This window comes from Alkalibacillus sp. S2W (assembly GCF_046764385.1).
Taxonomy (GTDB): Bacteria; Bacillota; Bacilli; order Bacillales; family Alkalibacillaceae; genus Alkalibacillus; species Alkalibacillus almallahensis.
Window position 1 is genome coordinate 115,344 of the sequence record NZ_CP177234.1, and the last position, 115,343, is coordinate 230,686.

Annotated in this window: 124 protein-coding genes, 11 tRNA genes, 3 rRNA genes, 2 pseudogenes, 2 riboswitches and 1 other annotated feature (1 of these 143 only partly in view); of the genes and pseudogenes, 123 read left to right on the top strand and 17 right to left on the bottom strand. The window is 40.9% G+C overall.

Annotated features, from left to right (window positions below; genetic code table 11):
* The 63 genes and pseudogenes from ACKXGF_RS00630 to ACKXGF_RS00940 form a co-directional block, all read left to right on the top strand.
* A protein-coding gene (locus ACKXGF_RS00630; protein WP_411954442.1) for a Mini-ribonuclease 3 crosses the window boundary here: on the top strand, positions 1-382 show its 3' portion. 26 nt of this gene lie to the left of the window's left edge; 382 of the gene's 408 nt are visible here — the last part of the coding sequence; its start codon lies off the left edge, out of view; the stop codon is at positions 380-382.
* Entirely contained in the window at positions 379-1,119 is a 741-nt protein-coding gene (gene rlmB / locus ACKXGF_RS00635) for a 23S rRNA (guanosine(2251)-2'-O)-methyltransferase RlmB (protein ID WP_411954443.1), read from the top strand. Before ACKXGF_RS00630 ends, rlmB begins: the two co-directional genes overlap by 4 nt.
* A 5-nt stretch (positions 1,120-1,124) precedes the next feature.
* Positions 1,125-1,634 (top strand): NYN domain-containing protein, encoded by a 510-nt coding sequence (locus tag ACKXGF_RS00640; protein WP_411954444.1) that lies wholly within the window; start codon positions 1,125-1,127, stop codon positions 1,632-1,634.
* 116 nt (positions 1,635-1,750) lie between these two features.
* Positions 1,751-2,404: an RNA polymerase sporulation sigma factor SigH gene (sigH, locus tag ACKXGF_RS00645; protein WP_411954445.1), complete on the top strand. Its 654-nt coding sequence runs from the start codon at positions 1,751-1,753 to the stop codon at positions 2,402-2,404.
* Positions 2,405-2,487: 83 nt separating this feature from the next.
* The gene (rpmG, locus tag ACKXGF_RS00650; protein WP_167263296.1) at positions 2,488-2,634 is read left to right on the top strand and encodes a 50S ribosomal protein L33; all 147 of its coding nucleotides are present in this window, start codon (positions 2,488-2,490) and stop codon (positions 2,632-2,634) included.
* Positions 2,635-2,661: 27 nt separating this feature from the next.
* The gene (gene secE, locus ACKXGF_RS00655; RefSeq protein WP_167263298.1) at positions 2,662-2,829 is read left to right on the top strand and encodes a preprotein translocase subunit SecE; all 168 of its coding nucleotides are present in this window, start codon (positions 2,662-2,664) and stop codon (positions 2,827-2,829) included.
* Positions 2,830-2,954: 125 nt separating this feature from the next.
* The gene (gene nusG, locus ACKXGF_RS00660) at positions 2,955-3,488 is read left to right on the top strand and encodes a transcription termination/antitermination protein NusG (protein ID WP_167263301.1); all 534 of its coding nucleotides are present in this window, start codon (positions 2,955-2,957) and stop codon (positions 3,486-3,488) included.
* A 135-nt stretch (positions 3,489-3,623) separates the two neighbouring features.
* Complete coding sequence (rplK, locus tag ACKXGF_RS00665; RefSeq protein ID WP_167263303.1) at positions 3,624-4,049, top strand: 50S ribosomal protein L11; 426 nt, start codon at positions 3,624-3,626, stop codon at positions 4,047-4,049.
* 193 nt (positions 4,050-4,242) lie between these two features.
* Positions 4,243-4,941, top strand: a complete 699-nt coding sequence (rplA, locus tag ACKXGF_RS00670) for a 50S ribosomal protein L1 (protein ID WP_167263305.1) — start codon at positions 4,243-4,245, stop codon at positions 4,939-4,941.
* 43 nt (positions 4,942-4,984) lie between these two features.
* Positions 4,985-5,142, top strand: a sequence feature (ribosomal protein L10 leader region).
* Between the two features lie 255 nt (positions 5,143-5,397).
* A complete protein-coding gene (rplJ, locus tag ACKXGF_RS00675) occupies positions 5,398-5,907 on the top strand; it encodes a 50S ribosomal protein L10 (protein ID WP_411954446.1) in 510 nt (169 codons plus the stop codon).
* Between the two features lie 51 nt (positions 5,908-5,958).
* The gene (gene rplL, locus ACKXGF_RS00680) at positions 5,959-6,324 is read left to right on the top strand and encodes a 50S ribosomal protein L7/L12 (protein ID WP_167263309.1); all 366 of its coding nucleotides are present in this window, start codon (positions 5,959-5,961) and stop codon (positions 6,322-6,324) included.
* 194 nt (positions 6,325-6,518) lie between these two features.
* Positions 6,519-7,124, top strand: coding sequence for a class I SAM-dependent methyltransferase (locus tag ACKXGF_RS00685; RefSeq protein ID WP_411954447.1), 606 nt, complete (start codon positions 6,519-6,521; stop codon positions 7,122-7,124).
* Positions 7,125-7,480: 356 nt separating this feature from the next.
* Positions 7,481-11,035, top strand: a complete 3,555-nt coding sequence (gene rpoB, locus ACKXGF_RS00690) for a DNA-directed RNA polymerase subunit beta (RefSeq protein WP_411954448.1) — start codon at positions 7,481-7,483, stop codon at positions 11,033-11,035.
* A 46-nt stretch (positions 11,036-11,081) separates the two neighbouring features.
* Complete coding sequence (gene rpoC, locus ACKXGF_RS00695) at positions 11,082-14,708, top strand: DNA-directed RNA polymerase subunit beta' (RefSeq protein ID WP_411954449.1); 3,627 nt, start codon at positions 11,082-11,084, stop codon at positions 14,706-14,708.
* Positions 14,709-14,902: 194 nt separating this feature from the next.
* Positions 14,903-15,154 (top strand): ribosomal L7Ae/L30e/S12e/Gadd45 family protein, encoded by a 252-nt coding sequence (locus ACKXGF_RS00700; protein ID WP_411954450.1) that lies wholly within the window; start codon positions 14,903-14,905, stop codon positions 15,152-15,154.
* A 93-nt stretch (positions 15,155-15,247) separates the two neighbouring features.
* Complete coding sequence (gene rpsL, locus ACKXGF_RS00705; RefSeq protein WP_167263319.1) at positions 15,248-15,667, top strand: 30S ribosomal protein S12; 420 nt, start codon at positions 15,248-15,250, stop codon at positions 15,665-15,667.
* Between the two features lie 35 nt (positions 15,668-15,702).
* The gene (gene rpsG, locus ACKXGF_RS00710; RefSeq protein ID WP_167263321.1) at positions 15,703-16,173 is read left to right on the top strand and encodes a 30S ribosomal protein S7; all 471 of its coding nucleotides are present in this window, start codon (positions 15,703-15,705) and stop codon (positions 16,171-16,173) included.
* A gap of 41 nt (positions 16,174-16,214) precedes the next feature.
* Positions 16,215-18,293: an elongation factor G gene (gene fusA / locus ACKXGF_RS00715; RefSeq protein ID WP_411954451.1), complete on the top strand. Its 2,079-nt coding sequence runs from the start codon at positions 16,215-16,217 to the stop codon at positions 18,291-18,293.
* Positions 18,294-18,419: 126 nt separating this feature from the next.
* Positions 18,420-19,610, top strand: coding sequence for an elongation factor Tu (gene tuf / locus ACKXGF_RS00720; RefSeq protein WP_411954452.1), 1,191 nt, complete (start codon positions 18,420-18,422; stop codon positions 19,608-19,610).
* A 364-nt stretch (positions 19,611-19,974) separates the two neighbouring features.
* Positions 19,975-20,283: a 30S ribosomal protein S10 gene (rpsJ, locus tag ACKXGF_RS00725; RefSeq protein ID WP_306977613.1), complete on the top strand. Its 309-nt coding sequence runs from the start codon at positions 19,975-19,977 to the stop codon at positions 20,281-20,283.
* Between the two features lie 20 nt (positions 20,284-20,303).
* Positions 20,304-20,930, top strand: coding sequence for a 50S ribosomal protein L3 (gene rplC / locus ACKXGF_RS00730; protein WP_306977611.1), 627 nt, complete (start codon positions 20,304-20,306; stop codon positions 20,928-20,930).
* Positions 20,931-20,957: 27 nt separating this feature from the next.
* Positions 20,958-21,581 carry a 50S ribosomal protein L4 gene (gene rplD, locus ACKXGF_RS00735; RefSeq protein WP_411954453.1) on the top strand — a complete coding sequence of 208 codons (624 nt, stop codon included), beginning with the start codon at positions 20,958-20,960 and terminating at the stop codon, positions 21,579-21,581.
* Positions 21,581-21,871 carry a 50S ribosomal protein L23 gene (rplW, locus tag ACKXGF_RS00740; protein WP_167263334.1) on the top strand — a complete coding sequence of 97 codons (291 nt, stop codon included), beginning with the start codon at positions 21,581-21,583 and terminating at the stop codon, positions 21,869-21,871. The genes rplD and rplW overlap by 1 nt, the downstream gene beginning before the upstream one ends.
* 31 nt (positions 21,872-21,902) lie before the next feature.
* Positions 21,903-22,742, top strand: coding sequence for a 50S ribosomal protein L2 (gene rplB / locus ACKXGF_RS00745; protein ID WP_411954454.1), 840 nt, complete (start codon positions 21,903-21,905; stop codon positions 22,740-22,742).
* Positions 22,743-22,787: 45 nt separating this feature from the next.
* A complete protein-coding gene (gene rpsS / locus ACKXGF_RS00750; RefSeq protein ID WP_167263337.1) occupies positions 22,788-23,066 on the top strand; it encodes a 30S ribosomal protein S19 in 279 nt (92 codons plus the stop codon).
* Positions 23,067-23,085: 19 nt separating this feature from the next.
* Positions 23,086-23,430 (top strand): 50S ribosomal protein L22, encoded by a 345-nt coding sequence (rplV, locus tag ACKXGF_RS00755; protein WP_167263339.1) that lies wholly within the window; start codon positions 23,086-23,088, stop codon positions 23,428-23,430.
* Positions 23,431-23,433: 3 nt separating this feature from the next.
* Positions 23,434-24,075: a 30S ribosomal protein S3 gene (gene rpsC / locus ACKXGF_RS00760; RefSeq protein WP_167263341.1), complete on the top strand. Its 642-nt coding sequence runs from the start codon at positions 23,434-23,436 to the stop codon at positions 24,073-24,075.
* Between the two features lie 18 nt (positions 24,076-24,093).
* The gene (gene rplP / locus ACKXGF_RS00765; RefSeq protein ID WP_167263343.1) at positions 24,094-24,528 is read left to right on the top strand and encodes a 50S ribosomal protein L16; all 435 of its coding nucleotides are present in this window, start codon (positions 24,094-24,096) and stop codon (positions 24,526-24,528) included.
* Positions 24,518-24,721 carry a 50S ribosomal protein L29 gene (gene rpmC / locus ACKXGF_RS00770; RefSeq protein WP_167263345.1) on the top strand — a complete coding sequence of 68 codons (204 nt, stop codon included), beginning with the start codon at positions 24,518-24,520 and terminating at the stop codon, positions 24,719-24,721. Before rplP ends, rpmC begins: the two co-directional genes overlap by 11 nt.
* 19 nt (positions 24,722-24,740) lie before the next feature.
* Entirely contained in the window at positions 24,741-25,004 is a 264-nt protein-coding gene (rpsQ, locus tag ACKXGF_RS00775; protein ID WP_167263347.1) for a 30S ribosomal protein S17, read from the top strand.
* 42 nt (positions 25,005-25,046) lie between these two features.
* Positions 25,047-25,415, top strand: coding sequence for a 50S ribosomal protein L14 (rplN, locus tag ACKXGF_RS00780; protein WP_167263349.1), 369 nt, complete (start codon positions 25,047-25,049; stop codon positions 25,413-25,415).
* Between the two features lie 38 nt (positions 25,416-25,453).
* Positions 25,454-25,765 carry a 50S ribosomal protein L24 gene (gene rplX, locus ACKXGF_RS00785; RefSeq protein WP_167263352.1) on the top strand — a complete coding sequence of 104 codons (312 nt, stop codon included), beginning with the start codon at positions 25,454-25,456 and terminating at the stop codon, positions 25,763-25,765.
* Between the two features lie 26 nt (positions 25,766-25,791).
* Positions 25,792-26,331, top strand: coding sequence for a 50S ribosomal protein L5 (rplE, locus tag ACKXGF_RS00790; protein WP_167263354.1), 540 nt, complete (start codon positions 25,792-25,794; stop codon positions 26,329-26,331).
* Positions 26,332-26,355: 24 nt separating this feature from the next.
* Positions 26,356-26,541: a type Z 30S ribosomal protein S14 gene (locus ACKXGF_RS00795; RefSeq protein WP_167263356.1), complete on the top strand. Its 186-nt coding sequence runs from the start codon at positions 26,356-26,358 to the stop codon at positions 26,539-26,541.
* A 29-nt stretch (positions 26,542-26,570) separates the two neighbouring features.
* Positions 26,571-26,969 (top strand): 30S ribosomal protein S8, encoded by a 399-nt coding sequence (rpsH, locus tag ACKXGF_RS00800; protein ID WP_411954455.1) that lies wholly within the window; start codon positions 26,571-26,573, stop codon positions 26,967-26,969.
* 30 nt (positions 26,970-26,999) lie between these two features.
* Complete coding sequence (gene rplF, locus ACKXGF_RS00805) at positions 27,000-27,536, top strand: 50S ribosomal protein L6 (RefSeq protein ID WP_167263360.1); 537 nt, start codon at positions 27,000-27,002, stop codon at positions 27,534-27,536.
* A gap of 32 nt (positions 27,537-27,568) precedes the next feature.
* A complete protein-coding gene (gene rplR / locus ACKXGF_RS00810; protein ID WP_167263363.1) occupies positions 27,569-27,931 on the top strand; it encodes a 50S ribosomal protein L18 in 363 nt (120 codons plus the stop codon).
* A gap of 24 nt (positions 27,932-27,955) precedes the next feature.
* Positions 27,956-28,459 carry a 30S ribosomal protein S5 gene (rpsE, locus tag ACKXGF_RS00815; RefSeq protein WP_411954456.1) on the top strand — a complete coding sequence of 168 codons (504 nt, stop codon included), beginning with the start codon at positions 27,956-27,958 and terminating at the stop codon, positions 28,457-28,459.
* A 12-nt stretch (positions 28,460-28,471) separates the two neighbouring features.
* Positions 28,472-28,654 carry a 50S ribosomal protein L30 gene (gene rpmD / locus ACKXGF_RS00820; RefSeq protein WP_167263368.1) on the top strand — a complete coding sequence of 61 codons (183 nt, stop codon included), beginning with the start codon at positions 28,472-28,474 and terminating at the stop codon, positions 28,652-28,654.
* Between the two features lie 34 nt (positions 28,655-28,688).
* Positions 28,689-29,129, top strand: coding sequence for a 50S ribosomal protein L15 (gene rplO / locus ACKXGF_RS00825; protein WP_167263370.1), 441 nt, complete (start codon positions 28,689-28,691; stop codon positions 29,127-29,129).
* Positions 29,129-30,421 carry a preprotein translocase subunit SecY gene (gene secY / locus ACKXGF_RS00830; RefSeq protein ID WP_167263372.1) on the top strand — a complete coding sequence of 431 codons (1,293 nt, stop codon included), beginning with the start codon at positions 29,129-29,131 and terminating at the stop codon, positions 30,419-30,421. The genes rplO and secY overlap by 1 nt, the downstream gene beginning before the upstream one ends.
* 41 nt (positions 30,422-30,462) lie before the next feature.
* Positions 30,463-31,116, top strand: coding sequence for an adenylate kinase (locus ACKXGF_RS00835; RefSeq protein WP_167263374.1), 654 nt, complete (start codon positions 30,463-30,465; stop codon positions 31,114-31,116).
* Positions 31,113-31,859: a type I methionyl aminopeptidase gene (gene map / locus ACKXGF_RS00840; RefSeq protein WP_167263376.1), complete on the top strand. Its 747-nt coding sequence runs from the start codon at positions 31,113-31,115 to the stop codon at positions 31,857-31,859. The genes ACKXGF_RS00835 and map overlap by 4 nt, the downstream gene beginning before the upstream one ends.
* A 16-nt stretch (positions 31,860-31,875) precedes the next feature.
* Positions 31,876-32,214 carry a KOW domain-containing RNA-binding protein gene (locus tag ACKXGF_RS00845; protein ID WP_167263378.1) on the top strand — a complete coding sequence of 113 codons (339 nt, stop codon included), beginning with the start codon at positions 31,876-31,878 and terminating at the stop codon, positions 32,212-32,214.
* Positions 32,192-32,410 (top strand): translation initiation factor IF-1, encoded by a 219-nt coding sequence (gene infA, locus ACKXGF_RS00850; RefSeq protein WP_411954457.1) that lies wholly within the window; start codon positions 32,192-32,194, stop codon positions 32,408-32,410. The genes ACKXGF_RS00845 and infA overlap by 23 nt, the downstream gene beginning before the upstream one ends.
* A 34-nt stretch (positions 32,411-32,444) precedes the next feature.
* The gene (gene rpmJ / locus ACKXGF_RS00855) at positions 32,445-32,558 is read left to right on the top strand and encodes a 50S ribosomal protein L36 (protein WP_167263382.1); all 114 of its coding nucleotides are present in this window, start codon (positions 32,445-32,447) and stop codon (positions 32,556-32,558) included.
* 24 nt (positions 32,559-32,582) lie between these two features.
* On the top strand, positions 32,583-32,948 hold the full coding sequence (gene rpsM / locus ACKXGF_RS00860) for a 30S ribosomal protein S13 (RefSeq protein ID WP_167263385.1): 366 nt from the start codon (positions 32,583-32,585) through the stop codon (positions 32,946-32,948).
* Between the two features lie 26 nt (positions 32,949-32,974).
* A complete protein-coding gene (rpsK, locus tag ACKXGF_RS00865; protein WP_167263387.1) occupies positions 32,975-33,376 on the top strand; it encodes a 30S ribosomal protein S11 in 402 nt (133 codons plus the stop codon).
* 166 nt (positions 33,377-33,542) lie between these two features.
* On the top strand, positions 33,543-34,487 hold the full coding sequence (locus tag ACKXGF_RS00870) for a DNA-directed RNA polymerase subunit alpha (RefSeq protein WP_167263389.1): 945 nt from the start codon (positions 33,543-33,545) through the stop codon (positions 34,485-34,487).
* 44 nt (positions 34,488-34,531) lie between these two features.
* Positions 34,532-34,894: a 50S ribosomal protein L17 gene (gene rplQ / locus ACKXGF_RS00875; RefSeq protein ID WP_167263391.1), complete on the top strand. Its 363-nt coding sequence runs from the start codon at positions 34,532-34,534 to the stop codon at positions 34,892-34,894.
* Positions 34,895-34,989: 95 nt separating this feature from the next.
* Positions 34,990-35,826, top strand: coding sequence for an energy-coupling factor transporter ATPase (locus ACKXGF_RS00880; protein ID WP_411954458.1), 837 nt, complete (start codon positions 34,990-34,992; stop codon positions 35,824-35,826).
* The gene (locus tag ACKXGF_RS00885) at positions 35,802-36,668 is read left to right on the top strand and encodes an energy-coupling factor transporter ATPase (protein WP_411954459.1); all 867 of its coding nucleotides are present in this window, start codon (positions 35,802-35,804) and stop codon (positions 36,666-36,668) included. The genes ACKXGF_RS00880 and ACKXGF_RS00885 overlap by 25 nt, the downstream gene beginning before the upstream one ends.
* Positions 36,665-37,462 (top strand): energy-coupling factor transporter transmembrane component T family protein, encoded by a 798-nt coding sequence (locus ACKXGF_RS00890; RefSeq protein ID WP_411954460.1) that lies wholly within the window; start codon positions 36,665-36,667, stop codon positions 37,460-37,462. Before ACKXGF_RS00885 ends, ACKXGF_RS00890 begins: the two co-directional genes overlap by 4 nt.
* Positions 37,463-37,474: 12 nt before the next feature.
* Positions 37,475-38,212, top strand: coding sequence for a tRNA pseudouridine(38-40) synthase TruA (gene truA, locus ACKXGF_RS00895; RefSeq protein ID WP_411954461.1), 738 nt, complete (start codon positions 37,475-37,477; stop codon positions 38,210-38,212).
* Between the two features lie 45 nt (positions 38,213-38,257).
* A complete protein-coding gene (purB, locus tag ACKXGF_RS00900) occupies positions 38,258-39,556 on the top strand; it encodes an adenylosuccinate lyase (protein WP_411954462.1) in 1,299 nt (432 codons plus the stop codon).
* 17 nt (positions 39,557-39,573) lie between these two features.
* Positions 39,574-41,103 (top strand): bifunctional phosphoribosylaminoimidazolecarboxamide formyltransferase/IMP cyclohydrolase, encoded by a 1,530-nt coding sequence (gene purH / locus ACKXGF_RS00905; protein WP_411954463.1) that lies wholly within the window; start codon positions 39,574-39,576, stop codon positions 41,101-41,103.
* A 357-nt stretch (positions 41,104-41,460) separates the two neighbouring features.
* Complete coding sequence (gene rplM / locus ACKXGF_RS00910; RefSeq protein WP_167263405.1) at positions 41,461-41,898, top strand: 50S ribosomal protein L13; 438 nt, start codon at positions 41,461-41,463, stop codon at positions 41,896-41,898.
* Between the two features lie 18 nt (positions 41,899-41,916).
* The gene (rpsI, locus tag ACKXGF_RS00915) at positions 41,917-42,309 is read left to right on the top strand and encodes a 30S ribosomal protein S9 (RefSeq protein ID WP_411954464.1); all 393 of its coding nucleotides are present in this window, start codon (positions 41,917-41,919) and stop codon (positions 42,307-42,309) included.
* Between the two features lie 444 nt (positions 42,310-42,753).
* Entirely contained in the window at positions 42,754-43,251 is a 498-nt protein-coding gene (locus tag ACKXGF_RS00920) for a metalloregulator ArsR/SmtB family transcription factor (protein ID WP_411954465.1), read from the top strand.
* A 65-nt stretch (positions 43,252-43,316) separates the two neighbouring features.
* Entirely contained in the window at positions 43,317-44,819 is a 1,503-nt protein-coding gene (istA, locus tag ACKXGF_RS00925; protein WP_411953786.1) for an IS21 family transposase, read from the top strand.
* Positions 44,816-45,541 (top strand): IS21-like element helper ATPase IstB, encoded by a 726-nt coding sequence (gene istB / locus ACKXGF_RS00930; RefSeq protein ID WP_411953787.1) that lies wholly within the window; start codon positions 44,816-44,818, stop codon positions 45,539-45,541. Before istA ends, istB begins: the two co-directional genes overlap by 4 nt.
* A 68-nt stretch (positions 45,542-45,609) precedes the next feature.
* Positions 45,610-45,699: pseudogene (locus ACKXGF_RS00935) on the top strand (ArsR family transcriptional regulator); the annotation flags it as partial.
* Positions 45,700-45,721: 22 nt separating this feature from the next.
* Positions 45,722-46,066 (top strand): DUF6176 family protein, encoded by a 345-nt coding sequence (locus tag ACKXGF_RS00940; protein ID WP_411954466.1) that lies wholly within the window; start codon positions 45,722-45,724, stop codon positions 46,064-46,066.
* A 399-nt stretch (positions 46,067-46,465) separates the two neighbouring features.
* Here ACKXGF_RS00940 and ACKXGF_RS00945 read toward each other — a convergent pair.
* Positions 46,466-46,831, bottom strand: a pseudogene (locus ACKXGF_RS00945) (CAP domain-containing protein); the annotation flags it as partial.
* Positions 46,832-47,134: 303 nt separating this feature from the next.
* Between ACKXGF_RS00945 and ACKXGF_RS00950 the strand changes: the two are divergent.
* Positions 47,135-48,649, top strand: coding sequence for an acetyl-CoA hydrolase/transferase family protein (locus ACKXGF_RS00950; RefSeq protein ID WP_411954467.1), 1,515 nt, complete (start codon positions 47,135-47,137; stop codon positions 48,647-48,649).
* Between the two features lie 64 nt (positions 48,650-48,713).
* Here the strand turns inward: ACKXGF_RS00950 and ACKXGF_RS00955 are convergent, their stop codons facing one another.
* Positions 48,714-49,676: a sodium:calcium antiporter gene (locus ACKXGF_RS00955; protein WP_411954468.1), complete on the bottom strand. Its 963-nt coding sequence runs from the start codon at positions 49,674-49,676 to the stop codon at positions 48,714-48,716.
* Between the two features lie 366 nt (positions 49,677-50,042).
* Between ACKXGF_RS00955 and ACKXGF_RS00960 the strand changes: the two genes are divergently transcribed.
* Together ACKXGF_RS00960 and ACKXGF_RS00965 are read left to right on the top strand one after the other, a co-directional pair.
* A complete protein-coding gene (locus ACKXGF_RS00960; protein ID WP_411954469.1) occupies positions 50,043-51,053 on the top strand; it encodes a TAXI family TRAP transporter solute-binding subunit in 1,011 nt (336 codons plus the stop codon).
* Positions 51,054-51,144: 91 nt separating this feature from the next.
* Positions 51,145-53,154 carry a TRAP transporter permease gene (locus ACKXGF_RS00965; RefSeq protein ID WP_411954470.1) on the top strand — a complete coding sequence of 670 codons (2,010 nt, stop codon included), beginning with the start codon at positions 51,145-51,147 and terminating at the stop codon, positions 53,152-53,154.
* Between the two features lie 68 nt (positions 53,155-53,222).
* Here the strand turns inward: ACKXGF_RS00965 and ACKXGF_RS00970 are convergent, their stop codons facing one another.
* Positions 53,223-53,429 carry a hypothetical protein gene (locus ACKXGF_RS00970; RefSeq protein WP_411954471.1) on the bottom strand — a complete coding sequence of 69 codons (207 nt, stop codon included), beginning with the start codon at positions 53,427-53,429 and terminating at the stop codon, positions 53,223-53,225.
* A 245-nt stretch (positions 53,430-53,674) separates the two neighbouring features.
* Between ACKXGF_RS00970 and sppA the strand changes: the two genes are divergently transcribed.
* The 7 genes from sppA to ltrA all read left to right on the top strand — a co-directional run bounded on the left by sppA (position 53,675) and on the right by ltrA (position 60,802).
* A complete protein-coding gene (gene sppA / locus ACKXGF_RS00975; protein WP_411954472.1) occupies positions 53,675-54,664 on the top strand; it encodes a signal peptide peptidase SppA in 990 nt (329 codons plus the stop codon).
* A gap of 12 nt (positions 54,665-54,676) precedes the next feature.
* The gene (locus ACKXGF_RS00980; RefSeq protein WP_411954473.1) at positions 54,677-55,156 is read left to right on the top strand and encodes an RDD family protein; all 480 of its coding nucleotides are present in this window, start codon (positions 54,677-54,679) and stop codon (positions 55,154-55,156) included.
* Positions 55,157-55,174: 18 nt separating this feature from the next.
* Positions 55,175-55,654, top strand: coding sequence for a PH domain-containing protein (locus tag ACKXGF_RS00985; protein ID WP_411954474.1), 480 nt, complete (start codon positions 55,175-55,177; stop codon positions 55,652-55,654).
* Complete coding sequence (locus ACKXGF_RS00990) at positions 55,644-57,074, top strand: PH domain-containing protein (protein ID WP_411954475.1); 1,431 nt, start codon at positions 55,644-55,646, stop codon at positions 57,072-57,074. The genes ACKXGF_RS00985 and ACKXGF_RS00990 overlap by 11 nt, the downstream gene beginning before the upstream one ends.
* Positions 57,075-57,137: 63 nt before the next feature.
* Complete coding sequence (gene cwlD / locus ACKXGF_RS00995; protein ID WP_411954476.1) at positions 57,138-57,842, top strand: N-acetylmuramoyl-L-alanine amidase CwlD; 705 nt, start codon at positions 57,138-57,140, stop codon at positions 57,840-57,842.
* Positions 57,843-57,934: 92 nt separating this feature from the next.
* Complete coding sequence (locus tag ACKXGF_RS01000; protein WP_411954477.1) at positions 57,935-58,990, top strand: Mrp/NBP35 family ATP-binding protein; 1,056 nt, start codon at positions 57,935-57,937, stop codon at positions 58,988-58,990.
* A gap of 450 nt (positions 58,991-59,440) precedes the next feature.
* Positions 59,441-60,802: a group II intron reverse transcriptase/maturase gene (ltrA, locus tag ACKXGF_RS01005; protein WP_411954141.1), complete on the top strand. Its 1,362-nt coding sequence runs from the start codon at positions 59,441-59,443 to the stop codon at positions 60,800-60,802.
* Positions 60,803-60,889: 87 nt separating this feature from the next.
* On the opposite strand, the gene gerD is transcribed toward ltrA, so the two are convergent.
* Positions 60,890-61,534: a spore germination lipoprotein GerD gene (gene gerD, locus ACKXGF_RS01010; RefSeq protein WP_411954478.1), complete on the bottom strand. Its 645-nt coding sequence runs from the start codon at positions 61,532-61,534 to the stop codon at positions 60,890-60,892.
* Between the two features lie 142 nt (positions 61,535-61,676).
* Here gerD and ACKXGF_RS01015 point away from each other — a divergent pair, with 142 nt between their 5' ends.
* Positions 61,677-62,300, top strand: coding sequence for a KinB-signaling pathway activation protein (locus tag ACKXGF_RS01015; RefSeq protein ID WP_411954479.1), 624 nt, complete (start codon positions 61,677-61,679; stop codon positions 62,298-62,300).
* Here the strand turns inward: ACKXGF_RS01015 and ACKXGF_RS01020 are convergent, their stop codons facing one another.
* A complete protein-coding gene (locus ACKXGF_RS01020; RefSeq protein WP_411954480.1) occupies positions 62,301-63,059 on the bottom strand; it encodes a polysaccharide deacetylase family protein in 759 nt (252 codons plus the stop codon).
* Between the two features lie 149 nt (positions 63,060-63,208).
* Here ACKXGF_RS01020 and ACKXGF_RS01025 point away from each other — a divergent pair, with 149 nt between their 5' ends.
* The 8 genes from ACKXGF_RS01025 to ACKXGF_RS01060 all read left to right on the top strand — a co-directional run bounded on the left by ACKXGF_RS01025 (position 63,209) and on the right by ACKXGF_RS01060 (position 69,101).
* Positions 63,209-63,457, top strand: a complete 249-nt coding sequence (locus tag ACKXGF_RS01025; RefSeq protein ID WP_411954481.1) for a hypothetical protein — start codon at positions 63,209-63,211, stop codon at positions 63,455-63,457.
* A gap of 296 nt (positions 63,458-63,753) precedes the next feature.
* Positions 63,754-65,318, top strand: a 16S ribosomal RNA gene (locus ACKXGF_RS01030).
* An 80-nt stretch (positions 65,319-65,398) separates the two neighbouring features.
* A tRNA-Ile gene (locus tag ACKXGF_RS01035) sits at positions 65,399-65,475 on the top strand.
* Between the two features lie 15 nt (positions 65,476-65,490).
* Positions 65,491-65,566: transfer RNA gene (locus tag ACKXGF_RS01040), tRNA-Ala, on the top strand.
* 151 nt (positions 65,567-65,717) lie between these two features.
* A 23S ribosomal RNA gene (locus tag ACKXGF_RS01045) occupies positions 65,718-68,647 on the top strand.
* A gap of 92 nt (positions 68,648-68,739) precedes the next feature.
* Positions 68,740-68,855, top strand: a 5S ribosomal RNA gene (rrf, locus tag ACKXGF_RS01050).
* The 16S, 23S and 5S rRNA genes sit together here with 4 tRNA genes alongside, the layout of an rRNA operon.
* Positions 68,856-68,932: 77 nt before the next feature.
* Positions 68,933-69,007, top strand: a tRNA-Asn gene (locus ACKXGF_RS01055).
* Positions 69,008-69,025: 18 nt separating this feature from the next.
* Positions 69,026-69,101: transfer RNA gene (locus tag ACKXGF_RS01060), tRNA-Thr, on the top strand.
* A gap of 120 nt (positions 69,102-69,221) precedes the next feature.
* Here ACKXGF_RS01060 and sph read toward each other — a convergent pair.
* The 5 genes from sph to ACKXGF_RS01085 form a co-directional block, all read right to left on the bottom strand.
* On the bottom strand, positions 69,222-70,199 hold the full coding sequence (gene sph, locus ACKXGF_RS01065) for a sphingomyelin phosphodiesterase (RefSeq protein WP_411954482.1): 978 nt from the start codon (positions 70,197-70,199) through the stop codon (positions 69,222-69,224).
* 2 nt (positions 70,200-70,201) lie between these two features.
* On the bottom strand, positions 70,202-71,266 hold the full coding sequence (locus tag ACKXGF_RS01070; RefSeq protein WP_411954483.1) for an ABC transporter ATP-binding protein: 1,065 nt from the start codon (positions 71,264-71,266) through the stop codon (positions 70,202-70,204).
* 29 nt (positions 71,267-71,295) lie between these two features.
* Positions 71,296-72,978, bottom strand: coding sequence for an ABC transporter permease (locus ACKXGF_RS01075; RefSeq protein WP_167264267.1), 1,683 nt, complete (start codon positions 72,976-72,978; stop codon positions 71,296-71,298).
* 70 nt (positions 72,979-73,048) lie between these two features.
* Positions 73,049-74,038: an ABC transporter substrate-binding protein gene (locus tag ACKXGF_RS01080; RefSeq protein WP_167264269.1), complete on the bottom strand. Its 990-nt coding sequence runs from the start codon at positions 74,036-74,038 to the stop codon at positions 73,049-73,051.
* A gap of 21 nt (positions 74,039-74,059) precedes the next feature.
* Positions 74,060-74,824, bottom strand: coding sequence for an HAD-IA family hydrolase (locus ACKXGF_RS01085; protein WP_167264271.1), 765 nt, complete (start codon positions 74,822-74,824; stop codon positions 74,060-74,062).
* Between the two features lie 335 nt (positions 74,825-75,159).
* On the opposite strand from ACKXGF_RS01085, the gene ACKXGF_RS01090 reads away from it, so the two are divergent.
* From ACKXGF_RS01090 to ACKXGF_RS01195, 22 genes are all read left to right on the top strand, one after another.
* Positions 75,160-75,231: transfer RNA gene (locus ACKXGF_RS01090), tRNA-Glu, on the top strand.
* Positions 75,232-75,261: 30 nt separating this feature from the next.
* A tRNA-Val gene (locus ACKXGF_RS01095) sits at positions 75,262-75,337 on the top strand.
* Positions 75,338-75,346: 9 nt separating this feature from the next.
* Positions 75,347-75,423: transfer RNA gene (locus ACKXGF_RS01100), tRNA-Thr, on the top strand.
* A gap of 6 nt (positions 75,424-75,429) precedes the next feature.
* Positions 75,430-75,515 (top strand) — tRNA-Tyr (locus tag ACKXGF_RS01105).
* A gap of 5 nt (positions 75,516-75,520) precedes the next feature.
* Positions 75,521-75,595, top strand: a tRNA-Gln gene (locus ACKXGF_RS01110).
* A gap of 9 nt (positions 75,596-75,604) precedes the next feature.
* A tRNA-Lys gene (locus ACKXGF_RS01115) sits at positions 75,605-75,677 on the top strand.
* 28 nt (positions 75,678-75,705) lie between these two features.
* Positions 75,706-75,781: transfer RNA gene (locus ACKXGF_RS01120), tRNA-Ala, on the top strand.
* A gap of 289 nt (positions 75,782-76,070) precedes the next feature.
* Complete coding sequence (rocF, locus tag ACKXGF_RS01125; RefSeq protein ID WP_411954484.1) at positions 76,071-76,973, top strand: arginase; 903 nt, start codon at positions 76,071-76,073, stop codon at positions 76,971-76,973.
* A 254-nt stretch (positions 76,974-77,227) separates the two neighbouring features.
* Positions 77,228-78,049, top strand: a complete 822-nt coding sequence (cdaA, locus tag ACKXGF_RS01130; protein WP_411954485.1) for a diadenylate cyclase CdaA — start codon at positions 77,228-77,230, stop codon at positions 78,047-78,049.
* On the top strand, positions 78,042-79,286 hold the full coding sequence (locus ACKXGF_RS01135) for a YbbR-like domain-containing protein (RefSeq protein ID WP_411954486.1): 1,245 nt from the start codon (positions 78,042-78,044) through the stop codon (positions 79,284-79,286). Before cdaA ends, ACKXGF_RS01135 begins: the two co-directional genes overlap by 8 nt.
* Positions 79,287-79,333: 47 nt before the next feature.
* On the top strand, positions 79,334-80,689 hold the full coding sequence (gene glmM, locus ACKXGF_RS01140) for a phosphoglucosamine mutase (protein ID WP_411954487.1): 1,356 nt from the start codon (positions 79,334-79,336) through the stop codon (positions 80,687-80,689).
* A gap of 436 nt (positions 80,690-81,125) precedes the next feature.
* Positions 81,126-82,928, top strand: a complete 1,803-nt coding sequence (gene glmS / locus ACKXGF_RS01145) for a glutamine--fructose-6-phosphate transaminase (isomerizing) (RefSeq protein WP_411954488.1) — start codon at positions 81,126-81,128, stop codon at positions 82,926-82,928.
* A gap of 865 nt (positions 82,929-83,793) precedes the next feature.
* A complete protein-coding gene (locus tag ACKXGF_RS01150; RefSeq protein ID WP_411954489.1) occupies positions 83,794-84,123 on the top strand; it encodes a PadR family transcriptional regulator in 330 nt (109 codons plus the stop codon).
* Between the two features lie 13 nt (positions 84,124-84,136).
* Positions 84,137-84,961: a permease prefix domain 1-containing protein gene (locus ACKXGF_RS01155; RefSeq protein ID WP_411954490.1), complete on the top strand. Its 825-nt coding sequence runs from the start codon at positions 84,137-84,139 to the stop codon at positions 84,959-84,961.
* Positions 84,962-84,973: 12 nt separating this feature from the next.
* Entirely contained in the window at positions 84,974-86,020 is a 1,047-nt protein-coding gene (locus tag ACKXGF_RS01160) for a hypothetical protein (RefSeq protein ID WP_411954491.1), read from the top strand.
* Positions 86,021-86,109: 89 nt separating this feature from the next.
* Positions 86,110-86,292, top strand: a riboswitch (cobalamin riboswitch).
* 116 nt (positions 86,293-86,408) lie between these two features.
* Entirely contained in the window at positions 86,409-86,903 is a 495-nt protein-coding gene (locus ACKXGF_RS01165) for an acyl-CoA thioesterase (protein WP_411954492.1), read from the top strand.
* A 260-nt stretch (positions 86,904-87,163) separates the two neighbouring features.
* A complete protein-coding gene (locus tag ACKXGF_RS01170) occupies positions 87,164-88,747 on the top strand; it encodes an FMN-binding glutamate synthase family protein (RefSeq protein WP_411954493.1) in 1,584 nt (527 codons plus the stop codon).
* A 26-nt stretch (positions 88,748-88,773) separates the two neighbouring features.
* Positions 88,774-90,408, top strand: coding sequence for an acetolactate synthase large subunit (locus ACKXGF_RS01175; RefSeq protein ID WP_411954494.1), 1,635 nt, complete (start codon positions 88,774-88,776; stop codon positions 90,406-90,408).
* A gap of 21 nt (positions 90,409-90,429) precedes the next feature.
* Positions 90,430-91,866, top strand: a complete 1,437-nt coding sequence (locus tag ACKXGF_RS01180) for an aldehyde dehydrogenase family protein (protein WP_411954495.1) — start codon at positions 90,430-90,432, stop codon at positions 91,864-91,866.
* Between the two features lie 170 nt (positions 91,867-92,036).
* A complete protein-coding gene (locus tag ACKXGF_RS01185; protein ID WP_411954496.1) occupies positions 92,037-92,459 on the top strand; it encodes an SRPBCC family protein in 423 nt (140 codons plus the stop codon).
* 271 nt (positions 92,460-92,730) lie between these two features.
* Complete coding sequence (locus tag ACKXGF_RS01190) at positions 92,731-93,219, top strand: small multi-drug export protein (protein WP_411954497.1); 489 nt, start codon at positions 92,731-92,733, stop codon at positions 93,217-93,219.
* A 112-nt stretch (positions 93,220-93,331) separates the two neighbouring features.
* Positions 93,332-94,513 (top strand): class I SAM-dependent rRNA methyltransferase, encoded by a 1,182-nt coding sequence (locus ACKXGF_RS01195; protein WP_411954498.1) that lies wholly within the window; start codon positions 93,332-93,334, stop codon positions 94,511-94,513.
* A gap of 406 nt (positions 94,514-94,919) precedes the next feature.
* Here ACKXGF_RS01195 and ACKXGF_RS01200 read toward each other — a convergent pair whose 3' ends face one another.
* Complete coding sequence (locus tag ACKXGF_RS01200) at positions 94,920-95,027, bottom strand: DUF6007 family protein (protein WP_411954499.1); 108 nt, start codon at positions 95,025-95,027, stop codon at positions 94,920-94,922.
* A 165-nt stretch (positions 95,028-95,192) separates the two neighbouring features.
* On the opposite strand from ACKXGF_RS01200, the gene ACKXGF_RS01205 reads away from it, so the two are divergent.
* Entirely contained in the window at positions 95,193-95,711 is a 519-nt protein-coding gene (locus tag ACKXGF_RS01205; RefSeq protein WP_411954500.1) for a GNAT family N-acetyltransferase, read from the top strand.
* Between the two features lie 49 nt (positions 95,712-95,760).
* Here the strand turns inward: ACKXGF_RS01205 and ACKXGF_RS01210 are convergent, their stop codons facing one another.
* Positions 95,761-96,333 carry a thioredoxin family protein gene (locus ACKXGF_RS01210; protein WP_411954501.1) on the bottom strand — a complete coding sequence of 191 codons (573 nt, stop codon included), beginning with the start codon at positions 96,331-96,333 and terminating at the stop codon, positions 95,761-95,763.
* 405 nt (positions 96,334-96,738) lie between these two features.
* Here ACKXGF_RS01210 and nhaC point away from each other — a divergent pair, with 405 nt between their 5' ends.
* The 8 genes from nhaC to ACKXGF_RS01250 all read left to right on the top strand — a co-directional run bounded on the left by nhaC (position 96,739) and on the right by ACKXGF_RS01250 (position 103,304).
* A complete protein-coding gene (nhaC, locus tag ACKXGF_RS01215; protein WP_411954502.1) occupies positions 96,739-98,160 on the top strand; it encodes a Na+/H+ antiporter NhaC in 1,422 nt (473 codons plus the stop codon).
* A 206-nt stretch (positions 98,161-98,366) separates the two neighbouring features.
* Positions 98,367-99,338, top strand: a complete 972-nt coding sequence (locus ACKXGF_RS01220; RefSeq protein WP_411954503.1) for a PstS family phosphate ABC transporter substrate-binding protein — start codon at positions 98,367-98,369, stop codon at positions 99,336-99,338.
* Positions 99,339-99,430: 92 nt separating this feature from the next.
* Positions 99,431-100,360 (top strand): phosphate ABC transporter permease subunit PstC, encoded by a 930-nt coding sequence (pstC, locus tag ACKXGF_RS01225; RefSeq protein ID WP_411954504.1) that lies wholly within the window; start codon positions 99,431-99,433, stop codon positions 100,358-100,360.
* Positions 100,361-101,239: a phosphate ABC transporter permease PstA gene (pstA, locus tag ACKXGF_RS01230; protein WP_411954505.1), complete on the top strand. Its 879-nt coding sequence runs from the start codon at positions 100,361-100,363 to the stop codon at positions 101,237-101,239.
* A 12-nt stretch (positions 101,240-101,251) separates the two neighbouring features.
* Positions 101,252-102,037, top strand: coding sequence for a phosphate ABC transporter ATP-binding protein PstB (gene pstB, locus ACKXGF_RS01235; protein ID WP_411954506.1), 786 nt, complete (start codon positions 101,252-101,254; stop codon positions 102,035-102,037).
* Between the two features lie 18 nt (positions 102,038-102,055).
* Positions 102,056-102,712, top strand: coding sequence for a phosphate signaling complex protein PhoU (gene phoU, locus ACKXGF_RS01240; protein ID WP_411954507.1), 657 nt, complete (start codon positions 102,056-102,058; stop codon positions 102,710-102,712).
* Between the two features lie 183 nt (positions 102,713-102,895).
* On the top strand, positions 102,896-103,048 hold the full coding sequence (locus tag ACKXGF_RS01245; RefSeq protein ID WP_411955540.1) for a DUF2512 family protein: 153 nt from the start codon (positions 102,896-102,898) through the stop codon (positions 103,046-103,048).
* Between the two features lie 76 nt (positions 103,049-103,124).
* Complete coding sequence (locus tag ACKXGF_RS01250) at positions 103,125-103,304, top strand: hypothetical protein (protein WP_411954508.1); 180 nt, start codon at positions 103,125-103,127, stop codon at positions 103,302-103,304.
* Positions 103,305-103,393: 89 nt separating this feature from the next.
* Here the strand turns inward: ACKXGF_RS01250 and ACKXGF_RS01255 are convergent, their stop codons facing one another.
* A complete protein-coding gene (locus ACKXGF_RS01255; protein WP_411954509.1) occupies positions 103,394-104,548 on the bottom strand; it encodes an MFS transporter in 1,155 nt (384 codons plus the stop codon).
* A gap of 186 nt (positions 104,549-104,734) precedes the next feature.
* Here ACKXGF_RS01255 and ACKXGF_RS01260 point away from each other — a divergent pair, with 186 nt between their 5' ends.
* Positions 104,735-105,172, top strand: coding sequence for an OsmC family protein (locus ACKXGF_RS01260; protein ID WP_411955541.1), 438 nt, complete (start codon positions 104,735-104,737; stop codon positions 105,170-105,172).
* Between the two features lie 68 nt (positions 105,173-105,240).
* Positions 105,241-105,903 carry a haloacid dehalogenase type II gene (locus tag ACKXGF_RS01265; RefSeq protein WP_411954510.1) on the top strand — a complete coding sequence of 221 codons (663 nt, stop codon included), beginning with the start codon at positions 105,241-105,243 and terminating at the stop codon, positions 105,901-105,903.
* Positions 105,904-105,947: 44 nt separating this feature from the next.
* Here the strand turns inward: ACKXGF_RS01265 and ACKXGF_RS01270 are convergent, their stop codons facing one another.
* A complete protein-coding gene (locus tag ACKXGF_RS01270) occupies positions 105,948-106,601 on the bottom strand; it encodes an SDR family oxidoreductase (protein WP_411954511.1) in 654 nt (217 codons plus the stop codon).
* 169 nt (positions 106,602-106,770) lie between these two features.
* Here ACKXGF_RS01270 and ACKXGF_RS01275 point away from each other — a divergent pair, with 169 nt between their 5' ends.
* Both ACKXGF_RS01275 and ACKXGF_RS01280 read left to right on the top strand, forming a co-directional pair.
* Complete coding sequence (locus ACKXGF_RS01275) at positions 106,771-107,994, top strand: dicarboxylate/amino acid:cation symporter (protein WP_411954512.1); 1,224 nt, start codon at positions 106,771-106,773, stop codon at positions 107,992-107,994.
* Positions 107,995-108,097: 103 nt separating this feature from the next.
* Positions 108,098-108,499 carry a nucleotidyltransferase substrate binding protein gene (locus ACKXGF_RS01280; RefSeq protein WP_411954514.1) on the top strand — a complete coding sequence of 134 codons (402 nt, stop codon included), beginning with the start codon at positions 108,098-108,100 and terminating at the stop codon, positions 108,497-108,499.
* Positions 108,500-108,533: 34 nt separating this feature from the next.
* On the opposite strand, the gene ACKXGF_RS01285 is transcribed toward ACKXGF_RS01280, so the two are convergent.
* Both ACKXGF_RS01285 and ACKXGF_RS01290 read right to left on the bottom strand, forming a co-directional pair.
* A complete protein-coding gene (locus tag ACKXGF_RS01285; RefSeq protein WP_411954515.1) occupies positions 108,534-109,019 on the bottom strand; it encodes a DUF1189 family protein in 486 nt (161 codons plus the stop codon).
* Positions 109,020-109,063: 44 nt separating this feature from the next.
* On the bottom strand, positions 109,064-109,318 hold the full coding sequence (locus ACKXGF_RS01290) for a DUF1450 domain-containing protein (protein WP_167263522.1): 255 nt from the start codon (positions 109,316-109,318) through the stop codon (positions 109,064-109,066).
* A 170-nt stretch (positions 109,319-109,488) separates the two neighbouring features.
* On the opposite strand from ACKXGF_RS01290, the gene ACKXGF_RS01295 reads away from it, so the two are divergent.
* From ACKXGF_RS01295 to ACKXGF_RS01315, 5 genes are all read left to right on the top strand, one after another.
* Positions 109,489-110,196, top strand: coding sequence for an EAL domain-containing protein (locus ACKXGF_RS01295; RefSeq protein WP_411954516.1), 708 nt, complete (start codon positions 109,489-109,491; stop codon positions 110,194-110,196).
* Between the two features lie 118 nt (positions 110,197-110,314).
* The gene (locus ACKXGF_RS01300; protein ID WP_411954517.1) at positions 110,315-110,965 is read left to right on the top strand and encodes a hypothetical protein; all 651 of its coding nucleotides are present in this window, start codon (positions 110,315-110,317) and stop codon (positions 110,963-110,965) included.
* Between the two features lie 109 nt (positions 110,966-111,074).
* Positions 111,075-111,317, top strand: coding sequence for an indolepyruvate ferredoxin oxidoreductase subunit alpha (locus ACKXGF_RS01305; protein WP_411954518.1), 243 nt, complete (start codon positions 111,075-111,077; stop codon positions 111,315-111,317).
* 112 nt (positions 111,318-111,429) lie between these two features.
* Positions 111,430-111,759, top strand: coding sequence for a YrhK family protein (locus ACKXGF_RS01310; protein WP_411954519.1), 330 nt, complete (start codon positions 111,430-111,432; stop codon positions 111,757-111,759).
* Between the two features lie 315 nt (positions 111,760-112,074).
* Positions 112,075-112,680, top strand: a complete 606-nt coding sequence (locus ACKXGF_RS01315) for an alpha/beta hydrolase (RefSeq protein WP_411954521.1) — start codon at positions 112,075-112,077, stop codon at positions 112,678-112,680.
* Positions 112,681-112,743: 63 nt separating this feature from the next.
* On the opposite strand, the gene ACKXGF_RS01320 is transcribed toward ACKXGF_RS01315, so the two are convergent.
* Positions 112,744-113,784, bottom strand: coding sequence for a C45 family autoproteolytic acyltransferase/hydolase (locus ACKXGF_RS01320; protein ID WP_411954522.1), 1,041 nt, complete (start codon positions 113,782-113,784; stop codon positions 112,744-112,746).
* 392 nt (positions 113,785-114,176) lie between these two features.
* Here ACKXGF_RS01320 and ACKXGF_RS01325 point away from each other — a divergent pair, with 392 nt between their 5' ends.
* Positions 114,177-115,154, top strand: coding sequence for a rhodanese-related sulfurtransferase (locus ACKXGF_RS01325; RefSeq protein ID WP_411954523.1), 978 nt, complete (start codon positions 114,177-114,179; stop codon positions 115,152-115,154).
* 76 nt (positions 115,155-115,230) lie between these two features.
* A riboswitch (SAM riboswitch) is annotated at positions 115,231-115,342 on the top strand.
* The last annotated feature ends 1 nt before the right edge of the window (position 115,343 follow it).

The window sequence follows — 115,343 nt, forward strand, 5'->3', positions numbered from 1 at the left end:
GATGAAAAGCTTGACGCTAGCTTACATGGGTGATGTTGTTTATGAAAAAGCGATTCGTGACTATTTAATTCGAAGCGGTGAAGTTAAACCTAATGAACTGCATAACTTAGCTGTGTCTTTCGTGTCAGCGAAGGCACAAGCGATCGTTATGCTTCGTTGGTTGGACAACGAAACATTGACTGAACAAGAAGCAGCGGTCGCTAGGCGCGGCCGTAATGCGAAATCAAGCGTACCGAAAAATACTGACCCTCAAACATACCGTTACAGTACAGCGTTTGAAGCACTTTTAGGTTATTTATATTTTAGCGAGTCATTTGAGCGGGTGGATGAATTGATTCAAGATGCGATTACCATATTGGAAGAAAGGAGTGGGTCCGAGTGAGTGAAGAATGGATTACTGGGAAAAATCCAGTACTAGAAACGTTGAAGTCAGGGCGTTCTGTGAATAAGTTGTTAGTGTTAGAAACGATGAAGCCACAAGCTCAGCAACAACTGATTCAAGCTGCGAAACAACAAAATGTTCAGGTTCAAAAGGTTCCTAAACAGAAACTAGATGCAATTGGCAGTCACCACCAAGGTGTCGCGGCCTCAGTCGCAGCTTATGATTATGCTGATTTAGATGATTTGTTCGCCAGAGCCGAAGCCAGAAACGAGGCACCTTTTTTCATTTTATTAGATCAACTAGAAGATCCACATAATCTAGGCTCTATTATGCGAACGGCTGATGCGGTAGGTGCTCATGGTATTGTTATACCGAAACAGCGCTCCGTCCAATTGACACAAACCGTCGCTAAAGCATCAACGGGAGCGATTGAACATATTCCAGTTGCTCGCGTGACGAATATGAACCAAACGATTGAAGAGCTGAAAGAACACAATGTTTGGATAGTTGGAACGGATGCTAGTGCCAATCAGGATTACCGTGAGGCCGAATACGATATGCCAATTGCCTTAGTTGTCGGAAGTGAAGGACAAGGCATGAGTCGACTAGTAGCTAAAAACTGTGATTGGTTTGTTAAATTACCAATGAAAGGCCAGGTTACATCACTAAATGCATCGGTTTCTGCAAGCATATTAATGTACGAGGTTCTGCGGAAGCGCGATCAGGTAGGAGAGTAGGCATCATGATTGTATTAGTAGTAGACGGCTATAATATAATCGGTGACTGGGACGAGTTAAAGTCGTTAAGTGAGCGAGATTTAGAACAAGCCCGGTCGCGATTGATCGAAATGTTAGCGGAGTATCAAGCTTATACAGGTCACCGCGTCATCGTCGTGTTTGATGCCTATTATGTCAGAGGAGTCGAACGATTTTATAACACCTTGCAAGTAGAAGTTATTTTCACGCGTGAGAAGGAGACGGCTGACGATAAAATCGAAAAGCTCGTTAAAGATTTAATGAATGTTAAAACGAAAGTCTATGTAGCGACGTCAGATTATGCAGAACAATGGACAATTTTTGCTCAAGGGGCTTTAAGAAAGTCGGCCCGTGAATTAGCGATTGAAATTAATTCAATCGACAAAGATATTCGTCAAAATCTCGAAAAGCAAGCTGACGTTAAGCCTAAAGCGAAAATTCCACTTAGTGATGATGTGTTGAAGAAGTTCGAAAATTGGCGAAGAGGGAATAATTGACTAGATTTAGTTGACTGAAAATTCACAACTCCTGTATAATAACCGTATATTTACAAAATGAGCAGTCGATTGACAATGAATCGTGTTAGGTATGGTTCGATACGGGAGGAATCTAAGTGAACACCAAACAAGAGACAAAGAACCACCTGAATTTTGATCAACTAGATGATGAAGTTGTATTAGATTATGTTCAACAAGGCGAAGTCCAAGCATTAGAGTATCTCATTCAAAAATATCGTAGTTTTGTTCGTGCTAAAGCGAGAACATATTTTTTGATTGGAGCTGATCGTGAGGACATTGTGCAAGAAGGAATGATTGGTTTATATAAAGCAATCCGTGATTTCCAGGATGATAAGCAATCGTCCTTTAAGGTGTTTGCTGAGCTGTGCGTGACGCGTCAGATTATTACAGCTATCAAAACAGCAACCCGTCAAAAACATATACCGCTTAATTCTTATGTTTCGTTGGACAAACCTGTTTACGAAGAAGATTCTGACCGTACCTTGATTGATATGATTGCCGAAGACGAAAAGGCCGATCCTGAGCGATTATTAATTAATCGTGAAAGAATTGGTGATATGGAAATTAAAATGCAAGAGTTGTTAAGCGAGCTTGAGCAAGAGGTTTTAGAGCTTTATTTAGATGGACAAACATATCAGGAAATATCGGATGAGTTAGGTCGTCATATTAAGTCAATCGATAACGCATTACAACGAATAAAACGCAAACTAGAACGCCGTATTTCAGTCAATGAGATTACGTTTACCTAAGCCTTACTGCCATTTGACATTGATAATAGAGAGTGGTAGATTAGTGAAAGTGATAAAATACGTTAATAAAAGAGGTATGTGTGATGCGTAAGAAGGTCGCGTTGGCTTGTACCGATTGCCATAATCGAAACTATACAACTGAGAAACAAGCACAAACCTCAGATCGAATAGAGATAAAGAAATATTGTAATCGATGTGCGCAACATACGCTCCATCGAGAGACGAAGTAACATGGTAAGGTGTTAGGAGGGGAAATCGTGATTAGCTTTTTCAAAGATGTTAGTCGTGAAATGCGGAAAGTAACTTGGCCGACAGGAAACGAATTAACACGCTATACAGTCATTGTTATTTTGACAGTTTTATTTGTCGCTATTTACTTTACAGTCGTCGACCTAGGGATTTCGCAAATTCTAGAATTACTATAATGTTTTTTATGATTAAATGCATTAAAATGTGATATAATGTTGACAAAAGAAACCCGCTCGGCCGGGTTTTTTATATTGTCAAAAAACCCGGAGAAAGTATAGGAGGGAAGGCTAAGGCCGGATTTATGGAAAAGAATTGGTATGTCGTCCACACGTATTCAGGTTATGAAAACAAAGTGCGATTAAACTTAGAAAAACGAATCGAATCGATGGGTATGGAGGATAAGATCTTCCGTGTCATTGTGCCTGAAGAAGAAGAGACCGAAGTGAAGAATGGCAAAAAGAAGACTGCAATGAAAAAGACCTTTCCAGGTTACGTGTTAACTGAAATGGTCATGACAGATGATTCCTGGTTTGTTGTGCGTAATACACCTGGTGTTACTGGATTCGTAGGTTCTTCAGGTGCGGGGCAAAAGCCAACGCCAGTATTGCCTGAAGAAGCTGAGCGCGTCTTGAAACGCATGGGTGTCCAAGAAACACAACAAGAAGTTGATTTCGAATTGAAAGAATTGGTTCGCGTCATTGATGGACCGTTTGCTAATTTCGAAGGTACGATTGAGAATATTGATGCTGATAAACAAAAACTTAAAGTTCACGTTAATATGTTTGGTCGTGAAACGCCAGTAGAATTAGACTTTAATCAAGTCGAAAAAATATAATCAGATGGTTGCATTTTTGATATAAAGATGCTAGAATTTTTATGTTTCGTACGGCTAAAAATGTCGTCGTAATAAATGAGTGGGAGGGACAAAAGTTCCCGCAACCACATCACGGACTTTAAGGAGGTGTGTCTCGTGGCTAAAAAAGTAGTAGACGTTGTAAAATTACAAATTCCTGCAGGTAAAGCAAACCCAGCTCCACCAGTAGGTCCTGCACTAGGTCAAGCTGGTATTAATATCATGGGATTCTGTAAGGAATTCAACGCACAAACAGAAGATCAAGCTGGTATGATTATTCCGGTTGAAATTTCGGTTTATGAAGACCGTTCATTTACATTTGTAACCAAAACGCCACCTGCTGCGGTGCTTCTTAAGAAAGCAGCTGGTATCGAGTCAGGTTCTGGTGAGCCAAACCGTAATAAAGTAGCTTCAGTAACAAGCGATCAAGTTCGCGAAATTGCTGAAACGAAAATGCCTGACTTAAACGCTACTGACGTCGATGCGGCGGTACGTATGGTTGAAGGTACTGCACGTAGCATGGGCATCACGATTGAAGGATAATCCTTCTAAACTTGAAAACGCTCGGGGGAGGTTGCGGAAGTCGTTTCGCAACCTTTATTACGGCGTTTAAGGATAAGCAGTTCTGTGTATAGCCAAAGCACATGATACTGTCTTCGCCTAAAGGCTCGTATGAATACGAGTTGACTTTAGTGGGAGGTTCAACCGTTAAAACCACATTGAGGAGGAAGTTAAAATGGCTAAAAGAGGTAAAAAGTTTCAAGAAGCTTTAAAGCTTGTTGATCGTTCAAAAACGTATGATATTCAAGAAGCAGTTGAACTTGTTAAGAAAACATCAATTGCTAACTTTGATGAAACAGTTGAAGCGGCTTTCCGTTTAGGGGTAGACCCTAAAAAAGCTGACCAACAAATTCGCGGTGCAATGGTTCTACCACACGGTACAGGTAAAAGCCAACGCGTCCTAGTCATCGCTAAAGGTGATAAAGCGAAAGAAGCTGAAGCTGCAGGTGCAGATTACGTAGGCGACCAAGAATACATTGATCAAATCAATAATGGTTGGTTCGAATTCGACGTTGTTGTTGCAACACCTGACATGATGGCGGAAGTTGGTAAGCTTGGTCGAGTATTAGGACCAAAAGGCTTAATGCCAAACCCTAAAACAGGTACTGTAACGTTTGAAATTGAAAAAGCTGTCCAAGAAATCAAAGCTGGTAAAGTTGAATACCGCGTTGATAAATCAGGAAACGTTCATGTACCGATCGGTAAAGTATCATTCGATGATCAAAAACTTGTCGAAAACTTTGAAGCCCTAACTGAAACATTAGTGAAAGCTAAACCACAAACGTCTAAAGGTACTTATATGCGCAATGCTTCAGTATCATCAACAATGGGTCCTGGAATCCGTGTTGACATTTCAAGTTACGCTAAAAAGTAATTGACTTTCAATTATATATTAGTTATAATTTGAGACGTTGTTAAATTAAATAATGATTATACCGTAGACAGCAGGGGCGATTCGTCGCTTAATTCTTGCCCTGCCGAGGTGTGTGACGTGATATAATTGGACACTCGTAATGTGTACAAAATAAATCCATCATGCCTCCATGTCTACATGGAGGCATTTTTTGATGCTAATGCTATCATAGTTAAGTGTTAATTTCATTTTGATTTAGCGCTTAGTTGTTGAATTGTGTGGAGCGTAGGTGGTGACTCCTACGGGAACAGCAAGAGTCTCGAGACCCCGCAGGAAGTGCTTTTCTTCCGAGGAGGCTCGAGCCGTGCCCGTGGAAAGCGTCCACCGATAGCGTAACGCAATTCAATAACGGACTTAAATATAGCGTTTGGATAACACCACACGGTATGATGATAAATAAGACTAGGGGGTGGAACGATGAGCAAAGGTCAAGTACTTGAGCACAAAAAGCAACAGGTTGAGATGATTGTTGAAGGTTTCCAAAACAGTAAGACATCAGTACTTGTTGACTATCGTGGCCTTGACGTAGATGAAGTAAGTGAACTTCGTCAACAACTTCGTGAAGCAGGTGTAGAATTCCGTGTTTATAAAAACACAATGACACGCCGAGCAGTTGAACAAGTTGGTTATGAAGAATTGAACGATGCACTAGTTGGACCTACAGCAATTGCATTCTGTGAAGAAGATGCCGTTGCTCCAGCAAAAGTTATTGGTCAATTCGCTAAAGACCATCAAGCACTTGAAATTAAAGGTGGCGTAATCGAAGGACAAGTTGCAACAGTTGAACAACTGAAAGAACTTGCAGAACTACCGTCACACGAAGGTCTTGTTGCAATGCTTCTTAGCGTACTACAAGCACCAATGCGTAACTTCGCGTATGCAACACAACAAGTTGCAGATCAGAAGAATGAAGAAGAAGGCGCTTAATCCAGTCGCCTAAAACGGATAAAAACACAAATCACAAGGAGGAACTTAATCATGACTAAAGAGCAAATTATTGATGCGATTAAGGAAATGTCAGTTTTAGATCTTAATGAATTAGTTAAAGCAATTGAAGAGGAGTTTGGTGTATCAGCAGCAGCACCAGTTGCAGCAGCAGGTGCAGCAGGTGGCGAAGAAGAAGCTGAAGAACAAACAGAATTCGAAGTTGTTCTTGCGGACGCTGGCGACTCTAAGATCAAAGTTGTTAAAGCAGTACGTGAAATCACTGGCCTAGGTCTTAAAGAAGCTAAAGAACTAGTTGACAATGCACCTGGTACAGTTAAAGAAGGCGTTGCGAAAGAAGACGCAGATCAAATGAAAGAACAACTAGAAGAAACTGGCGCAACAATCGAATTAAAATAATAGTCATTAAGTTAAATAAGCTCGCTGACCAATCTATCAGCGAGCTTATGTTTGTTTAAGTTAATGTTCTTAAAAGTACTAAAACTAAGCTTTCGCTAGATCTTTTTGGCGGAAGCTCAGTTTTTCTTATTAACTTAACATGTAATCTACAATTCCCCAACGAATAATGATCGAGTTAGCGAGAAGGTGAGATTGTGAGTGAACAATATTTTACAAATAGCCCCCAAAGCAAAAGCCATCCGTCCCAATTTCAGACGAAGATCAATGATATAAATTTAATATTCCATACAGATGATGGTGTTTTTTCCAAGAAACAAGTTGATTATGGTACGCGTGTTTTACTAGAACATTTTTCGATACCGAATGAATCAGGGCGTGTTTTGGATGTTGGGTGTGGTTATGGTCCGGTTGGCATTACTATTGCTAAACAACATGAGGGTTTGAGCATTGACATGGTGGATATTAATGAGCGTGCGATTCAACTAGCGCATAAAAATATCCAAGAAAATCAAGTTAAAGCAGCCAAAGCTTTCATCAATGATCGACTGACTGATCTTCCGGCTAATGAATATACAACCATTATCACGAACCCGCCATTTCGAGCAGGGAAAGCGGTTGTGTTTGATATTGTTGACCAAAGTTTTAAGTGTCTCGTTCAGCAGGGTGAATTGTGGTTAGTTGTACAAAAGAAACAAGGAGCTCCTTCGTTAAAAAGGAAAATGGAGGATGTTTTCGGAAATGTTGACGTTATAAAACGGGATAAAGGTTATTATGTTTTAAAGTCAATTAAAATTGACTAGCTTGTAGCCTTGTGATATCATTAAAAAATGCCACTAGATACAAATCTTTGTCAAGTTATTTTTCATACTTTCTAAAAAATATTAACAATGGTTTGTAGATAAGTGAAATAGAGCTGTTTTGAGGTATAAACTGAGCACGTTAAACCGATAATGGTTACATGCTCGTTTATAGATATATAGTTTATCATGTTTTGGATAAATTGTATATCCTTTGAAAAAAGTTAGATATAACATTTGTAAACATACAAATGTTGTTATATAGGCTTGTGAAACGATGTGGATCAAGCAAGTTCGGCATGCCTAAATGTCGGACGGTTTTTTGTTTTAAATATTTGGTTGTTTGAGGGGTGAAGCAGTTGACAGGTCAACTAGTTCAATATGGTCGACACCGCCAGCGTAGAAGCTACGCGCGAATTAGCGAAGTGCAAGAATTACCGAACTTAATCGAGATTCAAACCGCTTCGTATCAATGGTTTTTAGATGAAGGGTTAAAAGAAATGTTTGCTGACATTTCACCAGTAGAAGATTTTACTGGTAACCTCTCATTAGAGTTTGTGGATTACTCATTAGGTGAACCGAAGTATTCGGTCAATGATGCAAAAGAACGTGACGTAACGTATAATGCGCCGTTACGTGTGAAAGTTCGCTTGTTAAACAAGGAAACAGGTGAAGTGAAAGAACAAGAAGTCTTCATGGGAGATTTCCCATTAATGACAGACACAGGTACGTTCATTATTAATGGTGCTGAACGTGTGATTGTTTCTCAACTTGTTCGTTCACCAGGTGTTTATTTCAGCGACAAAATTGACAAGAACGGCAAGAAAGGCTACACGTCAACAGTTATTCCGAGCCGTGGTGCTTGGTTAGAATTTGAAACTGATGCTAAAGATGTCGTTCATGTGCGTATTGACCGGACACGTAAATTGCCAATCACCGTGTTGTTACGTGCTTTAGGTTTTAGCTCTGATGAAGAGATTATTAATTTATTAGGTGACAACGAATTTGTTCGTAACACCTTAGAAAAAGACAACACAGAAGATAGTGAAAAAGCACTGATCGAGATTTACGAACGGTTACGCCCGGGTGAACCACCGACAGCAGAGAACGCAAAAAGCTTGCTTTATTCCCGCTTTTTCGACCCGAAACGTTATGATTTAGCCCGTGTCGGTCGTTACAAAATGAATAAGAAACTACAAATCAAAGATCGCTTGTTTAATCAAACGTTGGCAGAATCAATTGCTGACGAAGAAACAGGTGAAGTCATCGCTCGAAAAGGCGATAAACTGAATCGTCGTTTATTAGATAAGATTACTCCTTATCTAGAAAAAGAAGAGGATGCCGTTGGTGAACAGATTTTAGAACCACAAGATGGTGTGTTAGAAGATCCTGTGAAAATCCAATCGATTAAGATCATCGATCCGACTGATCCAGATGGTGAGAAAACACTCAATGTCATTGGTAATGGTATTGTTGATGATGAACTTAAACATATTACTTATTCAGACATTGTAGCATCAATCAGTTACTTCTTTAACTTGTTGCACACAGTTGGTAAAACAGATGATATTGACCACTTAGGTAATCGTCGTTTACGTTCTGTAGGTGAGTTGTTACAAAACCAATTCCGTATTGGCTTGTCTCGTATGGAGCGTGTCATTCGTGAACGTATGTCTATTCAAGATACAGAGTCCATTACGCCGCAACAGTTAATCAATATTCGACCGGTTATTGCTTCGATTAAAGAGTTCTTTGGTAGTTCACAGTTATCGCAATTCATGTACCAAACGAATCCATTAGCTGAATTGACGCACAAACGCCGTCTATCAGCTCTAGGACCAGGTGGTTTAACGCGTGAACGTGCTGGTATGGAAGTCCGTGACGTTCACTACTCGCACTACGGTCGTATGTGTCCAATCGAAACACCAGAAGGACCCAACATCGGTCTGATTAACTCACTTTCATCTTATGCGAAAGTGAATCCATTTGGTTTCATTGAGACGCCATATCGCCGTGTTGACCCTGAAACAGGTAAAGTAACGGGTCATACTGATTACTTAACAGCAGATGAAGAAGATAACTACATTGTTGCTCAGGCAAACGCAACATTGAATGAAGATGGTACTTTTACGGATGAAGAAGTTATTGCTCGTTTCCGTGGTGAAAACATCGTTGTAAAACGTGAACAAATTGACTACATGGACGTTTCGCCGAAGCAGGTTGTATCTGCAGCGACAGCATGTATTCCATTCTTAGAAAATGACGACTCTAACCGTGCCTTAATGGGTGCGAACATGCAGCGCCAGGCTGTACCGTTGGTTGATCCTGAATCACCAACAGTTGGTACAGGTATGGAATATGTATCTGGTAAAGACTCAGGTGCAGCAATTGTTAACCAACACGAAGGCGTTGTAGAAAAAGTTGAAGCGAAAGAAGTTCATGTTCGTCGAATTGAAACAGTTGATGGTAAGGAAGTAGAAGGCGATTTAGATCGCTATCGTTTCCAAAAATACATCCGTTCCAACCAAGGTTCTTGCTATAACCAACGTCCAATCGTTTCTAAAGGTGATCGCTTAGAAAAAGGCGAAGTCATCGCTGATGGTCCGTCAATGGATCGCGGAGAACTAGCTTTAGGTCGTAATGCATTAGTTGCCTTTATGACTTGGGATGGTTACAACTATGAGGACGCCGTAATCATGAGCGATCGTCTGGTTAAAGACGACGTGTTCACTTCGATTCATATTGAAGAATTTGAATCTGAAGCGCGTGACACGAAGCTAGGTCCTGAAGAGATTACACGAGATATTCCTAATGTTGGTGAAGATGCTCTGAAAGACTTAGATGAGAGTGGCATTATCCGTGTTGGTGCTGAAGTAACAGATGGTGACATCCTAGTCGGTAAAGTTACGCCAAAAGGTATGACAGAATTATCATCTGAAGAGCGTCTGCTTCACGCTATTTTCGGTGAAAAAGCTCGTGAAGTTCGTGATACATCATTACGTGTACCTCACGGTGGTGGCGGTATTGTACACGATGTAAAAGTGTTCAACCGTGTTGATGGAGACGAATTATCACCAGGCGTTAATAAGCTTGTTCGTGTTTATATTGTTCAAAAACGCCGTATTTCTGAAGGTGACAAGATGGCAGGTCGTCACGGTAACAAAGGTGTTATCTCACGTATTTTACCGGAAGAAGATATGCCATTCCTACCAGATGGTACACCTGTTGATGTCATGCTTAACCCATTAGGTGTTCCGTCTCGTATGAATATCGGACAGGTGTTAGAATTACACCTTGGTATGGCAGCTCGTGAATTAAACATCAACGTAGCGTCTCCTGTCTTTGACGGTGCGAACGAAGAAGATGTTTGGGAAACTATGGAAGAAGCTGGTCTAGCTCGCGACGGTAAGTCCGTCCTTTATGACGGTCGTACTGGCGATGCATTCGATAACCGCGTTTCAGTGGGTGTCATGTATATGATCAAGCTAGAACACATGGTTGACGACAAACTACACGCTCGTTCGACTGGACCGTATTCACTTGTTACGCAACAACCACTTGGTGGTAAAGCACAGTTTGGTGGTCAGCGTTTCGGTGAGATGGAAGTTTGGGCTCTCGAAGCATATGGTGCAGCGTACACACTTCAAGAGCTATTAACCGTTAAGTCTGACGATGTGGTTGGACGTGTGAAAACGTATGAAGCAATCGTCAAAGGTGAGAACTTACCTGAACCAGGTGTTCCAGAATCATTCCGCGTCTTAATCAAGGAACTGCAAAGTCTTGGTATGGATGTGAAAATGTTAACGGATGATGAAACGGAAATCGATATGCGAGATCTAGAAGAAGATGATCAATCGACTGATCAATTAAACGTCAATATAGAACGACATGAGCCAGAGGAGTCGGCTGAATAATTGTTCTATCAATTAACTGTTCGAAAAAATGAGGGAGGTAGTCTCCTTGATCGATGTAAATAAATTTGAGTATATGAAAATTGGTTTAGCGCCATCGGAGAAAATTCGTGGATGGTCTTACGGAGAAGTTAAAAAGCCAGAAACGATTAACTACCGTACATTGAAGCCAGAGAAAGACGGTCTTTTCTGTGAGCGAATCTTTGGTCCGACTAAAGATTGGGAGTGTCACTGCGGAAAATACAAACGTGTTCGTTATAAAGGCATTGTTTGTGACCGCTGTGGCGTTGAAGTAACGAAAGCAACCGTTCGACGTGAGCGTATGGGGCATCTTGAATTAGCTGCCCCTGTCTCTCATATCTGGTATTTCAAAGGTATTCCGAGCCGTATGGGCTTAGTTCTTGATCTGTCACCTCGTGCTTTAGAAGAAGTGATTTATTTCGCTTCATATATCGTGACAGAACCAGGTAACACCCCACTTGAAAAGAAACAATTGCTTTCTGAGAAAGAGTACCGTGCTTATTATGATAAATACGGCAAGTCTTTCCAAGCTCATATGGGTGCAGAAGCAATTCGTAAACTACTTCATAGTGTTGATTTAGAATCTGAAGTAGAAGAGTTAAAAGTAGAATTGAAAACAGCGCAAGGTCAGCGCCGTACACGTGCGATTAAGCGGCTTGAAGTACTTGAATCATTCCGTAACTCAGGAAATGATCCAGCTTGGATGGTATTGGATGTTTTACCAATCATTCCTCCAGAATTACGTCCAATGGTTCAATTAGACGGAGGCCGTTTTGCGACATCAGACCTTAATGATCTTTACCGTCGTGTAATTAATCGTAACAATCGTTTGAAGCGCTTATTAGATTTAGGTGCACCAACGATTATCGTGCAAAACGAGAAGCGTATGTTACAGGAATCAGTTGACGCATTAATCGATAATGGTCGTCGCGGTCGTCCAGTAACAGGACCAGGAAACCGTCCACTTAAATCACTTTCACACATGCTGAAAGGTAAGCAAGGTCGTTTCCGTCAAAATTTACTTGGTAAGCGTGTTGACTATTCAGGTCGTTCAGTTATCGTTGTTGGCCCGAACTTAAAGATGTATCAATGTGGTTTACCTAAAGAAATGGCGATTGAATTATTCAAACCATTCGTCATGCGTGAACTTGTTGATCGTGGTTTAGCGCATAATATCAAATCAGCTAAGCGAAACATTGAACGCTTACGCCCAGAAATCTGGGATGTGCTTGAAGATGTGATTAAAGATCACCCTGTGATGTTAAACCGTGCACCAACATTGCACCGTTTAGGTATTCAATCATTTGAGCCAGTCCTTGTTGAAGGACGTGCGATTCGTTTACACCCACTCGCATGTACAGCTTATAACGCTGACTTCGACGGTGACCAAATGGCGGTACACGTTCCGCTTTCACAAGAAGCGCAGGCAGAAGCGCGTGTATTAATGCTTGCAGCGCAAAACATCCTGAACCCGAAAGATGGTAAGCCAGTTGTTACACCATCTCAGGACATGGTATTAGGTAACTATTACTTAACATTAGAGCGAGAAAATGCGCTTAATGAAGGTAAAGTTTTCTCAACACCATCTGAAGCGTTAACTGCTTATAATAATGGTTATGTTCATTTACACAGCCGTATCGGTGTTTATGCAGGATCGTTAAATAAACCGCAATTTACCGAAGAACAAAATCGTAAAGTGTTGTTAACAACTGTTGGTAAGATTATCTTCAACGAAATCTTGCCGGATTCATTCCCTTACATGAATGAACCGACAGCTTCTAACTTAGAGGTTGAAACACCAGATCAATATTTCATCGACCCTACAGAAGATGCAAGAGAAGTACTGCAATCACGTGATTTAGTACTACCATTCAAGAAGGGCATCTTGGGTGATATCATCGCTGAAGTCTTCAAATACTACAAGCTTTCAGAAACATCGAAAATGCTTGACCGTATGAAAGACTTAGGGTTCGAATACTCAACTAAAGCAGGTATCACAATCGGTGTTTCTGACATCGTTGTATTAGATGAAAAACAACAAATTATCGATGATGCACAAGAGAAAGTTGATAACGTTACTAAACAGTTCCGTCGTGGTTTAATCACGGAAAATGAACGTTATGATCGTGTTGTTTCAGTTTGGACAGATGCTAAAGACGATATTCAAAATCGTCTACTAGGCGCATTAGGTAACTTGAATCCGATCTATATGATGAGTGATTCTGGTGCACGTGGTAACGCCTCTAACTTTACACAGTTAGCTGGTATGCGTGGTCTGATGGCTAACCCATCTGGTAAAATCATCGAACTACCGATCAAATCGAACTTCCGTGAAGGTTTAACGGTATTAGAATACTTTATTTCAACGCACGGTGCTCGTAAAGGTCTTGCGGATACCGCACTGAAAACGGCTGACTCAGGTTACTTAACACGTCGTCTAGTCGATGTTGCGCAAGACGTGATTGTCCGCGAAGATGACTGTGGAACTGACCGAGGTATGGAAGTTAGCACTTTAAGTGAAGGTAGCGAAACAATCGTGCCACTTTATGACCGTCTAGTAGGACGTACAGCATTTCGTTCAGTGAAACATCCTGAAACAAATAACGATCTAGTTAAACGTGATGAGCTAATCACAGAAGACATTGCTAAAGAAATTGTGGAATCCGGTGTTGAGGAAGTTGTCATCCGCTCAGTCTTCACTTGTAACACACCACATGGCGCTTGTAAGAAATGTTATGGACGTAATATGGCAACAGGTGAACAAGTGGATGTTGGTGAAGCAGTTGGAATTATCGCAGCACAGTCAATCGGTGAACCTGGTACACAGCTAACCATGCGTACCTTCCACACTGGTGGTGTAGCTGGTGATGACATCACACAAGGTCTACCGCGTATCCAAGAGGTGTTCGAAGCTCGTAATCCTAAAGGTCAAGCGATCATCAGTGAAATTCACGGAACGGTTAAAGAAATTAACGAGTTCAAAGATAAGAAAGAAGTCGTTGTTCAAGGTCAAATCGAAACACGCAAGTACAACGCCATGTACAATGCGCGTATGAAAGTTGCAGAAGGTGATACTGTAAAACCAGGTGAAGCACTTGTTGAAGGTTCTATTGATCCGAAAGAATTAATTAACGTTCAAGGCTTGCAGGGTGTTCAAGAGTACTTGCTTAAAGAAGTACAAAAAGTTTACCGTATGCAAGGTGTTGAAATCAGCGATAAACACGTCGAAGTAATGGTAAGACAAATGTTACGTAAAGTACGTGTGATTGAAGGTGGTGATACAGACTTACTACCTGGATCATTAATGGAATTCCAACAGTTCAAAGAAGCGAACCACGATGTCTTAGTACAAGGTGGCCAGCCTGCTGTTGCGAAACCGATTATCCTTGGTATCACGAAAGCATCACTAGAAACAGATTCGTTCTTATCTGCTGCATCATTCCAGGAGACAACACGTGTCCTAACAGACGCAGCAATCAAAGGTAAGTATGACGAGTTAATGGGTCTGAAAGAAAACGTCATTATCGGTAAACTTGTTCCTGCTGGTACAGGTTTAGATCGTTACAGAAACCTCAAACATGTAAAAAACGAACCGGATGTAGACGTTAAAAACGTAGAAGAAGTTCAAGCAGAAGAGGTTACAACAGAGTCATAATTAGTAAGGTGAAGATGAGCATCGTCGCCGGGCGGCGCGATGCTCTACTTATCTTAATGAAAATGCTAACAGGTTGGTCGCACCCTAATTTAAAAATCACCATGTTTTTCTACATTTTTCGTTGACACAATAGTCATGCAGTGATAATATATCAAAGGTGCTTCATTTAACCTTGTTGCTTTGGAGGATGAAAGATGTCTTATGAAAAAGTACTCAAGGCACAAAAACGTTTAAAAATTGGAGCAAAACAAGTGCAAAAAGCTATTAAACATGGCGAAGCACTAGAAGTCGTGATTGCAACTGATGCAGAGCGACATGTGACAAATAAAATTGTTGATGTTGCTGATGATCATCAAATCCCAGTAATTGAAGTTGATTCGATGAAAGAATTAGGTCAAGCAAGTGGGATCGATGTTAATGCAGCGACGGTGGCAATAACAAAGTAACTTTATATGCTGATGCATGTAAGTTTCTTTTTTGCCTTTTTATGAACCACCTGGATGTGTGGAATTACAAAAAGAACGAAGGGAGGATATATAATGCCTACTATTAATCAATTAGTACGTAAAGGACGTAAGACTAAACGAGCAGGTTCAGACGCGCCAGCGTTGAACAAAGGTTACGACTCTCAAAAGAATCGTCAGACGCATAACCCTGCCCCTCAAAAACGTGGTGTGTGTACACGTGTTGCAACAATGACACCGAAGAAGCCAAACTCATCACTTCGTAAATATGCACGTGTGCGTTTATCAAACCAAATTGAGGTTACAGCTTACATCCCTGGTATCGGCCACAACTTACAAGAACACAGCGTTGTTCTAATTCGTGGTGGACGTGTTAAAGACTTACCAGGTGTCCGTTATCACATTGTTCGCGGTGCATTAGACACTGCAGGTGTTGAAGGACGTAAACAAGGACGTTCTAAGTATGGTACGAAACGCCCTAAAGCTAAAAAATAAACAATAAATGATGATGAATGAAGGGAGGCTAACATATGTCACGTAAAGGTGCAGTTCCAAAAAGAGACGTAATACCTGATCCGATTCACAACTCTAAGTTAGTGACTCGTTTAATCAATCAAATCATGATTGATGGTAAGAAAGGTACAGCACAAAAAATCTTATACGCTGCGTTTGACTTAGTCGAACAACGTAGTGGTCAAAATCCTATGGACGTATTCGAAGAAGCTATGAAAAACGTCATGCCAGTACTTGAGGTGCGCGCACGTCGTGTTGGTGGTTCCAACTATCAAGTACCTGTAGAGGTTCGTGCAGAACGTCGTCAGGCACTAGGTCTTCGTTTCATCGTTAACTACTCTCGTTTACGCGGTGAGAAAACGATGGAAGAACGTCTTGCGAATGAAATTTTAGATGCATCCAATAATACAGGTGCAGCGGTTAGACGCCGTGAAGAAATGCATAAAATGGCAGAAGCGAACAAAGCATTCGCTCACTATCGTTGGTAATCAATCAATTATAAATCCAATCACAGGAAGGAGACATTATTATGCCAAGAGAGTTCTCCTTAGACAAGTATCGTAACATTGGAATCATGGCACACATCGATGCTGGTAAAACGACAGCTACTGAGCGTATCTTGTATTACACAGGACGTATTCATAAGCTGGGAGAGACTCACGAAGGTGCTTCTCAAATGGACTGGATGACCCAAGAACAAGATCGTGGTATCACGATTACTTCTGCGGCAACAACAGCCCAATGGAATGACCATCGTATTAATATTATCGATACTCCAGGACACGTGGACTTCACAGTAGAAGTTGAACGTTCATTGCGTGTTCTTGACGGTTCGGTTGCTTTACTAGACGCACAGTCAGGTGTTGAACCACAAACAGAGACTGTTTGGCGACAAGCGACGACTTACGGAGTTCCACGTGTTGTTTTCATTAACAAAATGGACAAAGTAGGTGCTGACTACCTATACTCTGTAAGTACGTTAAAAGACCGTTTAGGTGCAAACGCACACCCAATTCAGTTACCAATTGGTGCTGAAGATCACTTTGAAGGAATTATCGACCTTGTAACTATGCAAGCGTATTTCTATGAAGATGATTTAGGTACGCGTGCTTACGCAACAGAAATTCCTGATGACTATAAGGAACAAGCGGATGAGTATCGTGCTTCATTAGTCGAAGCAGTTGCTGAATTAGATGAAGATTTAATGATGAAATATCTAGAAGGTGAAGACTTCACAACGGAAGAACTAAAAAGTGCAATCCGTCAAGCGACTTGTGACGTTGAATTCTACCCAGTACTTGTAGGTTCAGCATTCAAGAACAAAGGTGTTCAATTACTACTAGATGCTGTCATTGATTATCTACCTTCACCGTTAGATGTTCCAGCAATTGAAGGTTTCAAACCAGATACTGAAGAAGAGGTTATTCGTAAGTCTGATGACAGCGAGCCATTCTCAGCACTAGCATTCAAGGTTATGACAGACCCTTACGTTGGTAAGTTGACGTTCTTCCGTGTTTATTCAGGAACACTTAAGAGTGGTTCTTACGTTAAGAACGCAACGAAAGATAAACGTGAGCGTGTAGGTCGTATCCTACAAATGCATGCGAACCACCGTGAAGAAGTTCCGGAAGTTTACGCTGGTGACATCGCAGGCGGTGTCGGTTTGAAAGACACAGCAACAGGAGATACACTAACTGATGAGAAAAATTTAGTTATCCTTGAATCAATGGAATTCCCTGACCCAGTAATTGCTGTTGCAATCGAGCCTAAATCAAAAGCAGACCAAGACAAGATGGGTATTGCTTTAGCTAAGCTTGCAGAAGAAGATCCAACATTCCAGACGGAAACTAACGAAGAGACAGGTCAGACGATTATCCACGGTATGGGTGAGCTTCACTTAGACGTTATCGTTGACCGCTTGAAATTAGAATTCAAGGTAGAAGCTAACATTGGTTCACCACAAGTTGCTTACCGCGAAACATTCCGCGCTTCTGCAGAAGTTGAAGGTAAGTTCGTGCGCCAATCAGGTGGTCGTGGACAATACGGTCACGTTTGGGTTAAATTCGAACCAAACGAAGAAGGTGCTGGTTACGAATTCCACGATAAAATCGTTGGTGGTGTTGTTCCAAAAGAATACATTCCGTCAGTTGATCAAGGTATTCGCGAAACACTAGAAAATGGTGTTTTAGCTGGTTATCCATTAATCGACGTAAAAGCAACACTATTTGATGGTTCTTACCATGATGTTGACTCTAACGAAACAGCGTTTAAAGTTGCAGCATCTATGGCTCTTAAAGAAGCAAAAGCTAAATGTAAGCCTGTTCTTCTTGAACCAATGATGAAAGTAGAAATCGTTGTGCCAGAAGAATACATGGGTGATATCATGGGTGATGTCACATCTCGTCGTGGACGTGTAGAAGGCATGGGTACTCGTGGCCCAGCATCAGTTGTTGATGCATTCGTACCACTTTCAGAGATGTTCGGTTATGCGACATCACTACGTTCGAACACGCAAGGTCGTGGATCGTACACAATGCATTTCAGCCACTATGAAGAAGTTCCTAAATCAATTTCAGAAGAAATTATTAAGAAAAATAGTGGTGAATAATTGATTTTTTAACCCGAATCACTTATAAAAGGTATTGTAAGGAGTTATCTTTCGAGAGACACTCTCGGAAGATAAACCCACAATATAAATTAATTAATAATTATTTACCTTAAGGAGGAAATATAAATGGCAAAAGAAAAATTTGACCGCTCCAAATCCCACGTTAACATTGGGACAATTGGTCACGTTGACCACGGAAAAACTACTTTAACAGCAGCAATCACGACAGTACTTAACAAACAATCAGGTGCAGGGGACGTAATGGCTTACGATCAGATCGACGGTGCTCCTGAAGAGCAAGAGCGTGGAATTACAATTTCAACAGCTCACGTTGAGTACGAAACAGCAAACCGTCACTATGCACACGTTGACTGTCCAGGTCACGCTGACTATGTTAAAAACATGATTACAGGTGCAGCACAAATGGACGGTGCAATCTTAGTTGTATCAGCAGCTGACGGTCCAATGCCACAAACTCGTGAGCACATCCTACTTTCTCGTCAGGTTGGTGTACCAGCAATTGTTGTATTCCTTAACAAGTGCGACATGGTAGACGACGAAGAGCTTCTAGAACTAGTAGAAATGGAAGTTCGTGACCTACTAGGCGAATATGACTTCCCTGGTGACGACATTCCAGTTGTTAAAGGTTCTGCTCTTATGGCAATCGAAGGTAATGAAGAGTATGAAAATGCTATCATCGAACTAATGGAAGCTGTTGACAGCTACATTCCAAACCCAGAGCGCGATACTGATAAGCCATTCATGATGCCAGTTGAGGACGTATTCTCAATCACAGGCCGTGGTACAGTTGCAACAGGCCGTGTTGAGCGTGGTCAGGTATCAGTTGGTGACGATGTTGAAATCATCGGTATGGCTGAAGAATCAAGCAAGACAACAGTTACAGGTGTTGAAATGTTCCGTAAGCTTCTAGACTATGCTGAAGCTGGTGATAACATTGGTGCACTACTACGTGGTGTTAGCCGTGAAGAAATCAGCCGTGGCCAAGTACTAGCTAAGCCTGGTTCAATCACACCACACACTGAATTCAAAGCTGAAGTTTATGTTCTATCAAAAGACGAAGGTGGTCGTCATACACCATTCTTCTCTAACTATCGCCCACAGTTCTACTTCCGTACAACGGACGTAACTGGTGTTATCCAACTACCTGAAGGAGTAGAAATGGTTATGCCTGGCGATAACGTAGAAATGGACGTTGAACTTATTTCACCAATCGCGATTGAAGAAGGTACTAAATTCTCAATCCGTGAAGGTGGCCGTACAGTAGGTGCGGGCGTTGTTTCTACTATCGTTAAGTAATAACGATATTATGGATCATATCTAATAAAGCTACCAGCTACGGCTGGTAGCTTTTCTTATGAAAACTATTGGTTAATGAAACTCAACGATCTCAGAAACAATCACTCAAGAATTCTGAATATTAATCTATGGCTTGAAATCAAAGACCCAGCTTTGTATAATAATTTGAGTGGCTGTGATGAGAAATATAGTATTTTTCCTTGAAATCTTAGAGGATGTTTACTATAATTTAAATGTTGCAGTCAAACAAGGCGATGAAGTGGAAGGTTGCCGACACACCCGGCCCCTTTGCCATGGCAAGGTGTGGGGAAAATTTCCGCGGAGAATGTCTGTTGAAAAGATAGGCGACAAAGGAGGGAAAGTAATGGCAAACGAAAAGATCCGTATCAGATTAAAAGCGTATGAACACAAGATTTTAGATCAGTCAGCTGAGAAAATCGTGGACACGGCAAAACGCGCTGGAGCAGAGGTGTCTGGTCCAATTCCATTGCCGACAGAACGCTCTGTTTATACAATCTTACGTGGTACACATAAGTACAAAGATGCTCGTGAGCAATTTGAGATGCGTACACATAAGCGTTTGATTGATATTTTGAGCCCAACACCACAAACAGTGGATTCATTGATGCGTTTAGATTTACCGTCTGGCGTAGACATTGAAATTAAATTATAAATTTTTAGGAGGTGTGACGGATGACGCAAGGAATCTTAGGACGCAAAATCGGTATGACGCAAGTTTTCTCTGAAAACGGTGAACAACTACCGGTCACAGTCGTTCAAGCTGAAGGTAATACTGTTCTTCAGAAGAAAACAGAAGAAAATGATGGTTACGAAGCGATCCAAGTTGGTTTCTCAAATGAAAAACCTAATCGTGTTAAGAAAGCGGAGAAAGGTCATGCTGAGAAAGCAGAAGCTGAACCTAAGCGCTTCGTTAGTGAAATCCGTGACGTGAATCTTGACGATTATGAACAAGGTCAAGTATTGAGCGTTGATATGTTTGAACCTGGACAAATGGTAGATGTCACAGGTACTTCAAAAGGTAAAGGTTTCCAAGGTGCAATCAAGCGCCATAATCAAGGTCGTGGACCTGAAACACACGGTTCCCATTTCCATCGTTCACCAGGTTCAATTGGTGTAATGGACACAGGACGTGTATTTAAAGGAATGAAAGGCCCTGGGCAAATGGGTGGAGAAACAGTTACAATCCAAAACCTTGAAGTGGTTAAGGTGGACGCTGAAAACGACTTAATCCTTATTAAAGGTAATGTTCCAGGCGCTAAAAAATCTTACGTAAAAATTTCAAGTGCAGTTAAGGCGTAACAATAACTAACGAAGGGAGGAAATGTCATGCCTAAAGTAGCACTATATAACCAAACGGGTTCTCAAGTTGGCGATGCTGAACTTGCAGAGAACGTATTTGGTATTGAGCCGAATGAAGTTGTCTTACACGACGCTGTTGTTATGCAACAAGCAAACTTGCGTCAAGGAACTCATAAAGTAAAAGGTCGCTCAGAAGTTAGCGGTGGTGGACGTAAACCATGGCGCCAAAAGGGTACTGGTCGTGCACGTCACGGATCAATTCGCTCACCTCAATGGGTTGGTGGCGGAACTGCGTTTGGCCCTACACCACGTAGCTACAGCTACAAGCTACCTAAGAAAGTTCGTCGTTTAGCGCTATTATCAGCGTTAGCTTCAAAAGTGAAGTCAGACGAGATCTATGTGCTAGACGAATTAAACTTCGAAGCACCGAAAACAAAAGAAGTTGTTACATTGCTAAGCAATCTTAATATCGATGGTAAAGCACTGATCGTAACAGCTAATGAAAACGAAAACGTTGCTCTATCAGCTAACAACCTTCAAGGAGTTGAAGTGTTAACAGTTGATGACATCAATGTTTTAGATTTAATGAAGCATGACGCGCTGCTAATCACTAAAGAAGCAGCTGAACAAGCAGGGGAGGTGCTTTCATAATGAAAGAGGCAAGAGATATCATTAAGCGCCCAATCATTACCGAACACTCTGCGGATTTGATGGCTGAGAAAAAATATACATTCGAAGTATTGAAATCAGCTAACAAAACAGAAATCAAAAATGCAGTAGAAGAAATTTTCAATGTTAAAGTTGAAAAAGTTAATACCATTAACGTTAAAGGTAAGTTTAGAAGAATGGGTCGTTACGGTGGCTACCGCCCTGACCGTAAAAAAGCGATCGTTCAACTCACTGAAGACAGTGAAGAGCTAGACTTCTTTGAAACAGTATAATAAATAATTTACTAAAAGGAGGGAAATCACGATGGCGATTAAAAAGTATAAACCAACCACAAATGGACGTCGCTTTATGACAACATTGACAAATGAAGAGATCACGACGTCCACGCCGGAAAAATCCTTACTTGCGCCGCTTAAAAACAAAGCAGGTCGTAACAACCAAGGGAGAATTTCCACTCGTCATCAAGGTGGAGGACATAAGCGCAAGTATCGTATCATCGATTTCAAGCGTGACAAAGATGGTATACCAGGACACGTTGCTACGATCGAATACGATCCGAACCGTTCAGCAAACATTGCACTAATCCATTATGCTGATGGTGAAAAACGCTATATCCTAGCACCTAGAGGTCTAAAAGTAGGCCAAGAAATTCAATCAGGTGAGCAAGCAGATATTAAAACAGGTAATGCATTACCTCTAAAAGATATTCCAGTCGGTACTACTGTTCATAATGTTGAACTTAAACCAGGTCACGGTGGCCAATTAGTTCGTTCAGCAGGTGCACAAGCTCAAGTGCTTGGACGTGAAGAGAAATATGTACTTGTTCGTTTAGCGTCTGGTGAAACTCGCCGTATCCTAGGTACTTGCCGTGCAACAATCGGTCAAGTTGGTAACAACGAACATGAACTAGTCAGAGTCGGTAAAGCTGGTCGTAGTCGTTGGAAAGGCGTTCGCCCTACAGTACGCGGTTCTGTTATGAACCCTAGTGATCACCCACACGGTGGTGGTGAAGGACGCGCACCAATCGGTATGCCTTCTCCAGTTACACCATGGGGCAAACCAACACTTGGTTACAAAACGCGTAAACGTAATAAAGACTCAGACAAATATATTGTCCGTCGTCGTAAGAAGAAGAAGAAATAATGCTGCTAAGCAACATGTTGCTTAAACATGAAGGGAGGCTTATTAATGGGTCGTAGTTTGAAAAAAGGACCTTTCGCAGACGATCATCTGATGAAAAAAGTCGAGAAATTAAATGAATCAAACGATAAACAAGTTATTAAGACTTGGTCACGTCGTTCTACCATTTTCCCACAGTTCGTAGGACACACATTCGCTGTTTACGACGGTCGTAAACATGTCCCTGTTTATGTGACTGAAGACATGGTCGGTCATAAATTAGGTGAATTTGCGCCAACACGAACGTTTAAAGGTCACGCAGGTGACGATAAGAAAACAAAACGCTAGATGAGAGGAGGTTTGCATGATGCAACAAGCTAAAGCTGTAGCTAAAACGGTTCGTATCGCTCCTCGTAAGGCTCGTTTAGTTATCGATTTAATTCGAGGAAAAGATGTAGGCGAAGCTATCGCAACACTTAAGCACACAAACCGTGCAGCGACACCAGACATTGAAAAAGTATTAAACTCTGCTATCGCAAACGCAGAACACAATTATGAATTAGATGTTGATAACTTAGTTGTTTCTGAAGCATACGTTAATGAAGGCGTAACACTTAAACGTTTCCGCCCACGTGCACAAGGCCGTGCAACTGCTATTAACAAGCGCACAAGCCACATTACAGTCGTGGTATCAGAAAAGAAGGAGGGATAAATAGTGGGTCAAAAAATTAACCCGAAAGGTCTTCGTGTCGGTATCATTCGTGACTGGGAGTCAAAATGGTACGCTGAGCAAGAATACGCAGATCTTTTACATGAAGACATTAAAATTCGTGAATATATTACAGAGCGCTTAAAAGACTCAAGCGTTTCACAAGTTGATATTGAACGCGCTGCAAACCGTGTTAACATTTCTGTTCATACCGCTAAGCCAGGAATGGTCATTGGTAAAGGTGGTTCAGAAGTTGAAAACTTACGTAATGAACTAAACCATTTAACTGGTAAACGTGTTCATATCAACATTGTAGAAGTTAAGAAACCTGAACTAGATGCAACATTAGTTGCTGAAAATATTGCACGTCAGTTAGAGAATCGTGTTTCTTTCCGTCGTGTACAAAAACAAGCTATTCAACGCGCTATGCGTTCAGGAGCTAAAGGTGTTAAAACACAAGTTTCTGGTCGTCTAGGCGGAGCGGATATGGCTCGTATCGAACAATATAGCGAAGGAACTGTTCCACTTCACACTCTTCGTGCAGACATCGATTACGGTAATGCAGAAGCTGACACTACTTACGGTAAGTTAGGTGTTAAAGTGTGGATCTATCGTGGTGAAGTCCTTCCAACAAAAAATGATGGATAAGGAAGGAGGATCAGCAATATGTTAATGCCTAAACGCGTTAAATATCGTAAGCCACACCGTACTAGCCTTAAAGGTAAAGCCAAAGGTGGTACAGAGGTGACATTCGGTGAATATGGCTTACAAGCTCTTGAAGGTGAATGGATTACAAGTCGTCAAATCGAGGCTGCTCGTATTGCAATGACTCGTTATATGAAACGTGGCGGTAAAGTCTGGATCAAGATCTTCCCAGATAAGCCAAAAACAGCTAAACCATTAGAAGTACGTATGGGTTCCGGTAAAGGTGCTCCAGAAGGCTGGGTAGCTGTCGTAAAACCAGGAAAGATTATGTTTGAAGTAGCAGGTGTAAGTGAAGAGGTTGCTCGTGAAGCACTACGTCTTGCATCGCACAAACTTCCAGTAAAAACGAAGTTCGTAAAACGTGAAGAAATTGGTGGTGATAGCAATGAAAGCTAATGAAATCAGAGAACTAACCACTGCCGAAATTGAACAAAAGGTCAAATCATTAAAAGAAGAACTGTTTAACCTACGCTTCCAACTTGCTACGGGACAGTTAGAGAACACTGTACGTATCCGTGAAGTACGCAAGTCAATTGCACGTATGAAAACAGTGATTCGTGAAAGAGAAATCGGCGTAAATAATCGATAATTGAGAGGAGGTTACCTCGATGGCTGATCGTAATTCTCGTAAGGTCTATAGTGGTCGTGTTGTTTCTGACAAAATGGACAAAACAATCACGGTTTTAGTTGAGACTTATAAGTTCCACCCACTATACGGCAAACGTGTTAAATATTCTAAGAAATTCAAAACACATGACGAAAACAACCAAGCTAAGAAAGGCGACGTCGTTCGTATTATGGAAACACGTCCTTTATCAGCTAGCAAACGTTTCCGTCTAGTAGATATCGTAGAAGAAGCTGTTGTTATTTAATAAAGTTCACTCGGAGTATTTCCGAAGGGAGGTAGCAATTGTATGATCCAAGAAGAAAGTACTTTAAAAGTAGCTGATAATTCTGGTGCCCGTGAAGTACAAACGATCAAAGTACTAGGTGGTTCAGGACGTAAAACAGCGAATATTGGTGATGTTGTCGTTTGCACAGTGAAACAAGCAACACCAGGAGGCGTTGTTAAAAAAAGCGAAGTCGTAAGAGCTGTTATTGTTCGCTCTAAGAGAGGCGTACGTCGTAAAGACGGTTCATATATTCGTTTTGATGAAAACGCTGCTGTTATCGTACGTGACGATAAAAGCCCACGCGGAACACGTATCTTCGGACCTGTTGCACGTGAACTACGTGAAAACAAATTCATGAAGATCGTTTCCCTAGCGCCAGAAGTTTTATAATAGAGAAAATAAAGCCTTGTTAAGGAGGTGCACGATTCATGCATGTAAAAAAAGGCGACAAAGTTAAAGTCATTTCCGGTAAAGACAAAGGAAAAGAAGGCACTGTTTTAGAATCATTTCCTAAGAAGGAACGCGTTGTGGTAGAAGGTGTTAACTACATGAAGAAACACTCTCAACCATCTCAAGAAAATCCACAGGGCGGAATTTTAAACCAAGAAGCGCCAATTCATGTTTCTAACGTGATGCCTGTCGACCCGAACACAAATGAACCAACCCGTGTTGGCCATGAAGTACGTGACGGTAAGAAAGTTCGCATCGCAAAGAAATCTGGTGAACCTTTAGATAAATAGTTTTGTGAGGAAAGGAGGTCTACTTGATGAACGCACTTAAAAAGCAGTACAAAGAAGAAGTTGTACCTAGTTTAATGAATAAATTTGAATATGATTCAGTTATGCAAGCACCTGAAATTGAAAAGATTGTGATCAACATGGGTGTTGGCGACGCTGTTCAGAATTCAAAAGCGTTAGATAACGCTGTAGAAGAATTAGAATTAATTTCCGGTCAGAAACCGGTGATTACAAAAGCGAAGAAATCTATTGCTGGATTCCGTCTTCGTCAAGGTAATCCAATCGGAGCTAAAGTAACACTACGTGGTGAGCGTATGTACGAGTTCCTTCATAAGCTTATTGCTGTTTCACTACCACGTGTACGTGACTTCCGTGGTATCTCAAGCAAAGCATTTGATGGACGCGGTAACTACACACTAGGTGTTAAAGAACAGTTGATTTTCCCGGAAATTAATTACGATAAAGTTAACAAAGTACGCGGTATGGATATCGTAATTGTTACAACTGCTGACTCGGATGAAGAATCTCGTGAATTACTTTCACAATTCGGAATGCCTTTCAGACAGTAACTTTCACCTAAAGGAGGGAAAATTGTGGCTAAGAAATCAATGGTCGCGAAACAACAACGTAATCAAAAATTTAAAGTACGTGAATATACACGTTGCGAACGTTGTGGCCGTCCACATTCAGTTATTCGCAAATTTAAATTATGCCGAATTTGTTTCCGTGAATTAGCATACGAAGGACAAATTCCAGGCGTGAAAAAAGCTAGTTGGTAAGCCCAGAGTCGGGAAGGAGGTAATCAGAAATGGCAATGACAGATCCAATTGCAGATCTATTAACACGAATTCGTAACGCCAATATGGCACGTCACGATCAATTAGAAGTACCATCTTCTAACTTGAAAAAAGAAATCGTTGATATTCTAAAGCGTGAAGGTTTCATCCGTGACTACGAATTCATTGAAGATAATAAACAAGGCGTTCTACGTCTATTCTTAAAATACAGTGCTGATAGCGAGCGTGTTATTACAGGAATTAAGAAAATCAGTAAGCCAGGCCTGCGTGTTTATGTGAAATCTGATGAGGTTCCACGTGTCCTTAACGGGTTAGGTATCGCTGTTGTTTCGACATCCCACGGTGTATTAACGGATAAAGAAGCTCGTCAAAAAGCGGTAGGCGGCGAAGTGCTAGCTTACGTTTGGTAATCACTAATGAACAGTCAGGAGGTGTAATGAATGTCACGTGTAGGTTTAAAACCAATTGAAATCCCAAATGATGTTGAGGTAAGTGTTGATGGTAACGTTGTGACAGTGAAGGGTTCTAAAGGCGAACTATCACGCACGATCCATCAAGACATGGACGTTAAAATTGATGGTCAAGAGTTAACAGTCGTACGCCCAAGTGAAAAACAAGCACACCGCGCAATCCACGGTACTACTCGTAGTAATATTGCTAACATGATTGAAGGTGTTTCTAAAGGTTTCGAAAAAGCTTTAGAAATCTATGGTGTTGGTTACCGTGCGCAAATGCAAGGTGAAAAGCTTGTCGTAAACGCTGGTTACTCTCATCCAGTTGAAATCGACCCGATCGAAGGTGTCGATATCGAATGTCCTACGAATACACGTATTGTAATCAAAGGAATCGATAAAGAAAGAGTCGGTGCGGCAGCAGCTAACATCCGTTCAATTCGTACACCTGAACCTTACAAAGGTAAAGGTCTTCGTTATGAAAATGAACATGTACGCACTAAAGAAGGTAAGAGTGCTAAATAATTTCCGTTAAGAGACAGAAAGGAGTGACCTAGATGATTACGAAGCAAGATAAGAACGCTGCTCGTAAAAAGCGTCATACCCGTGTTCGTCGCGATTTAGTCGGTACATCTGAGCGTCCACGCTTAAATGTTTACCGTTCAAATAAACACATCTATGCACAACTAATTGATGACTTTGCTGGAGTAACAGTTGCAAGTGCTTCTACAGTTGATCAAGAATTCAACGGAGAAGCAACTGGAAATGTTGAAGCTGCAAAACAAGTCGGTGAATTAGTCGCTAAACGTGCAACAGATAAAGGTTATCAATCCGTTGTTTTCGATCGTGGTGGTTACTTATACCATGGCCGAGTAGCAGCATTAGCTGATGCTGCACGCGAAACAGGATTAGAATTTTAATTAAGTTATAAAGGAGGGAAAAGCATGCATACACAAATCGATCCAAGTAAGCTTGATATTGAAGAACGTGTCGTTACGGTTAATCGTGTCGCAAAAGTTGTGAAGGGTGGTCGCCGTTTCCGTTTCACAGCACTTGTTGTTGTCGGTGACAAAAATGGTCACGTTGGTTTCGGTACTGGTAAAGCGAACGAAGTACCAGAAGCTATTCGTAAAGCGATCGAAGAAGGTAAACGTAATTTAGTACGTGTACCGATTGTTAATACAACAATTCCTCACCAAATTCATGGTCAATTTGGTTCAGGTAACATCTTACTAAAACCGGCTACTGAAGGTACAGGAGTTATTGCAGGTGGCCCAGTTCGTGCGGTGTTAGAATTAGCAGGTGTGCACGACATCCTATCGAAATCACTAGGATCTAACACACCGATTAACATGGTGCGTGCGACAATTCGAGGTTTAAGCGAACTTAAAACAGCAGAGGAAGTTGCGAGACTTCGCGGCAAATCTGTTGAGGAACTGAAAGGATAAGGAGGGATAAACATGGCTAACAAATTAGAAATTACCCTCACACGTAGTGTAATTGGCCGTAAGCAAGACCAGCGCGACACGGTTAAAGCACTAGGTCTTAATAAAATCAGACAATCAGTCGTTCATGACGATACAGAAGCGATTCGTGGCATGATCAACAAAGTATCCCACTTAGTTGAGGTAAAAGAAGCGTAAGTAACGATTAACGTAAAGAGGAGGTGCTCGACGAATGAAACTTCATGAGTTAAAAGGAGCTGAAGGCTCTCGTAAAAAACGTAATCGTGTAGGTCGCGGAATGGCTACTGGTAACGGCAAAACATCAGGTCGTGGCCATAAAGGTCAAAAAGCGCGTTCTGGCGGTAACATCGGTCCAGGTTTCGAAGGTGGGCAAATGCCTATTTACCAACGCCTTCCGAAGCGTGGTTTCACAAACATTAACCGTAAAGAATATACGATTGTAAACTTAGAAACTCTTAATCGTTTCGATGAAGGAACGGAAGTAACACCAGAACTTCTTCTAGAAACTGGTGCTATCAGCAAAGTTAAAGCAGGCGTTAAGATCCTAGGCGATGGAAGTCTAGATAAAAAATTGACTGTAAAAGCTGATAAGTTCTCTGCTTCAGCGAAAGAAGCAATTGAAGCGGCAGGCGGTCAAACTGAGGTGATTTAATGTTCCGCACATTTTCCAATTTGTTTCGCGTGGCCGACATTAGACAAAAAATCCTGTTCACGCTTGCCATTTTAATTGTATTTCGACTAGGAACATTCATCCCTGTTCCGTTCACTGATAGTGATGCTCTTACAATGATGAATGAAACCAATAGCTTTGGGTTTATTGATACATTCGGAGGAGGCGCATTAAGTCAGTTTTCGATCTTTGCGATGAACATCTTCCCATACATCACAGCTGCGATTATCATGCAGTTGTTACAAATGGATGTTGTTCCAAAGTTTACTGAATGGCGTAAACAAGGTGAAATGGGACGTCGTAAATTAGCTCAATTTACACGTTATTTCACAGTGGTTTTAGCATTTCTCCAAGGTATCGGAATGTCTATTGGGTTCAACCAGATGACTGATGGTGCATTAATAAGTAATCCAGGGATTGTGACTTACTTAACGATTGCCATTGTCCTAACTGGTGGAACGACTTTCTTGATGTGGCTTGGTGAGCAAATCACTGAATTTGGTGTCGGTAACGGAATTTCAATTATCATTTTTGCAGGTATTGTGGCCGGACTACCAAATGGTGTGAACCAGCTTTATGAAACTTATATTTCTGGTGCTGGTGATCAACTGTTCATTAACTTGGCTGTAATAGGAATTATAGGTCTTGTTGTTATTGCTGTAATCGTAGGCGTTATCTTTATTCAACAAGCATTACGTAAGATTCCGATTCAGTATGCAAAAAGAACTGTTAACCGTTCTCCAGTTGGAGGACAGTCAACTCACTTACCATTAAAGGTAAATGCAGCAGGCGTTATTCCGATCATTTTTGCAATTGCGTTTATTATGGCACCTCGGACAATAGCCCAATTCTTTGAAGGTAACGAATTTGCACAGACAATGGCTTGGGTATTCGATTACACTGAGCCTGTAGGAATGGTCATTTACTTTGGCTTAATTATTGCGTTCACGTATTTCTATACATTCGTTCAAGTTAACCCTGAACAAATGGCTGAGAACTTACAGAAGCAAGGTGGATATGTACCAGGTATTCGACCAGGTAAGAATACTGAGACGTATTTAACACGTGTCATGTATCGTTTAACATTTGTAGGCGCGCTATTCTTAGCTGTTGTTGCGATCTTCCCGATTATGTTAGGAAGTATTGCTGACTTACCTACTTCTGTTCAAATTGGCGGTACCAGTCTTCTAATCGTTGTCGGTGTTGCATTAAATACAATGAAACAATTAGAAAGCCAATTAGTAAAACGTCATTATCGCGGCTTTATTAAATAGTCGCTCTGATGTAACGGATAACTGAGAGCGAGGGGAAAGATATGAATCTTATTTTGATGGGACTGCCAGGTGCTGGGAAAGGTACTCAAGCAGAAAAAATCGTAGAAAAGTATGATATCCCTCATATCTCAACTGGAGATATGTTCCGTTCTGCGATCAAAGAAGGAACACCTTTAGGAAAAGAAGCAAAGTCTTACATGGATGCAGGTGACTTAGTCCCTGATGAAGTGACAGTCGGCATTGTTAAAGAACGTTTAAGCAAGCCTGACTGTGAGAAAGGCTTTTTATTAGATGGTTTTCCGAGAACAGTTGCTCAAGCTGAGGCTCTCGAAAACTTGCTTAGTGAATTAGATACAAGTTTAGATTACGTCATTCATGTAAAAGTACCGGAAGAGAAATTAGTCGATCGTTTAACAGGCCGTCGTATTTGTCCTGAATGTGGTGCAACTTATCATGTGGAATTCAATCCACCGAAAGAAGACGGTAAGTGTGACATTGATGGAGCAACGTTAATTCAACGCGAAGACGATCAGCCAGAAACGGTAAGAAATCGTCTAAATGTTAACATGGAACAAACGAAACCATTATTAGATTATTATGGTGACAAAGGTTACCTAGTTGATGTGAATGGTGATCAACATATCGATGACGTGTTCGAGCAAATCGATGATATTATCGGAGGCTTAGCTAAATGATTATTCGTAAAACGCCGCGAGAAATTGAAATCATGAGACACGCTGGTAAAATTGTAGCGTTAACGCATCAAGAGTTAGCGAAACACATTAAGCCAGGTGTTACAACAAATCGGTTAAATGACATTGCGGATGCATTTATTCGTGATCATGATGCCATCCCTTCATTCAAGGGATATAGCGGTTTTAGTGGTAGTATTTGTGTCTCTGTTAACGAAGAACTTGTCCATGGCATTCCGAGTGATCGAGCATTAAATAATGGCGATATTATCAGTATCGACATTGGTGCTGAATATCAAGGTTATCATGGTGACTCGGCTTGGACTTATGCTGTGGGTGAGATTAGCGAAGAAACACAACATTTACTGGATGTGACAGAAGAATCTTTATTCAAAGGTTTAGAACAGGTCAAAGCCGGTAATCGTTTAACAGATATTTCACATGCGATTCAAAGTTATGTTGAGCCTTTCGGTTACACGATCGTGCAAGAATACGGTGGCCATGGTATTGGCCAAGATCTTCACGAAGATCCGCATCTTTCAAACTTTGGGCCTCCTAATAAAGGACCGCGTTTGAAAAAAGGTATGGTGCTTGCCATTGAACCAATGGTTAACCAAGGTGAGCGTTACGTACGAACATTAGACGATGATTGGACCGTTGTAACAGCTGACGAAGCAAATTGTGCTCACTTTGAGCATACAGTTGTGGTAACGGACGATGGTTATGAAATATTGACAAAAGCTTAAGTGAAGGTGATGACGGTTGAACGATGGAGATTCGCGATGTCCGGAGTTAGGACAGTTAGTGAGGATAAAACGAGGAAGAGAATCAGACCAATACGCGGTTATTATTGGATTTGATGACCAGAAGTTTGTTAAGCTAGCAGATGGTGAAAAGCGCAAGTTCGATCGACCTAAACGAAAGAACCTTCATCATGTCGAATTGATTGATTATGTTTCTCCAGAAGTAAACCGCAGCTTAGAAGAAACAGGTCGAGTGACTAATGGAAAACTTCGCTTCGCAATATCAAAATTTGTCAACGAACTGATGACAGGTTGGAAGAAGGGAGATTCTCTCGATGGCGAAAGACGATGTAATTGAATTGGAAGGAACGGTCCAGGAAACTTTACCGAACGCAATGTTTAAAGTAGAGTTAGAAAATGGACACGAAATCCTAGCCCATGTTTCTGGTAAGATTCGTATGCACTTCATTCGTATTTTACCAGGCGACAAAGTGACAGTAGAGATGTCACCTTATGATTTATCAAGAGGTCGTATCACGTATCGTTATAAATAACGAAAAGACTCCGATCCAAAAGGAGGTAGGAAGAATGAAGATAAGAGCTTCAGTCAAGCCAATTTGTGAAAAGTGTAAAGTAATCCGCCGTAAGGGTAAAGTAATGGTAATTTGCGAAAATCCTAAACACAAACAAAAACAAGGCTAAAACAAAAGGAGGTGCAATGCACTCATGGCTCGTATTGCAGGTGTAGATATTCCACGTGAGAAGCGTGTTGTTATCGCGTTAACATACATTTATGGTGTTAGCCACACAACAGCTAGTGAAATTGTTGCAGAAGCAGGCGTTAGTGAAACAACTCGTGTCCGTGATCTAACGGAAGAAGAGTTAGCTAACATCCGTAAAGCAACAGACAATTATACAGTTGAAGGTGACTTACGTCGTGAAGAGTCACTTAACATCAAACGTTTAATTGAAATTGGTTCATACCGTGGACTCCGTCATCGTCGTGGCTTACCAACACGTGGTCAGAAGACTAAGAACAACTCTCGTACACGTAAAGGTCCACGTCGTACAGTAGCGAATAAGAGAAAATAATTGATTAAAAAGGAGGTATGCTTGTCATGGCTCGTAAGACTAATAAAAACCAAACACGTCGTAAGCGCCGTGTGAAAAAGAATATAGAATCTGGTGTTGCTCACATTCGTTCAACATTTAACAATACGATTGTGACGATTACAGACACGAATGGTAATGCTATTGCGTGGAGCAGTGCTGGTGCCTTAGGTTTCCGTGGTTCACGTAAATCAACACCATTCGCAGCACAAATGGCTTCAGAAGTAGCGGCGAAAACAGCTCAAGAAAACGGCATGAAAACTATTGAAGTGGCTGTAAAAGGCCCAGGTGCAGGTCGTGAAGCAGCGATTCGTTCACTACAAGCTGCAGGTTTAGAAATCACTGCAATCGTTGATGTGACCCCAGTACCTCACAATGGTTGCCGCCCACCAAAACGTCGTCGTGTCTAATCTGGCGTATATAATTTGTCAGCCCGTCTATAATGGGATATGATAGCTTTAAAAGTATAGCACGGTTATTTTGGGATTGATCCGCGTTTCAGCGTGGATCCCGCCCGTTTTGGGAATAACGATGGATCTCATCGTTTTTTCGACGTTTTGAAGGAGGGTTTTGTGAATGATTGAAATTGAAAAACCGAAAGTGGAAACGGTCGAAGTTAGTCACGATGCTAAATTCGGCAAATTCGTAATTGAACCATTAGAGCGTGGATATGGTACAACGATGGGGAACTCCTTACGTCGTATCTTATTATCCTCCCTACCAGGATCAGCTGTAACCTCCGTACAAATCGAAGGAGCGTTACATGAATTCACAACACTTGATTATGTGATGGAAGATGTCACGACCATTATTCTAAATCTGAAAAAGCTAGCTTTGAAGATTTATTCTGATGATGCGAAGACATTAGAAATCGACGCAAGTGGTGAAGGTGACGTCACAGCTGCAGATATTCAACATGATAGCGATGTTGAAGTATTAAACCCTGAGCTAAAGATTGCGACAATCACTGGTAACGGTAAATTAAGCATGAAAATTAATGCTGAAAAAGGCCGTGGTTATCGCCCAGCAGAGTATAACAAAAAAGACGAACAACCAATTGGCGTTATTCCAGTTGATTCAATCTTCACACCAGTAGAACGTGTGACGTACCAAGTCGAAAATACACGTGTTGGTCAAGTCACGAATTATGATAAATTGACGCTTGATGTGTGGACAGACGGAAGCATTCGCCCTGAAGAAGCTATTTCTCTAGGTGCTAAAGTGTTCACTGAGCACTTAAATGTTTTTGTTGGCTTAACAGACGAAGCACAAAGCGCAGATATTATGGTCGAGAAAGAAGAAGACCAAAAAGAAAAAGTGTTAGAAATGACAATTGAAGAACTGGATCTATCAGTTCGTTCATATAATTGCTTAAAACGTGCGGGAATCAATACTGTACAAGAACTAACACAGAAATCTGAAGAAGACATGATGAAAGTTCGTAACTTAGGACGTAAATCTCTTGATGAAGTGAAACACAAACTTCATGCCCTTAACTTAGGCTTACGTAAAGACGATTAATAGATGCAGCACAGTCAATCTCTATGCAAAGGAGGTCTTTAAGGATGGCAAAAGCGAAATTAGGTCGTACGACTGAACAACGTATGGCTCTTCTACGTAACTTAGCGACTGATCTGATCGTTCATGAGCGCATTGAAACGACAGAATCAAAAGCGAAAGAGTTACGCCCAGTCGTTGAGAAAATTATTACGCTAGGTAAGCGTGGTGACCTTCATGCTCGTCGACAAGCAGCTTCATTCTTGCGCAAAGTTGAAGCAGATGAAGAAGGTACTGACGCGTTACAAAAATTATTCTCTGATATTGCTCCACGTTTTGAAGAGCGCCAAGGTGGATACACTCGTATCCTTAAACTAGGTGAACGCAAAGGTGACGGAGCAAAAACAGTGATTATTGAATTAGTTGACTAATTGAATGAATCAATAAAAGAGGGGAGTTCAGATCTCATATAATTGAGAACTGAACCCTTTTTTTATGCTATAATGACAGAAAGTAAACCTAAGGAGTGCGTGGATTGATTGAGCTGGAGCAAGTTTCGTTTCGTTATCAAAACGAAGCAAGTCATGTACTTGAAAACATTAATCTCACCATCGAACCGGGTGAATGGGTCGCGATTGTTGGACGTAATGGTTCAGGCAAGTCAACATTAGCCAAATTGCTTAACGGATTATGTTTAGCAACAAGTGGTGTTGTACAGGTAAATCATACTGTCTTAACTGATGAATCGAAACACCAAGTCCGGACACAAATTGGGATGGTTTTTCAAAATCCTGAAAACCAATTTGTCGGAACTACCGTCGCTGATGATGTGGCCTTTGGGTTAGAAAACTTAGCTGTCCCACGTGAAACGATCATTAAACGGATCGACCAAAGCCTTGAACAGGTCGGCATGACAGCTTATAAGGATCACGAACCTTCTCGGTTGTCGGGTGGTCAAAAGCAACGTGTGGCTTTAGCGAGTGTATTAGCCATGCAGCCAGAAGTGATTGTGTTAGACGAAGCCACCTCAATGTTAGACCCGATCGGGAAGGAACAAGTGCTATCACTCATTCAAGAACTTCAAGAACAACTTGGTGTCACGGTTATTATGGTTACGCATGACTTGAATGAAGCTGCTTTAGCTGACCGTGTGATTACACTGGATGAAGGAACCGTTTGGTTTGATGGAAAGCCAAGAGAGTTACTAGAGAAAGGTGATCAATTACATGAGGTAGGTCTTGAACCACCATTTGTCACTAAAGTCTATCAGCAATTAACTAGACAGTCGATTGATATAACGCAAGAACCCTTACATTATGAAGAACTGGTGGATGAATTATGGAGATTGTATTTGAAGACGTAGACTATATTTATCAACCGAATACGCCACTCGAGCATGTTGCCTTACAAGGACTTTCCTTTACGATTCCATCACAGTCTTTCACAGCTATTGTCGGTCGAACAGGCTCTGGAAAGTCGACCTTGCTACAACAGTTAAATGGGTTATTACAACCAACATCAGGTACTGTCACGATTGGTGACACTAGATTACCAGGTGCTAAATCTAAACCGTTAAAAGAATTGCGAAGGCGAGTTGGTCTTGTATTTCAATATCCAGAGCATCAATTATTTGAGGAAACCGTCAAACAAGAGTTGTTATTTGGTCCGAAGAATTTTGGGTTAGATCTCGGACAAGTTGAAGCTCAATTGCCTCAAGTTTTGCAGGAAGTTGGCCTTGATGAATCATTTTTAGAACGGTCTCCTTTTACATTAAGTGGTGGACAAATGAAGCGGGTCGCCTTAGCAAGTGTGTTAATTTTAGATTCAGAAGTACTTGTCTTAGATGAGCCGACAGCAGGGCTAGATCCAGTGGGTAAAAAACAGCTGCTGCAATTATTTCGATATCTAAATGAAGAAAAGGGTAAAACGGTCGTTTTAGTGACTCATAATATGGAAGATGCTATGGCGAATGCTGATCAGCTTGTGGTATTAAATGACGGTTGTATCGACAGTGTGACCTCACCGAAACGTTTAATAGAAAAACGAGATCAGTTAGAAGCGATTGGTTTAACTGCTCCTGAATCGATTAAATTCGTTGATTACATGAAACAAACTTTAGATGTGAACTGGAATGAACATGAAGCGACGGTCGATACAGTTAGCCAGGCTTTAATCAAGCGGATAAAGGCTGGTGCTGACAAGTGACGCAATCATTTATTTTAGGCCAGTATATTCCGAGAGAATCATTCATACATAAATTAGATCCACGGACGAAAATCATCTCGCTTATTTTGTTTGTGATCACGATGTTCGTTATCGATCGCTTGTTGATTTATAGCTTATTATACGGGTTCGTATTGGGTTGTGTTTTATTATCTACAATTCCGGTCACTTATTTAATCAAAGGATTAAAGCCAGTTTGGTGGCTCGTGGCCTTTACCTTTATCTTTCATGTGTTATTCCAACGTGATGGTGAAGCCTTATTTGATGTGTTTGGGTTCGTTATTTATGACCAAGGTTTTATACAAGGTGGCGAGATTGCGAGTCGTTTGCTTCTTATGATTGTCATGGCAACACTCCTAACATTAACGACACCGCCGTTAGCGGTCACAGATGCGATGAGGTGGTTTTTAACGCCGTTGACTAGGTTGGGTCTTCCTGTCAATGAATTGGCGATTATGATGGCGATCTCATTAAGATTAATCCCAACCATGACAGAAGAGATGGATAAGATCGCAAAGGCGCAAGCAGCTAGAGGTCTTGATTATACGCAAGGACGACTTCGAGACCGACTTAAAGCTTTATTACCGTTGTTAATTCCGTTGTTCATCAGTGCTTTTAAACGGGCTGAAGCTCTAGCGATGGCGATGGAGGCGCGAGGTTACCAAGGGGCTGACCATCGTACATCTTATCGGCAAATCGTTTTTAGGACAATGGATTATATCGTCGTATGCCTGATGACGACGGCAACGATATTAATTTATCTGATGATAGGGTAAAGGGGAGTCAATGTGGAACGAATTAAAGTACATATCGCTTATGACGGCACACATTTTGCTGGTTATCAGGTGCAGACAAATGAACGAACGGTGCAATTGGTTATTGAACAAGCCTTAAAGAAAATACATCGTGATGATATTCGGATTTATTCATCTGGTAGAACGGACTCAGGAGTGCATGCGTTAGATCAAGTCATTCATTTTAATACGCACTTAATGTTGGATTGTTCAGCTTGGCACCAAGCACTACAAACCTTATTACCATCAGATGTGCAAGTGCAACAAGTTGAGAAAGTTGATGAACATTTTCATGCACGGAAGAGTGCTCGAGGGAAAGTTTACCGTTACGCCGTGCTAAATCAACGTCATTATGATTTATTTAATCGGCAGTACGAATGGCATGTCATGAAACCAATCGACGTAAATTTGATGAAGGAAGCGGCTGAAAAAATCATCGGAACTCATGATTTCACACCATTTTCTGCTTCGAAATCCAATGTCACGGGGGATAAAACACGCACGGTGCACGCAATTGAGATTTGGGAAGAGAATGGTCGTATCATGTTCGAAGTAAAAGGTGACGGCTTTCTCACCCACATGGTCCGAATTATTGTCGGGACCTTAGTTGAGATTGGGTTAAATAAAAAGACGTCGAATTGTATTGATGAAGCATTTGCCACTTTAGACAGGCAAAATGTCGGGATGACAGCGCCTAGTCACGGGTTATTTTTGTGGCAAGTGATCTATTAATTGAGAAATCGAGATAAGATTGGTTATAGATAGGAGCGGGATGAGATGATCGAACGTTATACACGTGAAGAAATGGGACAAATATGGACAGAAGAAAATCGGTTTAATGCCTGGTTAGAAGTCGAGGTGTTAGCAACAGAGGCATGGGCTGCATTAGGTGACATTCCGAAAGAAGATGCTAAGGCAATCCGTGAGAATGCATCATTTGATAGTGAAAGAATCCATGAAATCGAACAGGAAACCCGTCATGATGTGGTGGCGTTTACCCGTGCCGTGTCTGAGACACTAGGCGAGGAGAAGAAATGGGTCCATTATGGCTTGACCTCGACAGACGTGGTCGACACAGCGCTTTCATATGTGATTAAACAAGCTAACACGATTATTCGAAAAGATCTGCATCATTTTTTAGAGGTCTTGAAACAGAAAGCACAAGACCATAAATATTCCATTATGATGGGACGAACCCATGGCGTCCACGCAGAACCAACGACATTCGGCTTAAAGCTGGCTTTGTGGTATGAGGAATTTAAACGCCATATTGAACGATTTGAAGCGGCTGCAGCAGGGATTGAAGTCGGTAAATTATCAGGCGCTGTCGGGACTTATGCGAATATCGATCCTTATGTTGAAGATTATGTCTGTCAGCAATTAGGGTTAACGCCTTCACCGATTTCGACTCAGACGTTGCAACGCGATCGTCACGCTGATTATATGTCCACTTTAGCGCTGATTGCGACATCAATTGAAAAGATGGCAACGGAAATCCGTGGCTTACAAAAGAGTGAGACGCGTGAAGTAGAAGAATTTTTTGCGAAAGGTCAAAAGGGATCGTCGGCAATGCCACATAAGCGGAATCCAATCGGGTCTGAAAATATGGCTGGGATGGCCCGCGTCATTCGTGGTTATATGATGACGGCTTATGAGAATGTGCCACTTTGGCATGAACGGGACATTTCTCATTCTTCAGCTGAACGTGTGATTTTGCCAGACGCGACGATAGCGCTCGATTATATGTTAAATCGATTCTCAGGTATTGTTGAGAATTTAACGGTCTATGAGGACCATATGCGCGCTAATATGGACGCGACATATGGCTTGATTTATTCTCAGCGTGTTTTGTTAACTTTAATCGATCAAGGGTTCTCACGTGAACGTGCGTACGACCTTGTTCAGCCACTAGCGATGCAGGCGTGGGAAGAAGGCCAGTCGTTTCCTGAGTTAATTCGCCAAACAAAAGAGATAACAGATACAGTCGACAGCGAAACATTAGAAGCATGTTTTGATGCCACATATCATTTGAAAAATGTCGATATGATCTTTGAACGGTTAGGACTAGATGATTGAGCGAGAGGATGAAGAATATGACACGGCGCGCTTTAATAAGTGTTTCAGATAAGACGGGGATTGTAAATTTTGCGAGTCAACTCGTTAACTATGGTTATGAGATTGTTTCAACAGGTGGCACTAAACGAGTATTAGAAGAAGCGGGTATATCAGTTATTGGGATATCAGATGTAACCGAATTTCCAGAAATTCTAGACTGCCGAGTTAAGACGCTTCATCCTCATATTCACGCAGGCTTATTAGCGAAGCGCGACGATGACCAACATATGGCCACGTTACAAGAACAAGCCATTCAGACGATTGACCTGCTTATCGTGAATCTTTATCCATTTAAAGAAACGATTTCGAAACAGGATGTCCAACATAATGAAGCGATCGAAAACATCGATATTGGTGGCCCTGCGATGTTGCGGGCTGCGGCTAAAAATTACCAAGACGTTACCGTTGTGGTCGACCCTAGTGATTATGAGCGAGTGATTGATCATATGAAAGATGCTCAAGACAGCTCGCAACTTAATCAAGCTCTAGCAGCGAAAGTGTATCGCCACACAGCACAATACGACGCGCTCGTTGCGGAATATCTAACTAGCGAAGCGAGTGAGTCCTTCCCTGAATCGAAGACGATCACCTATGACTTAAAAGAATCGTTACGCTATGGGGAGAATCCGCATCAACAAGCGGCTTTTTATGCGAATCCACTTGCTAGCGAGACGTCGCTTGTTCATGCCAAGCAAAGACATGGCAAAGCGTTATCTTATAATAATATCCAAGATGCGAATGCAGCTTTACAGATTGTTAGAGAGTTTAGCGAGCCGGCTGCAGTCGCGGTGAAACATATGAATCCATGTGGTGTTGGTATTGGTGATCATTTAGATCAAGCGTTTACGAGGGCATATGGAGCCGATCCCGTTTCGATCTTCGGTGGCATTGTGGCGGTAAATCGTGAAGTCGATGAGGCGGTCGCGAATCAATTGAGTCAAATTTTCTTAGAAATTGTGATTGCCCCGAGTTATACAGAGCGAGCTTTTGAGATTTTAACTCAAAAGAAAAATATCCGCTTACTTGAGCTACCGATGACAGAAGATTCGCCTGAGCCAACCTTGCATTCTGTTAAAGGTGGGCTGTTGATCCAAGATGAGGACCGTGCGCCCAAGGAAATTGCTGACTATAGTGTTGCAACAGACCGCGAACCAACGGAAGCGGAATGGCAACAATTGTTATTCAGCTGGGATGTCGTGAAACACGTTAAATCCAATGCGATTGTTTTAGCAACGAGTCACCAGACAATCGGTATTGGTGCTGGCCAGATGAACCGCATCGGAGCAGCGAAAATTGCAATTGAACAAGCGGGTGACCAAGCAAAAGGTGCAGTCATGGCATCAGACGCCTTTTTCCCAATGGATGACACCGTTGAAGCGGCTCACCAAGCAGGCGTGACAGCGATCATCCAACCGGGCGGATCCAAACGAGATGCTGATTCGATTCAGAAATGTAATGAATACGGAATCGCGATGGTATTCACGGGCGTTCGTCACTTTAAACACTAAGAGTCGCCTTGCTATATCAGCGCTCGCCGATATATATCGGCGTTCGTCGATAAACTGGCTATGGCGCTGATATATTGCTGAGGTCGCTGATATTTTGCTCAGCGCGCTGATAAATCCGCTAATTCGCCGATAAATAGCAGAACTCGCTGATATATTGCAATTCACAGTCAAAATCTTTTAATGGAATTATTTTTATAACTTCAATAAAAATCGAGAAAAGATGCGATTTATCTTGACATTCTACCATGAGATATTATAATATATTCTATGGCATTTTATCATATCCACGTAATAGCCCCGGAAACTATTCGTGATGAGATAAACGTAATGAAACGGAAATAACAGGAGGGAACCGTCATGCGCCAAACATTTATGGCAAACGAACAAAACGTTGAGCGTAAATGGTACGTAGTTGACGCAGAAGGCCAAACTTTAGGTCGTCTATCGACAGAAGTTGCAGCACTTCTACGTGGCAAGCATAAGCCAAGCTACACACCACACGTTGATACAGGTGACAATGTCATCGTAATTAATGCAGACAAAATTCAGTTAACAGGTAAGAAATTAACTGATAAGAAATATTACCGTCATTCAAACTACCCAGGTGGTTTGAAAGAGCGTAGCGCAGAAGAAATGCGTAATAATTATCCAGAACAAATGCTTGAACAAGCAATCAAAGGCATGCTACCTAAGAACAAATTAGGTCGTAAAATGGGCAAAAAGCTACACGTCTATCGTGACGCTAACCATAGACATCATGCACAAAAACCAGAAGTTTACGAGCTTCGTGGATAATTAAGGAGGGTAATTGAATTGGCACAAGTACAATATAACGGCACTGGCCGTCGTAAAAGCTCAGTAGCACGTGTACGACTAGTACCAGGTAATGGTAAAGTCGTTGTGAATAAAATCGATGCAGAACAATACTTCCCACACGAAACTCTACGTCGTGTGATCAACCAACCATTAGACGTGACAGAAAACGCAGGTAACTATGACATTTATGTCAACGTTGATGGTGGTGGATTCTCAGGTCAAGCTGGTGCGATCCGCTTAGGCGTTGCTCGCGCTCTATTAGAAGCTGACCCTGAATACCGCCCATCGCTAAAACGCGCTGGACTTCTAACGCGTGACGCACGCGAGAAAGAACGTAAAAAATACGGTCTTCGTGGCGCTCGTCGTTCACCACAGTTCTCAAAGCGTTAAGAATCCTTATATATCAAAGTTTCAAACACCCATTCGTTATCAAACGAATGGGTGTTTTTTTAATGATATTTCGTATCTGACTCACAAATGACAAAGGTATTAAATTGACTCATGATTTGTTTATAAAATGTGGAGATTTTGGTATAACCTCTGCATGAGAAAATTCTGTTTATTTTCCATTTTTAGTTTTTTCAACTTTTGATGACTTAAGTAGGATTAGTGTTTGCCATAAAATTCGTCGTTTTCATCTTTCATTACAGTTCTTAATAAATTGAAATTCTTTATATATCAAGGTTTATACCCTTTTTGGCTTATATGAGCCAAAAAGGGTATTCTTATGGTGAAAATAATTGTTCTATAAATGAATGATAAATTTGTTCTTGTTAATTGCATCTAATTAGATTATAATCTAATTAGATAAATATCTAAAAAGGAGGGTGGTTCATGCAATTAGATAAATTAGTCCATTTTCATAAAACAGTCGGCAATCAAACACGACTACGTATTATCGGCTTATTAAAGGAAGGTGGCGCTCTTCACGGACAGGCCATTGCAGGGAAATTAGGGTTAACGCCGCCAACCATATCGCACCATTTAAGCAAGCTTAAAGAGATCGATATTGTTTACCAACGTCGTGACAAAAATACGATTTATTACGCGCTTAACGAACGGAAATTAGACTTGTTAGCTGGAGCGATCACAAGATTGGGGGATGATGATATGAATGAGGAACTTCAAGTAACGGATGAAGAAAAGCATAAGGTATTAAATAACTTTATTGGGACTGATGGTCGAATCGAAGCAATGCCTGCTCAACTTAAAAAACGATTGATCATATTAGAACATATCATTAAAAGTTTAGAAGCAGGTCAGTCGTATCCTGAGCCTAAAATTAACGAACACATTAAACAATTTCACGATGATTTTGCGACGATTGTGTAATGCAAAATAAAAGTACAGAAGTTTGCAACTAAAAAGTACACAACACTGCAATCAAAAAAAAAGACTTGCCAGCCCAATCAAATACCACTACTGTTATTGGTGTCGAATCAATTAAACAGTGGAGGTTGAAAGGAATGCTGGCAATGTCTGAAATTAATTGTATCAAAGTTTTACGAAATCAAAAATCAAAATCCGTCAATTCAATCGCTGAAATGCTTGGTATTAATTGGCGTACAGCTAAAAAGTACGCCGATAAGGATTGGGTGCCTCAAGAAAACGTGCAACCCAAACAAGGCATGATGCATGAAGAAGGATGGGGTGAGATCGTATCGGATTGGCTTATAGAAGATTATAAACTACCTTACAAAAAGCGTCGTACGAATAAAGCTATTTTTGCACAATTACAAGCCATTGGCTTTGAAGGCTCATATCGTACCGTTTGCCATTTTATTAAAGACTGGCGTGAAGGAAAGATCAACGATGATTCCACGAAGGATAAGGGGTACGAAAGGTTACAACATCCTCCAGGTGAAGCGCAAGTTGATTTTGGCTTGTTAGAAGCTGTTAAAGATGGTCAATATGTCGATGTTCATGGTTTGTCCCTTAGTTTACCTTATAGCAACGCAACTTTTTGTGTTCCGTTACCAAGTGAAAACCAAGAATGTTTCTTAAAAGGGCTAGAAACTATTTTTAAACAAATGGGAGCCGTTCCTAGAGTGCTAAGAATTGATAATTTAAAAGCAGCTGTTATTAAACCTAGGGGACGCCATCAGGAAGTTGAATTCACCCATGAACTCCATCAATTTTCAGCATATTATGGTTGTGAGATTCAAGCTTGTAATCCCTATAGTGGCCATGAAAAAGGTCATGTCGAAAATAAAGTTGGTTATATTCGATATAATTTCACAACACCTGCACCTGTCATGACGTCATATGAACAACTCACAGACTGGTTGGAGGACCAACTGACACAAGATCGCCAACGCCAACATTATGTAAAACAACAAACAATTGAAGACCTTTATCAAGATGAACATCAACACATGCTTCATCTTCCTGATCAAGATTATCCAATATTTAAAGAAAAATGGGTGAAAGCTAATAAATATGGGGAAATTGTGGTCGACCAAGTCAAAGTACATGTACCTAAGAGCTATAATTTTGGACAAGTTCGATTAGTGCTTTATTGGGATCAATTTAAAGTCACATCTCCTAACGGAGAGATCCTTATGAAAGATGTTAGACCGTATATGCATAAAAGAAGACAAATTCCTTGGCAAGGTATTCTATCCTCTTGGCTGGATAAGCCAAGAGCCATAGAGTATTCACGTTACCAACCATACTTGCCGGTTCGAATATTTGAATATATCCGGATTGAGGATCATCGTTTAAGAAAAGAAAGGCTGCGTTGGTTGATTCATCAATTGGCCCAACATGATATGGAACAAATTAATGATCAATTTTATGACTTAATAGATAACGATCTACAACCTGAACACGACGACCATCCATATGATGTTGACTGGAGCCTTTATGATCAAAACATTCCAAGGGGTGAGTCAACATGACGCGGGATATTAAAGCCATGTGCAAGTCACTAAGATTAGCGTATGTAGCAGACGTTTATGAATCAATACCATTTGAAACAAAAGAGCAATTTTTAAAAGAGCTATTTGAAAAGGAATTCGCTTTAAGGGAGGAAGCCAGAGCGGACCGCTTAATGAAGAAGGCGAAGTTCTTACATGTTAAAGAACTGGATGATTATCATTGGGGAAGCCATATCCATTTTCCTCAACAATTAGATAAAGATGAACTGATTTCCCTCAGTTTTATCAAACGCGTCGAAAATGTCATCTTAACAGGAGCACCAGGAACAGGTAAAACCCATCTAGCAACAGCGTTAGGCCGGGAGGCTTGTCGAAATGGTTTTGAGGTCCGATTCTTCCGTGTTTCAGATCTCGTTGATCAATTAGATAGAGCGTGGCAAGACGGAAAATTACGAAACTTTAGGAACAAGTTTAAAACGGTTGATTTAATCGTATTAGATGAAATGGGATACATTCCATTCGGAAAAGAAGGAGCAGAGCTGTTATTTCAACTCATCTCTGAGTGGTATGAACAAAAAAGCTTAATGATCACGTCCAATTTAGAATTTAGTCAATGGAACCGGATATTTTCAGATTCACGTTTAACAGCTGCCTTAGTGGATCGCGTGATCCACCATGCGCATGTACTAAACTTCACTGGAGATAGCTTTAGAGTGAAGCACGCACTATCTAATCAAGAATAGCGAAAAAGGGCTGGCAATCTTATGTATTTTTGATTGCAAAACTATGTATTTTTCTCTTGCAAAATACAACGATTAGAAGAGAGTTTATTATGCATCAATTTATGACGCGGGATAAGGGCTATTATGAGTTAAACCCTCGGGAATTATGGTTGATTTAAATAGCTAAAAAGGAGCCAAATGATGTTTATTGAATTAACAAAATTCAAAGTTAAGGATGGTAAGTCTAAGCAAGTTGATGAATGGTTAACTTTTTTAAATGAACATATGGAGAGCGTGTTGTTAACGTTAGAGAATGAACAAATGTATGTTGAAACGATTTTCAGAGAGAATGATGGTGATCAAGAATATCTATATTGGTATTCGATTCAAGGAAATGGTGGTCAGGATGTTGAGGATTCGAATCATTGGGTAGACCAGAAGCATTTAGAATTCTGGAATGAATGTATTGATCAAACCAGTCAACCAATTGACTTAACTCCTTCTGTCACCATGATTCCCGCTAAAATAAAAGATTGTATGACCTAATAAAACAGGAACGCGCTAAACGTTCCTGTTTTATCTAACATAAAGTCCTTGGCCAATATAAAGGGTATTTAAATTGTCGTCTTGCGGGTTCAGCTCCCGTAACTCCCATAGTTTCATGCCGTGTTGTTTCGCAATGTTTGAAGCTGTGTCGCCTCGTTTAACCTCATATTGATTACCGCTAATTCGAATTTCTTGTCCAACTTGTAAACGGCTTAAGTCATTGATGCTCGGGTTTAAGATCTCAAGTTGTTTAAGGCTAATCCAATTGTTTATTGCGATTTCCCAAGCTGAGTCGCCGCGCTTCACTGTATAGTACTGCCAGGATGAGCGTTCAGGGCTTGGGTCATAGTCGTCTTCTTTCGGAGTTGGAGGATTTGGATCTTGTGTTGCTTCTGAATAAATAAACATTTGCACCCAGTGCCCTTGATAATATCCTACACCAATTCGATTGAAGTCTGGACTTAAAATATTTCGTCTATGGCCCGTGCTGTTCATCCAATCTTGGACAACGGCTGATGCGGACGGTTGCCCTTTTGCAATGTTTTCCCCTGCGGTACGATAGTTAATGCCGAATTGTTTCATCATATCAAATGGTGATCCGTAAGTTGGTGATGTGTGAGAAAAGTAGTTATTGTTGGACATATCCTTAGCCTTTTCTTCAGCGACTTTCGACAATTCCGTACTATAGGTTAGTGGACTTCTCCCTTGATCTTGTCGTTCGGCATTCGTTAATTCAGCTACTTTCTCTTCTGGAGATTGAGCTGATACATGAACTGGAATAACGCATGCCATCATTAATAATAGTATAATTAAAAGGTTTAAAACTCGCATTAAATTCTCTCCTTTCATCTTTTAGTGTTCAATAAAGATGAAATTTTAAGCTGGTAATCTTAGGATTTGTTAGGTCTCTAAAAATTGTTTGTATGAATAATGGGTAACTGAACAAAATGAGAGACTGCTCAGTTTGTTTTGTTCGTTTTATTGTCATTGAAATCGCCGTTATAACAATACTGGACGTGGTATAGTATAAGTGTAAGCAAAAGTCGTAATGAAAGGCGGCGTTGTTTGATGACACAAGGAATTAACAGAATAGAACAACAAGAATTAAAAAATCGCGTCGTGTCAGCTGAAGAAGCAGCGACATGGATTGAAGATGGAATGACGCTAGGCCTGAGTGGTTTTACAAGAGCAGGTGATGCTAAGGCGTTGCCGCAAGCTTTAGTGAAACGTAGTCAGACTGAAAAGTTTAAAGTGGATATATTTACAGGAGCATCGTTAGGCTCAGACTTAGATAAAATGATGGCTGAAGCAGGAATCATTCGTAAACGATTACCGTTTCAGGCGGATAATGTCATGCGGAAAAGGATCAATCAAGGTGAGTTTGATTTCGTTGATCAACACTTATCGCATACAGCTGAAATGTTGCGTAACCATACGATGGAACAGATTGATGTTGCAGTGGTTGAAGCGATTAAAATTACTGAAGATGGCATGATTATTCCGACAACCTCTGTCGGTAACTCATTAAGCTTTGTGGAAAGTGCATCTGAAGTGATTGTGGAGATCAACACAGCTCAACCAGAAGCACTTGAAGGCGTGCATGATCTTTTTTCATTAGCTAAACAGGGCGAACGTCAACCCATTCCTTTAACGAAAACGGGAGACCGTATCGGCACACGAGGAATTCCGGTTGACCCAGATAAGATTAAAGGTATTATTTTGACGAACCAGGCTGATTCACCATCACCAATTGTGCCGCCTGATGATGAAACGAAACAGATGGCTAGTCATTTAATTCGCTTTTTAGAATCAGAGGTTGAACAAGGGCGCTTAACGAAGGAGCTTGCCCCATTACAGTCAGGCATCGGATCTGTAGCCAACGCTGTATTCCACGGATTGTTGGAATCAGATTTTGAGAATTTGAAAGTATATTCAGAAGTCTTGCAAGATGCTGTCTTTGATTTAATTGATGCTGGCAAAGTGAATATGGCGTCTTGTTGTTCCATTACATTATCTGAAGACAAAATGAATCAAGTGTTCAATGATATTGACCAATATAAAGATCAATTAATTTTACGTACACAAGAAATCTCAAATCATCCTGAAATCATTCGTCGGTTAGGCTTAATCTCAATTAATACAGCGCTAGAAATGGACATTTACGGAAATGTTAACTCAACGCATGTGCTTGGTCGTAATATGATGAATGGCATCGGCGGATCAGGTGATTTTGCCCGCAATGCACGTTTATCGATTTTCGTCACGAAGTCGATTGCGAAAAACGGTGATATTTCAAGCGTTGTTCCAATGGTTTCGCACGTAGACCATACCGAGCATGATGTCGATATTCTGGTGACAGAGCAAGGATATGCAGACCTGCGCGGCTTGGCGCCTCGACAACGAGTCGAAAAAATCATCCAGAATTGTGCTCACCCTATGTATCGTGAGACATTGATGAATTATTTTGAAGAAGCAAAAGAACGTGGTGGTCAGACGCCTCATATGTTGGAGAAAGCATTGTCATGGCACACACAATTTGAACGAGAAGGGACTATGCGTCCTTTAGCTGAAGTGAAATCATAATAAATAAAACGGGCAAGGTTGATCAATATAAGATGATCAACCTTGCCCGTTTTTTCATGATTGATTAAAAGGTTAGATACGAAACAATAAAATAAAGAATTACAATGACAATAGATGGCCAAGCGTAGCGAATCATGGATGGTTTATTTTCACGCATAAGTACATAGAGCATCATGAGCATCATGACCAGACTAAGTAGACCCATTGTAACTAATGAAAAACTAACACCTTGTAATATGGCTCCTTTTTGATAAAAGGCATCAGTGAAAGCGAGTAATAAAAGATTGAATAGGTTGCTACCGAGAATGGAGCCAGTAGCAATAGCGTAATTAGCTAGTTTATAAGCCGCAATAACAGCTACTAATTCAGGTAAGGATGTCGATGCAGCAATTAGTACACTACCAACGAAACTGGAATTAATCCCCGTTTGTTCAGCGATGATATCACCTGTGATGGATAACACACTACCAGCTACCAGCACAGTGAAAGCTGAGAGGACGAAGAAACGTATAACTTTGTTTAGTGGCAAACGCTCATCGCTTTGCAAAATCTCTTCATCAGGTTCTTCACTTTCAAATAGTTTCACACTAATGATATAAAGAAGGACTAAAATAAACATCTCGATTCCGATATTAAAAATCGTCAAGCTATCATCGATCAGCATGGCAATAATGACAGTTGTTGTTAGAGCAATTCCGAATAGGATTGATGGAATGTGCTGACGAGAATCCTGCAGGTTAAAGGCTTGTCTTTTTCGGTAGTATAAATCAACACCAGCTAAGATTAAAAGATTGAAAACGTTACTCCCAAGCATATTTCCCACAGCAATATCGACGTTATCAACATAAACTGCTGTAACACTGGTTGTTAACTCCGGTAAAGATGTGGCACCAGCAATCAATAAGCCCCCAACCATAGCCCCGCTCATCGTCGTTTGTTGACTAATTTGATCCCCGTACACATTCAATTTGATCGCAGCGTAGACGACGAGAATCGCAGCGATCAGGAAACTGATCCAAACCATCATGTTGTCACTCCTTATTATAGGTCTAAAAACATAAAAAAGACCTTGGCCAGCATACTAGGCCAAGGTCTTGCGTATTATATGATGAACCGGATAATGTTCAAATTATCGAGATTGACGATTCATCAACCGTTATATACGGTCGCTACTCCCCTTGTCTATCATAACTATAGCTTAATAGATGCCAAGAGTCAATGTAGTTAACTTAGTTATAGTTGGAGGGTGACTTTTCATGGAATTATTATCTTGAATAAATTTAGAAGTTATCAAGGGAGTATGTTTTATGTGGGAACTAGATTTCTGGCTATGAGCAAGTTTAGTAGTTTGAAATCTGGCTATATAAATTGATCAATTTAGGGGGAGATTCACATGAAAAAATCCATTGTATGGTTACTAGCCATTGGGTTACTGGCCACTATGGTATTAGCCGCTTGTGGTTCAGGAGATGATGGTGGTGAATCGCGAATTGCGATTGGACCTGCCGGTAGTGGGACTCAAGCTGCTGCTACTGTCATTCTAGAAGGTGCTGGTATTGAAGACGGAGATTACGATAAATACGAAGAGGGTTTCGGTAATGCTCGTGATGGTCTTCAAGATGGTAACATTGATGCGTCATTTGGTTTATTAGGCTTACCAGCAGGTAGTGTTAATGATTTACAAGCGAATACTGGTGATGCAAAATTAATTAGTTTAACAGATGAAGAGGTTCAATATGCACAAGATGAACTAGGTTATTTACCGTATACAATTACGGCGGATTCTTATGATTTCTTAGAAGAAGACGTGCAAACGGTTACAGCATATGCTGTCCTTGTAGCTAATACAAATACAATTGATAACGAATTAGCATATGATTTAGCACGCGTTTCTATTGAAAATGCTGAAGATAATACACACCAGCAGTCTAATCATATGACGTTGGAAAAAGCACTGAGTGGTTCTGAAGGTTTACCAATTCACCCAGGTGCTGCTGAGTATTATGAAGAGCAAGGATTAGAGATTGAAGGAGATGTGGCTGAGGTTTCAGCAACTCCTGAAGATCGTGCTGACGAAATTGTTATGGGTACTGGTAGCTCTGGTGGTACGTACTATCCACTAGGCGGTGAAATGGCAACAGTATGGAATAACAATATTGATGGTGTTAGTGTGACATCAACTGAAACAGGAGCATCTGTAGAGAACTTAGCTTCAATCGGGCGTGACGAACTAGACTTAGGTATGACTGTTCATATCCCAGCTCAAGATGCATTTAACGGTGAAGGTGAATTCGATGGAGCCGCAGTAGAAAACTTTGCATTCATCGGTCATATTTATCCTGAAGTTATGCAGATTATTACGCGTGAAGAAACAGGCGTTGAATCATTATCTGACCTTCAATAATTGATAGGTCAATGGATTGGTGTAAAAAGGACCGACACAGTGTGCCGGTCCTTTTTATACCTACCCATAAATGCTGAAGGTGGTGAAGGGTGTGTCTAATAGAAAAAACAACAAGACTGATAATATAAATCCAAAAACATCAACAGACACCCAACAAAAAGGTGATCAGGTTGATGAACAGGAATTATTGAGGCAATATGATCGGGAAAGTAATGTCCGAGGTAACATTGGAAAATGGGCATGGATCGTAATCTTTTTAGCGATATATCTAACCATTTTCCATTTATACACAGGTTATTACGGAACGCTTCAATCCCAAATTCAAGGAGCTGTGCACGTCGGGACAGCGCTTGGTATTATTTATTTGTTATATCCAGCGAAAAAGGGGTTACATGACCGAGGGGTTCCTTGGTATGACGTGATCTTAGCTTTCACAGCGATTTTTGTTGGATATTATAAAATTATGTTTTTCGATAAAATTTTAGATGCGCGGATTCATGGGTATGAGATGCTAGACGTTATTGTTGCTGTAGTAGGTGTTTTATTATTACTAGAAGCAACAAGACGTGCAGTAGGTGTGCCCATTGTTTTGGTCGCAGGTATTGTCATTTTATATGCCTTATACGGAAACATCATTCCAATTGATGTGTTATCACATACAGGCTTTACGTTTGAGAAAGTAATGACTGACTTATGGTACCGAGAAAATGCAATCTTCGGTATACCAGTTCAAGTCTCGGCTAAGTTTATCTTCCTGTTTTTACTTTTTGGTGTGATCTTAGTTCATTCTGGTATTGGCCAGTTCTTTAATGACTTAGCATTTGCCTTAACCGGACGTTTTACGGGTGGTACGGCAAAAGCGGCTGTTTCAGCCAGTGCGCTTCAAGGTATGGTGTCAGGAAGTTCGATCGCTAATACGGTATCATCTGGTTCATTTACGATTCCGATGATGAAGAAAGCGAAATTCAGACCTGAATTTGCAGCTGCTGCAGAGGCATCGGCTTCAACAGGTGGTCAGTTAATGCCGCCGATCATGGGTGCAGCAGCCTTCATTATGATCGAGTACACAGGGACAGACTATGGCACGATTATGTTAGCAGCCCTTATTCCAGCCATGCTTTATTTCTCTGGCATATTTATGGGGGCACACTATGAAGCGAAGAAAGCTGGTATTTTCGGTGCGCCTAAAGAGAGTTTGCCAAGTGCTTTAAACTTGTTAAAGACAAAAGGGCTTATGCTCTTACCATTGATTACGATTGTGACGACGTTGTTTATTGGATATACACCACAGCGTGCGGCACTGATTGGTATTTTAACTGCATTTGTCGTCAGTATGCTAAGTAAGGAATCGCGTATGTCGATTAAGAAAATCTTCTACGTGTTAGAGCAAGGTGCAAGAACAGCGTTGCCAGTCATTGCAGCGGTTGGTACAGCAGGGATTATTGCTGGTGTTGTTGGCATGACTGGTTTAGGCGGTAAAGTCGCAGCAGCGATTATTACATTATCAAATGATATTCAGTTATTAGCGCTCATATTCACGATGATCGCGTGTATTATTTTAGGTATGGGCTTGCCGACAACAGCGAACTATGTTGTCACAGCGACCATTGCAGCTCCAGCCTTAATCAATGGGTTTGGTGTTGAAGTATTAGCCGCTCATCTATTTGTCTTTTACTTCGGTATTGTGGCAGATATTACGCCACCTGTTTGCTTAGCCGCCTATGCAGGGTCAGGTATAGCCAAGTCAAATCCGTTTAAGAGTGGGTTGACCGCCGTTAAACTGGCGATTGCCGCATTCATCATACCGTATATTTTTGTCTATAATCCGATATTAGTCCAAGCTGGCGATCATTCGACGATGGCTCTTATACTAGCCGTCATCACGGCGTTGATTGGTATGATGGGTGTGAGTAGTTCAGTTATGGGATACTTCCAGCGCGAAACCCGTGCCTGGGAACGCCTCGCCTTACTAGTGGCGGGCTTAATGCTTATTACACCGAATCCATATATCGATATTGCGGGTGTAGTGATAATCGGGCTTGTCTGGTATGCTCAAAAGAAGCGCCCGAAAGACCGTGAAGGCATTGCAGCGGCAGCATAAAAAGTTAACAGAATAGATGATAGGAAAAAGCCCAGAGCACTGACTCTGGGCTTTATATTTTTATATTTTTAATTGTAAAAACCGAGCCATGTTAAGATCGTCACACCGATTAAAGTGACAAGGGTACCTGTTAAAACTAAAACAAAAGTCGTTTTCGCATCTTTGGTCTCAATCCATCCCATGATCCCCATAAACAATGTGAATAGTAAGCCAAAAAAGATCGATGCAAAAGGATGAGTCGGTGAAATCCAGTCATACCAATTAATGAAATTCAATAGACTAACCTCCGTCCATTAACATGTAATGGTTGATCTAGCTTTTACTAAATAATAATCTCGGCATAAATTCACTTAGTTAGCTTTATCATACCATAACTTTATGAACGACTAAGTTTAGTTTATAAAGATAATGATGACTTTCAAAAAAATTTTTCATCATAACTATATTGGAAAAATCATCAAAAGTGATACAATGAAGAAGGAATTTTTAGATAAAGGGAGTACATAAGGAGGAGACAACAATGAACCAAAAACGTTGGATTGCGTTAGCAATTGCGATTGGTTTGCTTGTATTATCGACGGTTGCTCAATTTACAACCACTGTAGCAACGACGGATTTTACAGATATGTTCCAATCGGAAAGTGAATATGCAGAGGAAGTCATAGAACAAGGAAGTATTGATGAGCGCGTTGCCGTGGTCAATGTAGAAGGGGTTATTCAATCTGGTGTCACAGGTGGCGTGTTTAGTGGTGCTACATATAATCATGATCGTATACTAGGTATGCTTGATCATGTGAAAGAAAGTGATCAGTTCAAAGCATTAGTGTTAAATGTGAATACACCAGGCGGCGGTGTTGTTGAGAGTGCCGAAATCCATGATCGCATTGTTGAAATTCGTGATGCTGGTAAACCAGTATACGTTTCAATGGGGAATACGGCAGCTTCAGGCGGTTATTATATTTCTGCTCCAGCTGACAAAATTGTAGCTCATGAGGCAACACTAACAGGTTCAATCGGTGTCATTATGGAATCGATTAACTTTGCAGAACTCGCTGATAATCTAGGTGTTGACTTTAATACGATTACAAGTGGTGAATACAAGGATATTATGTCTTCATCTCGACCGATGACAGATGATGAAGAAGAGATTCTACAAACGATGGTCGATGATATGTATCAGGACTTTGTAGATGTCATCGTTGAAGGGCGTGACATGGATGAGTCGAAAGTTCGTGAACTGGGTGATGGACGAGTATATACTGGGTCACAAGCTGCTGAGAACGGCTTAGTGGATGCACTAGGTTCACTTGATGATACGATTGCACAAATGAAAGAAGAGCAGGATTTACAGAATGCACAAGTGGTCGAATTAGGTGCTAGCGCTGGTTTTAATTCAATTATCAATGGTGCTGCTACTAGTTTGTTTGGCGATGAAATGCGAGCTTCTAGGCTTCAAGAATTTATGCGAGAATCTAATTCGCCACGTGCGATGTATTTATATACAGAATAGGGGGTGACGTCGATGAGTGAGGTTTATGAAGCGGGCCATCAAGACGTGACTGAAAAAACCGAAAAAACGTCGATTCGTTATGCCGGTTTCTGGATGCGTTTTTGGGCTTATATTGTTGATCTAATTATTGTATTTTGTGTCAATGGTATTGTCTTAATGCCATATCGATTGATCACAGGTGGCGATGAATTTGAGGTTGGTTTTTGGACAATCGCTGTGATCATCTCAACTATTGTTCTTTATGCTTATTTCGTTGTGATGACGAAGTATTTGCAGCAGACATTAGGCAAACGAATTTTTGGATTGAAAGTGATCCGCCAAGATCGAACGCCTTTACGTTGGTCTGATCTCATTTTCCGTGAAGTTGTTGGTCGATTTTTTCATCGTGTACTAGGCTTTACGAATTTACTTTATATCGTCGTCGCTTTTAATCCTGAAAAACAGGGGATTCACGACATGATTGGCGATACGTATGTCATACATGACGCATAAATGTAAGGAGGTGACGTGATGCGACAGCCACCACAACATCGTATAGCAGAAGATGCGATTAAGGCATGGCGTATTACTGAAGTCATCGTTATGGTGATATTATTGTTATTGGTGATTGCTAGTTTTATAGTAGGTCATTTTTTCAATTGGGCTTTATGGATTTCATTAACCGCACTCGCCGTTTGGGGTGTTCTAGCGTATTTAATGATTTTTGTAATTCCCGTTGTCCGTTGGCGTCGCTGGCGCTATGAAGTCTTTGACCAAGAGATTTATGTGCAACATGGTATTTTAATTGTTTCGAGAACATTAGTGCCGATGATCCGAGTGCAACATGTCGATACCAAACAAGGTCCGATTTTAAAACGGTTTAATCTATCAAATTTAACCGTGTCGACAGCCGCAACGATTCATGAAATACCAGCACTACCACAAGAAGAAGCAGCTGCGTTACGTGACCAGATTTCTGAGTTAGCGAGGGTGGATGAAGATGATGTCTGAACCGAGAAGACTCCATCCAGCAGCTGTTATATTTAGCGTTATTAAAATCTTTAAAAATTTAATTTATGCCATTGGTGCAGGTGTGGTTGCTTTATTCGGTAATACGATGTTTATTTATATTGCACTCGGTATTTTAGGGTTAACGATTATTTTCACGATCATTAGTATTATTGATTGGTTTCGTTTTCATTATTATATTGAAGGTGATGAATTACGGATTGAACAAGGGGTTTTTGTCAGGAAGCACCGCTATATTTCAAAAAATCGCATTCAATCGATTGATTTAACGCAAGGGGTTATTCATCGCATACTAAAATTAACGAAAGTGCAGATTGAAACAGCAGGAAGTGGGCTTGAAACGGAGGCTTCCCTAAGTGCAGTGTCATTGTCTGAAGGAGAAGCGATTCGCCGTGAATTAAAGTCAGATCAAAGTCTTGCTAACGAAGAACAAGGTGAAAGTGAAGAAGCGGTAGAATATCCACAGCGACAAATTAGCTTTAATCGTTTATTTGTAGCAGGTTTAACGTCCGGAAGCGTTGGTGTCATTATCGGTTTAGTGTTCGTTGGGTTTTCGGAAATTGAACGATTCATTCCGGATTCAGCCTACGATCAAGCGATGAGCTGGATGCTATCATCGGCTGTAGAGTTATTAATTTTCTTAGCTTTAGTGATGTTTATTTTATTGTATGCTCTTGGTATTTTGGGGACCGTTATCAAGTTTGGGCGTTTTCAAATCACACGGTATGATACAGAATTGTTTATTACCCGAGGCCTTTTAGAGAAGAAACAGATGACGATTCCGTTGAAGCGGATTCAGGCGATTGGTTTTAAACAAAGTTTAATTAGGCAACCATTCGGGCTTGGAACATTATATGTCGAAATTGCTGGGGGAGCTGATGGGCAAAACGCGAACGCCAGAACGTATTTGTTTCCGATTATCAGATATGATGAACTCCGCCAATTTTTACAGACGGTTCTACCTGAATACGAAGCTTTTCCAGAACAAGTACAAGCTATTCCGAAAAAAGCGAACTTCTTTTATTATGTTCGGGCAGCTTTCTTTCCCGTTGTCGCGTTAATTGCGATTTTAATATTCCTGCCATTCGTTTGGTATGTACCGACTATTGTAGTCCTGTTGGCTGTCGGGCTAGGGATCCTTAGACGCCAGACAGCAGGCTATAGCTGGGATGAACAGCAATTAACATTGGCCTATCGTGATTTTAGTAAAGATATGGTCATGATGAAGCATAATCGTATTCAAGCATTTGAAAAACGTCAATCTATCTTGCATAAACGACAAGGGTTAGCAACAGTACGTGTCTCTCTTTTGAATCATTTTGCTGGACGTCATGTTTTATTGAAGGAAATGGCTGAAAGTGAAGTGGACAGACTGTCTGATTGGTACTCTTTAAGGAAATAATTAATCATATCATAAGCATGTTAAAACCTTCTCGTCCATATATATAGGCGAGGAGGTTTATTTATGAAGAAATATATGGTGTTTGCGTTTATTAGTGTAGTCTTATTAGGCTTGAGTTTATACAGTGTGCTGTGGGATCGAGGGGTGACGGAATCCTCTGCTAATGTGATGCCGTTAGCAGGACAAGTTATTGTGCTCGACCCAGGTCACGGTGGTGTCGATGGCGGAGCTGATTATGGAGAAGACAAAGAGAAAACCGTAACCTTACAAACGGCTTTGTTTTTGCGTGATTATTTGCAAGAAGCGGGGGCCCAAGTTGTGTTAACGCGTGATGGCGATTATGACCTTGCGCCTGAAGACATGGATGGGTATTCGAAGCGCAAGTCTTATGATATCCGGAGACGTGTGAAATTGATTCAAGATGTTGAGGCAGATATTTTCGTTAGTATTCATTTGAATTCGGTAGTCAATGAAAGTTGGCGCGGTGCTCAAACGTTTTACTACCCAGATGAAGAGGAGAATAAGCGTTTAGCTAATGCGATTCAGGAACGACTGAGAGATTCGATTGAAACGAACCGTCAAACGCTCGCCATGGATAACGTTTATATTTTGAAACATGCCGAGACAACGAGTGCATTAGTTGAGATGGGATTCTTATCTAATGCTGATGAACGTGCGTTACTTACATCTGAAGATTATCAAAGACGGTTAGCATCATCTATTTATGAAGGGATTGTAGAGTACGTAACGGCTGAACAAGAATTGTGAAATCGATTAATCGTATGAACTGAGTGTCGTCTGAAATTATGTTATACTAGCTTTGGCATGAAATTGATGATGACTAAAGGAAGGTGTCTAACGTGATTACAGAAGAACGCGTAATAGAGTTATTAAAACCAATTCAAGATCCACATATACATAAGACGCTCGAGGAAACTGATGCCATCGAGAGCGTTAAAATTAAAGAGGATAAAGGTCATGTTTCAGTCAAAGTGGCTTTAGCTGATCCGAATTCGGGTGAACAATTACAATTACAACAAGAAATTGTTGCGATGATTAAGAAGGAAGGCGCTTCAACAGTTGGGCTTCGCTTCACAGAGTTACCAGAAGAAAAACGCGAAGCTTATATGGCTGAAGCGAATGAAGAACAAGAAGCGAATTTAATTGGACAAACAGGTACAACCTTTATTTCAATCGCAAGTGGTAAAGGTGGTGTTGGTAAGTCGACTGTAACAGTTAACTTAGCGATCGCCTTAGAACGCTTAGGATATAAAGTTGGTATTGTTGATGCGGATATCTACGGCTTCAGTGTTCCGGATATGATGGGCGTAGAAAACCGCCCACAAGTACGCGGTGAGAAAATCATCCCTGTTGAGCGTTTCGGCGTTCAATTGATTTCGATGGGCTTCTTTGTTGAAGATAACTCACCGATCATTTGGCGTGGTCCTATGCTAGGTAAAATGCTCACGAGCTTCTTTAAAGAGGTAGAGTGGGGCGATTTAGACTATCTATTGCTTGACTTGCCACCAGGAACAGGCGATATTGCTTTAGACGTACAAGAATTACTGCCATCGTCTAAGCAGCTTATTGTTTCAACGCCGCACCCTACAGCAGCTTTTGTTGCAGCGCGTGCTGGACAAATGGCGCTTAAAGCTGAACACGATATTATCGGAATTGTTGAAAACATGGCTTACTTCGAAAGTCAATTAACAGGACAGAAAGAATACGTCTTTGGTGAAGGTGGTGGCGACAAGCTTGCTGAAGTTCTAGAAACAGATGTGCTTGGACGCTTACCATTACAGCAGCCATACGATGAAGAAGAAACATTCGCACCAGGGATTTACCAAGAAGATCATCCAACAGGTAAAATCTTCTTATCAATTGCTAATCAGGTTGCAAAACGCTGCAAAAAATAACATAAGAGGTTTAGGGCGAACGCCCTAAACCTCTTTTTAGTTTGCCTGGCATGGGTGAGCTCTAACGGGTGAAAGTCCTGAGTGCGACCTGGTAGTGGTAAGCACATAGTCGAAGGCAAGGGTGTCCATGGTGACATGGAATCTGAAGGAAGCCCTAGACAAATCTCTGGTCTGACGAATAGAAACTATATAAGAGGCAACGTATGAGGATAAGACTGCTAAAGAAGTTGAAGTCCTATAACTACTCATATCATGCGGTGTAAATATAGCAGATAGATGGAGAGAAAGAGCTCGCACCTTAACCAGGGAGGTCTCATTATCTACATCAAAGACTTGTAGTGATATAAGTTTGGATGATGAGAAGTCAGCTGAAGCCGTAGTAGTGAAGACATCTAACGAAAGTTAGAAAGAGCGAAGGGCTGAACAATTTTATGGTTACGGAAATCTCGATTGGAAGAGGAAAAAGACCACTGGCATACCGCGTTAAAGTGGATACCATCTTTACGAGAAAGAAAGGAAGTAACAAGCATGTACGATGAAAAACTGTTGGACTTGATTCTTAGGAAAGATAATCTTGACGAGGCACAAAAACGCGTCATTAAAAACAAAGGTGCTGCTGGTGTGGATGGCATGACGATTCAAGAGTTGCCATCATATATGGTGGAAAATCAAAAGAATATCATCCGCCAAATCAAACGAAGAGAGTATCAACCAGCACCAGTCAAAAGGGTTGAGATTCCTAAAGATAATGGGGGAGTTCGCCTACTAGGCATTCCAACTGTGGTTGATCGGGTTATTCAACAAGCAATAACACAAGTTCTAACTTCCAAGTTTAACCCACAATTTCATGAACATAGTTATGGGTTTAGACCAGGACGAAACGCTGAAATGGCGATACGTCAGTCACTTGAATTTATGAATGAAGGTTACGAATGGGTGGTGGATATAGACCTTGAACGTTTCTTTGATACGGTCAATCATGACCGTCTTATGAACCTTATTTCGAGAACGGTGAAAGATGGCGATGTGATCTCACTCATTAGAAAATTTCTAGTAAGTGGGGTGCAATTAGATGAAGGGTATAAGGAGACCATCATAGGAACACCACAAGGTGGCAATCTATCCCCGTTGTTAAGTAACATTATGTTGAACGAGTTAGACCAAGAACTCGACAATCGAGGCCTTCGCTTCGTTAGATACGCTGATGATTGTATCATTATGGTCAAAAGCGAGATGTCCGCGAATCGCGTTATGCGCTCGGTATCAACATTTATCGAAGAGAAGCTTGGCCTGACCGTCAACACAACGAAATCAAAAGTAACCAAACCCAATAACCCTGATTTGAAGTTTCTTGGTTTTGGCTTCTTTATAGATTACCAAAGTCATGAGTATAAAGCAAAGCCACATCAGACATCCATCGAAACGTTCAAATATAAACTGAAACAGTTAACCAAAAGAAATTGGAGTGTTGATACGAAGTATCAAGTGGAACGGATTAACCAACTCATAAGAGGTTGGGTTAATTACTTTAGGATAGGTTATATGAAAAGCCTTTTGGACCGTGTTGACTCCCATACGAGGATTCGCCTAAGAGCGTGCATATGGACAAAGTGGAAAACACCTAAGAACAGGAGAAAGAATCTAATTAAATTAGGCATGAGTAAATACAATGCTTACAGAAACAGCTATACAAGTAAAGGTGCGGTTCGCACCGCTTACTCCTGGATTCTTACAACCACAATAACCAACAAGAGACTAGCCCAATTCGGGCTAGTCTCCTCTGCACAACATTATAAGAAAGTACGTGTTTAAATAAAATTGAACCGCCGTATACGGAACCGTACGTACGGTGGTGTGAGAGGTCGGAGGTTAATCACCTCCTCCTACTCGATTATGGTGTTAGCCTCCAGAGGAACCTTGTCCTCCGCCTCCACCACCAGAAGATTCTTTGTTGTTTTGTTTATTCACTTCACCTTCACTCTTAGACTGTCCTTGACCACTTTCCATTTCTTCTGCGGCTTTGATTAAGGATTCAGTCATTTGGGCTTTAAATACAGGGTTGTTTAACGTTTCCTGAATGGTTTTTTCTAAATGACTTTTATAATCTTGGCTTTTCAATATCTGTAGAATCATTTTCCTAGCCTCTTCGTTTTGAAAGAGACTAATCATTTTATTTTGGTATTCAGAATCACTCATTAATCCTTTAAGAAGTTCTTGATCTTGTTTCCTTGTTGCCTCAACATAACTTTGGACGAAGGAAGGGTCATTAAATAATTCACTCCAGAACTTTTTCCCTTTATCACCTGAAAACATCGATTCAACAGCTTTGTTAACTTCATCAGATTGTAGAACTATTTCTTGTTTTAATGATTCGTCTTTTAATGCTTCTTGAAGTGCTTTTTTACCATCGTCCGTTTTTAAGATATCCGTAACCATCTTTTTTGTTTTTTCGTAATCAGGGGATGATTGTTCACTATTACTTCCGCCACTACAACTTGCTAATAACATGACGATTACGACCATGTATATAATTGGTTTAGCCATCATGGATGCTCCTCTAGATGTCAATTTATACTCTTAATATGAAGCGGTTGTGAAAAAATATACATATTTAAAGAAGGCAAAAATAGCTAAAGCATGGTAAAATACGAGTGGACTGGATTTATAGATCGTAGGAGGAAAAACAGTGACAATACGTGTTTGGATTAAATTTTTCTTAACATTATTAGTGATCGGTGCCGTAACAACTGTTGTGACAAGCTTTATTGTATCAACCCACGTTTACGCACCTTTTTTGGACCCTTTTAATGCATGGGAGTTATTAGGTGTGATCTTATGGTACTCAGGTTATGGACTTGTTTATAGTGTGATTGCACAAATGGGCTTTTTCGCATATTTAACCTTGCATCAATTCGGTAAAGGTTTCTTCGGATACTTTTGGAAACACGCTCAAGTTATCTTGATTTTATTCACTTTATTTGAATTAGTGTATTTAAGATATCATCAGGATGCAGGGCCTGAAGGATTATGGCCTTACTTTATTGCACCTGTTTTATTATCTGTATTCGCCTATGCCATTGCTAAAATTAAGGCTAGAGAAACGCATCCGCGTGCCTTTTTACCAGCTTTATTTTTCATGATTGTAGTAACAACCATTGAATGGATTCCAACGTTACGTACAGGCGATCCTGAGTGGCTTGTACTCATGGTGGTGCCTTTATTAGCTTGTAACACCTATCAGTTACTTAAGTTGCACCGGATTGTAGGTTTTACTAACCCGGAAGATGCAGGTACTAATCAAAAAGCATAATTAGTCGAGAGGGGTCAGTTTTACATCAGCAGGGGAAAGTAATTCTGTTGTTGAAACAAACTGGTATCCCTCTCTTTTTTTCTGCTTAATGACTTGTTCTAATATTTCTGGTGTTTGTTTTAAATTATCTTGCGCAAAGAAGAGAACGATATCCCCTGCACTAATGGTCGAGTTTAATTTTTCAACTACGTCATTAACCTCGCTATTTTTTTCGATATGAGCATAAACGCTCCAAAAGATCATGTCATAGCCCTGTTCTGTTACTATGCTATTCACGTTATCGTGATATTCATGTTCAGGCGGACGAACGAATCGTAATGGTTCGAAACCTAAGTTATGGACGATCGTTTCTCCATTTTCGAGGTCTTCTATAATAACGTCTTTAGGTTGATCTGCATACCGTTCAAGGCTATAACCCAATAACCCGACTTCGTGTTGTTCTTCCACGATTAATTCAGCTAATTCTTCTTCTCGAAGTGCCCATTCTCCATTAATGAAAAAGGTTGCTTTAACTTCTGTTTCTTGTAAAACATCGAGAATATCAATGATCACATCATCTCCCCAAGAAACATTAAATGTTAAAGCGATTTCTTGTTTATCTTCTTCGGCATTAGTAATTGCGCCAGACGGAGCAGTCTGTGTTTGATTGACTAACAACGTTTGTTTAGCCATGAACTGCCATGATGTGATCGCTAGGATAATGACGACCATTAACACACACCACTTTTTCCAACTTGTCCAATTAATCGTTTTATACATAAATGATCCAACCTTTATTCTTTGGATTTGGAGGGTTGTCTACCGTTAGCTTATAAATAATTCTGAAATATATATATGAGCAATTGCATAGTTTTAGAATGGTGATTATACATAATCCCTGGTAAAAAGGGGAAAATGATGGTGACTTATTGAAGAATGGAAGTGAAATGATGATTGGATTACTGGTGAATGAATCAGAACAAATGGAATTGGGATATCTGTTGAAGCGGGAAATGGATGAGTTGTTGTATGATTTTAGCTATCATGATCTTGATGAAAATGTGCAAGAGGCGATTAAAGAGAGGTATACGTTATTGTTTAATATTTATAAGCGTTTTGCGACACAAAAAGAGTGTTTGAAGTACGTTCCACATAAAAATTTGTTTGATGTGAAATAAATTTAAAAAACCTATTGATGTCGACATAAGCATGTGATATATTTATTTTTGTCGTCGAAACGAGACGATTAATCACACAAATTCATTTTTAGGATTCGGAAAACAAATTGTTATTCATTTGTTGACACCCCATTTGAAATTGTGCTATATTAATTCTTGTCGCGAAAAAACGACAAACCATTTCGAACCTTGAAAACTAAACAAAATAGCCTGTCGTCAATTCGATTTTCTTCTTATTTGTTAATAGGAAGAAAGCGGAGACGAAATTAAGAAACAATAAGCCAAATCAAACACTTTAATTGGAGAGTTTGATCCTGGCTCAGGACGAACGCTGGCGGCGTGCCTAATACATGCAAGTCGAGCGCGGGAAGCGAGCTGAAGCCCTTCGGGGTGGACGCTCGTGGAACGAGCGGCGGACGGGTGAGTAACACGTGGGCAACCTACCTGTGAGACGGGGATAACTCCGGGAAACCGGGGCTAATACCGGATAACGCATCGAACCGCATGGTTCGATGATCAAAGATGGCTTCTAGCTATCACTCACAGATGGGCCCGCGGCGCATTAGTTAGTTGGTGAGGTAACGGCTCACCAAGGCGACGATGCGTAGCCGACCTGAGAGGGTGATCGGCCACACTGGGACTGAGACACGGCCCAGACTCCTACGGGAGGCAGCAGTAGGGAATCATCCGCAATGGACGCAAGTCTGACGGTGCAACGCCGCGTGAGCGATGAAGGTCTTCGGATCGTAAAGCTCTGTTGTGAGGGAAGAACAAGTGCCGTTCGAATAGGGCGGCACCTTGACGGTACCTCACCAGAAAGCCCCGGCTAACTACGTGCCAGCAGCCGCGGTAATACGTAGGGGGCAAGCGTTGTCCGGAATTATTGGGCGTAAAGCGCGCGCAGGCGGTTCCTTAAGTCTGATGTGAAAGGCCACAGCTCAACTGTGGAGGGCCATTGGAAACTGGGGAACTTGAGGACAGAAGAGGAGAGCGGAATTCCACGTGTAGCGGTGAAATGCGTAGATATGTGGAGGAACACCAGTGGCGAAGGCGGCTCTCTGGTCTGTAACTGACGCTGAGGCGCGAAAGCATGGGTAGCGAACAGGATTAGATACCCTGGTAGTCCATGCCGTAAACGTTGAGTGCTAGGTGTTAGGGGGTCCAACCCTTAGTGCTGCAGTTAACGCAATAAGCACTCCGCCTGGGGAGTACGGCCGCAAGGCTGAAACTCAAAGGAATTGACGGGGGCCTGCACAAGCGGTGGAGCATGTGGTTTAATTCGACGCAACGCGAAGAACCTTACCAGGTCTTGACATCTTCGGACAGCCCAAGAGATTGGGTCTTCCCTTCGGGGACCGAATGACAGGTGGTGCATGGTTGTCGTCAGCTCGTGTCGTGAGATGTTGGGTTAAGTCCCGTAACGAGCGCAACCCCTGATCTTAGTTGCCAGCATTCAGTTGGGCACTCTAGGATGACTGCCGGTGACAAACCGGAGGAAGGCGGGGATGACGTCAAATCATCATGCCCCTTATGACCTGGGCTACACACGTGCTACAATGGATGGTACAAAGGGAAGCCAAACCGCGAGGTCGAGCTAATCCCATAAAGCCATTCTCAGTTCGGATTGTAGGCTGCAACTCGCCTGCATGAAGCCGGAATCGCTAGTAATCGCGGATCAGAATGCCGCGGTGAATACGTTCCCAGGCCTTGTACACACCGCCCGTCACACCACGAGAGTTGGCAACACCCGAAGTCGGTGGGGTAACCTTCACGGAGCCAGCCGCCGAAGGTGGGGCCAATGATTGGGGTGAAGTCGTAACAAGGTAGCCGTATCGGAAGGTGCGGCTGGATCACCTCCTTTCTAAGGAATATAGGAGGCGACAGTGCTATTTTGTTTAGTTTTGAAGGATTGAAATCTATCAATCTTAATCAATTTAAGATGGGCCTGTAGCTCAGTCGGTTAGAGCGCACGCCTGATAAGCGTGAGGTCGGTGGTTCAAGTCCACTCAGGCCCACCATCTTAAACTATACACGGGGCCTTAGCTCAGCTGGGAGAGCGCCTGCTTTGCACGCAGGAGGTCAGCGGTTCGATCCCGCTAGGCTCCACCATTTTAATCATGTTATATTACTTAATATAACACTTTTTTAATTAAGTACCTTGAAAACTAGATAAGATGAGATACCAAAGCATCGAAAAGCAAGTAAAGACACAAGCGTCTTTTCACGCATAACTTGATGGTTCGCCATGGAGTTAAGAGTTAGTTAAGTGAACAAGGGCGCACGGTGGATGCCTTGGCACTAGGAGTCGAAGAAGGACGGGACAAACACCGATATGCCTCGGCGAGCAGTAAGTAAGCGTCGACCCGGGGATGTCCGAATGGGGAAACCCACGACCCGTAATGGGGTCGTATCCATGGCTGAATACATAGGTCATGGAAGACAACTCAGGGAACTGAAACATCTCAGTACCTGAAGGAAGAGAAAGCAACCGCGATTTCCTGAGTAGCGGCGAGCGAAACGGAAACAGCCCAAACCAAGGCGCATGCGTCTTGGGGTTATAGGACACGCCAAACGGAGTGATCAAGATACACGGTAGATGAAGCAACCTGGAACGGTTCGCCAGAGACGGTAAAAGCCCGGTAATCGAAACGGTGTATCCTCCGGCGTGGATCCTGAGTACGACGGAACACGTGTTATTCCGTCGGAATCCGGGAGGACCATCTCCCAAGGCTAAATACTCCCTAGTGACCGATAGTGAACCAGTACCGTGAGGGAAAGGTGAAAAGCACCCCGGAAGGGGAGTGAAATAGAACCTGAAACCGTGTGCCTACAAGTAGTCGAAGCCCGTTAATGGGTGACGGCGTGCCTTTTGTAGAATGAACCGGCGAGTTACGAGGACGAGCAAGGTTAAAGAGCAGATCTGGAGCCGCAGCGAAAGCGAGTCTGAACAGGGCGCATTAGTTCGTCATCGTAGACCCGAAACTGTGTGATCTACCCATGTCCAGGGTGAAGGTCAGGTAACACTGACTGGAGGCCCGAACCCACGTATGTTGAAAAATGCGGGGATGAGGTGTGGGTAGCGGTGAAATGCCAATCGAACACAGAGATAGCTGGTTCTCTCCGAAATAGCTTTAGGGCTAGCCTCAACGTAGCGAGTCTTGGAGGTAGAGCACTGATTGGACTAGGGGCCCCTATCGGGTTACCGAATTCAGTCAAACTCCGAATGCCAATGACTTACCGTTGGGAGTCAGACTATGGGTGATAAGGTTCATAGTCGAAAGGGAAACAGCCCAGACCGCCAGCTAAGGTCCCTAAGTATGTGTTAAGTGGGAAAGGATGTGACGTTGCTCAGACAACCAGGATGTTAGCTTAGAAGCAGCTATCATTTAAAGAGTGCGTAATAGCTCACTGGTCGAGTGACGTTGCGCCGAAAATTTACCGGGGCTAAACACATCACCGAAGCTGCGGATTGTCCGCAGGACAATGGTAGGAGAGCGTTCTAAGGGCTTAGAAGTCAGACCGTGAGGACTGGTGGAGCGCTTAGAAGTGAGAATGCCGGTATGAGTAGCGAAAAAGAAGTGAGAATCTTCTTCACCGTAAGCCTAAGGTTTCCTGAGGAAGGCTCGTCCGCTCAGGGTAAGTCGGGACCTAAGCCGAGGCCGAAAGGCGTAGGCGATGGCCAACAGGTTGAAATTCCTGTACCACCTCCTTTCCGTTCGAACGACGGGGAGACGCAGGAGGATAAGGGAAGCGTGCCACCGGATGTGCACGCCCAAGCAGAGAGTGTGATGGATAGGCAAATCCGTCCATCGGACGCATGATCTGTGATGGGGAGGGAACATAAGTACCGAAGTCCCGGATTTCACACTGCCTAGAAAAGCCTCTAGTGAGGAAAGAGGTGCCCGTACCGCAAACCGACACAGGTAGGCGAGGAGAGTATCCTAAGGTGATCGGGAGAACTCTCGTTAAGGAACTCGGCAAAATGACCCCGTAACCTCGGGAGAAGGGGTGCTCATCTAGGCTACGGCCTAGGGAGCCGCAGTGAAAAGGCCCAAGCGACTGTTTATCAAAAACACAGGTCTCTGCGAAGCCGTAAGGCGAAGTATAGGGGCTGACACCTGCCCGGTGCTGGAAGGTTAAGGGGATGCGTTCGTCCTTTGGGACAAAGCGTTGAACCGAAGCCCCAGTAAACGGCGGCCGTAACTATAACGGTCCTAAGGTAGCGAAATTCCTTGTCGGGTAAGTTCCGACCCGCACGAAAGGTGCAACGACTTGGGCACTGTCTCAACGAGAGACCCGGTGAAATTATACTATGCGTGAAAATGCGCATTACCCGCGACAAGACGGAAAGACCCCGTGGAGCTTTACTGTAGCCTGATATTGAATGTTGGTACAGCTTGTACAGGATAGGTGGGAGCCTAAGATGCCGGAGCGCAAGCTTCGGCGGAGGCGCCGGTGGGATACCACCCTGGCTGTACGGACATTCTAACCCCGAGCCGTGATCCGGTTCGGAGACAGTGTCAGGTGGGCAGTTTGACTGGGGCGGTCGCCTCCCAAAGAGTAACGGAGGCGCCCAAAGGTTCCCTCAGAATGGTTGGAAATCATTCGCAGAGTGTAAAGGCAGAAGGGAGCTTGACTGCGAGACTTACAAGTCGAGCAGGGACGAAAGTCGGGCTTAGTGATCCGGCGGTTCCGCATGGAAGGGCCGTCGCTCAACGGATAAAAGCTACCCCGGGGATAACAGGCTTATCTCCCCCAAGAGTCCACATCGACGGGGAGGTTTGGCACCTCGATGTCGGCTCATCGCATCCTGGGGCTGTAGTCGGTCCCAAGGGTTGGGCTGTTCGCCCATTAAAGCGGTACGCGAGCTGGGTTCAGAACGTCGTGAGACAGTTCGGTCCCTATCTGTCGTGGGCGTTGGAAATTTGAGAGGAGCTGTCCTTAGTACGAGAGGACCGGGATGGACACACCGCTGGTGTACCAGTTGTTCCACCAGGAGCACTGCTGGGTAGCTACGTGTGGTCGGGATAAGTGCTGAAAGCATCTAAGCATGAAGCCCCCCTCAAGATGAGATTTCCCATTGCCTCGAGCAAGTAAGATCCCTCAGAGACGATGAGGTTGATAGGTCCGAGGTGGAAGCGTGGTGACACGTGGAGCTGACGGATACTAATCGATCGAGGACTTAACTAACGGTTAAGACGCCTGGTCGACGTTGCGCGGTATCATCGATCTTATCTAGTTTTGAAGGTACTTCACCTTCAATGTCATACAAAGAAATGAAGTCCGGTGGTTATGGCAGAGAGGTCACACCTGTTCCCATGCCGAACACAGCAGTTAAGCTCTCTAGCGCCGATGGTAGTTGGGGTTCTTCCCCTGCGAGAGTAGGACGCCGCCGGGCAACTTATTTTTCTTATTAGTTGCAAATAAGATTATGTTTGTTATAATGACAATTAGCTTAATAATACTTCATTATATTCCAGCGTAGCTCAGAGGTAGAGCAATCGGCTGTTAACCGATTGGTCGCAGGTTCGAATCCTGCCGCTGGAGCCATTTTTTTGTTTTCTATGCGCTTCCATAGCTCAGCCGGTAGAGCACTTCCATGGTAAGGAAGGGGTCAGCGGTTCGAGTCCGCTTGGAAGCTCCAATCCAATATAGATATGTAAACTTATGAGGGCACTTAATCGGTGTTCTTTTTTTGTATTGGTTTCATTATAGTAGAGAAAAAAGTCAACCTATTAATTTGAATAGGCTGACTTTAAAACTTTTAATTATTTTGAATTGAACCGAAGACTGGATAATGATCAGAGTAATCATTATATTCATAAGTTGTTCCCCAAGAAGACACAGACCATAATGGTGACTTAATATTTTTAGCTTCTACAGTTAAAGAGTTCGGTTGTGCATGATTATTTGACGTGAATATATAATCCAGAAATTGTGAGTCTAATTCAGGATAATTATATTCAGCAATCGAATTACTTTCTGGGTCCCATGTGGCATCAAACCCTGTGTACGTCGGTTCTTTTACATTTAATTGATTGATCATTGAATTGTATTCTTCAGAGCTTTTCTTGACGTTTAAGTCTCCACTAATAATAAGCATTTCTGATTCAGGAATATTTTTAGATTCGATAAAGTCTTTTATTTCTTGCATTTGAGCCGTTCTTACTTCTTCTGGCTCACCCTCCGAACAATTAGAATCAGTAGATTGAAGATGTGTTCCAATCACATGATAAGGGTCTTCATTTTTTAGAATTTTTGTGTAAACAAATCCTTTATTACTTAAGCTTTCCGGTCCGCATGCATCATCAAAAACATGCTGTATCTTTTCTTCAATGGGCCACTTACTTAAGACTGATACACCACCACTTTCTGGTGTGATATAAGAGTAGCTACCACGTGTTTCATCCCAGTTGTTTGTCGTGCTACCTAATATGGGTGTTTGATAAGGGTACTGGTTACTTAATTGGTTTAATAATTGGTCTGAAGCATTATTATCAAACAATTCGTTGAGTACCACTATGTCTTGATTCTTCATAAATTCCGCTTCACTTATCAAGTTAGCTCGTTGGTCTTGGCCCCAATTAGGCTCTACGGTGCTAGACATTAAATAAACATTATATGCAACAATGTCTAGGTTCGTATCATACGAATTCTGATTAGTTGTTTCTGCTGTGAGTAGAGTACTGTTAAATAATAAGCTCATAGCTAAAATGATCATCGTCATTTTAAACAATTTCATGTTTATACCTCCTTATGGATGAAATGGGGAGTTTCAGGGAAACTGATTGTAATGGAATCGTTACGCTTATACTCTCCCAAGCCATGTGCATTAAAATCGTCAACAATTATCTCAGTATCCTTGATTAATACGAAATAACGTGTGAAATTGCCGTTATATATAATTCGATTAACGACCCCTTCAAAGTCACCATTTGGGTTGATCTTAATTTTTTCAGGACGAATGACTGCTTTTAATTGTTGGTCATGATCTATGTTATTCGGATGCACTATTCGGAATTGGAAAGAAGGGGTAACGAAATAGGATTGTTCATTTTCGATTGTAATCTTTCCTTCCAAAATATTAGCGTGACCGACAAAGTTGGCAACAAATTCATTGCTTGGTTCATTATAGATATTATCTGGTCGATCGAGTTGTTGCGCGGTTCCATCTTTCAAGACGATGACACGATCTGAAATACTCAATGCTTCTTCCTGATCATGAGTGACGAAAATAATCGTTAAGTTTAATTCATCTTTTAACCGCCGAATTTCTTCCCGCATGATCATACGTAAATTAGCGTCTAAATTAGATAAAGGTTCATCAAGCAGTAACACTTTAGGTTGAAGTACCAAACAACGGGCTATTGCTACTCGTTGTTGTTGCCCACCACTTAATTCACTAGGCTGTCTATTTTCATAGCCTTCTAATTGTACTTGCTTTAAAGCTTCTTTAATACGACTATCACGCTCTTGTTTTGGTACTTTTTCAATTTTAAGACCATACTCCACATTTTTATAAACAGACATATGTGGGAATAGGGCATAGTTTTGAAATACCATTCCTGTTGGACGGTTTTCAGGAGGTAAATGATCAATTGATTGATTATCAAGGGTGATCGAGCCTTTATCTTGATTATGGAAGCCACCAATCATTCTTAATAATGTTGTTTTACCACAACCACTAGGCCCGATAAATGAAATAAGTTCACCTTGTTCAATATCAATAGAGATGTCATTAACTGCTGTAACATCATCAAAAAACTTATAGAGGTGGCTTAATTGTAAAAACTGTTCTTGTCCGCTCAAGTTATTTCACTCCTTAATTAAACTGTGTTCTATATGCTGACCCCTGTTTTTTTCTCAATATACTTAAGTAGTCCCATACAAGATAAAACAATAACAATTAACACAAATGACATGGCGGAGGCCATACCAATTTGAGCTTGTTCAGCTAGATTTAATATGTGAACAGCTGCTAAGTTTGTTCCTGGTGCAATTAAAAAGATAACAGAACTAATCGATACCATCGCTGTCATAAATGTATAAACAAATCCTGCTATGAACGCTGGACTTAATAGAGGAACAACGACTTTACCAAATGTACGATATGGTCCTGCACCTAGGTCGTTCGATGCTTCTTCCATGGATGAATCAATTTGGTGCATTTTACTAATACTAGCTTCAAGACCAACACCAATTTTTCTGAATGTCATGTTAAGGACGATTAATAGTACGGTACCTGTTAAGAAAAAAGGAGAGCCGTTGAATATAAGTACATAACCAATACCCATAACTGTACCTGGGACTGCTAGACCAAACAAGGTTAAGAATTCTAATGCTTTTTTTCCTGGAATCGGTTTTCGCGCAAATAGATAACCTTGTAGCATTCCAATTGTGGCCGCTAAGATAGCCGCTAAGAACGATACGATTATACTGGTGTATAAGGAATCCCAGCCGTTTCGACTTTGGAAGTGCTCTAGTGTAAAGCTATTATCAATACCAATGATTTTCACAAATGCTCCAAGAACGACCATAATGAACATGAGTACGATAAAAGACACAAACAATGTGTTAATCGTCATAACAACCGATTTAACCCGCTTAGTCAGGGGTGCATTACTTGCGCCTGACTCGCCACTGATCGTCTCTAATCCTGAATCTTTCATGACATAAGTTTGGAATATAAATACGATTAAACTCGGTATAATAAGGAAAACGCCGAGAACAGCTGCCTGTTCTAAGTTTTGTTGTCCTACAACGAGTAGGTAAGCTTCAGCTGCAATAAATGTTTCGCCACCACCGATAATCAAGGGGTTTGAAAAATCAGCCAAAGCCATGACAAACACTAATAACCCAGCTTTCGTAATCCCGGATTGGGAGAGGGGTAGTGTGATCTTTCTTAATGTTTTGGACTGATTTGCACCAAGGTCTCTTGATGCGTTCTCTAAACTAGGGCTCATATTACGCATCGTACTCTCAACTAACATGTAGCCAATAGGGAAGTAACCCAGTATTTGTGCTAAGACGACGCCCCAGAATCCGTAAATACTAAATTCTAACCCAAAGGCATCATTGAGCAGAGAAGTGACGACACCATTACGCCCTAATAATATAATTAAAGACAATGAAAAGATAAAAGGTGGGGCAACTAGTGGTAATAAAGCGGCGCCACGATAGAACTTAGATAAAAAAGATGTTGATCGTGTAACATATAATGAGATACTTACACTTAATAAAACAACCACAATGGTTGAAATAATCGCGGCTCCTAAGCTATTTAACAATGAATTAAGGTAATAAGATCTTGCGAAGAATTCTTTGTAATACTCAAATGTAAATCCTCCTGATCCTATACCAAAACTTTTAAAGAAAACAGCGAACACAGGGATTACGATAAACAATAGAATTGCTGCAGCTAAGATCGTCGTTAGGATCGCAAACCAAGGTTCAGACAAAAATTGGCGAAATTCAGACACGAGTTTTTTACTCTTCGTGGTTCTAGTTGTTTCAGTAGTCAATTAGATCACCTCAGCTTTATTCAATAAATATGGAGAGGCCAGCGCATGGTGACGCTGGCCAATCTCTTCATTAGTTAGAAAATTTATTCTGCCATTCTTCCATGATACGATCACGATTATCCGCATCCCACTGCGCGTCATAATCAATGAAATTGTCGGAAACATTTGAGTCATCTGTAATGCCAGGCTTAGTTACCATAGAACGATACTCAGCAGATAATTCCATGAAGTCTTGTGAACCTAAGTAGTCCATGACTTCTTTTGCTTTTTCAGGTTGATCCGTGTTTTCGAAGATCCAAGCAACATCTAAACTGTAACCTACACCTTCTTCAGGCATGACACTTTTAATTGGATAGCCCTCATCAATGTAGTCAAGGACAGCTTGGTCCCAAGATACCCCAATAGCATACTCACCTTGAGCAACTAATTGGGCAGGTGCTGAACCAGATTTAGTATATTGCCCAACATTTTTATCTAATTGTTCAAAGTAATCCCAGCCTTCTTCTTCGCCCATTTGTTGCATAATTGTTGAAACGATTAAGAATGCTGTACCTGATGTGCCTGGATCCGGTAGTGCAATTTCACCTTCATATTGAGGGTCTAATAAATCCTCCCAAGATTGAGGGACGTCGAGTCCTTTGTCTTCGATAATCTCTTCATTGACAGCAATCATGTTATACCAGAAAGAAGTCCCATACCATTCGCCATCTTCTTGTTTAAACTTGTCAGGCACATCTTCCCATTGTTCTGATTCATATGGTAATAAATAGCCTTCTTCTTCAGCTTTCATACCGAATCCGTGAAGCATACCGATTTGCATATCAGCACCAATTTCTGGGGCTTCAGCTTCAATACGGCTCCAACCTTCACCACTTGATAAACGCAGCACGTCTAGTTGGACTCCAGTATTTTCTTCGATATTTTCTACCATTGCATCCATCTCTTCAGAATCATTGTGAGTATAAACTTGTAACGGTTCATCGCTTGAACCTGATTCCCCACAAGCTGTAATGATGACCATTGTTGTCATTAAAACCAATAACATGATGGTTTTCTTCATGTAAACTCTCTCCCTTTTTGATTAATTTATATAACACCCTCGATAATCTTGGATCACGAGGTTGGTATCGCGTAAATAGAAAGCGTTATCAATACTCTTTTGTGCAATTCCAATTCCGGCTTTTAACTTAGCGTTTTTAGCTAAAGTCATGTCTCCATTAGAATCACCAAATAAAATTGTTTGTTGTGGTGAGACTAATAAACGTTGACAAGCTGTTTGAGCCATTTCCGGAAATGGCTTGCCATTTGTTACAGAATCAAAGCCAATAACAGTATTGAAATAGTGATCAATTCCGAGTAACTGTAAATGATATAAAGCATTTTGAGTGGAATCAGCTGTAACCACTGCCATTTTGATCTGTTGTTGATAGGCTTCATTGATAAATTCAATTAATCCATCAATGGGTTTAATATATTGTTTCCAATCAATAGTAGATTCAATGTTTTCTAGGCTTTTAGTGAGGTATGTAACAGCTTCATCCCATGGGATCCCAAGTTGATATAAGTAATGAGTTAGTATGGTGGCTGACTCATCAGGGTTACCGATTGCTAACGGACCGACTGGATCCCAAGTTTGGTTCACTATATCAAGACCTATACGTTCACAAGCATGGTGGGGGTCATAATTAATTGTTTCAGGAATCTGAATGGCAATTTCTTTAGTTAATAAGTCGCCCCAAACCCCCCATATAGAATAAAAATTAATGAGTGTGCCGTCTTTATCAAATAATATAGCTTCGGTATCAAAACGCTTTCCCTCTACGGTAATAATTGTGATGGTTGTCACCTCCTCATTTTTTGAAATAGCAAAACGTTAAATTTAAATTTAACAAAATTAATAAACTTAACGTTGCTTAATAGATTAATAAGAATTGTGAATATTGTCAAATCAGTTATGAATTTTTTGTGAAGATAAATAAACGTAACCTCAGTGATGAGCGGGGTTAGAAGATTTTAGAAAAAATCGCTTTTTGAAAATAGTATTGTTGGGTTTATGGATAGGGAAAGGTATTGTAATTACAATTCTGAAAGTTTAAAATTTCTTTTTTCCCTTTACAATGTTTTAGGTAGTCGCTATAATAATACTTGTCCTTTTCACGTAAAGACGTGAAACTAACACACGGCCCGTTGGTCAAGTGGTTAAGACACTGCCCTTTCACGGCAGTAACACGGGTTCGAATCCCGTACGGGTCATCATACATATTTTTGCACAAACTGTGTTTCGGAGGATTAGCTCAGTTGGGAGAGCACTTGCCTTACAAGCAAGGGGTCGGTGGTTCGAGCCCACCATCCTCCACCATCTTAATAAGCCGGCCTAGCTCAATCTGGCAGAGCAACTGACTTGTAATCAGTAGGTTGGGAGTTCGAGTCTCTCGGCCGGCACCATTGTTTGGAGGGGTAGCGAAGTTGGCCAAACGCGGCGGACTGTAAATCCGCTCTCTCCGAGTTCGGCGGTTCGAATCCGTCCCCCTCCACCACTTATTGGGCCATGGCCAAGCGGTAAGGCAACGGCTTTTGGTGCCGTCATGCGTAGGTTCGAATCCTACTGGCCCAGCCATTTAAATATGAGCCATTAGCTCAGCTGGCAGAGCATCTGACTTTTAATCAGAGGGTCGGTGGTTCGAATCCACCATGGCTCATTTTAATTACATATTATATTGGATATTAGGGGCCTTAGCTCAGCTGGGAGAGCGCCTGCTTTGCACGCAGGAGGTCAGCGGTTCGATCCCGCTAGGCTCCACCATATCTTTTAGCTAAAGTTGTTCTCTGTCGGGGAGCGACTTTTTTATTTGGGTTAAATTGTTATAGATTGTGATGCAAGTTCATCAGTCTTTGGTGAAGCTTAATAGTAGTTGGGGTTGAGTGATCACCTAATGAATGTTGTATAGAGATTTGTATATTCTGAGAGTCAGTTAATAAGTAAAGTTTTAAAACCCTGTCATCATGCATATTTATTCAAGTTTTTGTCTCGTTGAACCATTTTGTTTTGGCTTATAAAATGAATGGAGGCAAAATCGAAGGAGGAAAACGATATGAACAGTAGAATAGGTATTTTAGGCGCACCAATAACCGTAGCACAACCAAAAGATGGTGTTGATTTGGGTCCTCAATCGATTCGTTATGCTGGTTTGGTCGATCGTTTAACTGACTTAAATTTAACAATAAGTGATTATGGTGATGTACCAGTCACTAATGAGCGCAGTCATCATGTTGATCCAAAAACGAACTTAAGAAATTTACCGATTATCGCAAAAAACAATCAGTTAATTGCTGATTATGTATATGATGTCAAAAAGAAAGGTGACTTTCCACTTGTATTAGGTGGTGATCATAGTATTGCGATTGGTACGATAGCAGGGCTCCATCATTTTTATGATAAGCTTGGCGTGATCTGGTTTGATGCTCATGCTGATTTAAATAGTGGTGACACATCACCGTCTGGAAATATCCACGGTATGTCCTTGGCCGCTAGTTTAGGGATCGGTCATGATGAGTTAACGGATATTCATGAGAAGCGGTCTAAAATAAAGCCAGAGAAAACGGTGATTATTGGTGCGAGGTCAGTTGATCAAGGTGAGCGAGAATTAATCCAAGATTTAGGGATTAAAGTTTATACCATGCATGACCTCGAAAAAGATGGAATAACGCGAGTGATGGAAGATGCTATTGAATACTTACATGAACGTGTAGATGGTATTCACTTAAGCTTAGATGTAGATGGGATTGACCCTACATATACGCCAGGAACGGGTACGCCAGTTAGTGGTGGGCCGACTTATCGTGAGACACATTTAGCCATGTCTATGTTACATGACGCACAATTACTAACCTCCATGGAAGTGGTTGAGGTAAACCCTCTACTTGATAAAGGAAATCAAACCGCAGAGATTGCAAGGGACATGATTGCAGCTTTCTTTGGGGAAAAGTATTGTTAATGTTTTTGTTAAACTATACTTGTCATTTAGGATGATAAGTATAGTTTTTTTATTCATAAATTGACAAAACATGCAATTTGGTTAGCTTCATCCGTTTCAGTTGTAACAATTTATGATATAATAAAATCAATTGAAATTTGAGACATTATGTTATAGGGAAGTTTTGGATACATAAGTTGCGGAATGATTGGAATATAGCTTGTTTATGATTGGTTATATCTAGAGAGAAAATAGTGCGTGAAGGAAGTGTCAACATGTCGTGGGAAGAGCTCGATTTCCTACAAGTGTTACGGATTGTCGTCGATATAGCGCTTGTATGGTTTGTAATCAATAAATTGTTCTCGGTAATTCGGGGCACAAAAGCGGTTCAGTTGCTAAAAGGGATTTTTGTTGTACTAGGGATTTGGTTCTTTAGTTCAATCTTAGAGCTAAAAACGGTGCAATGGCTTGTTTACCAAGCTATTACTTGGGGCTTTTTAGCTGTGATTATTCTTTTCCAACCAGAGATTCGTCGTGCCTTGGAGCAGCTTGGACGGGGAAGTTTCTTTGCGCGGAACTCTAATTCCGAGGAGAAGTCTGTTTATGAAGCTATCGATTCGATCGTAAAGTCATGTAATTATATGAGTAAGCGACGAATAGGGGCGTTAATATCTATCGAACGTGAGACAGGCCTTAGTGAATATGTTGAGACAGGTATTAATGTAAATGGCCAATTATCAAGTGAGCTCTTAACGAATATTTTCATTCCTAATGCGCCTTTACACGATGGGGCAGTGGTAATTAGTCAGAATGAAATCGTTGCGGCTGCTTGTTATTTACCATTAAGTGAAAGTCCATTTATATCGAAAGAGTTAGGTACTAGGCACAGAGCGGCAATGGGTGTCAGTGAGGTGACAGATGCGTTAACTATTATTGTGTCCGAAGAGACTGGTAATATTTCAGCGACTAAGAACGGTGAGTTATATCGCAAATTAGATGAGGACGGATTAAGGCAACTGTTGATGAAAGAGTTAAGTCCATCTGAACAAAATGGGACATCAAAGGCATTGAGTTGGAGGGCGAAGCGAAATGGATAATTGGTTAAAAAGTCCTTGGGTTACGAGAATTGTTTCATTGTTTTTAGCGATATTATTATACACAACCGTTGCCATTGATGATGCCAACACCTCTCGTTCTAGCGATACTTTCTTGCCTTCAGGTTCGACTGTTACGCAAACGATGGAAGAAGTGCCACTTCAAGTGGATTTAGAGCAAGATGATGAATACGTCGTAAGAGGCGTGCCAGATACAGTTGATGTAACCGTTGAAGGGCCACGAAGTGTGATTACACAAACTGTTCGTCAGCAGAACTTTGATGTATCAGTGGATTTAAATAACTTAGGTGAAGGTGAACATCAGGTTGATGTCGCCCATGAGGGGATTTCGTCACAATTATCGGTATTAGTTGATCCTAATCAGGTTAACGTGACAATAGAGGATCGGGCGACAGAAACATTTCCAATTGAAGTTGATTTAGTTGGGGATGATTCATTAGATCCAAATGATGTCTTCGCAAGTGAACCACAATTGTCACCTGGAGAAGTTGAGATTACAGGGTCCACTACAGAAATTGAGGAAGTCTCAATGGTTAAAGCGATTGTGAGTTTGCCTGAGCTTGCTCAAAGCGGTGAAGTTAATGGAGCGCCTGTACGGGTTTATGATAGTGAAGGTAATGAGTTAAATGTGTATGTTGATCCTTCGTCAGTGGATATAACAGCTGACGTCTCAGTCACTGATAAACGTTATCCAGTAACACATGAAACGACAGGTGAACTTGATGAAGATCTCGTCTTGCAAGATATAAGTCTGAACCCATCTTCAGCAACGCTTTATGGCAGTATTGATCGTTTAGACGAAATTAATCAGCTTGAGCCTGTGAATATTGATTTATCAGAAGTTAGTGAGTCAACGACAATGGAAGTTGATTTATCAACGCCATCAGATGTTAATCGGATTGAACCTGAAACGGTTGAAGCTGAAATAGAAGTTGAAGAAGCTGTAGAAGATACAATCGAGGATGTTGAACTCGAAGTCGAAAACTTAGCTGAAGACGGTGAAATTACGTTTATTGAACCGAATGATGAACCTATTATGGATGTTCAATTGACTGGAACAGAGGAAACCCTGTCAAACTTAAGCCGTGAAGATATTCGCATCTGGATTGATGTTGAAGGGCAAGTTGAAGGTGAATTTTATGCGGATGTACAATTTGAAGGTCCAAATGGTGTGACATTGTCTTCAGATCAAGAACGTGTAAGAGTAAGAGTTGAATAATATACGTAAAGATCTCGTTGATTGATGAAATAAAGGAGCGGAAAGAAATGGGAAAATATTTTGGTACTGACGGTGTTCGTGGCGTTGCCAATACAGAATTAACACCGGAATTAGCCTTTAAACTCGGTCGATGTGGTGCTTATCACCTAACGAAGAGTGCAACAGAGAAAGCGAAGTTACTCGTCGGACGTGATCCGCGAATTTCAAGTGAAATGTTAGAAAGTGCCTTGATTGCTGGTATTTTATCAGTTGGCGTCGATGTCATGCGACTTGGTGTGATTTCAACGCCAGGTGTCGCTTATTTAACAAAAGCATCAGGAGCACATGCAGGTGTTATGATTTCAGCTTCACACAATCCAGTTGAAGATAACGGAATTAAATTCTTTAGTGAAAATGGTTTTAAATTAAATGATGCACAAGAGAAAGAAATCGAAGCGATATTAGATGCTGAAGACGATGGACTGCCACGCCCAACAGGTGTTCATGTCGGTCAACCGATGAATTATTTTGAAGCAGGACAGAAGTATTTACAACATCTTAAACAGACCATTGATACTGACTTCGATGGTATGAAAATTGTGCTTGATTGTGCTCATGGTGCAACATCATCACATGCGAACCATTTATTCGCTGATTTAGAAGCCGATGTGATTACAATTGGTTCACAACCAGATGGTACGAATATTAATAACGGCTATGGATCAACAAGTCCAGAAAACTTACGTCAGGCTGTAATTGATGAAGAAGCGGATGTTGGATTAGCTTTCGATGGTGATGGTGACCGCCTTATTGCTGTAGATGAAAAAGGCAATATCATTGATGGCGATAAAATCATGTATATTTGCGGGCAATTCTTAAAGAAAGCGGGTCGTTTAAAACAAGACACTGTTGTTACAACGATTATGAGTAACATCGGTTTATATCGTCAGTTTGATGAAATAGGAATCGATACCGTGAAAACGTCAGTTGGCGACCGTTATGTGATGGAAAAAATGCTCGAACGTGATTTTAATTTAGGTGGCGAGCAGTCAGGTCATATTATTTTCCTAGATTATAATACTACAGGCGATGGCATGTTAACGGCTCTGCAATTACTTAATGCGATGCGTGAAACAGACCGTTCATTGTCATCACTGGCTGATGAAATGGAGAAATTCCCACAGGTGATGCAGAATGTGCGCGTGATTAATAAGCAGGAAGTGCAAGTTAATCAAACTGTACAAGAAGCAATCGACCGTGTTGAATCTGAACTGGGTGATAAAGGTCGCGTGCTCGTAAGACCATCCGGAACTGAGCCAGTCGTCCGTGTCATGGTTGAAGCCCCTACCAAAGAAGAATGTGAAAAGTATGTTTCTGAAGTCGCGAAGGTGATTGATGAAACATATGGTTTAAAAGATGCATAAAATATCACAAGCATAAGGAGTGACGCGTTCATTCCTTATGCCTATTTTATGACATAAGGTTATAAAAAGCGCCAAGATGATTGACCTTATGCCATTCAATGAGTAAAATATTGAGTGGTCGCTGTTGTCGACCCATGAGTCAAATAGAGAAAGGAGCTTAGCAGGGAAACGAATTTAACTTAAAGCGCCAGGGCTATTTCTTTGACCGCTTAATAAGGAATAGTTGACGAGGTGGAGGTTCAATCGAGTGTTCGGCGGATGCCTCCCAGTTGCTGCATCTCAACTGACATGTATATCGTGAAAACATAGAGGCGACTCTATGCACAACCACGCTATACAAGATGCCCAAAACAAAACACGAGAAAGGGGCAAACGACTGCCCCTAACAAGAAGGATGCTGTTGTTTGCCTCTTTCATCTATAGGAGGATACACAGTATGTGCGGAATTGTAGGCTATATTGGCCAAGAAGATTCAAAGGAAATTTTATTAACGGGATTAGAAAAGTTAGAATATCGCGGGTATGATTCAGCAGGGATTGCAGTGCGTGATGAAGCAGATACGAACTTATTTAAGGTTAAAGGACGAATCGCGAATTTACGTAATGAAGTTGATGAATCCGTTAAAGCGAATATCGGGATTGGCCATACACGTTGGGCAACCCATGGTGAGCCAAGTACGACAAACGCTCACCCTCACCAAAGCACGTCAGGTCGTTTCACGTTAGTTCATAATGGTGTAATCGAAAACTTTGAAGAACTGAAACGTGACTACTTAGCTGATGTGAACTTTGTGAGTGAAACAGATACTGAAATTATTGTTCAGTTAATCGAAAAGTTCGCGAATGAATTAGGCGATGCGCTTGAAGCATTCCGTAAAACAATTAGCTTATTACATGGTTCTTATGCGCTAGCTGTCTTAGACCGTGATCAACCAGAAGTTGTCTTCGTTGCTAAGAACAAAAGCCCACTACTTGTCGGCTTAGGCGATGACTTTAACGTCGTAGCAAGTGACTCTATGGCTATGCTACAAGTAACGGATCAATTTGTTGAGCTTATGGACGGTGAAGTTGTGCTTGTCAAACAAGACAATGTTGAAATCCAGAAGCTTGACGGGACAACAGTTGAACGCGATCCATTTACGGCTCAAATTGATGCAAGCGACATTGAAAAAGGGACGTACCCACATTTCATGTTAAAAGAAATTGATGAACAGCCTTTTGCAATGCGTAAAATCATTCAAGAATATCAAGATGATAACGATGAGATTAAACTAGAAGAAGACGTACGCCAAGCGATGGCTAACAGTGATCGTGTTTATATTATTGCAGCAGGTACGAGTTATCACGCAGGTTTAATCGGTAAAGAATTTTTAGAGAAGATTGCGCAAGTGCCAACTGAAGTGCATATTGCCAGTGAATTCTCTTACAATATGCCATTATTATCTGAAAAACCATTATTTGTGTTCATTTCACAAAGTGGTGAAACGGCTGACTTACGTTCAGTTTTAGTTGAAACAAATCGTTTAGGTCATCCCGCACTGACGATGACCAACGTACCAGGATCAACCCTTTCTCGTGAATCAGATTACACGTTACATTTACACGCAGGACCTGAAATTGCCGTCGCATCAACGAAAGCTTATACAGCACAGATGGCCGTTTTAGCGATCCTAGCCGTTGATACAGCACGTGCGAAAGGTCTAACGCTCGACTTCGATCCATTGAAAGAACTTGGCATTGTCGGTAATGCGATGGAAGCTTTATGCGATCAGAAAGAAGAATTCGACCAGATTGCACGCGATTATTTATCAACAACGCGCAACTGCTTCTTTATCGGACGTGGCTTAGACTACTTTGTCGGATTAGAAGGCGCATTAAAACTAAAAGAAATCTCTTATATTCAAGCAGAAGGTTTCGCAGGTGGCGAGCTCAAACACGGTACGATTGCTCTTATTGAAGACGGAACCCCCGTCATTGCGCTTGCGACACAAGAACACGTCGACGGCTCAATCCGTTCCAACGTACAAGAAGTCGTGGCACGTGGCGCGAATGCATGCATCATTAGCCCAGAACACTTAACCCGTGAAGGCGATGCATTCTCCATTCCAACCGTGCATCCACTATTAGCACCACTTGTGTCGGTGTTACCAATGCAATTGATTTCGTATTACGCAGCATTACACCGTGACTGCGACGTGGATAAACCACGTAACTTAGCGAAAAGTGTGACGGTGGAGTAGTAAGTGATTGATGGAGAGACTATATTTGTCTCCCCAAAACTCAAACTTACCATTTGGAACTCAAATTTACTTCGTGAAACTGAAACTTACCAGATGAGAGTAGAAGCCCGCGGGTAAGAACAAGTATAGAGCAGGAAAACAGGAAGAGCTGATGTCGTTGTAACAGACGATGTCAGTTCTTTTTTTGTCTTCTCTCCCGCTTCATCTCAAGAGATCATCTCAACTGCTTCACCCCTTGTCATGTCTAATCTCAAGCCGCCTTCAACAAATCCCTCAGCATCCTTTTCTCCTTTGATCTCATAAGCCCTCCGGCTTCCTAATTACCTATTCCTATTCATCCCTTACGCCCTTTTCACTCTGCCCTCTACTCATCTACTTCTGGTAACTTTGAGTTCCATTTCAGCCTACTTACTCGACAGGTTTCGACACGAAAAATCGGCGATTTTGTGGTAAGTTTGAGTTAAATCGGAAATTAGACAAAATAGGGTTGAGGGCTGTTGTGGTGAGGGTTTAAGGGTGATTTGGGCGTGGTAAATTTGAGTTTCAAAGGCACAATATTTGTCTCCCCAACACTGAAACTTAATAGAAGAGAATAGAGATCTGCAGGTAAAAGCAGGATCAAAGGAAGAGCTGATGTCGTTATAACAGACGATGTTAGTTCTTTTTTTAGCATCAAAATAATGCTTGCCTGCCAGCTTGCTAAATGACAACAGTTTGTAAGAGCGATTTTAATTAGCGAAACCTTAATCACCATTCAGTTTCTCATACTTTTATCATAACGTATGGAAATTTACACGAACCCTTGTAATACGAGGTATAACATTTTATACTGTAACTATATTCCAGCGAAAGGGAAGAGTAGGTTATGGATAAAGAAATGATGAAGGGAAACATTGATTTGATTCTGTTGTCATTGATTGCAGAAAGGGATTTGTATGGGTACGAAATGACGAAGAGGCTTAAACGTTTGAGTGATGAAGCGTATAGCATGAGTGAAGGAACGTTATACCCAGCGCTAAAAAGAATGGAACGCAAGGGTTGGGTGACTTCGTACTGGAGCGCCCCGGAAGGTGAAAGACGGAAAAAATATTACACGATGACCAAAGAAGGCGAAACCGAACTTGAGCGTAAGCAAAAAGATTGGGCATCGATTCAAAGTCTGCTTCATAAGGCTAGAAGATCGTATGACACGTAAGCTGGAGGTTTATGTGAAGCGGATCGCCGCACAGACTGACTGCAGTCGCTCTGAGCAAGAAGATCTGTATGAAGAGATGTTAACACACGTTCTAATGCGACGCGATGAAGAAATGGAAGCAGGCAAAACGGAAAAGGAAGCGGAGGAAGAGGCGATGAAAATGTTTGGGAAAGAGGCTCATATCGGAGATGGTTTACAACAGGTGATGTTTCCGTACCGCCGAGAGTTGCTGCTCTTACTTTCCTTACTCGGTTTTTTGTTTACATTTGGAAAATATGCAATGGTCCTTGTTCAAGATCAGACAGCCCTTTGGTATCTTTTCGTCGGAATTGTTGGTCATTCGATTGTACTGTTTTTTGCATTGAACCGTACTTTTGTCGTCAACCGGAAGCTTTGGCTGGCACTTGGTTTGGTACTGAACCTATTGTTTCTTATGACTCAATGGTCGACTTATTATAATTTCTCAATTCCGGCACTTCTTTTGATGTTACTGCTCAATTTGTACCTTTTGTACCGGACAGTTTTGACGTATGAACGCCATAAAGACCAAATAGTGTCCCGGCGAATCATCCATATCGTCAATATTACGCTTTCTCTCGTCGGTGGGCTAGCAGCATTGTATATTTACCTTATGGCTATGGGATTTGGCGCTCCTGCTACTATTTTGTTAAATGTGTTTATTCCTATGGCCTTATGGGCAGTGCTTTATACGGTTCAGATAAGGTTGCTTCCTCGTTATCCGAAACTGATGGTTGGAAGCTTGGCTCTTACCGTTCTCATTCTGGCTTACATGTTTTGGCCGTTTATCGTTCCATCTGTGATGGGGTTGTTTGAATAAGGAGGCAATCAAATGAATAAAAAAGGAATGTTTATTGTATTCGGTTTCATTATTGTTGTGACAGTCGGTTTTGCCACGGCGGGAGGCATAGTGGAATCCAGTCAAAACACAAAGCCGTCTTTTACCGGCGAATACAACGTCGCATCAGATGGGCGTATCGCTTATGTGATGGAATCAGACGGCAGACAGACCCTGTATTTGAAGGATCGCGAAGCAGAACATCTTGAAGTCTACGCGGCCGAAGAATCTAAGAAGTTGTGGAGTCCAGTGTTCAACGAAAACGGCGATTTGTCTGTTGTTGAAACGACGGGTTACCCGGAAGCTCCCTCTGGTAAACAAGAATTTCAGCTTGAACACAGCGATGTTCATACGATTTCCGAGGAAGGTGGAGATGTAGAAACCGTTTTACAGGTACGTGGTGTTATCACTGATCTCGTGAAGGATCCGGCACATAACCGCTGGATTATCAATGGTATCCATCTCAGTACGCAAGGGGAGCCAGAAGAAGGGTTCATACCTTACGCATCGGGTTTATATACGTTGAAGCCGAACGGTGATTTTGAAGAAATACAGTCGTTTGAGACGTATTCACCAAGTTCGCTGAGCATAGCAGAGAATGGGAAAAGAATGCTCATGGTGCTACCTGATGATTATGAAAATGCCACGCCTGATTCGATGTTTGAATCTGTGGAACGGATTTATGAAATGAACATCGAAAAGCCGGAGGAGATGAAGGTCATATCTAATAAAGACAGTGAAGTCCCGATCAGTGAAGTAGTGTGGATGGAAAATCAAAATAAATTATTATACCAGACAATCATGAATTACGGGGAAGACGGTTTGTATGAGTATGACATGGTATCGTATGATCGTTCATCTGAAGAAGAAGGAGATCGCCTTCGCATTAATGATTCCGTACAGCATGCAAAGCTCAGAAGAGACAACACACTTTTGTATTATGTGAAAGAGGTGAGCGAAGGGAACCAGTCAGAAACCTTTGAACTGTTCCAGTATCGCCTAGAGAGTGGGGAAGAAGAAAAAGTTGAGCTTCCATCGTAACTCTTTTGAATACTTCTTTTTTACAAATTCAATTGACAAGACGTTTGAAGTAGATATACATTAGAAGATAAGGCATTGCCTTGAGTTGAAAACTGAATGCGTTCAATGGTGGCTTTATGATAAAGCTGAAAAGGGAAGACCGGTGAAATTCCGGCACGGTCCCGCCACTGTAAAGATGATTCATATAGGTGGATCCCACTGTTCATAGAACGGGAAGGGCTATATGAAGATGATTCTGAGTCAGGAGACCTGCCATTGGAAAGAACATTTGATCCTACGGGAGATAGGAGGGTGTTACATGTGACTAGGCCAGCAAGTGATTGCTGGACAAATTTGTATGTAATCTTAAATGCCCAAGTGCACCTTCTTTTAGGAGGTGTATTTTTTTATGGGGGAAGAGAGGAGAAATGGTGTGGAACCACTACCTATAAGTTATTCGAGAATGTCTCAAACAAGATTAGTATTACCACCAGATACGAATCATATGGATACGATATTTGGTGGGAAAGTTTTAGCCTATATTGATGAAATTGCTGCGTTAACAGCGATGAAACATTCTGGCAATGTGGTTGTTACAGCATCCATTGATTCAGTCGATTTTATATCATCAGCTCAGGTTGGTGATGCCTTAACTTTGGAAGCTATCGTGACTAGTACTGGACGAACATCGATGGAAGTGTATGTGAAAGTATTTGCTGATAATTTATTACTTGGCAAAAAAGTACTGACTACAGAATCGTTTATGTCGATGGTGGCGGTAGATCGTGATCGGAATCCGACTGAAGTGCCTGGGGTTATTCCAGAAACTGAGGAGGAGTGTCGGTTGTATGAAACTGCAAATTCGAGAAAAGAACTTCGAAAAAATCGGATGCGTTTGAAATGAAAAAACGGAGTAATAAAAATATTCGATGTCTAAAATAAATTAAACGTAAATTAGGAAGTAGGCATCGAAGGATCATTTAGATTTTAATGGACATTTACCATCTATTCCAGAATAGACACGGAAGAACTGAGATCAACTCTCAGTTCTTTTTTTATATCAGCCTCTTAATTAAACAAACATTCAATTATGATGGATAAATTTAATGAAAAAGCAAAAATTACTATGTAGGGTAGGTATTTCGAAAAAGTGGAGGAAGTCATATGAATGTCGCGAACGTTTTAACGATTATTGGATTTGCATTATTAATGATTATTCTATTGGCTATTGGAGTTATTGCATTTTATTTAATCAGGGTCGATCGAACGCAAAAGCAGCATCCAATTTTACGTAATTATCCTTTAGTCGGTAGGATGAGATATTTTCTAGAACGTATTGGGCCAGAAATGCGTTCTTATTTATTTAATAGTGATAACGGTGGAGAACCTTTTTCACGTGTGGAATATGAGGATATCGTTAAAAAGGCTAAATATAAGCGTGATGTATTAGGATTTGGGTCCAGACGAGATTTTGAAGAAGAAGGCTTTTATATACGAAATTCAATGTTTCCAAGATTAACAGAAGAGTTGAAAATGGACCGAATGACAGAAGTCCTAACTAATCGTTATTTACTGATTAAAGAGCCATTATTCACGCAAAAAGTAGAGGAATGGGAATCTGATCAATCTCTAGCTTATTTGTTAGATGAACAGGATTCGATTGTGATTGGGCCAAATACTAAGAATCCGTTTAAGGTTAAAGGCCAAATTGGGATGTCGGCCATGAGCTATGGATCGTTGGGTGACCGGGCTATTACAGCATTATCTGAGGGGTTAGGCATTGCCCAAGGGACTTGGTTGAACACTGGCGAAGGAGGCATATCTGATTACCATCTAAAGGGTGGAGTGGATATAATTATGCAAATTGGGCCAGGACTATTTGGTGTCAGGGACCGTGAAGGGAATTTCAGTTGGGAGGCTTTGAAAGAAAAAAGTGACATTCCTGAGGTGAAGGCATTTGAGATCAAGATGGGACAGGGCGCCAAAACACGTGGTGGACATATAGATGCTGAAAAGGTCACTGAAGAAATTGCTAGAATTCGAATGGTCGAGCCTTATCAGTCGATTGATAGCCCCAATCGGTTTGAGGATTACAGTGATTTTCCCTCACTTTTAAATTTTATCGATGAAGTTCGAGAGCATGCAGGAAAACCTGTCGGCATCAAAGTTGTGGTTGGAAGTCGTTTTGATGCCGATGATTTAGCAAAGAATATTAAGGAGACAGGGATTTCACCAGATTTTATCACTGTAGATGGCGGTGAGGGAGGAACTGGCGCATCTTATCAAGAGTTGTCCGATAGTGTTGGGTTACCGATTAAATCTGCGTTGCCACTTATGAATGAAGCGTTAGTTCAGCATGGTGTAAGGGATCAAGTGAAGATCATTGCATCAGGTAAATTATTTTCCCCGGATCGTGTGGCGATTGCATTAGCTATGGGAGCGGATTTGGTCAATATAGCTCGAGCTTTCATGATTACAGTTGGTTGTATTCAAGCTTTACAGTGCGAATCAAATGCTTGCCCAGTCGGTGTTGCAACAACAGATCCAGAACTTCAGAAAGCTTTAGTTGTAGATGAGAAGAAACATCGTACGGCTAACTATGTCATTTCGATGCGTAAGGGGCTTTATCGACTGGCAGCAGCAACTGGGTTAGAGTCACCAACTGGATTTACAAGAGAACATATCATGTATAAAGACAATCAAGGTCATGTTATAACATTGGATGAAATTTATCGTTCAATCACATAAAACTTTTAGTAAGGATGATGTAGAAGATGAATGTATCTGAAACGATTGTGCGTTGTTTGGAAGCAGAAGAAGTTGAATACATTTTCGGTGTACCAGGTGAGGAAAATATCGATTTATTGGATGCCCTATATGATTCTGATATTGAGTTTATCGTAACGCGTCATGAGACGAGTGCGGCTTTTATGGCTGGTATTTATGGTCGCCTAACTGGTAAGCCTGGTGTTTGTTTAGCGACTTTAGGGCCTGGTGCGACGAATTTACTGACAGGGGTTGCGAATTCGAATATGGATTTGAACCCGATTGTAGCGATCACAGGTCAGGCGGGGTTAAATAGACAGCATAAAATTAGCCATCAGTATTATGACTTAATCAAAATTTATGAGCCAGTGACAAAATGGAATGCTCAAATTAAAACACCTGACATAGTGCCTGAGGTAATTCGAAAAGCGTTTCAAGTAGCTAGCTCGGAAAAACCAGGTGCGACGCATTTCGATCTTCCAGAGGATATTGCCAGTGCGGAATATAAAGCTGAACCATTAACTGTGCGAATGCCAAACCTTTCGGGAGCGAGTGAAGAAACGATACAAGAAGCAGCTGAACTCATTCAATCATCGGAAAATCCACTTATTATTGCAGGGAACGGGATTACCCGCGGAAAGGCTTCTGACGTGTTACGAGCATTCATTGAACATACGTCGATTCCTGTTGTCCACACCTTTATGGGGAAAGGAGCTTTGCCTTGGACACATGATTTAAGTCTACTGACGGCTGGTTTAGGCAGTCAAGATTATATTACGTGTGGTCTCAATGCTTCTGACTTAATCATCACCATTGGCTTTGATATGGCAGAGTATTCACCAAAAGACTGGAATCCTGAAGGGGACAAGCCTATTCTTCATATTGATACGACGAATCCTGAAACAGATGCCTACTATCCAGTCAAAACAAGCGTGATCGGAGATGTAGGGCAGAATTTATCTAAAATAAAACAGGCCGTTCCTCAGCTCGAACGCGATGTCACTTGGGCAAAAGAAGTGCGGGACAATGCGATGAATGAATTAAAAGACTATGAACAAGATTCTGGTTTTCCTGTTAAGCCACAGAGAATTATTTCGGATTTAAGGGAAGCGCTGAATGATGATGATATCGTTATCTCGGATGTTGGAGCACACAAAATGTGGATGGCACGTCTGTTTCACACGGCTGAACCGAATACATGCCTGATTTCGAATGGTTTAGCTTCAATGGGAGTGGCTGTTCCAGGTGCAATTTCGGCTAAGATGGTCCAACCAGAACAAAATGTTGTAGCTGTTTGTGGTGACGGCGCTTTTCTGATGACAGGTGCTGAACTAGAAACAGCTGTCCGTCTTAATTTACCGATTGTCGTTTTATTATGGCGTGACGATGGCTATGGATTAATCGAATGGCACCAAATGAAGAAGTTTAACCGTGCGTCTTATATTGAATTCGGCAATCCAAATTACGTTGATTTAGCTAAATCATATGGTTTTGAGGCGTTTGAAATTCAAAAAACGGAAGAGTTATTACCAACTTTGAAACAAGCCATAAGCTTGAATAAACCTGTATTAATTGATTGTCCGGTTGATTACCGCGAAAACATGAAATTAACAGAGAAACTGGGCGAGATTATTTGTAAGTAATGACGACAAGGGGTGACATGGATGAGAATTGGATCAATTATTAACGGGCGTGAGATCAATGAAGGTCAACGCGAAACTGAAGAAGTGATCAATCCTTTTAATCAAGAAACGATTGCTGAAATCGTCTTAGCGAATGAAAGTGATTTAAACGAAGCAGTAGATGGGAGTTTTGATGTCTTTCATTCAATGATGAAGCATATGCCGGCCCATCAGCGTAGTGATATTTTGCGGAAAACGGCTGATTTATTAGAAGGCCGACAAGAAGAGTTTGCGCAAACGATTATGCAGGAAGCAGGAAAGCCGATTGCGAGCAGTCGAGCAGAGGTTGAGCGTTCTATTCAAGTCCTTCGTTTTTCCTCTGAATGGGCTAAACATATCATGGGTGAATTAATTCCAATGGATGCAGCGATTGGTGGTGAGAATCGACTGGGGATGGTTAAACGAGAGGCGCTAGGAGTCGTTGGAGCCATTACACCTTTTAATTTTCCGTTAAATTTATCACTTCACAAAATCGCACCAGCCATTGCAGCTGGGAACACGGTCGTTTTTAAACCGGCTGAGAAAACGCCCGTTACAGCTTATAAATTAACGAAACTGTTTTTAGAAGCGGGTCTACCAGATGGTGTGTTGAACTTGGTGATCGGGACTGGAAGTGAAGTGGGCAGCCCTTTAACACAACACGAAAAGTTAGAAAAAATCTCATTCACCGGAAGTTTACCAGTTGGAAAAGAGATCAGTCAGAGCGCTGGGTTTAAAAAAGTAACACTCGAACTAGGGTCGAATTCACCTAATATTTTATTTGAAGATGCTAACGTTGAACAAGCTGTTAATAAGTTAGTTAAAGGGGCTTTTACTTATTCAGGTCAGATCTGTATCTCAGCCCAAAGAATATATATTCAAGAGGGGATTTTTGATACTGTTGTTGAACAGATCGTTAATATGACGGAGGCGTTAGTTATTGGTGACCCAAGCGATGAATCAACGGATTTAGGCCCGATGATTAGTGAAGATGAAGCCGAAAGAGCAAAACAGTGGATTGATGATGCTGTGTCCAAAGGGGCAAAAGTATTATCAGGTGGTAAACAAAAAGGCACGATGCTTGAGCCGACAGTGATGGCAGAAGTCCAAAACGATATGAAAATTATCGCGGATGAAGTTTTTGCCCCGATCGTTTCAGTGATCCCATTTAAAACGGAAGATGAAGTTGTCGGGATGTCGAACGATTCGATTTATGGCTTACAAGCAGGTGTGTTTACCAAGGATATCAACCGAGCGTTGCGCGTTGCCGACCAATTAGAGATGGGAGGCGTGTGGATTAACGAAATGTCCACCTTTAGGCGAGATAACCACCCTTATGGCGGCGTGAAACAAAGTGGTATGGGTAAAGAAGGTGTGAAATATGCTGTTGAGGATATGACGGAGTTGAAATTTATCGGTGTGAATTTAGAGTCAGAATAGTGATGGAAGGAGGAGTGGTTAGCTCCTCCTTATTTAATTATATTTAGTATTTTCAAATTCACAGTTAAGATGACGGGATCATCAATGTTATTGACCATTGAAAAATAAGCTAGTAGGACGATTATCAAGCTTTGTGCTATACTCATATAAAAAGGCTAGGGGGGGCTTGTATGAGTATCACATTCGATGTGGAACGAACATTTAATGTGCCGCAACAAACCGCGTATAACAGTTTGATTGACCTAGATGCTGCTCATCATTGGATGCATGGTTTGGTGCGAATGGACCGATTAGACGAGGGTCCGATTAAAGTCGGTAGTGAATGGAAAGAAACGAGAAAGATGTTTGGTAAAGAAGCTTCGGAACATTTTGAAGTGATGGAGTTACAAGAACCAGAGAAAATTGTATTACGTTGTGATGGTTCAAAAGGTTCGACAGGTAAAGGGGAATACATTTTTACTTATACAGTGGAATCGACTGGTGACCAGTCACAAGTATACCTTTACGGAGAGATTAAGGGGTTAACGGGTATATCGAACTCTTTGGGAAGCTCATGGCTGGGTCGTTTAAGAAAGCGTGTGCAAAAGACTTAGACGCCTTAAAACAGTATTTAGAAAACTAATTTGATTCGCCATAACTGTTGTCTGTTCTGTTACTATAATGCCAATTATATAAATAAAGAAATTAATAATCACTTATTTGTAATTTTAAATTAAATAAACAACTATTAGAACTGATCTTGTCAGAATCGAGATTAGTTCTTTTATTTTGAATAAAGTGTATAGTAGTTCAACATGATTTCAAACCAAAAAGGTGTTTTTCACAAGTTATAGAATCATGTTTTAGAGAGGGAGTGAATGAATCTTGTTCAGAGAAATAGTTCAAGATGTTTTAAACTATTTGGACGGTGTTAATGAATTGATCCAGACGATCGGTATCTTTATATTATCGTTCATTCCGTTTCTGGAATCTCCGGGCGGTGCAGCTGTTGGTATTCTGGTAGGACTTCCGGTTATATGGGCTTTAGTCGTAAGTGTAATCGGTAACTGGTTGTCTATTATGGCGATCGTCATACCATATAATGCGTGGCTCTTTCGATATCGGAATTCGGATCAAAGGGGATTTATACATAGAAGAACGAGTAAAGCGAAAGCTAGATACGAAAAGTATGGGGTTCCAGGTGTGGCTCTCCTTGCTCCTTTGATTGCTTCTGGTCATATCGCAGCCTTTGGGTCATTAGCTGCTGGTGCTAATAAAAGTACGGTCGTCTTTTGGCATGTTGTTAGTATTATTGTATGGGGTGTGATTGGAGCAGCATTAGGAGTCTATTTAAAAACAGATGTCTTGTCTTAAGATAACTATTAACTAACATTTTGAAAGCTGACTACACTTTCTTCTTAGTTTTTACTTTTAATTCTCTATGTGGGATAATAACGTGAGAGCATGAGAGGAGACGGTTAATCACATGATTGAATTAGTTATAAATCCGACATTTGTGAAGCAATTTCAACATAAATTTCCATTGATTCATAAAGAAGCGGTGCAAAATATGAATGATCTTAACGATGAAGGAGAGATCGTTCATTTAGTGGATGGGAACGGACGCTTTATCGCGAAAGGTTATTATGGTAAGCAAAATAAAGGGCTAGGATGGGTATTAACCCATAACAAGGATGAACCAATTGATAAGACCTTCTTTCGGTCAAAGATTTTGGCAGCGATTAATAAGCGTAAGGCATTTTACGAGGACCCTAATACAACAGCGTTTCGTTTGTTTAATGGTGAAGGAGACGGCATTGGGGGCCTAACCATTGATTATTATAATGGCCATTATTTGTTGAACTGGTATAGTGAAGGCATTTATGCGTTTAAAGAGTTAGTCGTGACAGTGCTAACGGAATACGGTGAATGTGTATCGATTTATGAGAAGAAGCGGTTTGATACGAAGGGGTCGTATATTGACGATGATGACTTCGTTTACGGCGAACGACCAGAATTTCCGCTCATCATTCAAGAGAATGGGATGAATTATGCCGTTGATTTGAATGATGGGGCAATGACAGGCATTTTCTTAGATCAGCGCGATGTCCGTCGTGCGCTTCGTGATCGTTATGCTAAGGACAAGCATGTGCTTAATACGTTTTCATACACTGGTGCATTTTCAGTCGCAGCCGCATTAGGTGGTGCAGAGAGTACCACGAGTGTCGATCTTGCCAAACGTAGTGAACCGAAAACGATTGAGAATTTTAGCTTGAACGGCATCGATTTAGAACAACAATCAACATATGTCATGGATATTTATAGTTACTTTAAATACGCGAAACGACATGGGCTCAATTACGATACGATTGTATTAGATCCGCCGAGCTTTGCGCGTAATAAGAAAAAGACATTTTCTAGTGCTAAGGATTATCCATCACTTATTAAGCATTCAGCAGAAATTATCAACAAAAACGGTGTCATTATCGCTTCGACGAACAATGCATCATTTGATATGAAGCATTTTAAAAAGCTAGTTGATCAAGGATTTAAAGAAGCAGGTGTATCCTACCAAGTGAAAGAAGAGTTTGGCTTACCGAGAGATTTCGCCACGCATAGTCTTTATAAACAGAGTGATTACTTAAAAGTTCTTGTTTTAAAAGTTTGATATGACGAGTAAAATACTCATAACTCTAGGTTTACATTGAAACCTGGCTTTCCTGTTAAAAATATAAAATGATAATCAGATTGTTATGAGCTTGGTGCACCAACAATGTATCAAGCTCATTATTTATTTCGTATTAATGCAGCCAAATTCTAACTAACCACAGAATTCCTCGTACCATATACTTGATTGGGATTAGGATTAGCTCAGGGATAAATAACAAGACGTCGAACCAGTTTTCAAAACGGTTTCGACGCTTTGGTTCATTTTTACTCACGTTAAGTCACCTCATCTTAGATAAAGAAGTTAATTAGTTAGCTCTGTTCTTAAAATAATTCACTGTCGAATGAAAAGCCATTATTAATCAGAAACTAAAAAACACGACGATGATTAAGTTCACGAAAATACTTCAAATATGATCGTCTGGCAAATACACGAATAAGAAAAACATCGGAATTAAAAAGATTAAATCTAATATGCCCATACGATTGAATACATTGGTTAATTGACTGTCCATAGATATTGCTCCCATTGCGATGTATGATTATCTTAATAATTTGAATCATTATAACATAATTTGGAATAAAACGTGATTACCTAATCAGTTCCATGATATGATGTTTATTATAATATAAAGCAAAATAGGTGACATTGTTGTAGAAAAGTTTAAGGAGTTGTGCTAATGAGCGAACAATTATCGATTCAACCACTTCAAAAAGACGATCTTGATTTTCTATATCAAATGCGAATCAACTCAGATGTGATGGATTATTGGTTTGAAGAACCTTATGCTTCGAAAACGCAAATGGTTAAATCTTACGAAGCTAACCTTGAACAAGATTCACATCGGTCGTTTATTTTATATCATGGTAAGGAAAAAATAGGGTACTTAGGGTTATTTGATATCGATTGGCGACATCGCCATGCGGAATTTGCGATTATGATTGATCCAGCATTTCAAGGGAATGGGTATGCGACACGCGCAACAGAATTTATGATCGATTATGGCTTTAACCAGTTGAATTTACATAAATTGTTTTTGTATGTGGCTCAATCGAACGAAAAAGCAGCCTATATTTATGAAAAAGTCGGTTTTGAGCGTGAAGGCTTCCTAAAGCAACACTTCTTCATAAATGGTCAATACTGTGACGTGATCATGATGGGGTTGTTGCGTGAAAATGTTATTAATAACGGAAACTAATTTAAAAGCCAGAACGGTTTCAACATTGAAATCGTTCTGGTTTTTTGTATTAACGACTTTGCGTATCTTGAATGGATTGTTGAACGGTTTGCTGAAAGCTCTCATACACATCATGCCATAAAAGTTCGTCATTCGTGAAACGACGTGTTAAGGCTTTAATCATATCTTTTTGAGCTGCTTGAAATTCAGGGTCATCTTGATCAGGTAATGCCGCCGCATATTCATCAACGAGTGCCTGCGCTTTTGGTGAGCGAGGTCCCCACTTACCCACCACTTCCCCGTCTTGATTAAGGATTAAAATAATGGGAATTGAGCGACTGCCGTTGGTTAAATGACGGTCAATTAGTTCGGTCTCTGAGTCACGTAAAACAACGCGCATATCGATATTAGCTGCTTCAGCCACTTGGCGAATAATTGGATTGATCATCATCGCATCCCCGCACCAGTCTTCTGTAATGACGAGAAGATGAAAGGATTTTTCACGTAATGTATGAGCTAACTCTTGATCAGGTAATGTGAAAGATTCATAGACGCTATAGCTTTTATCTTTTAATTGGCTCATGTTTTCCATATAACTTTGAATTGATTCAGCTTCGTTAAAATATTGTTCTTCACTTTTCATCTTACCCCACCTTTGTAACTATCCTGTTAGATTCATCTTAGCACGAATGGAATAAAAAAGTAGATTCAAGGGATTAACGCTAATTTAAAAACTCAGTTAAAGTTTAGTGTTGTTTATTGTAAGGATTAGCGCTTAGTTGTTGAATTGTGAGTAGCGAAGGTGGCGACTCCTGCAGGAACAGCACGTGTCTCGAGACCCCGCAGGCCACGCTTTTTGGCCGAGGAGGCTCGAGCCGTGCCTGCGGAAAGCGTCCACCGGTAGCGGATCACAATATCAACAACGGACTTTAGCAGAAAAAATATATTGACAGGGATCATGTTACCCATGTATGATACAATTTAAATACTTTTTTAGATAAAAGCGTTTAAGCGTTTAAGTGATTAAGTTTATAAAGGGGAGTTCATAATGGGAGATCAACATGATTTCCGTATTCCAGGTTGGGAAGCGGCTTTAATTTTATTATCGATGTTAGCGATTATTGGGGTGTCGCTCGTATCGTTTGGAGCAGACCCGCATGTGCCAATCCTATTCATTATTATGGGGTTAATGGTGTGGGCGAAATTACGGCGATTTGAATGGAAAACGATCGAAAATGGGATGATCAAGGGCGTACAATCAGGGATTGTACCTGTAATTATTTTCTTATTGATTGGCGTATTAATCGCTGTTTGGATGAAGTCTGGAACAATACCGACATTAATTACATACAGCTTTAATATTATCTCGGTCGATTATTTCTTAGTCAGTGTATTTATTGTGACATCGATTATTGCAGTGTTTGTCGGTAGTTCTTTTACAACGGTGTCAACGATTGGCGTCGCTTTTATCGCGATTGCGACAGCACTTGATGTGAATTTAGCGATGGCAGCAGGTGCCATTGTGTCTGGGGCTATGTTTGGTGATAAGATGAGCCCGATGTCAGATACGACGAACTTAGCCTCATCTGTGAGTCAAGTGGATTTATTCGAACACATTCGACACATGCTTTGGACGACTATACCAGCTTTTGTCATTACAGCACTAGCCTTTGTGTTTTTAAGGTTTGATTCGACACAAGCTAATATTAGTCAAGTTGAGTCATTAATCCAAGTTTTCCAAACGGAGACGACTGTGCACTGGATCGCGATGATTCCAGCACTACTCATGCTCTTGGCTGCCGTGAAAAAGTTTCCAGCGATTCCAACGATCTTGTTAGGCATTGTGAGTGGTTTTCTTGCCTCGCTTGTATTACAGGCAGGTTCAATCAATATTTCAGAATGGATGACCGTCGTTCAAGCTGGTTTCGAAACATCAACAGGCAATGAGCAAGTTGATTCAATCCTTAATCGTGGCGGGATTCAGAGCATGATGTGGGCTGTTTCCTTGCTATTACTCGCATTATCAATGGGTGGAATGTTATCTGAGTTAAACGTCATTCACTCATTAATGGTCTCAATTCATAAATGGGTTGAAACGCGAGGTAGAGCAGTGCTCTCAACCGTTCTGACTGGTATAGGTATTAATTTAACGCTTGGTGAGCAGTATATGTCGGTTATTTTACCGGGTGAAGCGTATGCAAATCGTTATCAGGAAATGGGATATGAAGGGAAGCATTTATCGAAAGTCTTAGAATCTAGCGGTACAGTTATTAACCCATTAATTCCATATGGTGTTAGTGGCGTGTTTATGGCAAGTGTGCTCGGTGTACCTGTGTTATCCTATCTTCCGTTTGCGTTTTTCTGCTTGCTTTGTCCGATCATCACGATTATTTACGGATTTACAGGTATTTCGATGAAACGACACGATGATGTTACTTCTAACATGCGTTCATCTGTTTCATCTTCATAAAAGATTAAAAGTAATCAAGCCTTATGAGTTTCTATTGAACTATACTCGTAAGGCTTTTTTTGTGATAAAAGCGCCACATCAGTTATTTCAGTGGCTTTACAAAACCTTTACTGAACCTTTACACGCACTTAATGTTATTTTTCTGAATCGTGTTATAAGCTTAAGTTGTTCAAACATTTATGAAAAATAAGAGGGGGTTTTGAACGATGCAGAAGAAAATATTGAGTTTATTCATGTTGGTTGCGTTACTTCTAATCGCTGCATGTGGAAATGGTGATGGAAGTGGCAATGGATCGAGCGAAAATTCAGGTGATAATACGGGTGAGGCAACTGAAACCGCATCAGGTGATGTTGCAATTGACGGTTCATCTACTGTTTTCCCAATTATGGAGGCTGTCTCAGAAGAATTCCAAAAATCACACGAAGATATACGTGTAACAGTTGGTGTATCTGGTAGTGGTGGTGGATTTGAGAAATTCATCAACGGTGAAACGGATATTAGTAATTCATCTCGTTCCATTAAAGAAGAAGAGAAAAGCGCACTTGAAGAAAACGGCATTGATTACACAGAAATTGAAATAGCATTAGATGGTTTATCAGTCGTTGTAAACAAAGAAAACGACTGGGTTGAAGAGTTAACCATTGAGCAATTGAAACAAATTTGGTCTGAAGGATCTGATGTTACTACATGGTCAGATGTAAACGAAGAATGGCCAGATGAAGAAATCGCGTTTTTTAGTCCAGGAACGGATTCAGGCACTTACGATTACTTCAGTGAAGTTGTATTAGGCGAGAATCAAATTAAACGTGATGCGGCTTTATCAGAAGATGATAACGTCTTAGTTAACGGCGTCACAGGTGACAAGAATGGAATTGCATACTTTGGTTACGCTTATTACCTTGAAAATAAAGAAGATTTAAACGTTGTTCCGGTTGTTAATGGTGATGGTGAAGCTGTAGAACCAAGTCAAGAAACAATCCAATCAGGAAAGTATGAACCACTTTCTCGCCCAATGTACATTTATGTTGCGAATGAGTCAGTACAGAATGATGCTGTATATGAGTTCTTAACGTATACGTTAGACAATGCGGGCAAACTAGCTGAGGATGTCGGTTATGTTGGATTTTCTGAAGAAGATTATGAAGCAGCACAGGAAAAGATAGATAGTCTAAGATAATAACCATTTAATAAATCTTGATCAAACGAATATAAGGGGGGGTGCCCTCTTTATATTCGTTTATATGTTAAGACAGTTGAGGAGTATGCTAGATGAAATCAACTCGAGAATTAATCCAAGAGAAACAATCAAATAAAAATATAGGAAGTATCATGGAGAAAATCATTCCAATTGTTTTGCTTATGACAGCGATTATTTCGGTGTTAACGACAATTGGTATTGTTATTACACTACTGGTTGAAACCGTGACGTTCTTCCAAAGAGTGAGTATTGTTGAGTTCTTCACTTCAACTGAATGGTATCCATTTTATGAAGCGGACCCTTCTTATGGGGTATTGTCGTTAATTGCTGGTACCTTATTAATCACGGCGATTGCAATGGTAGTCGCTATTCCAATTGGACTGGGAGCAGCCCTTTATTTAAGTGAGTATGCTACAGAAAAGGTTCGCGGAATTGTTAAACCCATTTTAGAAGTATTAGCAGGGATTCCGACTATTGTATATGGTTTCTTCGCTCTGACATTTGTGACGCCATTAATCAAAAATCTATTTTTCTCTGATTTATCGATCTTTAACGCATTAAGTGGTGGGGTTGTTGTTGGGATCATGATTATTCCAATGGTAGCGTCTTTATCGGAAGACGCGATGCGTGCGGTGCCAAACCATATTCGTGAAGGAGCATTCGCGATGGGGGCAACACGTCTCGAAGTTGCCTTAAAAGTTGTACTTCCAGGCGCTTTATCGGGTGTAATTGCTTCGTTCGTCTTAGCGATTTCGCGTGCTATTGGCGAAACGATGATTGTTGCGGTTGCAGCTGGTTCGACACCGAAATTCACGGCTGATCCGACGGAATCGATTCAGACGATGACCGCTTATATTGTGCAAGTGAGTCTCGGTGATGCAGGGTACGGGTCAACTATTTACTACAGTATTTATGCGGTCGGTATGACACTCTTTGTCTTTACGTTACTCATGAACTTATTATCCCAATACATTTCCCGTAAGTTTAGGGAGGAATACTAAATGTCATCAATCGATAAACAATTAATTCAACGTCAAATGGGTAAACGAACCTTTCAAAATAAATTATTAAAAGCCCTTTTCTTTATGTGTATTGTCTTTAGCATATTAGTACTAGGTGTACTAATTATACGGGTTATAACACAGGGTGTTACGCACTTAGATTGGGATTTTCTAACAAGTTTTGCGTCACGCTTTCCAGAAGAAGCTGGGTTTAAGGCAGCCATTGTCGGTTCTTTATGGCTCATGGTAATCGTAGCGCCAGTCTCCATCTTTTTAGGTGTAGGCACGGCCATTTATTTAGAAGAGTATGCAAAAGACAATAGATTTACACGATTTATTCAGATGAACATTTCTAATCTAGCAGGCGTTCCGTCTGTCGTATTCGGGTTATTAGGCTTAACCTTTTTCGTCCGACTAATGGAAATGGGGCGCAGTATTATGGCAGGTGGATTAACCCTAAGTCTACTAATCTTGCCTATTATTGTTGTTGCAGCCCAAGAAGCCATTCGATCAGTACCCAATGATCAATATGAAGCTTCCTTCGCGATGGGGGCTAGTAAATGGCAAACGGTTCGTCGGATTGTTTTACCGTCTGCGATTCCAGGGATTTTGACGGGAAGTATTTTGGCTTTATCCCGTGCGATTGGTGAGACGGCACCGTTACTGATGATTGGGGCACTCACATTTATCGCTTATCTGCCTGAGAATGTGTGGGACGGATTTACGGTCATGCCGATTCAGATCTTTAATTGGACAGGACGGCCGCAAGAGGAGTTCCATCTCGTCGCTGCGTCAGGAATATTGGTTCTCCTATTCTTACTGATTATTATGAACTCGATTGCGATCTACATTCGTAATAAGTTCTCGAAACGTTACTAAGGAGGTTATTGTATGACACAAGCGCAACAAACAGCTGTTAAACATGATGCAATTTACTCGATTAATCAATTTAATCTTTGGTATGGGCAAGACCATGCTTTGAAAGATGTCACATTTGATATTCCACAACATCAAGTCACAGCTATTATAGGTCCATCTGGTTGCGGGAAGTCGACGTTTATCAAGTCGTTAAATCGTATGGTAGAAATGGTGCCTGTCGTTAAAATGGCAGGTTCAATTAACTATAAAAACAAGAATATCTTTGACCCGAAATACCAAGTCGAAGAGTTAAGAACCGATGTGGGCATGGTGTTCCAAAAGCCGAATCCATTTCCGAAATCGATTTATGAGAACGTTGTCTATGGTCCGAAAATTCATGGTATTAAGGATAAACAAACGCTTGATAGTATTGTCGAAAAGTCACTCAAAAGCGCGGCTTTATGGGATGAAGTGAAAGATCGTCTTCATGAAAACGCATTTGGTTTATCGGGTGGTCAGCAACAACGTCTTTGTATCGCTAGATCCCTTGCGATTGAACCTGATGTCATTTTGATGGATGAGCCGACTTCTGCATTAGACCCGATTTCGACCTTAAAAATAGAAGAATTAGTTCAGTCATTGAAAGAGGAGTACAGCATTGTGATTGTCACGCATAATATGCAACAAGCTGCACGTATATCAGACAAAACAGCCTTCTTTTTAAACGGTGAAGTGATCGAATATGATGATACGAATCAACTATTTTCCAATCCGTCTGATCAACGTACAGAAGATTATATTACGGGTCGATTCGGCTAAATAGCGGAGGTGCAAGCTATGGTAAGAGAGAATTTTACTGAACAACTTGATCATTTGAATAGTCAGCTAGTTGAGATGGGTCAACTCGCACAAAAGGCGATTAATCAATCCATTCTAGCCTTACAAAATCAAGATGTTGATCAAGCACAAAAAGTCATTGACGATGATGACAAGATCAATCATTTAGAAGAAACGATTAATGAAGAAACAATTTGGCTAATTGCTAAAGAACAACCATTAGCTTCTGACTTGAGGCGCTTAGTCTCTACGTTGAAAATCACAACTGATTTAGAGAGAATTGGTGATTTGGCGGTCAACATTGCGAAATCAGTCATCCGTATAGGTGATGAGCCACTCGTTAAGCCACTAGAGGATATACCACAAATGGCAACGATCACACAAGAGATGGTAGAAGATGTGTTAAATGCCTATGCATCAGAAGATTTGGTCCAAGCACAAAAAGTGGCCGACACAGACGATCAAGTAGATGAATTATATGGACAGATTGTTCAAGAGCTAATGGAAATGATGGCAAAACATCCTGATCAAATTGCTCAAATCACCCAATTAGCTTTTATTTGCCGTTTCTTAGAACGCGTCGCTGACCACACGACGAATATTTCAGAAGGCATTATCTATCTTGTAAAAGGTAAAGTTTATGATCTGAATGAATAATTGTATACATCATGCTTATTAAAAATTAAAACCAAGTCTATTCCTTAAGACGACACGTCATGATCAAGGCGTGTCGTCTTTTTTATATTAGTATCAATTTATAAAAACAAAGTGGTACTTGCGATTAACAGTGGTTAATTGTTACACACTAAATGTATATTTTGCTAGGTACAATGCAAACTAATCGCAACGATCTCAGACTTCATTATGTCATTTATGGTCGTCTATTTTATGTTGCGTATGATGGCCATTGATATTCCATTATTTGAAGTGTCATTATTTGCAGCGTTTGGGATCACTGTATTTGAGGTATTTTTTTCATTTGTAGGTGCTTAACGAACATGATGTCGAGCCGGAGAGTAGAACGGAACACAGACGACCACATCAATTACAAACGGAGGTGTCAGATGAATTGGCTCCTGATTATGAACGCGAAAGAGAGCGGGTTCAGCAAGAGAAGACGCGAGAAGAACTGGCAGATGAACTGAATCCAGGTGATTTTGACGAAAAAACAGGTCGACCAATTAATGACCGAAATGATGATATAACAGACGAGTTAAACCCAGATGACTTTGATCAACGAAGAGAGTAAAAAGAGTGATGAAAATCCCCTTCTTAAAGACGGTAAGAAGGGGATTTCATAATTTTTCTCTATAATACGCATTCATGAGTTCGTTTGAATTAAGCGGTTCTTTTCTCTAAAACCAAATGATAAATTGAGAGGGAAACTGTACCCACTAATGCAAAGAAACCTAATATCGTATAGAGCATATTCGCATCATAGTAATCAATAATTGAACCACCCATAAGAGAGCCAATGATACCAGAAACGCCGAAAAAGACGGTGTGGAACATTAAATGTCCTGTACCTTGAACGACTTTAGGGATGAGTCGAGTGATATAGTCAAAAGCCGTTAAGTACATGACAGCGAAAGTTAAACCATGCATGAACTGTAGCGCAATGACAATCCAAGGGTCTTGGATAATCCCGAATAGAAACCAACGAATCGTGTATAGAAGGCCAGCTGCTATGATGAAGAATAGCGTTTTATATTTACGGAACCAATAGCCAGCCGTCGCAAAAATTGCTGCTTCACTGATGACCCCGACAAACCACGAAATACCGACTAAACTTTCTGTACCACCTAATTCTGCAATATAAATACCGATATAACTGTCACTCGTACGATGTGTGATCGTGATGAACATAATTAATACGAGGAAAGTCATGAGCTTCCCGTTCTTGAACAGTTGTTTAACACTCTTGAGATTGACGGATTCTTTAGCAGGTTCAGCATCAGTTAATCTGAACGCGACGATTAATGCGAATGCGCCGAATAACAAATACGGCCAGATGATGTTTTCAATGTTGGTCCATGTTAAATATTGTCCAACAGCAAGAGAAGATACCGCGAATCCGATTGATCCCCACATTCTAATCGACCCAAATGAAATATGGAGTTCATCTGCTCGTCTTTGTGATAAGCTATCTCCAAATGCTGTAATCGGTGCTGAGAAGAAATAGAGTAAAAAGGCAAATAGTAAAATGAGTACTAAACTATAAACATTGAAAAAGACCATACTAACAGGAAGTAATATGGCTAATAGTAAGACCACAATTCTTTTAACAGTTTTAAGCTTATCGCTAATATAACCCCAGAATGGTTCGGAAATCAGGGCTGCGAGTGGCCCGATGGCAAGCACCCAACCAATTTCTGTTCCAGATAAGTTCAAATCTTGCAAATAGAGCGGTATGTAACTCAATATAATCGTATGTGTCGCGTAAAACGAAAATAGAAATAGTTTTAACGGTGATAGGGATTCATTTTGTGTCATAAATTCTCTCCGATTTTGAAATAGTTAAACACTTAGATTATCGTAACATGTTTAGAGGTTATAAAACAGAACACGACTTTTAGCAAAAGTGATTAAATACATGGCGTATGATTTTCAAAGAGATATTCTCGGATCGGTTATTATATTAGTGAAAAGGGGAAAGAAAAGAGTTAGGAGGGATTAATGATGGCCAAAATGGTTGAAAAAATTGAAACACAAGCTTCTGGAATGAAATCTGTTACCCAGTCAGGTGATCATAATATTGTGATAGACGAACCGCCGAAAATGGGTGGTTCAGATGAGGGACCTAATCCGTTAGCTACGCTGCTAGCATCCTTAGCAGGTTGTGAAAATGTGATTGCGAACATGGTCGCTCAAGAAATCAATTTTGACTTACAAGGCATTGATTTCTCTATTAAAGGAGAACTAGACTCTGACGGCATGATGGGGAGGTCTGATGTTCAGCCTTACTTTCAATCTGTAATGGTTGAAGCGGAAGTGCACACATCTGAGTCTGCTGAACGCGTTAAAGAACTTCAGGAAACAGTTGATGCTCGTTGTCCAGTTTTTACTGCACTAGAGGCAGCGAATATTGATATGCAAGTTGAATGGAAGAAAGCTTAATTTAGTGTGGAAGGGGATCATCAATTTGGTGGTCCTTTATTTTTGATTGAGAAGAGGAGTGGATGAGGATGACTCAAACGGTTGTATTCGATGTGTATGGCACGTTATTCGATGTGCAATCTGTTCAAAATCAATGTGAGATCATCTTTCCTGATAAGGGAAGTGAAATCAGCCAAGTGTGGCGTGAAAAGCAGCTTCAATATATGTTTTTGCATGAGCTAATGGGCCATGATGTGCAGTTCGATGATATTACAGAGCGCACATTAACCTACGCTGTGAATTCAGTAGGTGAAGATTTAACAGAAAAGTCGCGTCGAAAGTTGATGGCTGGTTATCAGCAACTGACATTATACGACGAAACACAATTTGTCTTATCTTACTTGCGTGAAAAGGGATATCAGCTTGCTGTGTTCTCAAATGGGACAGATAATATGTTGCGCGGTTTGTTGAATGAATCAGGCATACATGGAGATTTAGATGCTGTGTTAAGCGTTGATTTAGCAGGCCACTTTAAGCCAACAGTTAGTTCGTATCAAGTGGTTACCGATCAGTTGAACATCAGTGCTGAAGAAGTTTTATTTGTGTCGTCTAATGGTTGGGATATTGCTGGTGCCAAAAACGCAGGCTTTCAAGCAGCTTGGATTAACCGATCTAATGGTCCTGAAGAGGTATTAGGCTTATCACCAGATTATGAGGGTGAGAATTTAACGGTATTAAAATCTATTCTGTAGTAAAAGAGGCGATCGTTAATTGGAACGATCGCCATTGTTATTAGTTATTTTAAGGATTGAATAGCCTGATTAATCTCTTTGTCGCCTTGGACGACTTGGAATTCTTGGCCAATTGTGCTGTCATGAACCAAGCTTTCCAAAATCACGCGCGCAATATCTTCGCGTGCGACTTGATCGGGTTTTGTTTGTTCAGCCAGGCTTACTTTGCCAGTTCCTTCGTCATTGGTTAAACGTCCAGGATGAATAATTGTATAATCTAAACCTGAATCACGTAACCAAACATCGGCATAATGTTTCGCTGCGACATAAGGCGAGAATGATTCGGGCGCTTCTTGAATTGCTTCACGGGTCGTGTCGAATGAGCTAATCATAACAAAACGTTTGACGCCCGCTGCTTTCGTCGCTTCAATGGTTTTTACGGCACCATCTAAATCAATCATCATCGTCTTATCTTTACCGGTATGTGGCCCTGAACCAGCCGTGAAAACGACAGCGTCGACATCGTCTGCTGCTTTTCGGATTGTTTCAATGTCATCCTCTAAATCAACAAGAGCAACTTCTGCTCCTAAATCTTCAAAATAGCTTGCTTGTTCTTGTTTGCGAATCATGGCTTTTGCTTGCAGGTCATCATGATCTTGAATGAATTGTACTAAATGCTTTCCGATTTGACCGTTTGCTCCGACAACTAATACTTTCATTTGTATCATCCTTTCTTCATTCAATCTATCCCTAGCGTAAACAAATATATAAAAGAAAGTCTATTATCATGCTTAATAAATTTAATGTTTGACAAAATAAGTGCAGTCGCATAGTATAACTTAAAGTAATAATTCTTATAGGAATACTTGGTTTTTGGAGGTGTACGTGATGAAATCAATGTTATCGGCTTATTGGAATGGGTCACTGATTGTTAAGATATCAGTTGCTTTAATACTAGGAGTTTTAGTGGGACTCGTTTTCGGCGAAAGCGTTGTGCCTTATTTGAATCCATTTGGCGAGCTGTTGATTCGTCTGTTGAAGTTTTTAATTTTACCGCTTATTTTGTTTACACTTATTGTTGGTGTTAACCAAACGAATATTCGTGATTTGGGGCGTATGGGTGGTAAAGTATTAGGTTATTACACCGTGACTTCTGCAGTTGCTATTATTGTCGGTGTTTCAATTGCCTTACTATTAACTCCAGGTGAAGGGATGTCATTGAATCCAAATGAAAGTTATGATTCACCCGATCACCCAGGGATCTCAAGTGTGCTGTTAAATATAGTACCGGAGAATATCGTAACGGCTTTTACTGAGTTAAATTTACTCGGTATTATATTTACTGCGATTACCTTTGGCGTTGCTTTAGCTTATATGCGTCAATCAGATGCCTTGAAACAACAAGGTGAAATGCTTTATCAAGTGATTGAAGCGTTGAATGAAGCGACATTTAAGATTATGCGTGTCATTCTTCAATATTTACCAATTGGTGTCTTTGCGATTATCGCGACAACTGTTGCCGAACATGGAATGGACACATTAACATCGCTTGGTGAATTCATATTAGTCTTATACTTGGCGTTATTCGCACAATTAATCTTGTATTTAATCTTTATGAAGGTGACGGGTCATTCACCTTGGGAATTCTTAAAAGGTGCAAGAACAGCAATGATTACAGCCTTTGTCACGCAGAGTAGTTCGGGGACGTTACCTGTAACATTAAATGCTGCTCGTCAGATGCAACTACATCAGCCTTTATATAGCTTTAGTTTACCGTTTGGCGCGACGATTAATATGGACGGTGCGGCGATTCGAATTGCTGTGTCAGCGGTGTTCGCTGCAACAGTGATTGGTGAGCCATTGTCAATTGTTGAAGTGCTAACCATTGTTATTATTGGTACATTAGCATCGATTGGAACAGCTGGTGTGCCAGGTGCAGGGATTGTCATGATTGCGACGGTGTTTGCCCAGTTAGGTCTACCGATGGAAGCAGTCGCGTTATTGACAGCAGTCGATGCATTAGTTGGTATGGGCTGTACAGCACTTAATGTGACAGGTGATTTAGTTGGTACGAAAATTATTAATCGAAGTGAAGCGAAAAAACAAAATTGATGGCAACCATATAGACAAACCTCCTAACACTGTTGGGAGGTTTGTTTTGTATGCTTTGCTCTTTTACAATAGAATGAGACTAATTATGAATGGAGTATATACAATGGAATCAAGTAAATCACTACGCTGGAAGCAGCGATTTGAAACGTTTGAGCAAAGTTTTATTAAGCTTGCACCCTTTAATGAAGAGCTCTTTGAAAATGAATTGGAAGAAGCGGGGTTCATTCATTTCTTCGAGGTTGCATGGGAGCATGGTATAAATACAATCATTGATTATTTGGATGCTCAGGAATTACCTGTCGATTCCCATCGACAAGCAATTAAAGAAGCGAAAGATTTTCCGTTTGTTAAAGATGACAAAGTCTGGTTAAAAGCCTTAAACAGACAAAATCTTACGCTATATATTCATACGGATAAAGTTCGTCATGAATTAATTGAAGATATTCAAACCCACTATTTCGACCAGCTCAACCACTTTTATCATACATTGAAACAGGAATTATAAATAAATTAAACGCCTCATTGCGATAATGAGGCGTTTAAGCAGACTTTCGTTTTGGGAAAGTCATTATCATTTTGTATAACAAAATATATAACAGACCTATAGGAATAAGCATGAAAAGCCAGTGTGACCATTCCATGATTCGTATGATGACGACGATCAATATAGGCAGTGTCAAAGCATACCCCGTCATTTTCCACAATTGATGATAGGCGAGTTTCCGTCTTGCCATCGTTCGAATCATATAAGCAATCCCTGCTAGCGCAGAGACGCCTGCTACTGTTAAGAACATGATGATAAACGGAAGTAGTACAATCAATTGCGTAATAAATAGATCTAATGAACTTCCACCTTCTTCGGTTAAATAGCGGTACGTAATCCGAATGGTGTCTGGTAAACACAGAGTGGTCATTAATAGTAAGAGATAGACCATTGTATCACGCATGGTTTCACGATTTAATGCAAATAATGCCTGCTTTTTAGGTAGTTTGAGACTGTTTCGTAAAATTCTAGCCATCGTCATCATGCGTCATTCCTTTTTGGTTCGAATCATCTATTTAAATCGATTTAAAGTTCATCGTTAAATGCTGCTAGTTCTTCGTCGATTATTTTTCTTACTTTATCTATGCATTGTTCCGGCGTCTTACCAAAGACACGTCGATTATTAACGAGGGCAAATGGACGCATAGCGCACATGCCACAGTTATTGAGGCAACTGTTTTCCAATACCGCGACATCAGGGTATTCGGATTCAATGATCCCTTCTAAATCGACTTCGGTCATCAAGTTGCCGTCGCAAATTTCTACGACTACGATGCCCATTGTTCATCCTCCTAACACAATTAATAGGGCCAACCAACATTATATCGTTTTTCGGCTTGTATACCAAAGGAAATACTTGATGGACTTTATTTAAACTAAAATATCTTTTATTGCGTGGCTATTCATTTTAATAGTAATACCAAGTTAATGAGTTAAAGGAGTGTTTTGACATGTCAGTAGATGTGGTCCGTCAATTAATTGATTACCAAGCCTTCTATCACCGATTCCAGCCGATATTAAATTTAAATAGTCAAACCATTGTTGGTTATGAAGCATTATTGCGATCTGAGTGGATTGATGCTCCTGATGATTTTTTTCGGTCGATACAAGATCCAGAGACATTACTTAAACTAGATAAACTATCAATTAGCCATGCTGTTAAACAATTTAATGAGAGTGATGTGTCTTCTGGGATGTTATGTATTAATGTGTTACCATCAACAGTTTCAACAGTAGACTTCCCATCATTCTTGTATGACCTGATTAACGATTATCATCTGGCTCTTGATCAAATCATTGTGGAGCTAGTCGAACTAGAAGCGATTAAAAATCTTGAGGCACTAAAAGAGTCTGCCCAGCAACTGAAAAATTATGGTTTTCAATTGTCGATAGATGATGTAGGCAAGGGGTCGTCTTCATTTCGATTGATGATTGAATTGGAGCCGGATATTATCAAAATGGATCGTTATTTCACTTCAGAATTGGCTTACTCAACGCTTAAACAAAAAATGATTGAGTCTCTGATGGGTTATTGTAAAGAAACCAATACACAATTTATTCTTGAAGGTATTGAAGCCGCCAGTCACTTGGATGTAGCACGCCAATTAGGCGTTGAACAAGGTCAAGGTTATTATTTGGCAGAGCCCTTCTTACTCTAATTGTTTTGAAAGAATGTCGAAAAATTTCGTAACACGTAACTTTTTGATTGACAGCGATTTCATAGATATATAGACTAGTATTTGTCAGAAAAATAGAACAAGTACTGGGAGGAGTTTCATGAAACGTTTAGTCATGTTCCTATTTGTTACGATGCTAGTATTAGCAGCTTGTAATGGTGGGGGAGATGAGTCATCAGAAGATCAAGAAAACAGTCAAGATGGAAGTGAAGAAGTAGAGAATGAAGAAGGTTCTGATGGAGAGAGCAGTTCTGAAAATAATGGAGATAGTGGTTCAGAGGAAGCCTCACTTGAAGAACAAGCTTTAAATGTGATGCGTGATTATAACGCTGTCATGGAAGAATCATATGAAGCTGGTGCAGAAGCGGACTTTGAATCAGTTGATGAGTTTGCTCAACATCTAGTCGATGAAGCACCGATTACAGAAGCACAAGCTAATGAAGTCGCGAGTGAAGCACTTGAAGGTGAAGAAGGCAGCTTAACTTGGGCTGAAAAGGACTATACGTTCTTGTTCGATGAAGAGCTTGCTTCAACAGTCGATTCGTTAGAGCTTATGGAAGATAATCTACAGGTAAGCATGACAATTGATGAAGGCGAAGAGTATCGCGGTAACTATGTTTACAATGTTGTTAATGTTGACGGCGAATGGAAGTATGACAATTTCCAATTTGGTTATCTACAAGGTGAACATCCTGATGATCAAACTGAAGAAGAATCAAGTGAGGAAGATAGTAGCGAAGACGAAGAATAATGACTCTATCTCGATAAGGCCTTAGCTATTAAGCTGAGGCCTTATCTTTATTTGTTTGAAGATAAGACTGTTTAAGGTAAAATGGAAGGGATAGAAGGAGGTAATTCATATGGCGTTTGTCATTACAAGCCCTTGTCAAAATGAAAAGGCAGCAGAATGTGTGGATGTCTGTCCTGTTGATTGTATAGAAGATGGTGGGGATCAATTTTACATAGATCCTGAAGTTTGTATTAACTGCGGAGCGTGTGTATCAGTTTGCCCCGTTTCAGCTATTGTAGAGGATTTAGAAATGATGCCAAGTGATGAAACTTATTTAGAAAAAGCAGAAGCCTTTTTTAATAACAAATCATAGCACTTAATCCAAGAGAATGGCCAAATATTCGGTCATTCTTTTTTTATGTTTTAATTGATCCTTTTAAGGATATAGTCTTATGACAATGTCATGTTTTAAGGAGGTTGATGAAATGACATTAAAACAAGAACAAGATTTAGTTGATGTTAATCAATTGTCTCGCGAAGCCTATATTGATGAACGAATGAGAAGTCATAATCGATTTTATAAAGATATTTATAATTTGTTGTATACAATCAATGATTTTACGATTGCTACATGGTTTTTGGTAGGGAGTGTGTTTTTCTATTTTGAACCGTTAAAAGTGTGGGGAGTAACGCTGTTTGTCCTAGGCAGTTTTCAATTGATGATTAAACCGACGATCCGTTTAGTTCACGAGATCAAAGCGCGTCGTTATTATGGTGAAGAATATGATGAGTTAATAAACCAGTCCCAGTCCTAATATAAAAGCATCCCTAGATTTAGATCCAGGGATGCTGTCGTTTGTTGGGGGAATAAGTGTAATACTTCATTATATAATGGCTATACTTTTGAAGACTTAAAGCATAGAAAGAATCCACCCGATTACGACGACTGCACCTATAACCATTAAAATTGTGCGTAACATATGATCACCACCTTAATGAGTTCTTAAAGTTACGCTTCCCCAATTAACAAAATGACAAACATAAGGCAATCATTTTGAAGTTAAGATAAATAAGTGGTAAGATATTTTTTAGATTAACCAGTAATTATTGGTGGTTAAAGGAGTGACACGATGAAGCATATTTTTAAAGAAGGCGAAAGCCTAGATAACCCTACATTATTATTGTTACATGGAACAGGTGGCACGGAAGAAGATTTGTTACCACTTGTCGATTATATTGACCCAACTGCTAATGTGTTAAGTGTGAGAGGGAATGTATCAGAAAATGGCATGCCTCGTTATTTTAAACGATTAGCGGAAGGTGTGTTTGATGAAGAGGATTTGATTTTCCGCACGAAGGAACTATATGAGTTTCTTGATCAAGCAGCTAAAGATTATGGATTTGACCGTCAGAATGTCATTGCTGTAGGGTATTCCAATGGTGCTAATATCGCAGGTAGTCTGTTATTCCATTATCAAGATTCACTGCGTGCAGCGAGCCTGCATCATCCAATGGTGCCGAGACGAGATATTGATTTACCAGATTTATCAGGTAAAGGTGTGTTTATAGCAGCTGGAACGAACGACCCAATTTGTCCAGCCCAGGAATCTGAAGACTTGAAGGCTATTTTAGCCGATGCTGGAGTAGACGTTAAGCTTCATTGGGAGAGTCAAGGTCATCAGCTGAATTTAGGTGAGATTAAAGCGGCTCAGGATTGGTATCAACAATTGGATTAAATATAAATTAAGCCTCAAAAGGAATCTTCCTTTTGAGGCTTTTTACATGATTGAATCATTTGATTAATCCATATGAGCAAACGGGAGCTCCGTCTCAACTTCTCCGTACATTTTGTCTAGATTCACATTCTCACCGTTTAACCAGTCGCCAAAGTTAAATCGTGTAGGTTCAGCATCACCACCAAGTGCAAACCAAACTTCACGTTCTTTAGGGAAGTAGGCAGAAGTATGAATAGTGCCTGACCAACTTTTATAGTTGTCTGCGAAAATGCTACCACTTCGGTCATTCATTAATTGAAAAGCAATATCTGCACTCATATTTGGATATCGTTGATGATTGATGGCTTCTTCGCGCTCGTAGGAATCGCCAAGGTAATGACGATTTTCATCGGTTAGTTTTTCGAAATGGTTCGTACAAACATTAGCTGTACGAATGGCAACACCTCGTGGGCTTGCTTCTACGACGTAGGTTTCACCATTAGGGTCTAATAATATATAGCTAAATGCGTTTCTGTGAGGTAATGATTGTAATAGTTGCTTCGCTTCTTCAACATTTTGGCATGTTTCTAAAATCATTCTTCCGATCATATAGCAGACAAAACCAGCTTCAGGTGTTTTACGATGGGTGAAATTATAAGCCATCACTAGACCATGTTCATTCATGCCATCCATGCGACCAGTTAACCGTGAAGTGGGTCCAATCGTTGCATAACCACCATCACTGGGTTGGAATAAACTAAAACGACCCTCATAGGTTTGAGGATGATAATCGTAATTGCGAATCATATAGTCTTGTTCAGTTAAGATTGAGCAACCACTTCGGTTTATTTCTACTCGATAGCCGCCAAAGTCACGTAATACTTCTTCTAGGGGCATTTCTAATCCATCGCGTAAACCTAACAATTCATCCCACATTTGTGGTGCGAATCGCATAAATTGTTGTCTTGTTTCATCGATATCAATCTGGAAGCGTGGCCGTCTTACTTTCCAATGTTTCAATCGGTTATGTATGATTTTTGTTCCCTTTAAGGCCTTTCCTTGTTCCAGACCAAAATGGTAATGACTACCTCTGTATTGAATGATATGACTTTCGATTGGTTTCATGGCTTCACCTCTTTCGGACTATCTCAATTACTTTATCATGGATTAACACCATTTTAAATGTGAACGCTTGATTAACCTTTTGGTGAATTGATTTGGTTGCTGATTTTCTTATGATATTATATAATACAGTGTTGGTAACTATAGATAAAATTAATTAAAATATGTAGCTAAGCTAAAGTTCGTTGTTGAACTGCGCTCCGCTTTCGGTGGACGCTTTCCGCGGGCACGCTCAAGCCTCCTCGGAAGAAAAGCGCTTCCTGCGGGGTCTTGAGACTCGTGCTGTTCCCGCAGGATTCGCCACCTTCGCTTCTCGCAGTTCAACAACTTAGTGCTAAATCAATTGAAATCAACACTAAACTTTAGTAAAGCAAAAAAATAAAAGCAAGGTGATCATGATGTCTAATAAGGATTACAGAGTATTGCTTTATTACAAGTATGTTCCGATTGAGGATCCGGAAACATTTCGTGATGAGCACTTACAATTCTGTTTTGACCTAGGATTAAAGGGTCGTATTTTAGTTGCTGAGGAAGGTTTGAATGGGACTGTCTCAGGAACGGTGGAACAAACGAATAAGTATATGGAAGCTTTACGTGCTGACCCACGTTTTGCAGATATTGAATTCAAAATTGATGAAGCGGATGATCATGCATTTAAGAAGATGCATGTTCGCCATCGTGATGAAATCGTGAACTTAAGCTTGGATGAAGAAGAAGACGTGTCACCCATGGAAGATACGGCTGAATTTCTTGATCCGAAAGAATTCCATGAAGAAATGCAACGTGATGATGCTATCATTCTAGATGCGCGTAATGATTATGAGTATGATGTTGGCCATTTTCGTGGCGCCATTCGCCCGAACATTCGCACATTTCGCGAACTACCTGATTGGATTAAGGAAAACAAAGACATGCTTGAAGGTAAACGTGTCTTAACGTACTGTACAGGTGGAATTCGTTGTGAGCGTTTTACAGGTTGGTTAAAGGACGAAGGTATAGATGATGTCGGTCAGTTACATGGTGGCATCGTCACATATGGTAAAGACCCTGAAGTTCAAGGAGATCTATGGGATGGTCAATGCTATGTTTTTGATGAACGCATTACAGTACCGATTAATCAAGTTGAACACAATGTCGTAGGTCGCGACTATTTCACAGGTGAGCCATGTGAACGTTATATTAACTGCGCGAACCCGGATTGTAACGAACAGTTACTAGCTTCAGAAGAGAATGAACATTTCTTTATGAGAAGTTGTTCACCTGAATGCCGTGAGCACCCTCGCAATCGCTATATCGAGGAACACGGTTTATCTGAAGAAGAAGTGCAAGCGAAATTAGCTAAGATTGAAGCTTCAAAAAAACAAGAGGTTTAATCTGGTTATTGACTTAAAAATAAGTAAGTGGTAAGATGCATATAATTTAATTAACAAAATTGTATAACAATTTAAACTCTTATCAAGAGTGGCTGAGGGACTGGCCCGACGACGCCCGGCAACCTTCGAACAACGGTTTGAAAGGTGCTAATTCCTGCGAAGCAAGTGTTTGCTTTGGGAGATGAGAGA

What these genes read in the sequence shown, in the direction of transcription:
- ACKXGF_RS01265 (WP_411954510.1), top strand. Translation starts at nt 105,241, where the DNA reads ATGACTCAAACGGTTGTATTCGATGTGTATGGCACGTTATTCGATGTG.
- rpsJ (WP_306977613.1), top strand. Translation starts at nt 19,975, where the DNA reads ATGGCAAACGAAAAGATCCGTATCAGATTAAAAGCGTATGAACACAAG.
- ACKXGF_RS01320 (WP_411954522.1), bottom strand. Translation starts at nt 113,784, where the DNA reads ATGAAACCAATCGAAAGTCATATCATTCAATACAGAGGTAGTCATTAC.
- gerD (WP_411954478.1), bottom strand. Translation starts at nt 61,534, where the DNA reads ATGGCTAAACCAATTATATACATGGTCGTAATCGTCATGTTATTAGCA.
- ACKXGF_RS00940 (WP_411954466.1), top strand. Translation starts at nt 45,722, where the DNA reads ATGTTTATTGAATTAACAAAATTCAAAGTTAAGGATGGTAAGTCTAAG.
- ACKXGF_RS01285 (WP_411954515.1), bottom strand. Translation starts at nt 109,019, where the DNA reads ATGACGATGGCTAGAATTTTACGAAACAGTCTCAAACTACCTAAAAAG.
- purH (WP_411954463.1), top strand. Translation starts at nt 39,574, where the DNA reads ATGACACGGCGCGCTTTAATAAGTGTTTCAGATAAGACGGGGATTGTA.
- pstB (WP_411954506.1), top strand. Translation starts at nt 101,252, where the DNA reads ATGACACAAGCGCAACAAACAGCTGTTAAACATGATGCAATTTACTCG.
- rocF (WP_411954484.1), top strand. Translation starts at nt 76,071, where the DNA reads ATGAACAGTAGAATAGGTATTTTAGGCGCACCAATAACCGTAGCACAA.
- nhaC (WP_411954502.1), top strand. Translation starts at nt 96,739, where the DNA reads ATGGGAGATCAACATGATTTCCGTATTCCAGGTTGGGAAGCGGCTTTA.
- cdaA (WP_411954485.1), top strand. Translation starts at nt 77,228, where the DNA reads ATGTCGTGGGAAGAGCTCGATTTCCTACAAGTGTTACGGATTGTCGTC.
- ACKXGF_RS01195 (WP_411954498.1), top strand. Translation starts at nt 93,332, where the DNA reads ATGATTGAATTAGTTATAAATCCGACATTTGTGAAGCAATTTCAACAT.
- pstC (WP_411954504.1), top strand. Translation starts at nt 99,431, where the DNA reads ATGAAATCAACTCGAGAATTAATCCAAGAGAAACAATCAAATAAAAAT.
- rpmD (WP_167263368.1), top strand. Translation starts at nt 28,472, where the DNA reads ATGGCTAACAAATTAGAAATTACCCTCACACGTAGTGTAATTGGCCGT.
- ACKXGF_RS01210 (WP_411954501.1), bottom strand. Translation starts at nt 96,333, where the DNA reads ATGAAAAGTGAAGAACAATATTTTAACGAAGCTGAATCAATTCAAAGT.
- phoU (WP_411954507.1), top strand. Translation starts at nt 102,056, where the DNA reads ATGGTAAGAGAGAATTTTACTGAACAACTTGATCATTTGAATAGTCAG.
- ACKXGF_RS00920 (WP_411954465.1), top strand. Translation starts at nt 42,754, where the DNA reads ATGCAATTAGATAAATTAGTCCATTTTCATAAAACAGTCGGCAATCAA.
- rpsL (WP_167263319.1), top strand. Translation starts at nt 15,248, where the DNA reads ATGCCTACTATTAATCAATTAGTACGTAAAGGACGTAAGACTAAACGA.
- purB (WP_411954462.1), top strand. Translation starts at nt 38,258, where the DNA reads ATGATCGAACGTTATACACGTGAAGAAATGGGACAAATATGGACAGAA.
- rplJ (WP_411954446.1), top strand. Translation starts at nt 5,398, where the DNA reads ATGAGCAAAGGTCAAGTACTTGAGCACAAAAAGCAACAGGTTGAGATG.
- ACKXGF_RS00835 (WP_167263374.1), top strand. Translation starts at nt 30,463, where the DNA reads ATGAATCTTATTTTGATGGGACTGCCAGGTGCTGGGAAAGGTACTCAA.
- ACKXGF_RS01275 (WP_411954512.1), top strand. Translation starts at nt 106,771, where the DNA reads ATGAAATCAATGTTATCGGCTTATTGGAATGGGTCACTGATTGTTAAG.
- rpmC (WP_167263345.1), top strand. Translation starts at nt 24,518, where the DNA reads ATGAAAGCTAATGAAATCAGAGAACTAACCACTGCCGAAATTGAACAA.
- ACKXGF_RS01205 (WP_411954500.1), top strand. Translation starts at nt 95,193, where the DNA reads ATGAGCGAACAATTATCGATTCAACCACTTCAAAAAGACGATCTTGAT.
- rplE (WP_167263354.1), top strand. Translation starts at nt 25,792, where the DNA reads ATGAACGCACTTAAAAAGCAGTACAAAGAAGAAGTTGTACCTAGTTTA.
- ACKXGF_RS00955 (WP_411954468.1), bottom strand. Translation starts at nt 49,676, where the DNA reads ATGATGGTTTGGATCAGTTTCCTGATCGCTGCGATTCTCGTCGTCTAC.
- rplO (WP_167263370.1), top strand. Translation starts at nt 28,689, where the DNA reads ATGAAACTTCATGAGTTAAAAGGAGCTGAAGGCTCTCGTAAAAAACGT.
- rplN (WP_167263349.1), top strand. Translation starts at nt 25,047, where the DNA reads ATGATCCAAGAAGAAAGTACTTTAAAAGTAGCTGATAATTCTGGTGCC.
- ACKXGF_RS01255 (WP_411954509.1), bottom strand. Translation starts at nt 104,548, where the DNA reads ATGACACAAAATGAATCCCTATCACCGTTAAAACTATTTCTATTTTCG.
- ACKXGF_RS00960 (WP_411954469.1), top strand. Translation starts at nt 50,043, where the DNA reads ATGAAAAAATCCATTGTATGGTTACTAGCCATTGGGTTACTGGCCACT.
- rpsQ (WP_167263347.1), top strand. Translation starts at nt 24,741, where the DNA reads ATGGCTGATCGTAATTCTCGTAAGGTCTATAGTGGTCGTGTTGTTTCT.
- sppA (WP_411954472.1), top strand. Translation starts at nt 53,675, where the DNA reads ATGAACCAAAAACGTTGGATTGCGTTAGCAATTGCGATTGGTTTGCTT.
- ACKXGF_RS01165 (WP_411954492.1), top strand. Translation starts at nt 86,409, where the DNA reads ATGGGGGAAGAGAGGAGAAATGGTGTGGAACCACTACCTATAAGTTAT.
- sph (WP_411954482.1), bottom strand. Translation starts at nt 70,199, where the DNA reads ATGAAATTGTTTAAAATGACGATGATCATTTTAGCTATGAGCTTATTA.
- rplA (WP_167263305.1), top strand. Translation starts at nt 4,243, where the DNA reads ATGGCTAAAAGAGGTAAAAAGTTTCAAGAAGCTTTAAAGCTTGTTGAT.
- map (WP_167263376.1), top strand. Translation starts at nt 31,113, where the DNA reads ATGATTATTCGTAAAACGCCGCGAGAAATTGAAATCATGAGACACGCT.
- rplM (WP_167263405.1), top strand. Translation starts at nt 41,461, where the DNA reads ATGCGCCAAACATTTATGGCAAACGAACAAAACGTTGAGCGTAAATGG.
- ACKXGF_RS01300 (WP_411954517.1), top strand. Translation starts at nt 110,315, where the DNA reads ATGAAACGTTTAGTCATGTTCCTATTTGTTACGATGCTAGTATTAGCA.
- ACKXGF_RS01290 (WP_167263522.1), bottom strand. Translation starts at nt 109,318, where the DNA reads ATGGGCATCGTAGTCGTAGAAATTTGCGACGGCAACTTGATGACCGAA.
- ACKXGF_RS01080 (WP_167264269.1), bottom strand. Translation starts at nt 74,038, where the DNA reads ATGAAGAAAACCATCATGTTATTGGTTTTAATGACAACAATGGTCATC.
- rplW (WP_167263334.1), top strand. Translation starts at nt 21,581, where the DNA reads ATGAAAGAGGCAAGAGATATCATTAAGCGCCCAATCATTACCGAACAC.
- rplC (WP_306977611.1), top strand. Translation starts at nt 20,304, where the DNA reads ATGACGCAAGGAATCTTAGGACGCAAAATCGGTATGACGCAAGTTTTC.
- ACKXGF_RS00980 (WP_411954473.1), top strand. Translation starts at nt 54,677, where the DNA reads ATGAGTGAGGTTTATGAAGCGGGCCATCAAGACGTGACTGAAAAAACC.
- rpsM (WP_167263385.1), top strand. Translation starts at nt 32,583, where the DNA reads ATGGCTCGTATTGCAGGTGTAGATATTCCACGTGAGAAGCGTGTTGTT.
- rplB (WP_411954454.1), top strand. Translation starts at nt 21,903, where the DNA reads ATGGCGATTAAAAAGTATAAACCAACCACAAATGGACGTCGCTTTATG.
- rpsH (WP_411954455.1), top strand. Translation starts at nt 26,571, where the DNA reads ATGGCAATGACAGATCCAATTGCAGATCTATTAACACGAATTCGTAAC.
- ACKXGF_RS01260 (WP_411955541.1), top strand. Translation starts at nt 104,735, where the DNA reads ATGGCCAAAATGGTTGAAAAAATTGAAACACAAGCTTCTGGAATGAAA.
- fusA (WP_411954451.1), top strand. Translation starts at nt 16,215, where the DNA reads ATGCCAAGAGAGTTCTCCTTAGACAAGTATCGTAACATTGGAATCATG.
- ACKXGF_RS01325 (WP_411954523.1), top strand. Translation starts at nt 114,177, where the DNA reads ATGATGTCTAATAAGGATTACAGAGTATTGCTTTATTACAAGTATGTT.
- rpsG (WP_167263321.1), top strand. Translation starts at nt 15,703, where the DNA reads ATGTCACGTAAAGGTGCAGTTCCAAAAAGAGACGTAATACCTGATCCG.
- rpsK (WP_167263387.1), top strand. Translation starts at nt 32,975, where the DNA reads ATGGCTCGTAAGACTAATAAAAACCAAACACGTCGTAAGCGCCGTGTG.
- ACKXGF_RS00700 (WP_411954450.1), top strand. Translation starts at nt 14,903, where the DNA reads ATGTCTTATGAAAAAGTACTCAAGGCACAAAAACGTTTAAAAATTGGA.
- ACKXGF_RS01270 (WP_411954511.1), bottom strand. Translation starts at nt 106,601, where the DNA reads ATGAAAGTATTAGTTGTCGGAGCAAACGGTCAAATCGGAAAGCATTTA.
- ACKXGF_RS01280 (WP_411954514.1), top strand. Translation starts at nt 108,098, where the DNA reads ATGGAATCAAGTAAATCACTACGCTGGAAGCAGCGATTTGAAACGTTT.
- glmS (WP_411954488.1), top strand. Translation starts at nt 81,126, where the DNA reads ATGTGCGGAATTGTAGGCTATATTGGCCAAGAAGATTCAAAGGAAATT.
- rplQ (WP_167263391.1), top strand. Translation starts at nt 34,532, where the DNA reads ATGGCAAAAGCGAAATTAGGTCGTACGACTGAACAACGTATGGCTCTT.
- rplX (WP_167263352.1), top strand. Translation starts at nt 25,454, where the DNA reads ATGCATGTAAAAAAAGGCGACAAAGTTAAAGTCATTTCCGGTAAAGAC.
- tuf (WP_411954452.1), top strand. Translation starts at nt 18,420, where the DNA reads ATGGCAAAAGAAAAATTTGACCGCTCCAAATCCCACGTTAACATTGGG.
- ACKXGF_RS00885 (WP_411954459.1), top strand. Translation starts at nt 35,802, where the DNA reads ATGGAGATTGTATTTGAAGACGTAGACTATATTTATCAACCGAATACG.
- ACKXGF_RS00870 (WP_167263389.1), top strand. Translation starts at nt 33,543, where the DNA reads ATGATTGAAATTGAAAAACCGAAAGTGGAAACGGTCGAAGTTAGTCAC.
- ACKXGF_RS01305 (WP_411954518.1), top strand. Translation starts at nt 111,075, where the DNA reads ATGGCGTTTGTCATTACAAGCCCTTGTCAAAATGAAAAGGCAGCAGAA.
- rpmJ (WP_167263382.1), top strand. Translation starts at nt 32,445, where the DNA reads ATGAAGATAAGAGCTTCAGTCAAGCCAATTTGTGAAAAGTGTAAAGTA.
- ACKXGF_RS01315 (WP_411954521.1), top strand. Translation starts at nt 112,075, where the DNA reads ATGAAGCATATTTTTAAAGAAGGCGAAAGCCTAGATAACCCTACATTA.
- ACKXGF_RS00950 (WP_411954467.1), top strand. Translation starts at nt 47,135, where the DNA reads ATGACACAAGGAATTAACAGAATAGAACAACAAGAATTAAAAAATCGC.
- rplD (WP_411954453.1), top strand. Translation starts at nt 20,958, where the DNA reads ATGCCTAAAGTAGCACTATATAACCAAACGGGTTCTCAAGTTGGCGAT.
- ACKXGF_RS00640 (WP_411954444.1), top strand. Translation starts at nt 1,125, where the DNA reads ATGATTGTATTAGTAGTAGACGGCTATAATATAATCGGTGACTGGGAC.
- ACKXGF_RS01180 (WP_411954495.1), top strand. Translation starts at nt 90,430, where the DNA reads ATGAGAATTGGATCAATTATTAACGGGCGTGAGATCAATGAAGGTCAA.
- ACKXGF_RS01310 (WP_411954519.1), top strand. Translation starts at nt 111,430, where the DNA reads ATGACATTAAAACAAGAACAAGATTTAGTTGATGTTAATCAATTGTCT.
- rplP (WP_167263343.1), top strand. Translation starts at nt 24,094, where the DNA reads ATGTTAATGCCTAAACGCGTTAAATATCGTAAGCCACACCGTACTAGC.
- rplF (WP_167263360.1), top strand. Translation starts at nt 27,000, where the DNA reads ATGTCACGTGTAGGTTTAAAACCAATTGAAATCCCAAATGATGTTGAG.
- nusG (WP_167263301.1), top strand. Translation starts at nt 2,955, where the DNA reads ATGGAAAAGAATTGGTATGTCGTCCACACGTATTCAGGTTATGAAAAC.
- cwlD (WP_411954476.1), top strand. Translation starts at nt 57,138, where the DNA reads ATGAAGAAATATATGGTGTTTGCGTTTATTAGTGTAGTCTTATTAGGC.
- rplR (WP_167263363.1), top strand. Translation starts at nt 27,569, where the DNA reads ATGATTACGAAGCAAGATAAGAACGCTGCTCGTAAAAAGCGTCATACC.
- rplV (WP_167263339.1), top strand. Translation starts at nt 23,086, where the DNA reads ATGCAACAAGCTAAAGCTGTAGCTAAAACGGTTCGTATCGCTCCTCGT.
- ACKXGF_RS01020 (WP_411954480.1), bottom strand. Translation starts at nt 63,059, where the DNA reads ATGTATAAAACGATTAATTGGACAAGTTGGAAAAAGTGGTGTGTGTTA.
- ACKXGF_RS00985 (WP_411954474.1), top strand. Translation starts at nt 55,175, where the DNA reads ATGCGACAGCCACCACAACATCGTATAGCAGAAGATGCGATTAAGGCA.
- infA (WP_411954457.1), top strand. Translation starts at nt 32,192, where the DNA reads ATGGCGAAAGACGATGTAATTGAATTGGAAGGAACGGTCCAGGAAACT.
- glmM (WP_411954487.1), top strand. Translation starts at nt 79,334, where the DNA reads ATGGGAAAATATTTTGGTACTGACGGTGTTCGTGGCGTTGCCAATACA.
- ACKXGF_RS01135 (WP_411954486.1), top strand. Translation starts at nt 78,042, where the DNA reads ATGGATAATTGGTTAAAAAGTCCTTGGGTTACGAGAATTGTTTCATTG.
- secY (WP_167263372.1), top strand. Translation starts at nt 29,129, where the DNA reads ATGTTCCGCACATTTTCCAATTTGTTTCGCGTGGCCGACATTAGACAA.
- ACKXGF_RS01160 (WP_411954491.1), top strand. Translation starts at nt 84,974, where the DNA reads ATGAATAAAAAAGGAATGTTTATTGTATTCGGTTTCATTATTGTTGTG.
- ACKXGF_RS01175 (WP_411954494.1), top strand. Translation starts at nt 88,774, where the DNA reads ATGAATGTATCTGAAACGATTGTGCGTTGTTTGGAAGCAGAAGAAGTT.
- ACKXGF_RS01185 (WP_411954496.1), top strand. Translation starts at nt 92,037, where the DNA reads ATGAGTATCACATTCGATGTGGAACGAACATTTAATGTGCCGCAACAA.
- pstA (WP_411954505.1), top strand. Translation starts at nt 100,361, where the DNA reads ATGTCATCAATCGATAAACAATTAATTCAACGTCAAATGGGTAAACGA.
- ACKXGF_RS01150 (WP_411954489.1), top strand. Translation starts at nt 83,794, where the DNA reads ATGGATAAAGAAATGATGAAGGGAAACATTGATTTGATTCTGTTGTCA.
- ACKXGF_RS01220 (WP_411954503.1), top strand. Translation starts at nt 98,367, where the DNA reads ATGCAGAAGAAAATATTGAGTTTATTCATGTTGGTTGCGTTACTTCTA.
- rplL (WP_167263309.1), top strand. Translation starts at nt 5,959, where the DNA reads ATGACTAAAGAGCAAATTATTGATGCGATTAAGGAAATGTCAGTTTTA.
- ACKXGF_RS01200 (WP_411954499.1), bottom strand. Translation starts at nt 95,027, where the DNA reads ATGGACAGTCAATTAACCAATGTATTCAATCGTATGGGCATATTAGAT.
- istB (WP_411953787.1), top strand. Translation starts at nt 44,816, where the DNA reads ATGACGCGGGATATTAAAGCCATGTGCAAGTCACTAAGATTAGCGTAT.
- rpsE (WP_411954456.1), top strand. Translation starts at nt 27,956, where the DNA reads ATGCATACACAAATCGATCCAAGTAAGCTTGATATTGAAGAACGTGTC.
- ACKXGF_RS00990 (WP_411954475.1), top strand. Translation starts at nt 55,644, where the DNA reads ATGATGTCTGAACCGAGAAGACTCCATCCAGCAGCTGTTATATTTAGC.
- rpmG (WP_167263296.1), top strand. Translation starts at nt 2,488, where the DNA reads ATGCGTAAGAAGGTCGCGTTGGCTTGTACCGATTGCCATAATCGAAAC.
- rpsS (WP_167263337.1), top strand. Translation starts at nt 22,788, where the DNA reads ATGGGTCGTAGTTTGAAAAAAGGACCTTTCGCAGACGATCATCTGATG.
- ACKXGF_RS01295 (WP_411954516.1), top strand. Translation starts at nt 109,489, where the DNA reads ATGTCAGTAGATGTGGTCCGTCAATTAATTGATTACCAAGCCTTCTAT.
- ACKXGF_RS01170 (WP_411954493.1), top strand. Translation starts at nt 87,164, where the DNA reads ATGAATGTCGCGAACGTTTTAACGATTATTGGATTTGCATTATTAATG.